Annotated in this window: 114 protein-coding genes, 2 tRNA genes, 3 pseudogenes and 1 other annotated feature (2 of these 120 running past the window's edge); of the genes and pseudogenes, 63 read left to right on the top strand and 56 right to left on the bottom strand. The window is 59.1% G+C overall.

Going from position 1 to position 111,650, the window contains the following annotated elements; all coding sequences use genetic code 11:
• Positions 1-267: the beginning of a DMT family transporter gene (locus KEM63_RS12520; RefSeq protein WP_223652112.1), read on the bottom strand. The gene continues 663 nt to the left of window position 1, outside the view; the window shows 267 of its 930 coding nt (coding positions 1-267); the start codon lies at positions 265-267; its stop codon lies beyond the left edge, outside the window.
• Between the two features lie 204 nt (positions 268-471).
• Here KEM63_RS12520 and KEM63_RS12515 point away from each other — a divergent pair, with 204 nt between their 5' ends.
• The 5 genes from KEM63_RS12515 to KEM63_RS12495 all read left to right on the top strand — a co-directional run bounded on the left by KEM63_RS12515 (position 472) and on the right by KEM63_RS12495 (position 6,241).
• On the top strand, positions 472-1,128 hold the full coding sequence (locus KEM63_RS12515) for a response regulator transcription factor (RefSeq protein WP_223652110.1): 657 nt from the start codon (positions 472-474) through the stop codon (positions 1,126-1,128).
• Positions 1,129-1,157: 29 nt separating this feature from the next.
• On the top strand, positions 1,158-1,526 hold the full coding sequence (locus KEM63_RS12510; protein ID WP_223652108.1) for a diacylglycerol kinase: 369 nt from the start codon (positions 1,158-1,160) through the stop codon (positions 1,524-1,526).
• 89 nt (positions 1,527-1,615) lie between these two features.
• Positions 1,616-5,113 carry a hybrid sensor histidine kinase/response regulator gene (locus KEM63_RS12505; RefSeq protein ID WP_223652106.1) on the top strand — a complete coding sequence of 1,166 codons (3,498 nt, stop codon included), beginning with the start codon at positions 1,616-1,618 and terminating at the stop codon, positions 5,111-5,113.
• Between the two features lie 80 nt (positions 5,114-5,193).
• Positions 5,194-5,928 (top strand): AzlC family ABC transporter permease, encoded by a 735-nt coding sequence (locus tag KEM63_RS12500; protein WP_223652104.1) that lies wholly within the window; start codon positions 5,194-5,196, stop codon positions 5,926-5,928.
• Complete coding sequence (locus KEM63_RS12495; RefSeq protein WP_223652102.1) at positions 5,915-6,241, top strand: AzlD domain-containing protein; 327 nt, start codon at positions 5,915-5,917, stop codon at positions 6,239-6,241. Before KEM63_RS12500 ends, KEM63_RS12495 begins: the two co-directional genes overlap by 14 nt.
• 1 nt (position 6,242) lies before the next feature.
• Here the strand turns inward: KEM63_RS12495 and KEM63_RS12490 are convergent, their stop codons facing one another.
• The 3 genes from KEM63_RS12490 to KEM63_RS12480 all read right to left on the bottom strand — a co-directional run bounded on the left by KEM63_RS12490 (position 6,243) and on the right by KEM63_RS12480 (position 9,376).
• Positions 6,243-7,418 (bottom strand): MFS transporter, encoded by a 1,176-nt coding sequence (locus KEM63_RS12490; RefSeq protein ID WP_223652100.1) that lies wholly within the window; start codon positions 7,416-7,418, stop codon positions 6,243-6,245.
• Positions 7,419-7,499: 81 nt separating this feature from the next.
• Positions 7,500-8,594: a metal-dependent hydrolase gene (locus KEM63_RS12485; protein WP_223652097.1), complete on the bottom strand. Its 1,095-nt coding sequence runs from the start codon at positions 8,592-8,594 to the stop codon at positions 7,500-7,502.
• Between the two features lie 92 nt (positions 8,595-8,686).
• Positions 8,687-9,376, bottom strand: coding sequence for a crotonase/enoyl-CoA hydratase family protein (locus KEM63_RS12480; RefSeq protein WP_223652095.1), 690 nt, complete (start codon positions 9,374-9,376; stop codon positions 8,687-8,689).
• A gap of 191 nt (positions 9,377-9,567) precedes the next feature.
• Between KEM63_RS12480 and KEM63_RS12475 the strand changes: the two genes are divergently transcribed.
• Positions 9,568-9,658: transfer RNA gene (locus KEM63_RS12475), tRNA-Ser, on the top strand.
• Positions 9,659-10,150: 492 nt separating this feature from the next.
• Here the strand turns inward: KEM63_RS12475 and KEM63_RS12470 are convergent.
• Together KEM63_RS12470 and KEM63_RS12465 are read right to left on the bottom strand one after the other, a co-directional pair.
• On the bottom strand, positions 10,151-10,900 hold the full coding sequence (locus KEM63_RS12470) for an MBL fold metallo-hydrolase (protein ID WP_223652092.1): 750 nt from the start codon (positions 10,898-10,900) through the stop codon (positions 10,151-10,153).
• A gap of 23 nt (positions 10,901-10,923) precedes the next feature.
• On the bottom strand, positions 10,924-11,343 hold the full coding sequence (locus tag KEM63_RS12465; RefSeq protein WP_223652090.1) for a hypothetical protein: 420 nt from the start codon (positions 11,341-11,343) through the stop codon (positions 10,924-10,926).
• 191 nt (positions 11,344-11,534) lie between these two features.
• Between KEM63_RS12465 and KEM63_RS12460 the strand changes: the two genes are divergently transcribed.
• From KEM63_RS12460 to KEM63_RS12450, 3 genes are read left to right on the top strand one after another with little or no spacing between them, the layout of a single operon-like run.
• Positions 11,535-11,870 (top strand): ArsR/SmtB family transcription factor, encoded by a 336-nt coding sequence (locus KEM63_RS12460; protein ID WP_223652088.1) that lies wholly within the window; start codon positions 11,535-11,537, stop codon positions 11,868-11,870.
• Positions 11,867-12,298, top strand: a complete 432-nt coding sequence (locus tag KEM63_RS12455) for a YeeE/YedE family protein (protein WP_223652086.1) — start codon at positions 11,867-11,869, stop codon at positions 12,296-12,298. The genes KEM63_RS12460 and KEM63_RS12455 overlap by 4 nt, the downstream gene beginning before the upstream one ends.
• Before the next feature lie 9 nt (positions 12,299-12,307).
• The gene (locus KEM63_RS12450) at positions 12,308-12,739 is read left to right on the top strand and encodes a YeeE/YedE family protein (RefSeq protein WP_223652084.1); all 432 of its coding nucleotides are present in this window, start codon (positions 12,308-12,310) and stop codon (positions 12,737-12,739) included.
• A gap of 58 nt (positions 12,740-12,797) precedes the next feature.
• Here KEM63_RS12450 and KEM63_RS12445 read toward each other — a convergent pair whose 3' ends face one another.
• The 3 genes from KEM63_RS12445 to KEM63_RS12435 form a co-directional block, all read right to left on the bottom strand.
• Positions 12,798-14,186: an MBL fold metallo-hydrolase gene (locus tag KEM63_RS12445; RefSeq protein ID WP_223652082.1), complete on the bottom strand. Its 1,389-nt coding sequence runs from the start codon at positions 14,184-14,186 to the stop codon at positions 12,798-12,800.
• Between the two features lie 61 nt (positions 14,187-14,247).
• A complete protein-coding gene (locus KEM63_RS12440; protein ID WP_223652081.1) occupies positions 14,248-15,588 on the bottom strand; it encodes an ATP-binding protein in 1,341 nt (446 codons plus the stop codon).
• Positions 15,585-16,280, bottom strand: coding sequence for a response regulator transcription factor (locus KEM63_RS12435; RefSeq protein ID WP_223652079.1), 696 nt, complete (start codon positions 16,278-16,280; stop codon positions 15,585-15,587). The genes KEM63_RS12440 and KEM63_RS12435 overlap by 4 nt, the downstream gene beginning before the upstream one ends.
• Before the next feature lie 223 nt (positions 16,281-16,503).
• Here KEM63_RS12435 and dsbD point away from each other — a divergent pair, with 223 nt between their 5' ends.
• From dsbD to dsbG, 4 genes are all read left to right on the top strand, one after another.
• Positions 16,504-18,252, top strand: a complete 1,749-nt coding sequence (gene dsbD / locus KEM63_RS12430) for a protein-disulfide reductase DsbD (protein ID WP_223652077.1) — start codon at positions 16,504-16,506, stop codon at positions 18,250-18,252.
• The gene (locus KEM63_RS12425) at positions 18,252-19,064 is read left to right on the top strand and encodes a TlpA disulfide reductase family protein (RefSeq protein WP_223652075.1); all 813 of its coding nucleotides are present in this window, start codon (positions 18,252-18,254) and stop codon (positions 19,062-19,064) included. The genes dsbD and KEM63_RS12425 overlap by 1 nt, the downstream gene beginning before the upstream one ends.
• Before the next feature lie 123 nt (positions 19,065-19,187).
• Positions 19,188-20,201 (top strand): acyltransferase family protein, encoded by a 1,014-nt coding sequence (locus KEM63_RS12420; protein ID WP_223652074.1) that lies wholly within the window; start codon positions 19,188-19,190, stop codon positions 20,199-20,201.
• Positions 20,202-20,360: 159 nt separating this feature from the next.
• Positions 20,361-21,128, top strand: a complete 768-nt coding sequence (gene dsbG, locus KEM63_RS12415; RefSeq protein WP_223652072.1) for a thiol:disulfide interchange protein DsbG — start codon at positions 20,361-20,363, stop codon at positions 21,126-21,128.
• A 326-nt stretch (positions 21,129-21,454) separates the two neighbouring features.
• Here dsbG and KEM63_RS12410 read toward each other — a convergent pair whose 3' ends face one another.
• From KEM63_RS12410 to KEM63_RS12390, 5 genes are all read right to left on the bottom strand, one after another.
• Positions 21,455-22,108 carry a TetR/AcrR family transcriptional regulator gene (locus tag KEM63_RS12410; protein ID WP_223652070.1) on the bottom strand — a complete coding sequence of 218 codons (654 nt, stop codon included), beginning with the start codon at positions 22,106-22,108 and terminating at the stop codon, positions 21,455-21,457.
• Between the two features lie 61 nt (positions 22,109-22,169).
• The gene (locus KEM63_RS12405) at positions 22,170-22,652 is read right to left on the bottom strand and encodes a MaoC family dehydratase (protein ID WP_223652069.1); all 483 of its coding nucleotides are present in this window, start codon (positions 22,650-22,652) and stop codon (positions 22,170-22,172) included.
• A 19-nt stretch (positions 22,653-22,671) separates the two neighbouring features.
• Entirely contained in the window at positions 22,672-23,235 is a 564-nt protein-coding gene (locus KEM63_RS12400) for a MaoC family dehydratase (protein ID WP_223652067.1), read from the bottom strand.
• Positions 23,236-23,324: 89 nt separating this feature from the next.
• On the bottom strand, positions 23,325-25,130 hold the full coding sequence (locus KEM63_RS12395; protein ID WP_223652065.1) for an AMP-dependent synthetase/ligase: 1,806 nt from the start codon (positions 25,128-25,130) through the stop codon (positions 23,325-23,327).
• 167 nt (positions 25,131-25,297) lie between these two features.
• Positions 25,298-25,957 (bottom strand): TetR/AcrR family transcriptional regulator, encoded by a 660-nt coding sequence (locus KEM63_RS12390; protein WP_223652064.1) that lies wholly within the window; start codon positions 25,955-25,957, stop codon positions 25,298-25,300.
• A 130-nt stretch (positions 25,958-26,087) separates the two neighbouring features.
• Between KEM63_RS12390 and KEM63_RS12385 the strand changes: the two genes are divergently transcribed.
• Genes KEM63_RS12385 through KEM63_RS12375 form a run of 3 tightly spaced genes read left to right on the top strand, consistent with a single transcriptional unit; the run spans position 26,088 to position 29,891 of the window.
• Positions 26,088-27,278, top strand: coding sequence for an acyl-CoA dehydrogenase family protein (locus KEM63_RS12385; protein WP_223652062.1), 1,191 nt, complete (start codon positions 26,088-26,090; stop codon positions 27,276-27,278).
• Positions 27,279-27,292: 14 nt separating this feature from the next.
• Positions 27,293-28,234, top strand: a complete 942-nt coding sequence (locus KEM63_RS12380) for an NAD(P)H-dependent flavin oxidoreductase (RefSeq protein WP_223652060.1) — start codon at positions 27,293-27,295, stop codon at positions 28,232-28,234.
• A gap of 43 nt (positions 28,235-28,277) precedes the next feature.
• Entirely contained in the window at positions 28,278-29,891 is a 1,614-nt protein-coding gene (locus KEM63_RS12375) for an AMP-binding protein (protein ID WP_223652059.1), read from the top strand.
• Between the two features lie 143 nt (positions 29,892-30,034).
• On the opposite strand, the pseudogene KEM63_RS12370 reads toward KEM63_RS12375, so the two are convergent.
• From KEM63_RS12370 to KEM63_RS12350, 5 genes and pseudogenes are all read right to left on the bottom strand, one after another.
• Positions 30,035-31,078: pseudogene (locus KEM63_RS12370) on the bottom strand (DUF4113 domain-containing protein); the annotation flags it as partial.
• Between the two features lie 185 nt (positions 31,079-31,263).
• Positions 31,264-33,558: a heavy metal translocating P-type ATPase gene (locus tag KEM63_RS12365; RefSeq protein WP_150302025.1), complete on the bottom strand. Its 2,295-nt coding sequence runs from the start codon at positions 33,556-33,558 to the stop codon at positions 31,264-31,266.
• Between the two features lie 185 nt (positions 33,559-33,743).
• Entirely contained in the window at positions 33,744-34,193 is a 450-nt protein-coding gene (locus KEM63_RS12360; RefSeq protein WP_150302000.1) for a hypothetical protein, read from the bottom strand.
• A gap of 104 nt (positions 34,194-34,297) precedes the next feature.
• On the bottom strand, positions 34,298-34,753 hold the full coding sequence (locus KEM63_RS12355; protein ID WP_150302001.1) for a DUF305 domain-containing protein: 456 nt from the start codon (positions 34,751-34,753) through the stop codon (positions 34,298-34,300).
• A gap of 12 nt (positions 34,754-34,765) precedes the next feature.
• Complete coding sequence (locus KEM63_RS12350) at positions 34,766-35,140, bottom strand: c-type cytochrome (RefSeq protein WP_223652058.1); 375 nt, start codon at positions 35,138-35,140, stop codon at positions 34,766-34,768.
• Between the two features lie 437 nt (positions 35,141-35,577).
• On the opposite strand from KEM63_RS12350, the gene KEM63_RS12345 reads away from it, so the two are divergent.
• Positions 35,578-36,378 (top strand): formate/nitrite transporter family protein, encoded by an 801-nt coding sequence (locus KEM63_RS12345; RefSeq protein WP_341481931.1) that lies wholly within the window; start codon positions 35,578-35,580, stop codon positions 36,376-36,378.
• Between the two features lie 99 nt (positions 36,379-36,477).
• A complete protein-coding gene (locus KEM63_RS12340; protein WP_223652057.1) occupies positions 36,478-37,473 on the top strand; it encodes a potassium channel family protein in 996 nt (331 codons plus the stop codon).
• A 42-nt stretch (positions 37,474-37,515) separates the two neighbouring features.
• Here KEM63_RS12340 and KEM63_RS12335 read toward each other — a convergent pair whose 3' ends face one another.
• The 4 genes from KEM63_RS12335 to KEM63_RS12320 form a co-directional block, all read right to left on the bottom strand.
• Positions 37,516-37,965 (bottom strand): DUF411 domain-containing protein, encoded by a 450-nt coding sequence (locus KEM63_RS12335; protein ID WP_223652056.1) that lies wholly within the window; start codon positions 37,963-37,965, stop codon positions 37,516-37,518.
• Entirely contained in the window at positions 37,955-38,638 is a 684-nt protein-coding gene (locus tag KEM63_RS12330) for a c-type cytochrome (RefSeq protein WP_223652055.1), read from the bottom strand. Before KEM63_RS12330 ends, KEM63_RS12335 begins: the two co-directional genes overlap by 11 nt.
• A 9-nt stretch (positions 38,639-38,647) precedes the next feature.
• Positions 38,648-39,757 carry a copper resistance protein B gene (locus KEM63_RS12325; RefSeq protein ID WP_267461161.1) on the bottom strand — a complete coding sequence of 370 codons (1,110 nt, stop codon included), beginning with the start codon at positions 39,755-39,757 and terminating at the stop codon, positions 38,648-38,650.
• Between the two features lie 210 nt (positions 39,758-39,967).
• Positions 39,968-41,746 carry a copper resistance system multicopper oxidase gene (locus KEM63_RS12320; RefSeq protein WP_223652054.1) on the bottom strand — a complete coding sequence of 593 codons (1,779 nt, stop codon included), beginning with the start codon at positions 41,744-41,746 and terminating at the stop codon, positions 39,968-39,970.
• A 387-nt stretch (positions 41,747-42,133) separates the two neighbouring features.
• On the opposite strand from KEM63_RS12320, the gene KEM63_RS12315 reads away from it, so the two are divergent.
• The 3 genes from KEM63_RS12315 to KEM63_RS12305 are packed head-to-tail and all read left to right on the top strand — an operon-like array spanning position 42,134 to position 43,289.
• A complete protein-coding gene (locus KEM63_RS12315; protein ID WP_223652052.1) occupies positions 42,134-42,463 on the top strand; it encodes a four-helix bundle copper-binding protein in 330 nt (109 codons plus the stop codon).
• The gene (locus tag KEM63_RS12310) at positions 42,387-42,587 is read left to right on the top strand and encodes a hypothetical protein (RefSeq protein WP_223655919.1); all 201 of its coding nucleotides are present in this window, start codon (positions 42,387-42,389) and stop codon (positions 42,585-42,587) included. Before KEM63_RS12315 ends, KEM63_RS12310 begins: the two co-directional genes overlap by 77 nt.
• Positions 42,588-42,605: 18 nt before the next feature.
• Positions 42,606-43,289, top strand: coding sequence for a heavy metal response regulator transcription factor (locus tag KEM63_RS12305; RefSeq protein ID WP_223652050.1), 684 nt, complete (start codon positions 42,606-42,608; stop codon positions 43,287-43,289).
• A 48-nt stretch (positions 43,290-43,337) separates the two neighbouring features.
• On the opposite strand, the gene KEM63_RS12300 is transcribed toward KEM63_RS12305, so the two are convergent.
• The 3 genes from KEM63_RS12300 to KEM63_RS12290 form a co-directional block, all read right to left on the bottom strand.
• Complete coding sequence (locus KEM63_RS12300) at positions 43,338-44,615, bottom strand: hypothetical protein (protein WP_223652048.1); 1,278 nt, start codon at positions 44,613-44,615, stop codon at positions 43,338-43,340.
• A 124-nt stretch (positions 44,616-44,739) separates the two neighbouring features.
• On the bottom strand, positions 44,740-46,116 hold the full coding sequence (locus KEM63_RS12295; protein WP_223652046.1) for a heavy metal sensor histidine kinase: 1,377 nt from the start codon (positions 46,114-46,116) through the stop codon (positions 44,740-44,742).
• Between the two features lie 86 nt (positions 46,117-46,202).
• Positions 46,203-46,694, bottom strand: coding sequence for a hypothetical protein (locus tag KEM63_RS12290; protein WP_223652045.1), 492 nt, complete (start codon positions 46,692-46,694; stop codon positions 46,203-46,205).
• A gap of 644 nt (positions 46,695-47,338) precedes the next feature.
• Between KEM63_RS12290 and KEM63_RS17000 the strand changes: the two genes are divergently transcribed.
• Complete coding sequence (locus KEM63_RS17000) at positions 47,339-47,596, top strand: BPSL0761 family protein (RefSeq protein ID WP_150302011.1); 258 nt, start codon at positions 47,339-47,341, stop codon at positions 47,594-47,596.
• Positions 47,597-47,752: 156 nt separating this feature from the next.
• On the opposite strand, the gene KEM63_RS12285 is transcribed toward KEM63_RS17000, so the two are convergent.
• The 5 genes and pseudogenes from KEM63_RS12285 to KEM63_RS12265 form a co-directional block, all read right to left on the bottom strand.
• Positions 47,753-49,909: a site-specific integrase gene (locus KEM63_RS12285; protein WP_223652043.1), complete on the bottom strand. Its 2,157-nt coding sequence runs from the start codon at positions 49,907-49,909 to the stop codon at positions 47,753-47,755.
• A complete protein-coding gene (locus tag KEM63_RS12280; protein WP_223652041.1) occupies positions 49,906-50,925 on the bottom strand; it encodes a tyrosine-type recombinase/integrase in 1,020 nt (339 codons plus the stop codon). Before KEM63_RS12280 ends, KEM63_RS12285 begins: the two co-directional genes overlap by 4 nt.
• 59 nt (positions 50,926-50,984) lie before the next feature.
• Positions 50,985-51,224: pseudogene (locus KEM63_RS12275) on the bottom strand (Y-family DNA polymerase); the annotation flags it as partial.
• On the bottom strand, positions 51,217-51,654 hold the full coding sequence (locus KEM63_RS12270; RefSeq protein WP_223652039.1) for a LexA family protein: 438 nt from the start codon (positions 51,652-51,654) through the stop codon (positions 51,217-51,219). The pseudogene KEM63_RS12275 and the gene KEM63_RS12270, both read right to left, overlap by 8 nt.
• A gap of 362 nt (positions 51,655-52,016) precedes the next feature.
• Positions 52,017-52,259, bottom strand: coding sequence for a hypothetical protein (locus KEM63_RS12265; RefSeq protein WP_223652037.1), 243 nt, complete (start codon positions 52,257-52,259; stop codon positions 52,017-52,019).
• A 1,279-nt stretch (positions 52,260-53,538) separates the two neighbouring features.
• Here KEM63_RS12265 and KEM63_RS12260 point away from each other — a divergent pair.
• Together KEM63_RS12260 and KEM63_RS12255 are read left to right on the top strand one after the other, a co-directional pair.
• On the top strand, positions 53,539-54,450 hold the full coding sequence (locus tag KEM63_RS12260; protein WP_223652035.1) for an integrase domain-containing protein: 912 nt from the start codon (positions 53,539-53,541) through the stop codon (positions 54,448-54,450).
• Entirely contained in the window at positions 54,438-54,758 is a 321-nt protein-coding gene (locus KEM63_RS12255; RefSeq protein ID WP_223652033.1) for a hypothetical protein, read from the top strand. The genes KEM63_RS12260 and KEM63_RS12255 overlap by 13 nt, the downstream gene beginning before the upstream one ends.
• Before the next feature lie 23 nt (positions 54,759-54,781).
• Here the strand turns inward: KEM63_RS12255 and KEM63_RS12250 are convergent, their stop codons facing one another.
• Together KEM63_RS12250 and KEM63_RS12245 are read right to left on the bottom strand one after the other, a co-directional pair.
• Positions 54,782-56,086, bottom strand: a complete 1,305-nt coding sequence (locus tag KEM63_RS12250; protein ID WP_223652031.1) for a tyrosine-type recombinase/integrase — start codon at positions 56,084-56,086, stop codon at positions 54,782-54,784.
• Between the two features lie 199 nt (positions 56,087-56,285).
• On the bottom strand, positions 56,286-56,522 hold the full coding sequence (locus KEM63_RS12245; protein WP_223652029.1) for a helix-turn-helix domain-containing protein: 237 nt from the start codon (positions 56,520-56,522) through the stop codon (positions 56,286-56,288).
• Between the two features lie 114 nt (positions 56,523-56,636).
• Here KEM63_RS12245 and KEM63_RS12240 point away from each other — a divergent pair, with 114 nt between their 5' ends.
• The 5 genes and pseudogenes from KEM63_RS12240 (at position 56,637) to KEM63_RS12225 (ending at position 59,857) form a co-directional block, all read left to right on the top strand.
• Positions 56,637-57,125, top strand: coding sequence for a hypothetical protein (locus tag KEM63_RS12240; RefSeq protein WP_223652027.1), 489 nt, complete (start codon positions 56,637-56,639; stop codon positions 57,123-57,125).
• 12 nt (positions 57,126-57,137) lie between these two features.
• Positions 57,138-57,428: a BPSL0761 family protein gene (locus tag KEM63_RS16995; RefSeq protein ID WP_341481920.1), complete on the top strand. Its 291-nt coding sequence runs from the start codon at positions 57,138-57,140 to the stop codon at positions 57,426-57,428.
• 9 nt (positions 57,429-57,437) lie between these two features.
• On the top strand, positions 57,438-57,959 hold the full coding sequence (locus tag KEM63_RS12235) for a hypothetical protein (RefSeq protein WP_223652024.1): 522 nt from the start codon (positions 57,438-57,440) through the stop codon (positions 57,957-57,959).
• A gap of 459 nt (positions 57,960-58,418) precedes the next feature.
• The gene (locus tag KEM63_RS17035; protein WP_223652022.1) at positions 58,419-58,586 is read left to right on the top strand and encodes a helix-turn-helix transcriptional regulator; all 168 of its coding nucleotides are present in this window, start codon (positions 58,419-58,421) and stop codon (positions 58,584-58,586) included.
• Between the two features lie 47 nt (positions 58,587-58,633).
• Positions 58,634-59,857, top strand: a pseudogene (locus KEM63_RS12225) (IS3 family transposase).
• Positions 58,912-59,028 (top strand) — a sequence feature (AL1L pseudoknot). (Overlaps the previous pseudogene by 117 nt.)
• Positions 59,858-60,402: 545 nt before the next feature.
• On the opposite strand, the gene KEM63_RS12220 reads toward KEM63_RS12225, so the two are convergent.
• From KEM63_RS12220 to glgP, 7 genes are all read right to left on the bottom strand, one after another.
• The gene (locus tag KEM63_RS12220) at positions 60,403-60,990 is read right to left on the bottom strand and encodes a DUF3087 domain-containing protein (RefSeq protein WP_423747804.1); all 588 of its coding nucleotides are present in this window, start codon (positions 60,988-60,990) and stop codon (positions 60,403-60,405) included.
• Positions 60,991-61,067: 77 nt separating this feature from the next.
• The gene (locus KEM63_RS12215; RefSeq protein ID WP_223652020.1) at positions 61,068-61,358 is read right to left on the bottom strand and encodes a DUF2218 domain-containing protein; all 291 of its coding nucleotides are present in this window, start codon (positions 61,356-61,358) and stop codon (positions 61,068-61,070) included.
• Positions 61,359-61,583: 225 nt separating this feature from the next.
• Entirely contained in the window at positions 61,584-62,579 is a 996-nt protein-coding gene (locus KEM63_RS12210) for an acyltransferase family protein (RefSeq protein WP_223652018.1), read from the bottom strand.
• 196 nt (positions 62,580-62,775) lie between these two features.
• Entirely contained in the window at positions 62,776-63,171 is a 396-nt protein-coding gene (locus KEM63_RS12205) for a response regulator (protein WP_223652016.1), read from the bottom strand.
• Positions 63,168-64,205 (bottom strand): sensor histidine kinase, encoded by a 1,038-nt coding sequence (locus KEM63_RS12200; RefSeq protein ID WP_223652014.1) that lies wholly within the window; start codon positions 64,203-64,205, stop codon positions 63,168-63,170. The genes KEM63_RS12205 and KEM63_RS12200 overlap by 4 nt, the downstream gene beginning before the upstream one ends.
• 120 nt (positions 64,206-64,325) lie before the next feature.
• Positions 64,326-65,531: a zinc metallochaperone GTPase ZigA gene (zigA, locus tag KEM63_RS12195; protein ID WP_223652012.1), complete on the bottom strand. Its 1,206-nt coding sequence runs from the start codon at positions 65,529-65,531 to the stop codon at positions 64,326-64,328.
• Positions 65,532-65,749: 218 nt separating this feature from the next.
• Positions 65,750-67,411: an alpha-glucan family phosphorylase gene (gene glgP, locus KEM63_RS12190; protein ID WP_223652010.1), complete on the bottom strand. Its 1,662-nt coding sequence runs from the start codon at positions 67,409-67,411 to the stop codon at positions 65,750-65,752.
• A gap of 534 nt (positions 67,412-67,945) precedes the next feature.
• Between glgP and nirB the strand changes: the two genes are divergently transcribed.
• From nirB to KEM63_RS12160, 6 genes are all read left to right on the top strand, one after another.
• Positions 67,946-70,501 (top strand): nitrite reductase large subunit NirB, encoded by a 2,556-nt coding sequence (gene nirB, locus KEM63_RS12185; protein ID WP_223652008.1) that lies wholly within the window; start codon positions 67,946-67,948, stop codon positions 70,499-70,501.
• On the top strand, positions 70,501-70,905 hold the full coding sequence (gene nirD / locus KEM63_RS12180) for a nitrite reductase small subunit NirD (protein WP_423747803.1): 405 nt from the start codon (positions 70,501-70,503) through the stop codon (positions 70,903-70,905). The genes nirB and nirD overlap by 1 nt, the downstream gene beginning before the upstream one ends.
• Before the next feature lie 44 nt (positions 70,906-70,949).
• Positions 70,950-71,762 carry a formate/nitrite transporter family protein gene (locus KEM63_RS12175; RefSeq protein ID WP_223652005.1) on the top strand — a complete coding sequence of 271 codons (813 nt, stop codon included), beginning with the start codon at positions 70,950-70,952 and terminating at the stop codon, positions 71,760-71,762.
• Between the two features lie 10 nt (positions 71,763-71,772).
• Complete coding sequence (locus tag KEM63_RS12170) at positions 71,773-73,533, top strand: bifunctional protein-serine/threonine kinase/phosphatase (protein ID WP_223652004.1); 1,761 nt, start codon at positions 71,773-71,775, stop codon at positions 73,531-73,533.
• Positions 73,534-73,657: 124 nt separating this feature from the next.
• Positions 73,658-75,925 (top strand): MHYT domain-containing protein, encoded by a 2,268-nt coding sequence (locus KEM63_RS12165; protein WP_223652002.1) that lies wholly within the window; start codon positions 73,658-73,660, stop codon positions 75,923-75,925.
• A gap of 15 nt (positions 75,926-75,940) precedes the next feature.
• A complete protein-coding gene (locus tag KEM63_RS12160) occupies positions 75,941-76,273 on the top strand; it encodes an antibiotic biosynthesis monooxygenase family protein (RefSeq protein WP_223652000.1) in 333 nt (110 codons plus the stop codon).
• A gap of 15 nt (positions 76,274-76,288) precedes the next feature.
• Here the strand turns inward: KEM63_RS12160 and KEM63_RS12155 are convergent, their stop codons facing one another.
• A complete protein-coding gene (locus KEM63_RS12155; protein ID WP_423747802.1) occupies positions 76,289-77,236 on the bottom strand; it encodes an endonuclease in 948 nt (315 codons plus the stop codon).
• 275 nt (positions 77,237-77,511) lie between these two features.
• On the opposite strand from KEM63_RS12155, the gene KEM63_RS12150 reads away from it, so the two are divergent.
• Complete coding sequence (locus KEM63_RS12150; RefSeq protein WP_223651995.1) at positions 77,512-78,735, top strand: 3-hydroxyacyl-CoA dehydrogenase; 1,224 nt, start codon at positions 77,512-77,514, stop codon at positions 78,733-78,735.
• Positions 78,736-78,794: 59 nt separating this feature from the next.
• On the opposite strand, the gene KEM63_RS12145 is transcribed toward KEM63_RS12150, so the two are convergent.
• Genes KEM63_RS12145 through purM form a run of 3 tightly spaced genes read right to left on the bottom strand, consistent with a single transcriptional unit; the run spans position 78,795 to position 81,289 of the window.
• A complete protein-coding gene (locus KEM63_RS12145; protein WP_341481919.1) occupies positions 78,795-79,556 on the bottom strand; it encodes a DUF3108 domain-containing protein in 762 nt (253 codons plus the stop codon).
• Entirely contained in the window at positions 79,549-80,220 is a 672-nt protein-coding gene (gene purN / locus KEM63_RS12140) for a phosphoribosylglycinamide formyltransferase (protein WP_223651994.1), read from the bottom strand. The genes KEM63_RS12145 and purN overlap by 8 nt, the downstream gene beginning before the upstream one ends.
• A gap of 4 nt (positions 80,221-80,224) precedes the next feature.
• Positions 80,225-81,289, bottom strand: coding sequence for a phosphoribosylformylglycinamidine cyclo-ligase (gene purM, locus KEM63_RS12135; protein WP_223651992.1), 1,065 nt, complete (start codon positions 81,287-81,289; stop codon positions 80,225-80,227).
• Between the two features lie 253 nt (positions 81,290-81,542).
• On the opposite strand from purM, the gene KEM63_RS12130 reads away from it, so the two are divergent.
• The 3 genes from KEM63_RS12130 to hda are packed head-to-tail and all read left to right on the top strand — an operon-like array spanning position 81,543 to position 84,571.
• On the top strand, positions 81,543-82,730 hold the full coding sequence (locus KEM63_RS12130; protein ID WP_223651990.1) for a DUF2066 domain-containing protein: 1,188 nt from the start codon (positions 81,543-81,545) through the stop codon (positions 82,728-82,730).
• Positions 82,731-82,757: 27 nt separating this feature from the next.
• On the top strand, positions 82,758-83,861 hold the full coding sequence (locus KEM63_RS12125) for an AI-2E family transporter (protein WP_223651988.1): 1,104 nt from the start codon (positions 82,758-82,760) through the stop codon (positions 83,859-83,861).
• On the top strand, positions 83,861-84,571 hold the full coding sequence (hda, locus tag KEM63_RS12120; RefSeq protein WP_223651987.1) for a DnaA regulatory inactivator Hda: 711 nt from the start codon (positions 83,861-83,863) through the stop codon (positions 84,569-84,571). Before KEM63_RS12125 ends, hda begins: the two co-directional genes overlap by 1 nt.
• Here hda and KEM63_RS12115 read toward each other — a convergent pair whose 3' ends face one another.
• From KEM63_RS12115 to arsC, 3 genes are read right to left on the bottom strand one after another with little or no spacing between them, the layout of a single operon-like run.
• A complete protein-coding gene (locus KEM63_RS12115; RefSeq protein ID WP_223651985.1) occupies positions 84,572-84,982 on the bottom strand; it encodes a DUF2069 domain-containing protein in 411 nt (136 codons plus the stop codon).
• Positions 84,969-85,586: an NAD(P)H:quinone oxidoreductase gene (wrbA, locus tag KEM63_RS12110; RefSeq protein ID WP_223651983.1), complete on the bottom strand. Its 618-nt coding sequence runs from the start codon at positions 85,584-85,586 to the stop codon at positions 84,969-84,971. The genes KEM63_RS12115 and wrbA overlap by 14 nt, the downstream gene beginning before the upstream one ends.
• A complete protein-coding gene (gene arsC, locus KEM63_RS12105) occupies positions 85,583-85,936 on the bottom strand; it encodes an arsenate reductase (glutaredoxin) (protein ID WP_223651981.1) in 354 nt (117 codons plus the stop codon). Before arsC ends, wrbA begins: the two co-directional genes overlap by 4 nt.
• Positions 85,937-86,031: 95 nt before the next feature.
• Between arsC and KEM63_RS12100 the strand changes: the two genes are divergently transcribed.
• Positions 86,032-87,303 carry a YihY family inner membrane protein gene (locus KEM63_RS12100; RefSeq protein WP_223651979.1) on the top strand — a complete coding sequence of 424 codons (1,272 nt, stop codon included), beginning with the start codon at positions 86,032-86,034 and terminating at the stop codon, positions 87,301-87,303.
• Positions 87,300-87,752, top strand: a complete 453-nt coding sequence (locus KEM63_RS12095) for a TlpA family protein disulfide reductase (RefSeq protein ID WP_223651969.1) — start codon at positions 87,300-87,302, stop codon at positions 87,750-87,752. Before KEM63_RS12100 ends, KEM63_RS12095 begins: the two co-directional genes overlap by 4 nt.
• Before the next feature lie 26 nt (positions 87,753-87,778).
• On the opposite strand, the gene KEM63_RS12090 is transcribed toward KEM63_RS12095, so the two are convergent.
• The 4 genes from KEM63_RS12090 to KEM63_RS12075 all read right to left on the bottom strand — a co-directional run bounded on the left by KEM63_RS12090 (position 87,779) and on the right by KEM63_RS12075 (position 92,238).
• Positions 87,779-88,366, bottom strand: a complete 588-nt coding sequence (locus KEM63_RS12090) for a lytic transglycosylase domain-containing protein (RefSeq protein WP_423747800.1) — start codon at positions 88,364-88,366, stop codon at positions 87,779-87,781.
• A gap of 1 nt (position 88,367) precedes the next feature.
• Complete coding sequence (locus KEM63_RS12085; RefSeq protein WP_223651967.1) at positions 88,368-89,066, bottom strand: putative periplasmic lipoprotein; 699 nt, start codon at positions 89,064-89,066, stop codon at positions 88,368-88,370.
• Positions 89,063-90,796 carry a proline--tRNA ligase gene (locus KEM63_RS12080; RefSeq protein WP_223651965.1) on the bottom strand — a complete coding sequence of 578 codons (1,734 nt, stop codon included), beginning with the start codon at positions 90,794-90,796 and terminating at the stop codon, positions 89,063-89,065. Before KEM63_RS12080 ends, KEM63_RS12085 begins: the two co-directional genes overlap by 4 nt.
• Before the next feature lie 149 nt (positions 90,797-90,945).
• Complete coding sequence (locus KEM63_RS12075) at positions 90,946-92,238, bottom strand: OprD family outer membrane porin (protein WP_223651964.1); 1,293 nt, start codon at positions 92,236-92,238, stop codon at positions 90,946-90,948.
• A 270-nt stretch (positions 92,239-92,508) separates the two neighbouring features.
• Between KEM63_RS12075 and KEM63_RS12070 the strand changes: the two genes are divergently transcribed.
• The gene (locus KEM63_RS12070; protein WP_223651962.1) at positions 92,509-92,940 is read left to right on the top strand and encodes an HIT domain-containing protein; all 432 of its coding nucleotides are present in this window, start codon (positions 92,509-92,511) and stop codon (positions 92,938-92,940) included.
• Positions 92,937-93,149, top strand: a complete 213-nt coding sequence (locus tag KEM63_RS12065) for a SlyX family protein (protein ID WP_223651959.1) — start codon at positions 92,937-92,939, stop codon at positions 93,147-93,149. Before KEM63_RS12070 ends, KEM63_RS12065 begins: the two co-directional genes overlap by 4 nt.
• 59 nt (positions 93,150-93,208) lie before the next feature.
• On the opposite strand, the gene KEM63_RS12060 is transcribed toward KEM63_RS12065, so the two are convergent.
• The gene (locus tag KEM63_RS12060; RefSeq protein WP_223651954.1) at positions 93,209-93,679 is read right to left on the bottom strand and encodes a Dps family protein; all 471 of its coding nucleotides are present in this window, start codon (positions 93,677-93,679) and stop codon (positions 93,209-93,211) included.
• Positions 93,680-93,892: 213 nt separating this feature from the next.
• Here KEM63_RS12060 and aspS point away from each other — a divergent pair, with 213 nt between their 5' ends.
• The 15 genes from aspS (at position 93,893) to KEM63_RS11985 (ending at position 105,947) form a co-directional block, all read left to right on the top strand.
• Positions 93,893-95,668 carry an aspartate--tRNA ligase gene (aspS, locus tag KEM63_RS12055; protein WP_223651952.1) on the top strand — a complete coding sequence of 592 codons (1,776 nt, stop codon included), beginning with the start codon at positions 93,893-93,895 and terminating at the stop codon, positions 95,666-95,668.
• 197 nt (positions 95,669-95,865) lie between these two features.
• Positions 95,866-96,612, top strand: coding sequence for a YebC/PmpR family DNA-binding transcriptional regulator (locus KEM63_RS12050; protein ID WP_223651950.1), 747 nt, complete (start codon positions 95,866-95,868; stop codon positions 96,610-96,612).
• A 105-nt stretch (positions 96,613-96,717) separates the two neighbouring features.
• Positions 96,718-97,245, top strand: a complete 528-nt coding sequence (gene ruvC, locus KEM63_RS12045; protein WP_223651948.1) for a crossover junction endodeoxyribonuclease RuvC — start codon at positions 96,718-96,720, stop codon at positions 97,243-97,245.
• 15 nt (positions 97,246-97,260) lie between these two features.
• Positions 97,261-97,866 carry a Holliday junction branch migration protein RuvA gene (ruvA, locus tag KEM63_RS12040; RefSeq protein WP_223651947.1) on the top strand — a complete coding sequence of 202 codons (606 nt, stop codon included), beginning with the start codon at positions 97,261-97,263 and terminating at the stop codon, positions 97,864-97,866.
• Positions 97,867-97,897: 31 nt separating this feature from the next.
• Positions 97,898-98,941 carry a Holliday junction branch migration DNA helicase RuvB gene (gene ruvB / locus KEM63_RS12035; RefSeq protein WP_223651945.1) on the top strand — a complete coding sequence of 348 codons (1,044 nt, stop codon included), beginning with the start codon at positions 97,898-97,900 and terminating at the stop codon, positions 98,939-98,941.
• 74 nt (positions 98,942-99,015) lie between these two features.
• The gene (ybgC, locus tag KEM63_RS12030; RefSeq protein WP_223651943.1) at positions 99,016-99,483 is read left to right on the top strand and encodes a tol-pal system-associated acyl-CoA thioesterase; all 468 of its coding nucleotides are present in this window, start codon (positions 99,016-99,018) and stop codon (positions 99,481-99,483) included.
• Positions 99,484-99,487: 4 nt separating this feature from the next.
• Positions 99,488-100,159 (top strand): protein TolQ, encoded by a 672-nt coding sequence (gene tolQ / locus KEM63_RS12025; RefSeq protein WP_223655874.1) that lies wholly within the window; start codon positions 99,488-99,490, stop codon positions 100,157-100,159.
• 12 nt (positions 100,160-100,171) lie between these two features.
• The gene (gene tolR / locus KEM63_RS12020) at positions 100,172-100,618 is read left to right on the top strand and encodes a protein TolR (protein WP_223651941.1); all 447 of its coding nucleotides are present in this window, start codon (positions 100,172-100,174) and stop codon (positions 100,616-100,618) included.
• A complete protein-coding gene (gene tolA / locus KEM63_RS12015) occupies positions 100,615-101,664 on the top strand; it encodes a cell envelope integrity protein TolA (RefSeq protein WP_223651936.1) in 1,050 nt (349 codons plus the stop codon). Before tolR ends, tolA begins: the two co-directional genes overlap by 4 nt.
• Complete coding sequence (tolB, locus tag KEM63_RS12010; RefSeq protein WP_423747799.1) at positions 101,664-102,974, top strand: Tol-Pal system beta propeller repeat protein TolB; 1,311 nt, start codon at positions 101,664-101,666, stop codon at positions 102,972-102,974. The genes tolA and tolB overlap by 1 nt, the downstream gene beginning before the upstream one ends.
• A 40-nt stretch (positions 102,975-103,014) precedes the next feature.
• Positions 103,015-103,515, top strand: coding sequence for a peptidoglycan-associated lipoprotein Pal (pal, locus tag KEM63_RS12005; RefSeq protein ID WP_223651934.1), 501 nt, complete (start codon positions 103,015-103,017; stop codon positions 103,513-103,515).
• A 5-nt stretch (positions 103,516-103,520) separates the two neighbouring features.
• Positions 103,521-104,330, top strand: a complete 810-nt coding sequence (ybgF, locus tag KEM63_RS12000; RefSeq protein ID WP_223651932.1) for a tol-pal system protein YbgF — start codon at positions 103,521-103,523, stop codon at positions 104,328-104,330.
• A gap of 143 nt (positions 104,331-104,473) precedes the next feature.
• Positions 104,474-105,133, top strand: coding sequence for a 7-carboxy-7-deazaguanine synthase QueE (gene queE / locus KEM63_RS11995; RefSeq protein WP_223651930.1), 660 nt, complete (start codon positions 104,474-104,476; stop codon positions 105,131-105,133).
• A gap of 1 nt (position 105,134) precedes the next feature.
• Positions 105,135-105,818 (top strand): 7-cyano-7-deazaguanine synthase QueC, encoded by a 684-nt coding sequence (gene queC, locus KEM63_RS11990; protein WP_223651928.1) that lies wholly within the window; start codon positions 105,135-105,137, stop codon positions 105,816-105,818.
• A gap of 53 nt (positions 105,819-105,871) precedes the next feature.
• Positions 105,872-105,947 (top strand) — tRNA-Lys (locus KEM63_RS11985).
• 81 nt (positions 105,948-106,028) lie between these two features.
• On the opposite strand, the gene KEM63_RS11980 is transcribed toward KEM63_RS11985, so the two are convergent.
• The 3 genes from KEM63_RS11980 to KEM63_RS11970 form a co-directional block, all read right to left on the bottom strand.
• Positions 106,029-106,490: a hemerythrin domain-containing protein gene (locus KEM63_RS11980; protein ID WP_223651926.1), complete on the bottom strand. Its 462-nt coding sequence runs from the start codon at positions 106,488-106,490 to the stop codon at positions 106,029-106,031.
• A 75-nt stretch (positions 106,491-106,565) separates the two neighbouring features.
• Positions 106,566-107,291, bottom strand: a complete 726-nt coding sequence (locus tag KEM63_RS11975; RefSeq protein ID WP_223651924.1) for a DUF892 family protein — start codon at positions 107,289-107,291, stop codon at positions 106,566-106,568.
• A 9-nt stretch (positions 107,292-107,300) separates the two neighbouring features.
• On the bottom strand, positions 107,301-108,473 hold the full coding sequence (locus tag KEM63_RS11970) for a hypothetical protein (protein ID WP_223651921.1): 1,173 nt from the start codon (positions 108,471-108,473) through the stop codon (positions 107,301-107,303).
• Positions 108,474-108,782: 309 nt separating this feature from the next.
• On the opposite strand from KEM63_RS11970, the gene KEM63_RS11965 reads away from it, so the two are divergent.
• The 4 genes from KEM63_RS11965 (at position 108,783) to KEM63_RS11950 (ending at position 110,432) form a co-directional block, all read left to right on the top strand.
• Entirely contained in the window at positions 108,783-109,301 is a 519-nt protein-coding gene (locus KEM63_RS11965) for a ferritin-like domain-containing protein (RefSeq protein WP_223651919.1), read from the top strand.
• Positions 109,298-109,573, top strand: a complete 276-nt coding sequence (locus tag KEM63_RS11960; RefSeq protein WP_223651917.1) for a DUF2061 domain-containing protein — start codon at positions 109,298-109,300, stop codon at positions 109,571-109,573. Before KEM63_RS11965 ends, KEM63_RS11960 begins: the two co-directional genes overlap by 4 nt.
• 95 nt (positions 109,574-109,668) lie before the next feature.
• Positions 109,669-109,920 carry a YgaP-like transmembrane domain gene (locus tag KEM63_RS11955; protein WP_223651916.1) on the top strand — a complete coding sequence of 84 codons (252 nt, stop codon included), beginning with the start codon at positions 109,669-109,671 and terminating at the stop codon, positions 109,918-109,920.
• Positions 109,921-109,970: 50 nt separating this feature from the next.
• Positions 109,971-110,432, top strand: coding sequence for a PA2169 family four-helix-bundle protein (locus tag KEM63_RS11950; RefSeq protein WP_223651915.1), 462 nt, complete (start codon positions 109,971-109,973; stop codon positions 110,430-110,432).
• 135 nt (positions 110,433-110,567) lie between these two features.
• Here KEM63_RS11950 and KEM63_RS11945 read toward each other — a convergent pair whose 3' ends face one another.
• The gene (locus KEM63_RS11945) at positions 110,568-111,092 is read right to left on the bottom strand and encodes a DUF4142 domain-containing protein (RefSeq protein WP_223651914.1); all 525 of its coding nucleotides are present in this window, start codon (positions 111,090-111,092) and stop codon (positions 110,568-110,570) included.
• Positions 111,093-111,539: 447 nt separating this feature from the next.
• Between KEM63_RS11945 and KEM63_RS11940 the strand changes: the two genes are divergently transcribed.
• Positions 111,540-111,650 carry the 5' portion of a con-10 family general stress protein gene (locus tag KEM63_RS11940; RefSeq protein ID WP_223651913.1) on the top strand. 78 nt of this gene lie beyond the right edge of the window, so 111 of the gene's 189 nt are visible here — the first part of the coding sequence; its start codon is at positions 111,540-111,542; the stop codon falls past the right edge of the window.

The following is a 111,650-nucleotide window of genomic DNA, read 5'->3' as shown; positions in this document are numbered from 1 at the left end:
CAGATTGATGCCCAGCGTCAGAACCAGACCCAGTACAAGGCTGCCGCCAAGCATCGACCGGCTGAATCCGCCGGTTTGTACGCCGCCGCCGGGGCGTACCCACAGCACCAGTGGCAGCACGGCCAGTGCACCGAGCAGAAAGCGCAGCCCGGTGTAGAGGAACGGGCCGATGTGCTCCATCCCGAGAGTCTGGGCAATGAAGGTGCTGCCCCAGATGAGGGCAGTGAGGATCATCAGCGCGTCGGCGCGGTAGGCTCGCAGATTCATGTTACGTCCGGGTTGGAAACAGCCGGCCATTATGCGCGTTGCCGTCTACGCCAGACAGATACAGTCGCCGCTGTTTTCTGTGTGCAAGAGCAAGATGCTCGCGAAGTAAATTGACGTGAGGGGTCTTGAATGGCACGCTTCGAAGGCTGTACCCGAAACACCAATTTGTCTCATAAAAATAACATTCGAGTCGGGAAACAAGGCATGGGCGAGACCTATGAGATTTTGATCGCGGACGATCACCCATTGTTTCGCAGTGCTCTGCGCCAGGCATTGAGCACCGGACTGGACGCCGCGACCACGCTGACGGAGGCGGGAAGCATCAGCGAGTTGCAGACGCTGTTGGATCAGCGCAGCGATTGGGATCTGGTGCTGCTGGATCTGAATATGCCCGGGGCCTACGGCTTTTCCGGGCTCGTGTTGATTCGCGGGCAGTATCCGCAGGTTCCGGTGGTGGTCATTTCCGCACTGGAGGAGCCCGCGGTTTACCAACGGGCCCGCGATTTTGGCGCCAGCGGCTTCATTCCCAAGTCCTCGTCACTTGAAGGCATCCAGCTGGCCGTGCGCGAGGTGCTTGACGGCGGGGTGAGCTGGCCGAATGAAGCCGACGCCGCCGGCCCGCTGTCGGACGACGAGCAGGAAATCAGCGCTCAGCTTGCCAGCCTGACGCCGCAGCAGTTTCGCGTACTGACCATGGTCTGCGATGGCCTTCTGAACAAACAGATTGCCTACGAACTCAGTGTGTCTGAGGCGACCGTGAAGGCCCACGTTACGGCCATCTTTCGCAAACTGGGTGTGCGTACGCGCACCCAGGCTGCGCTTGCCCTGCAGCACATGGAGCTGGCGAGGGCAGTGCATTGATCAAACAACCGGCCGAGCGAGTCGATGTAATGGAAAACCCCCACAAGGGCGTTACCGGGGTGCGCCGAATCTGGCGCGCCATGGGGTATTCCTGGGACGGTCTGATCGTGGCCTACCGCGGCGAAGCTGCCTTTCGTCAGCTGGTATGGCTTGCCATGGTGCTGGTCCCGCTGGCCTTCGTAGTGCCGGTCAGCCCGCTGGAACGCGCGCTGCTGATTGCCTGCGTGCTGTTCTCGCTGGTGGTCGAGCTGCTCAACTCGGCGATCGAGGCCGCAATCGACCGCATCTCGCTCGAGCGTCATCCTCTCTCCAAGGCGTCGAAGGACATGGGCAGCGCCGCACAGATGATCAGCCTGATCATCATTGCCGTTGTCTGGGGTCTGGTCCTGGCAGGCTGATGTTCGACTTAGGTATTAGCGCGACGCTCTGGGCAAAGCCGCCTCGCTTTGCCAGACTGGCGCTTTGATCCTGGATGCTCGGGCTGAACATGACCCTCTCCGGCGGCCTGGTCGCCAGTGTCTTCATTTTCTACATGGCAGTGCTGTTCGCGATCGCTTTCTGGGGAGACCGCCGAACCACTGAATTCAACCCGCGCCTGCGCGTCTGGATCTACAGCCTCTCACTGGCGGTGTGGTGTACCAGCTGGACATTCTTCGGTGCGGTCGGCATGGCCTCCGGCCAGTTATGGGGCTTTCTTCCGATCTACCTTGGCCCGGTGATTCTGTTCCTGTTCGGCTGGCGGCTCTACGCGCGCATGATCGCCATCAGCAAGCAGGAAAACATCACCTCGATCGCCGACTTCATCGCCTCTCGTTACGGCAAGTCCCAGGCACTGGCTGTCGCCGTGACGCTGCTATGCCTGGTCAGCGTGCTGCCCTACATTGCGCTGCAGCTCAAGGGTATCGTGCTGGGCTACAGCCTGCTCAGCGCGCCCGGGGTCCTGCAGGGCTTTCCGGCGGATGAGGCGACCGGCGCAGAAGACACCGCCCTGATCGTCACGCTCGTGCTGGCACTGTTCACTATTCTCTTTGGCACGCGCAGCCTGGATGCGACTGAGCACCACCGCGGCATGATGCTGGCGATCGCGTTCGAGTCGCTGGTCAAGCTGCTGGCCTTCCTGGCGGTCGGCGCGTTTGTCACCTTCGGTCTGTTCGGCGGATTCGCCGACCTGGTGGAGCGCGCCAGATCCAGTGCCGAGCTGGCAGACTACTGGGAGCGACAGACGCACCTGACCAGCCTGTTGTTTCAGACCTTCATCGCGGTGCTGGCCTTTCTGTGTCTGCCCCGCCAGTTTCAGGTCACCGTGGTGGAGAACAACGAGCCGGGTGACCTACGCCTGGCGCGATGGGTATTTCCTGCGTATCTGGTACTGGCTGGCCTGTTCGTCATACCGATCAGCCTGGCCGGGCAGATGACGCTGGGCCCGGCAACCAGTCCGGACTCCTACGTCATCAGCATCCCGCTGCTCGAGGGACATCCCATTCTGGCGCTGCTGGCTTTTCTGGGCGGTGCGTCGGCTGCCACGGGCATGGTGATCGTCGCGGCCATAGCTCTGAGTACCATGGTCTCCAACGATGTGGTGCTGCCGCTTCTGCTGCGCAGCAAAAACAGGCCGGAACACTCCTATGAGGAGTTTCGCGGATGGCTGCTCAACGTACGGCGCACCAGCATTCTGGTGATCCTGCTGCTTGCCTACGTGGTCTACCGGCTTATCGGATCGGCGGGAAGCCTGGCCAACATCGGCCAGTTGGCCTTCGCTGCGATTGCTCAGCTGGCACCGGCGATGTTCGGTGCGTTGTTCTGGAAGCAGGCCAATCGCTCCGGCGTGTTCGCCGGGCTCGGTGTCGGGATCACCCTGTGGCTCTATCTGCTCATCCTGCCACTGGTCGGCAACGGAATGGGCTGGAATCTGTACGGCTGGCCCGGCATCGAGGCGCTGCACGCCAATTCATTCGGCCTGCCAGTGGATGCCATCACCCTTGGCAGCCTGATCGCGCTGGCCTGTAATGCGATGTTCTTCGTGGTGGTGTCGCAGGGCAGTCGTACCCGCGTGCTCGAGCATTGGCAGGCCAGCCGGTTCGTCAGCCAGGACGGTCAGCACGCGGCCGACGGGCCCAGTCGAGCGTTGCTTTGGGTGATGGTCGAAGATCTTCTGGCTCTGGCCTCTCGGTTCGTGGGTGAAGAGCGTGCGCAGGCCGCCTTTCGTCGCTACGCCGAGGTGCAGGGGGCCAGTTTCTCCACCAGTCAGGCTGCAAACAGCGGCTGGATAAGTCATACCGAACGTCTGCTGGCGGGGGTCCTGGGAGCGTCGTCGGCCCGGGTGGTGGTAAAGGCGGCAATCGAAGGACGGGACATGCACTTCGACGACGTGGTACGCATCGTCGACGAAGCCTCCGAGGTGCTGCAGTTCAACCGGGGCCTGTTGCAGGGAGCGATCGAGAATATCACCCAGGGCATCAGCGTGGTGGACAAGGAGCTTCGGCTGGTAGCCTGGAACCGCCGCTACCTGGACATGTTCGAGTACCCCGAAGGCCTCATCGCGATCGGCCGGCCGGTGGCCGACATCATCCTCTGCAATGCCCAGCGCGGGCTCTGCGGCCCGGGTGACCCACAGACCCACGTCGATAAGCGCATCACCTGGATGAAGCACGGCACCGCGCATCGCTCCGAGCGCCTGTTCCCCAACGGCCGGGTGATAGAGATCATCGGTAATCCGATGCCTGGAGGCGGTTTTGTCATGAGCTTCACCGACATCACCGCGTTTCGCGAAGCGGAGCAGGCGCTCAAGGAATCCAACGAAGGCCTTGAGCAGCGGGTTGCCGAGCGTACCCACGAACTGTCGGAACTGAACCAGGCGCTGCTGCGCGCACAGGCTCAGACCGAGCGCACTGCGCAATCCAAGAGCCGCTTTCTCACCGCGGTCAGTCACGATCTGATGCAGCCGCTCAACGCGGCGCGGCTGTTCTCGGCGTCGCTGGCACACCAGCCGAATCTGCCGCCGGACGCTGAGGAACTGGTGCAGCATTTGGATACATCGCTGCGCTCGGCAGAAGACCTGATATCGGATCTGCTCGATATTTCGCGGCTGGAAGCCGGCCGGATCAAACCGGAATGGAGTGACTTCCCCCTGGAAGAGCTGTTCGAGCCATTGCGCGTGGAATTCGGCGCGCTGGCGGCTGAACAGAAGGTTGACCTGCGGGTACACGGTTCGCGTCTGCGGGCGCGTAGCGACATGCGGCTGCTTCGCCGCATCTTGCAGAACTTCCTCACCAACGCGTTTCGCTATGCCGGGCGGTCTCGCGTGGTGCTCGGTGTTCGACGGGCCGACAATCGGGTTCGCATCGAAGTGTGGGATCAGGGACCGGGAATTCCGCGGGACAAGTTGCAGGTGATTTTCGAGGAGTTCCAGCGGCTGGACAGCCATCGCACCCAGGCCGAAAAAGGCCTCGGCCTTGGCCTGGCGATCGCCGATGGCTTGTGCCGGGTACTCGGCCACGAGTTGAACGTGCGGTCCTGGCCGGGACGCGGCTCGGTATTCAGTGTCACGCTGCCGATAGCACAGTTTGGTCAGCGTCCGGCCAGGCAGGCAGCCGCGCAGCCAGCTCCCGCGCTGGTCGGCGCACAGGTTCTGTGCATCGACAATGAACCGAACATTCTCACCGGCATGAACAGCCTGCTCGGGCGCTGGCAGTGCCATGTGGCGATTGCCCGTGATCGCGCCGATGTGGCAGCGCTGCTGGACAAGGGCTTCGTGCCACAGCTGGTGCTGGTCGACTATCACCTGGACGGGGGCGATACCGGTACCGATCTGATGCAGTGGCTACGAGAGCAACTGGGGCACGACCTGCCGGGCGTGGTCATCAGCGCCGACGGTCGCAGCGAGCTGATCACGCGTATTCGCCTGGCCGGGCTGGACTATTTGTCCAAGCCGGTCAAACCGGCGGCGCTGCGTGCGTTGATCAGCCGCTACGTCACCCTTCATTAGTGCTGTTATCCGGTAACTGTATCTTGCTCGGCCTCATTCCCGGCTGGTAGCGTGACCGACCTTTTCCAGGTCAGCAGATCATGTCCTCCCGCTTAACCCAGTCCCTCGCAGGCGCCCGCGATACGTTGCCCATGCTGGTAGGCGCGTTGCCGTTCGGCATCATCTTCGGCACGCTCGCAACCTCGTCAGGATTGTCGGTGGCGGCGACCCTGGCAATGTCGGCACTGGTATTCGCGGGTTCCGCGCAATTCATTGCGATCGGCCTGATCGCATCGGGTACGGGCCTCTTCGTGATCTTTCTGACGACCCTGATCGTCAATCTGCGGCACATGCTCTACAGTGCCAGCCTGCTGCCCTACGTGCGTCACCTCCCGCAGCGCTGGCGGGTGCCTTTGGCCTTCTGGCTGACCGATGAGACCTTTGCCGTGGTACACCGGCATTTCATACTTCATCCCGCAGAAGGCGAGAGCAGGCAGTGGTACTTCCTTGGCTCATGCATTGCCATGTACAGCAACTGGGTGGCCTGCACCCTGATCGGCGTGATGCTGGGGCACGCTCTACCCGGCATGGCGGGGTGGGGGCTGGATTTTGCCATGGTCGCCACGTTCATAGGCATTGTCGTGCCGTCGCTACGCAGTCGTCCGATGATCGCTGCGGCGCTGGTTGCTGGTGCAGTGGCGGTTGCAGGGCACGCGCTTCCCTACAAGCTGGGACTGATGCTCGCTGCGTTGTGCGGGGTGGCTGCAGGCATGGTCGCTGCTCGGCTGGCGAGTGGGAAGCCAAGCGATCGGGAGGTGCTCGATGAGCGGATATGAATGGTTGTTGATCGGCGGCATGGCTCTGATCACCTTCGCCATCCGCTATGCGCTGTTCGCCGTGGGTCACCGCGTACGCTTCAACCCCTGGGTCAGTCAGGCACTCACCTTTGTCCCGGTTGCGGTGCTAACCGCAATCATCGTGCCGGCGATGGTCATGCCTGACGGTCAGACACTGCGCTTGTCCCTCGACAATGCCTACCTGATTGGCGGTCTCGCGGCCGTGGTCATAGCCGCCAGATGGCGTAATCTGCTGGCCACCATCGCTGGCGGCATGGTGTTCTTTTTTCTCTGGCGCTGGCTGCGCGGCTGACTTACCAGATCCAGGCGCGCTTGCTGCGGATGGCGACGATCATCAGGCTGACCGCTGCGATGGAGATCAATACGGTGAAGCCCAGCACGGTCTTGCCAAAGCCCAGCTGGTCGCTGACGAAGCCAACGCTCAGTACGACTGTCGCCATGGTCAGATAGGCCATGAGGTAAAAGGCCGAGATGATGCTGCCGCGCTCATTGGGTGGCGCAACATTGCTGATTGAGGCGACCGCCACTACCCCGGTGCAGCCGGCACCGACCGCGGTGCCCAGCGTCGCCAGGGCGAACAGCCAGGGCGAGCTGGTGAGCACCGCGCCGGCCATCGCCACCAAGCCAAGTATCAGCATGCCGGGACCGGCGATCAGCAACCGGTTGACCGGCTGGCGCTGGCAGGCGAACTGCGTCATCCCGGCGGCCAACTGCCAGGCTGCGGCGAACAAGCCGGCAATCGCCCGGTCATCAATGCCCACCAGATAGCGGGCGAGTGACGGGCCCAGCGAGGCGTACAGACTGCCGGTTGACCAGGCCAGGCAGATTGCAGCAGCGCAGAAGATGAACGCACCCAGCAGTTCTCTGGGCACCTTGACGGTAGTCGGACGCCAGGCTCGCAGGCTGAAGCCCTCCATGCGCTGGCCCACGCCGGCGGGCCAGGGCGCGGTGAGCATGAGGATGATCGCGCCGGCGCTGAGCAGGATCACCACGAAAAACGGCCAGACATCGGCTCCCGCGCCGAAGCGCAATGCCATCGAGCTGACCGTAGGCCCGGCGAAGGCCCCCAATGTGAAGAACAACGCAGAAAGCGTCGCGGCCCGGGTCCAGTTGCCATCGGGCTCCAGCTCCACCAGTGCCGCTGACGCCGCCCCCGTGACGATACCGGTGCCGACGCCGGTCAGCACCCGGGCGACGCCCAGACCGACGATGCTTTCGGCCAGCAGGAACGCCACACCGCCGGCCAGGATGAACAACAGTCCCGGTATCATCATCTGCCGCCGGCCGAGCTTGTCAGACAGTGAGCCGAGCGTAAGAAGCGTGGTCACCACGCCGAGGACGTAGATCGAGAAGACGCCGGTCAGCGCCGCAGAAGAAAAGCCCCATTGTGCCTGCCAGAACGAATACAACGGCGTTGGCAGGTTGCTCGCGAAAATGGTGGTGAAGATCGCCATCAGCGCCGCTGACATGGCCAGCGTTCGTGAGGGCGTTACAGAGGGCGGGGCGGTATCGCCGGGCATAATCGGTGCGCCTGGAAAAAGTCGCACCTATTATTGCAGAGGCGAGCCCGAAGCGCGCCCCTGAAGTCCACTCGGCTCCGCGCCGGCGTTCAGATCGGCCGCCAACTCCGCAAGCGAGAGGCGATAGCTCGGGTCGATCGCGCGTCTCCAGAGATCGCGCAGCCGGCTATAGTCTGCCTCCGGTACAGGCCAGTGCTCGGTGTCAGCAATGATCTGGCGCTCGCCTGCCTTCGTTTCCCTGGCCAGGGCAAAGCGGAACGGGTGATAGCCGGTCATGCCCAGGCGCAGGTCCGTGACCACCCAGTGATTGTCGATCAGGTCATAGCGGAGGGTGTCGCGGGTGAACCAGCGCAGTCTGTGATGTTGCGGCGAGGTCAGCAAGGCTTGCTGTCCATCGGTTGCATGGCGAGGGAGGCGTTCAAGCGGCGGGGGTGCGTCGTCCAGCCAGCCGACCAGTCCTTCGTAATAATCATCGCCATCGACTGCCACGACGCGCCACAGCAGCGTATTGAACGGCGTCGGCGAGCTGAACACGTGGTCAGGTTCGATCTCGGCAAGCGCTAGCGCCTGCTCAAGGCGATCCTCGGCCATGTGCTTCCCTGCCAGGGTGCTGAACAGGTAAAGCGTACTGAGCGCGAGAGCACCATACTGCCATCGCAAGCCGCTGCGCCCGAGCCCGATCAACAGACCGGCAATAACGGCGACGAGCAAGGGGACGGTGTAGAGCGGATCGATGATGAAAATACTGGAAATCGCCACCGGCGGGGTGGTCAGAGGCCAGAATAACTGGGTCCCGTAGGTGGTGAATGCGTCGAGCGATACATGCGTCAACAATACCAGCGCAATGCAGGTGAAAAGCCTTCCGGCACTATAGCGGGCGTCAGGGAACAGCCGCCTCGTCACCCACGTGAGCAGCACCGCCAGCGTCCCCAGCACGAATACCGAGTGACTGAAGCCGCGATGGTAGGTCATGTCCGCCACTGCATCGCCGAAGTCGACCAGTACGTCCATATCCGGCAGTGTGCCGAGCAGGGCGCCGTACACCAGCGCCCTGCGTCCCTGGAATCGGCCGAGCACTGCGCCTTGAACCGAAGCCCCGAGAACCGCCTGCGTTAACGAATCCATGTGTCTCTCCACGTCGGATGCCAAAGCATACCGAAGTGGCAGGCGCTTGGGGCGCTGTTTTCGCTACGATTCGTGTCGACGAACCAGCTGTTTCAGAGGCTGTGCTGCTTGTCGATTTCGATCGACTGGTCGAGCAGCTCCAGCAGCGCCTTGCGGCTCTTGCGCTTGGTATTGCGATGGGCGCCCATGTTCAATTTGGTCAGTGCCGTGGCGATCTTTGCCACCTCGCGCTCGAACAGTTCAGGCGCCACGACCTTGTCGAGAAACCCTGCGCTGACTGCATCCGCCGGATCGAACATCTCGGCATTGATCACCGAGCGATTGAAGGCCGCCGGCGTCAGCCGCGCGCGTGCCAGCTCGATGCCGACGTGGTGCATGGTCATGCCAATCGCCACTTCGTTCAGGCCGATCTTGAACGGCCCTTCGACGCCGATACGGTAGTCGGCGGACAGCAATAAAAAAGCGCCCTTGGCCACGGCATGCCCGGTACAGGCGACCACCACAGGGTAGGGGTGAGCGAGCATCCGACGGGCGAGCGTGGAGCCCGCCGCAACCAGGCTCCTGGCCGAATCGGCGCTCGCGGTCATTACCTTCAGATCATAGCCACCGGACAGGATGCCCGGCTTACCTGACAGAACGACTACCGCCTTGTCCTGCTCGGCGCGATCCAGCGCCTGATTCAGCGCTTCGACCACCTCGGGCGATACTGCGTTGACCTTGCCGTTATCCAGCGCCAGATACGCCACACCGTCGGCCAGACGATAGGAAACCAATTCGCTCATGAAAACTCCTTGCTGATGATCGCGCCGGTACGGCCGCTGGTAGGAGGAGTGTACCAAGTAAAAAATGACCGGCGAGTGCTACACCCAACCGCCTGTACCGAAACGATAAATGCCCAGAAAAGCGTTTGCCAAAGCCACCCAATTTCGGTACATTGGCGCGCCTTGGAGCAGGCCTGCCCGCTTCAGGATCCGGAGAGATGTCCGAGTGGCTGAAGGAGCACGCCTGGAAAGTGTGTATACGTTAATAGCGTATCGAGGGTTCGAATCCCTCTCTCTCCGCCAGACATGGTTGTAAATCAAGGGCTTCCAAATGTTCTTGCTTTATACCCAACAAAATACCCCACATCCTGAAAATGGCTGTTTGGGGTATTTTTTTGTCTCCGTTTCGGCGGGTTCGTGGACTGGTCGCTATGTCCATTGCCGCAGCCCCTTCAGGCAGGTAGGGATCTTAGCTCTTCAATCTCAGTACCGGGCGCTGATTTCCGGTGTCGTGAGCACATGGCTGAGCTGCGTCAGCGGCGCTCCGATGCCGAATCCGCCGTCCGATCGATCCAATCTGGCGAAGCCGGAGCTGTTTCGTCGGCCGGCGAAAGGTCCTCCTGATCAAGCTGGCAAATCGTACATTCCTGATTATCCGGCCTGTTGGTTTCGACATAGCGAACACGTCGAGTGGCCGCTAGCCTGTCTGCCGCTACGCGAAACCGAGGTCGATCAGCGTTTTTCATATGTTCCTCCACGGCTTCATTAGCCGACACGGCGTTGGCAACGTTAGGCTCAGCCTTGTGGGCTGTGCTCAATTTGCTCGCAATATCGACGGAGGTTATCCGTCAGGTCAGGTGGGCATACGCCGCACTGGCGATTGCCAGGCACGGCGTGGTCAATGAATTTGGGATATGGCAGGTTCAATCCGTCCATGATCTCCTTGAAGCGTTCCAGCGATATCGCTTCGCCTAGCCGAGGGTTGCGACGCTTTTCCTGGGCAATGGTCGAGACTCGACGGTCCTGATAGTCATGAGCGGGGTATACCAGCGTATCGTCCGGGAGCGCGAACAGCTTCTGGCGGACACTCTCGAACAGATCGTCCGCGTTACCGTTCTGAAAGTCCGTACGGCCGCATCCATCGATCAGCAGTGCGTCGCCGGTGAACAGCCGATCATCCAGCAAATAAGCGAAGTGACCGTCGGTATGACCCGGGGTGTGGATGGGTTGCAATCGCAAATTGCCCACGACGAGATCCTTGCCTTCTTCTACACCAACGTCGGTGCAGGGTAACGCATCGATCTCTGGGGCCGCGATGAGCGACCCTGTTCTCTTTTTCAGCTCCAATCCTGCGGTGATGTGGTCCGCATGAATGTGAGTATCGAGAGAGCACGCCAGCGTCAAACCCAGCCGAGCCAACTCGGCTAAATCCCGGTCTACGGCAGATATGACCGGGTCTATCAGGACGGCTTTTCCGGCTTCCTCGCACCCCAGGAGGTAGGTGTAGGTTGAGGATACGGGTTCGAACAGCTGGCGAAAGATCATGTTGGCCTCATCGTGCTGATTGGTTAGCGGGTCTGGCTGTCAAGCTCGGAGAGCAAGGCAAAATTTTCCCGGTCGATCTCGCCGCGGGTCCGCACTCCCTGTCGCCGCAGAATCGACAATGGTGGGCACCAGCCCTGTATGCCGTGTTGGAGCAGAAAGGGCAGCACGATCCCCGGCAACAGAAACCATTTTCTGCTGACCGTCAGACCCAGCACCAGACCGGACAGGGCCAGGGTCGATGCGTTGACCTCCAGCATTCGTTCAACGTCCCATTCCCGATCGAGCTCTTCGATGCGCTCTCTGATTTCGTTTTCGCTGCGGCTCCGGAAGCGTTGAATATTGTCGTCCGTTTGTCGGTCGATGCGAGAATTGATCTCGCTCGCTGTTGACCGACGCACACGATCGGCCCGGTCGTTTGACGCCGGGTTATGAGCTGAAGACATGGTGAGCTCCTAGTCGAGGTCGCAGTGCGTGCTGCGACATGAATGAAAGGAAATAGCCCTCATTTCTCCGAAAGCCGGCCCTCGGTGGTGTTCCGTCAGAGCTTCCGAGCGCGACGAGTGGGGCAAAACGATATATTGAAATATATATTGATATTGCGTATTGTCAAGTTCGCATGAGAGAGGGCTTCAACATGACGGCATCGACAATAGATATAACGGAGCTTCGCAAATCCGCCGGCGAGGCATGTTCGTTGCTCAAAGTGCTTGCCAACCCCGAGCGTTTACTTCTGCTGTGTCAGATGACCCAGGGTGAACACGCTGTGTCCGAGCTGGCTGCAGCAACGGGCGTGGAGCAACCAACCTTGTCGCAGCAATTGACGGTGTTGCGGCTCAACGGGTTGGTGGCCACACGGCGAGAGGGCAAACAGGTGTACTACAGCATCACCAGCCAGAAGGCGCTGCATGTGATGCAAGTGCTCTACACACTCTACTGTCAGCAAGGGCATAACGAAGAGGAAGTGACATGACTATAGACTGGTTGAACTTCACCCCCTGGGCCTCACTGGCGGGCGGCATGTTGATTGGACTGGCTGCAGCCATGTTCATCCTGCTCAATGGACGCATCGCCGGCATCAGCGGGGTCATTGGCGGGCTGCTACGTCCGGCAAGGGGGGACGTGCTCTGGCGGGTGGCATTTATCGCCGGATTGATAGTGGCACCTCTGGTGTACGCGAACGCCTTCACATTGCCGCCAGTCGAGGTCAATGCCAGCGTGGCGATGCTCGTCGTTGCCGGCTTGCTGGTAGGGGTGGGCACCCGCTATGGCTCGGGCTGTACCAGCGGTCACGGGGTGTGCGGGCTGTCGCGCCGGTCGCCGCGTTCGCTGGTGGCGACCCTGGCGTTCATGGCTAGTGGTTTCCTCACTGTCTATGTCACGCGTCATCTGCTGGGTTGAGGCTTCTACATGAATATTTTGAGCGCATTTATCGTCGGGCTGGTGTTCGGTTTCGGGCTCATCCTGTCGGGCTTGACCGATCCATCCAAGGTGTTGGGTTTTCTTGATGTAACTGGCGTATGGGATCCTTCGCTTGGCTTGGTTATGGCCGGTGCCATCCTGGTGTCGAGCGTAGCGTTCTTTTTTGCGTCAAGGCGCACCAGAGCGGTCTTTGGGGAAGAAATGCGCTTACCGACCGCCACTCAAATCGATCGGCGTCTGGTGCTAGGCGGTCTTGCCTTTGGCGCTGGGTGGGGGCTCGCGGGTTACTGCCCAGGTCCGGCAGTTGCCTCGTTGTTCACCGGGATGGTGGAGCCGGTCATCTTCGTGGCGGCAATGCTAGCGGGCATGACGATGTATGAGCTGCAGTCGCGCATGACCGGCGAGTCTCTCCGTCACTGACATTACGCGGGTATCTGGCCAGCAGGCGCCACGCGATGGCGCGCCTGCTGGCTATCGGTCAGTCTTTTTGCACCGGTAAACCTGCCGCGTTCCAGGCCATCCATGAGCCGGGAACATTGACGACGTTGCGAAAGCCTTCTCGCTGCAGAATGCTTGCTGCAATGGACGCGCGATAGCCGGAGCCACAATAGGTGGCCGTGATCTTTTCGCGGTCCAGCTCATTCAACTGCTCCGCCAGATGCGCAACGAAGATGTGCCTGGCGCCGGGCACCCGTCCGTTGGCCACTTCGTTCGGGCTACGTACGTCGAGGACCTGCACGCCGGCGTCTTCCCGACGGGCGTCCAATTCATGTACGGTCCATTCGCCGATCTGATCGAGCGGTAGCGCGGCGTTCTGCCAGTCCGTCATGCCGTTGCGCAGATACCCTCTGACATCATCCAGACCTATACGGTACAGATGCATGATCGCCTGCTGAACGTCGTCGTTCGATTCACCAACCAGCAGAATAGGTCGCTCTTCGCGAAGCATCCAGCCGGCCCAGTTAACGAACTCGTTGCGCAGGGCGATATTGATGGCGCCTGGCACATGCCCGCCTCCGAAAGCCAGGATGGAGCGGATGTCCACGGTCTGGATGTCGTCTTGCCCGGCGAGCTTCTGAAACGCTTGCGGAGATAGGGGTGGGGGAAGAGCAGGGCCTGCCATGCTGGCGCGCCTGGCGTTGGCTTTTTTCAACCGTGCGTAGTGACGAGGTGGCTCTGGCATCTCCTTGAGCAACCAATCGATGAATTCCTGCTCGCTGCGGCTTTCACGCAAGGCCGGATTGAAAAGCAATTCGTTACCCAGGGTAGAATGCTGACGGTCACCAATCGACTTACCGCACGCCGAGCCTGCCCCGTGACAGGGGTACACCTCGACGCGCTCGCCGAGCGGCACATAGCCATTCATCAGGGTATCGAACAGCTGCGCCGCGAGCTTCCGCTCGCTGCCTTCCCCGAGCAGGTCGGGCCGGCCGACATCGAGATTGAACAGGGTGTCACCGGTGAACAGAGCGAAGGACTCATCGCCTTGCTGGCTGTCGAATAGCAGGAGGGAAATATGCTCCGGGGTATGTCCCGGTGAGTGCATGACCTGAAGACGTACCTGGCCAAGTTCGAGCGTTTCGCCGCCTTCAACCTGGCGCAGCTCGAACTCGTAGGCGTCCGAACGGCCACCAATGAGTTCGGCACCGGTTCGCTTTGCCAGGTTCTGGGCGCCGGACATGAAGTCGGCATGGATATGGGTTTCGATCACATAGGCGATGCGCAGACCACGCTCTCGGGCCATGTTCAGGTAAATCTCGATATCCCGTCGGGGATCGATGACTGCAGCGATGGCAGCCTTGCTGTCGCCCACCAAATAGGAAAGCTGGGCTAACCCGTCGGTATACACGCGCTCAAACACTAGCATTGTCATCTCCTTCGGTTAATAGCTGTGATTGAAATAACAAACGCCGAAATCGATCAGTTCCTCACCCGGCATGATGATCTGGCTGCAGCCCAACGACGAAATCCACCTGAAATCCGTCACCGAGTGACACGAAGCGCATCTCGCAATCGCAGCGTTCGGCAATGGCCTTGACGATGGACAGGCCGAGCCCGCTGCCGTCGCCCTTGGAATTTCGCCAGAACCGTTCAGTGACCAGATCCAGCTTTTCGGCGGAGATGCCGGCACCGTAGTCCCTCACGCTGAAGCAGACCTTGTCGGCCCCCTGGGGGGATAGCGTCAGCTCGACGTTGGTACCCACGCGGGTGTGGCGCCGGGCGTTTTCGAGCAGATTACGGAGTGCGGCAATCGCCAATGTTGGAGGCACGCCGATGAATCTGTGGGAGATACCGCTAGTCGCCATCAAATCCACAGGAGCGCCTTGATGCTGATCAACATCGGCCAGAGCGGTTTTCGCAACATCCGCCGCCGTGCAGCGCAACCCGTCGTCGAAGGACACGCGACCTTCGACACGCGCCAACATCAACAATTGTTCGAGAGTGCGATGCATACGATCCGCGCCGAGTTCGGCCTGCAGCAACGCCTGCCGGGACTGGTCACCTGACGTCATCGAGGCGACCTGCAAGTGGGTCTTAATAGCCGTGAGCGGACTGCGCAGCTCATGTGCGGCATCGTCGGTCAGGCGACGCTCGCGCTCGATGGTACGGGCGATGCGCTGAAATAGCTGATTTTGTGTTTCGACCAGTGGGGCCAGTTCGGCGGGTAGCCGTTCGATCTGCAGCGGCTCGATCGAATCGGCGCTGCGCTCGGCCAGCGCGGTCCGGATCCAGCGCAGGGGGGCAAGCCCGTTGCTCACGCCAAACCACAGCACGATCAAGCTACCCAGCAGCGCAAACAGGACCGGTACCGCAGCGGCGAGCAGCACCGAGCGTTTCAGGGTGTCGCGTTCGTCGAGACGATCGGCTGTGGTGATACGCATGCCGTCCTGGACAAACGTGAAACTTCGCCAAGCCGTCCCTTCGATCAACTGGTCATGGAAGCCTGCCTGCTGAGCGCCAAGCACGGCGTCAGGGGCGGAGTGGCTGCGTGCGATGACTTCCCCACGTAACGAACTGACCTGGCAGGCGAGGCCGTTCTCGACGCCTAACTGTTCGGTACGCAGCCTCGTTACGCCTCCTTCGTTCAGTTCCGCCTGGGGCAGCTGTTCCAGGAGTCCGGCGACCATGCGCGCCGAGGCTGCCAGCCTCTGATCAAGCGATAGCATCAGCTGATTGCGTACGTCGAATAGCATCCAAGCCGCTGCAAGCGACCACAGCAGCACAAAAGCCGAACCCAGCGTAACGATCAAACGCAGCCGCAAACTCATGAGGCTTGATGGTCCGATGCCGGCGACGTGGGACTTGCTGGCCCGAGACGATAGCCGAGACCGCGCACGGTCTCGACAATGCCGCCGCCGAGCTTGCGGCGCAGATGATGGATATGCACGTTCAAGGCGTTGCTTTCGACCTCATCGTTCAGTCCGTACACCGCGTCTTTGAGCTGTTCGGCCGAGAGTACGCGCCCCGGGTTCTGCAGCAACGCCTGTAATAGCGCCTGTTCGCGACGCGACAGCTCGATGGCTGTACCGCTGCAGGTGACGGTGCAGGCTGCCGGGTCATAGATGATTGAACCGTGCTCGATCAGATGGCTGCTGCGTCCTGCGACGCGACGCAGCAGGGTATGCAACCGCGCTGCCAGTTCGCGTAGATCGAAAGGTTTGGTGAGATAGTCATCAGCGCCCGCCTGCAGACCGGCAACACGTTCGGTTACCGCGTCGCGAGCGGTCAGAATCAACACCGGCAGCTCTAAGCCGCGCCGGCGGAGCCGCTGCAGAAGCTGCAGGCCATCCTCATCCGGCAAACCCAGATCCAGAATCATGACATCAATGACTGTGTTGCGCAGCGTTGCCTCGGCTTGCGCGGCGGTAGCGGCGTGCGTGACCACGAAGCCCTGAGCTTCCAGTCCGGCGGTCACACCGCTAGCGATCAGTGCATTGTCTTCGGTAAGCAATACGTGCATGGGTTGGCTTCGTCAGGAATATGCGGGGCATTCTTGTCCATCAGGATTAACAGAACGTTATCAGCATAGCAGCGGGCCGATTGCTCTTTAGCTCGTTGCCCTAGCACCGAAGCCAGCATTGTTCCCGGCAGGCGGAAGCGATATCCAGCGATGTAACAGTGGTTAATCGCCCGTTAATCCGCGCCCCTCATCCTCCGCTGGACTGTTTTTCGGATCGGGGCTTATGCGAGCGATTACCTTGTTACTGGTTTGCTGTGCCTGCTTGCTGCAAACGGCGAATGCTTCGCTGTTTCCAGCAAACCATGAGCAGAACGATTTCCTACCTGTAGACAGGGCATTCCAGCTGCATGTCGAGCCGCAGGGCCAGGGCCGCACGCTGGTCCGCTGGGATATCGCGCCGGGCTACTATCTTTATCAGCAACGCCTGAGTTTCGGCGGGCTTGATCCCGATGAGCAACCGGCACTCCCAGCGGGCGAACCGTACACCGATGAGTTCTTCGGTGACTCGCGGATCTATCGGGGCGGTCTCGAAGTGATCATCGCCGATACTGACGCCGGCACTATCGAGCTGGGCTGGCAAGGCTGTGCTGATGCCGGCTTATGTTATCCGCCGCAATCCAAGCAGGTCAGTCTGGGCAGCGCGGCGCCAGATCTCCCGCCTGGCTCTGTGCAGGCTGATGACGAAGCGCTGGTCAGCGGTTTGCAAGAGCGAGCCCTAAGTCTGAATTTGCTCCTGTTCTTTGGCCTCGGTTTATTGCTGGCTTTTGCACCCTGCTCGCTACCGATGCTGCCCATCCTGGCAGGAGTTGTCGTCGGCAGCGGGGCCACGCCGCGGCTCGGCTTCGTTCTGGCCATGGCCTATGTGATCAGCATGGCTCTGGTCTACGCCGCCCTCGGAGTGCTGGCAGCACTGCTCGGTGCCAATCTGCAGGGCCTGCTGATGCAGCCATGGTTGATCGCCGGTTTCGCCGGCCTTTTTGTCTTGCTGTCGCTGCCCATGTTCGGCTTTTTTGAATTGCAGCTCCCGGCCAGACTGCGCGACCGGTTGGAGAATGCCGGGCGATTCCGCAAGGGGGGCAGCCTGGCCGGGGCAAGCGTATTGGGTGTGCTGTCCGGTCTGCTGGTCGGACCCTGCATGACAGCGCCCCTCGCGGCAGCACTGTTATACATCGCGCAAAGCGGCAATGCGCTTCACGGCGGACTGGTGTTGTTCGCGCTGGGGCTGGGCATCGGTGCGCCGCTGGTATTGCTGGTCACGGTTGGGAACCGATTTCTGCCCAAACCCGGCGCGTGGATGGAGCGCATCAAGGTCTCGTTTGGCTTCCTGTTTCTGATTGCAGCGCTCTATGTACTCCGGCCGTTGCTGTCGGACCCGGCCTGGGTGGGGTTATGGGGCGCGTTACTGGTGATGCTGGCCATCGGGCTGCTGCAGCTTGCCCGTGAGCTGCGCAAGCGTCAGGCGTTGAGCAAGGCCGTTGCCTCGCTGGCCGCTATCTGGGGCGTAACCATGTTGTTAGGCGCCGCAGGCGGCGCGCACGACCCGTTGCGACCGCTGGCGATATTCACCGGCGGTGTGGCGACCGTTCAGGCTGGTGAGGCAGGTGAAAACCCTGTCGGTTTCAGCGAGCCCGCCGTGCTTTACAAAGAGCTCGCCGCTGCCAGAGCGGCCGGTCAATGGGTGCTGATTGATTACTACGCCGACTGGTGTGTGTCGTGCAAGGTGATGGAAAGGGAAGTGTTCGGCAATGCCGAGGTTAAAGCGGCATTGAAAGATGTGCGCATTCTGCGGCCCGACGTCACCGTTACCAATTCCGCGACGCGCGAACTCTTGGAGCGCTACAAGGTGCTGGGGCCGCCGACATTGCTATGGATCGGTCCGGACGGCGTCGAACGGCGCTCCCAGCGCATTACCGGCGAGGTAGATGCCCGGCAATTTCTGGCCAATTGGACTGAAACATTGGAGCGCGGCTGATGTTGACCATGAACGTAGGGCCGATCGCATTGCCGGTCCCGCACCTCCTGCTGATTCTGAGCCTGCTGTTCGCAATGTTGACCGGCTGGTGGGTCGGTCGACGCAGCAAACTCAACCCGGAAGCACAGCTCTTCAAATTGCTGCTGGTAGCGCTGATCGTCGCGCGCCTGGCTTTTGTGATCGCTTATTTCGATCACTTTCGCGACGAGCCCTGGAACGCAATCGATATCCGCGATGGCGGATTCATCGCCTGGCCGGGGGTGCTGGCAGCTGTGCTGCTGGGCGGTTGGATGGTCTGGCGGGACAAGACTCTGCGCAAGCCGTTGGGGTTTGCCATGGCAGTGGGAGTGTCGGTCTGGAGCTTCACCAGCCTGGTCCTGCACGCGTTCGAACAGGGTACCCGGTTGCCGGAGTTGACGCTGCGCGATCAGCAGGGCAATCCAGCCGCGCTGCATGATTACCTCGGCAAACCCGTGGTGATCAATCTATGGGCGACCTGGTGCCCACCGTGTCGCAGAGAGATGCCGGTACTTGCCGAAGCCCAGCACAACGAACCCGACCTGACCTTTCTCTTCGTAAACCAGGGGGAGGGTGAACGGACCATTGGCCAATACCTGAACACTCACCAGCTTGGTCTGGACAACGTGCTGCTGGATACCGGCGGGCAGTTGGGCCAGTTGCTCGGCTCAGCCGCGCTGCCTACGACGCTTTTCTACGATGCCGAAGGGCGCCAGGTAGCCAGTCATCTTGGCGAGCTATCCCGCGCCAGCCTGGCGCGACAGCTGCAGAAACTGAAGGAGAATGATCGATGAACGCAAGGACCATGGACTCCTGCCATAGAAGCTGCGAGCAGTATTGCCATTTATTGTCGAACAGCGTCGGCTCCACCAAACCCGCTGATTTTCTCCGTTCCGATGACGGGGAGGGCGCCTCGCATGGTTGCTGATGTTGGGAACCAAAACCGGATGCGCTGGATGGACATGCTGCGAGGCGTCGCTATCTTCCTGGTCGTCGTCTACCACTGCACCGTCTATATGTATGAGAAGTACCCGGATGCTTTCGCCGGGTTGAAATACGTTGGCGAATTGGTTGGCCCGTTCCGCATGCCCGTGCTGTTCTTTCTCTCCGGGATGCTGCTGGCGGGGTCTATCAAAAAAGGGGCGAAGCGATATGCGCTTGGGAAGATCAGTAATCTGATCTATCCGTTCGTGGTGTGGACGCTGATTCTCTATCTGCTGTACGAGGTTCGGGAGATCGCCCTCGGCCTTCCTTCGGAAATCGATCTGTTCAAAGCGCTACTTTACGATCCCTGGCACCACTTGTGGTTTCTGCACTACCTGGCTGTTTATTACATCGTTGGGTTTTTTCTGTTCAAGGCAGGATTCGTGGTCTCGGCGTTGGTCGCCGTCACGCTGTATCTGATCGGATACCCGGCAGGCTTTGGCTATTTGACGGCACTGTTCATGTTCTTCATGGCAGGCGCGTTCGCGAACCGCGCTTCCAATTGCGCAGCATGGATAGACGAACACCAGACATCATTAATCTGGGGCGGTTTGGCGGTCATCGCGGTATGCATGACTGGCGTCATGGTCGACCTGATACCGATCGCAAAACACAATCTGACCTACTGCATCGTGGCAGGTGCTGCGCTACCCATCCTGATCATCCTGACAAAGCGCGCCGAGCAATGGCGGATCGCACCTGCGCTGGCCTATCTCGGTCGTAACTCGCTGGTTCTGTACATGGTGCATGTGCCGGTGGGTATCGCCATTCCGTTATTGATCGAAAGCACCGAAGTGAACCCGCTATATGTGTTCTCAGGGTACCTCGCTCTCGTTTTTGCGATTTGTCTGGGCGTTGTCTGGCTACGGCATCGCTCGCGTCTGGTCGACGCCCTGTTCTCGGCAGAGGGGTTGTATCCCCGTCGCGCTATCGGAGCGATTCGCTAGGTCTGGAGAGAACACTCGCGTCAAGTTTGGGCAGGAGTCCGATGTTCGACGCTGCCACCGGTACCTAGAAATCGAAGACGGTTTGACCAAGGTTACTAACCTTCTGGCGAATATCGCGCCGGGCTGGCGCGCCCGCTGTAAAACTGAGGAGTATAGTGAATGATCAAAGTACCTTCCAGGTGCGCGTTGTGTTGCGCTCTGTCGCTATTCCCCGCGTCGTACGCGCTTGGAGACCAATGGCCCGCCGCGATCGAGACGTTACAGTCTAAGGGCGTTCAGATCATCGATACCTTCGACGCGCCGGCCGGCTTGAAGGGTTACGCTGCTCGGTTCAACGGGCAGGGTATGACGCTGTATCTGACTGAGGATGGTCAGCATGTGCTTGTGGGGAATCTGCTCGACGCGAGGGGAGAGAATCTCAGCCAGGAGCCCCTGGAACGCCTGGTCTACGAACCGATGGGCAAGGAAATGTGGCAGCGGCTCGAACAGAGCCACTGGATTGCAGACGGAAGCGATGATGCGCCCCGAGTTGTCTATATGTTTTCCGATCCCAACTGCCCATATTGCAACCTGTTCTGGAAGCAGGCGCGACCGTGGGTTGAATCGGGCGCTGTTCAGCTTCGTCACGTCATGGTTGGCATGTTGATGCCTGATAGCGCAGGAAAAGCTGCGAGACTCCTCGTTGCAGACGACCCAAGGGATGCGCTCCATCGCCATGAGCAGGCCGGAAAGGCAAGCACACTGAAAGCTGTGAGCGACATACCCGCAGCGCTGCAGACGAAGCTGGATTCGAACGAGGCGCTGATGGGGGAACTGGGCGCCGCAGCCACCCCGGCCATCTACTATCTCGATGCAGACGAACGTCTGCAACAGCACAAGGGCGCCCCGAGGCCCGACGCCCTGCGGCAGATCATGGGAGAACGCTAATAGCGATCTTGGAGTTGATTGCGTTCGAACCGTGCGCGCGCTCAATCGACTGGTTTTAACCAATCAAACTTTGGTTTTCTCTGGTCGCCCGAATCTTGCCCTCGCCCGAATGCTATTCCGCATGCGGACTGCAATCCGGTAACGAGCTAGAAGGCGCATGGAAACCAGAAGCCTGCAAATCCTAGCGACTCCGCCGGGGCGAACAAGTACCCGACACGACTATCTTGCTGATGATGATCCGTGGAGATGGAATTCCGGTCCGTTGAGTTCAGAGAGGGCAGATATCGTCCGCTTTCGGCCAGAAGCAGACACTCACCATGATCCTCTCAACAAGTCGGATTGGCGATCGTCGTCAGCAATCTAAGTATGGCTGGACGTAGAACCGTCGACTCGAAGTCCTTTCGTTGTAGAGCCAGCTGGCCGATGACATGACCGTTGATGGTGTTGGTGAGCAGGGCCGCATCCGCCTGGGGATCGGAGGAGCCGAGATTGGCGAGGATGCGGTGAATAATGCGGGCATATGCCCTACCCCAGTCGCGCAGCACCGGCCGCAACTCCGGATAGCGTGCGGCGGCGAGGTGAAGTTCGATGATCGTGATACCCATGCTGCGATCTTCGATCATCTGTTGAGTGGAGTGGTTGGCAATGATCGTGGCAAGCGACTGCGGATCGCCAGGCACGGATTCGAATTGTTCGAGCACGCCGGCCAGTGCTTCGATGTTACGGTTGGCGACCAGTATCATTGCCTCCCGGATGAGCTCTTCGCGTGTCCCGAAGTAGTACGCCACCGAACCATGACTGGCGCTGGCTTCGGCCACCACCGTCCGGAAAGTCACCGAACCCGGGCCGTCGCGAACGATAATCCTCAGCGCCGCGGCAAGCAGCGCCTGCCGTCGTTCCGTCCCGCGCTGGGTCAGGTTGGCAGGGGCCCGGCTGGAACGCGGGCGAGCGGCATTGTCTTCATCCGAAAGCTTGCTCATGAGATCACTGTTGGAGTTGAAAGCGGCCGATTCTAGCACAGCAAAATCGGCCCCTCTGACGCTATACCGCGCCTGCGCCAGGCCGTCGCGGCAGCCGAACATGGACTTCGCTGATCCCGACGGTGTCGCCGTCCTGATCGGTGGCTTCGACGTTGATGATCGCGTAGTCGTTACCATTGTTGAGCACGTGAATGTCACGCACCTTGCCGCGGCAGGTGATGGTGTTGCCCACTGGGCCCGGTTTGGTGAACTTGCTGTCGACAACGAGTATGTTGGCCAGCGGACCGAAGGACCGCAGGACCACCGAGGCCATGAAGGACATGCTCATCATGCCGTGCTGGACGGTTTTCGGCGTTCCGAATACCTGTGCGCGTTCACACCAGGCCGGATTCATGTGTACCGGATTGAGATCCAGGCTTGCCAGGCCATAGCGGTGGATCAGATCCTGGGTGATTTCATATACCAGGGGCTCCAGCAGGTCGCCTGCCTTGAGGTCGTCCAGATAGGGAACGGGCCGGTCAAGCGCTTGGGTCGATTGGGTCATGGTCATGTTTCCTTGAGAGTCAGGCGGTAGCGAACGGGCGGACGTCGTCGGCAGTCGGCGGCAGGATCAATGTTCCCCAGAACTCCACCTTCTTGCGGTCGTTCTGGTCGGTGAGTATCGAATGGGTGGTGATATACGCCTTGTCACGGCGCCAGAAACGGTCGCTGGTTTCCTGCACCTGGGTCAGGCGGTCACCGACGCGGATCGGATCGAAAATCTCGAGGTGCTGGAACGGATTACGTGCCCCGGGCGTGCGTATCCACGACCCACCGTCGCCGGGCTGGGCAAACCAGAAGGCAATGGTGGTGATGAACACAGGATGCACGATAACCGTGCCATTGGGCGCGTGGCGACGAGCGTACTCGGGATCGATGAACAATGGGTGGGTTTCGCCGAGCGCCTTGTTGTAAGCCAGGACGTCTTCCTCCTCCACCACGAAAGTGCGCGGATTCATGCGCATCTGCCCTACCTCAACGGTGTTCCAGAACTCGCATTGCTCCCAGGTAGCGAGGAAATCGCGGGAAAAACCACGTTGCCTCTCGGTCTGCACCAGATGTTCGAAAACCTCGGTGTTCTTGCTCATGATGTACTCCTCCGGTTTATATTCTCCGATCGGTGAATAGTCCGCCCGGCGCGTCACGCCGGGCGACTGTCTTCGACCGGTTGGCAGCACTAGGCTGTATACAATTGCTCGATGTCGCTGGCGTATTTGTGTTCGACGGCCTTGCGCCTGAGCTTCATGGTCGTCGTCAGCTCGTCTCCACCGGGTGGCCATTCCCGCTCCAGCACGGTAAAGCGTTTGACCTGCTCGACCCGAGACAGCCGCTGGTTGCCGCGTTCCACACCCGCCGTGATGGCCGAGAGGAGCTCGGGATGCCGGGCAAGCTCGCCGATCGTGCCTTTGATTTGCCGCGCCGTTGCCCAAGCCTGGGCATAGTCTGGATCGATGACGATCAAGGCCGTGTTGTACGGCCGCGCATCACCGATCACACAGACCTGGCCGATAAGCGGATCGCCGGATTTGATCATGGCTTCGATGTTGGCTGGCGACATGTTCTTGCCGCTCGAGCTGATGATCAGCTCTTTTTTACGGTCGGTAATCCATAGGAAGCCGTCGGCGTCCAACCGACCGACATCGCCCGTGCGGTACCAACCGTCCTTGCTCAGAGCTTCGGCGGTTTTGGACGGCTGGTTGTGATAGCCCTGCATCACCGGCTGGCCGCGAAGCAGTACTTCGCCATCGTCGGCAATGGAGATTTCCATACCGGGTACCGCCTGCCCGGCACTGCCCAGTCTGAAATTCGCGGCCTGGCCCATGCTGCCGCAGGCACAGGTTTCGGTGGCGCCGAAGATGTCTCCAATCGGCAATCCTAATGCAGCGAAGAACTCCAGCACGTGCACAGGCGTGGGAGCCGTACCGGTGTTGAGCACCCGGGCCTGATCCAGCCCGAGCTTGGTGCGCAGCGGTGCGAAGTACCTCGCATCCGCCTCTTCCAGCCGAAGCGCCTGTTCCCTTGCGCCTCCGCCGGGGTCGCGGAGTCGCTGGAGGCGCGCGTCGATCGCGTTGCGCACTTCCGTTTGCGCCGACTCCGGCAGCCGGGCGAATTCGGCCTCGATCCCGGCCTTGAGCTTTTCCCAAAGCCTCGGTACGGCGAAGAACCAGGTCGGCCGTACCGTCGGCAGCAAAGCTGGCAGTTGCTTGGGATCCTCGCACAGCGTCACTTCCAGGCCGAACATGACCGCGCAGTAATATTGCCCGTTGCGACCGGCTACATGCGCATGCGGCAGCCAGGCAAGAATGCGGCCGCCCTCGGACAGTTGCATCAGAGCGCCCATGCTGCGAGCCGCACTGAGCAGATTGGCGTGGCTCAACCGGACACCTTTCGGTGCACCTGTAGTGCCGGAGGTGTACACCAGGGTAAGCAGATCATCCGGGCTGATCGCTTCAGCTGCCTGCGCCAGATCGACACTCAGCCCAGGCCCGTCCAGCAAGCTTCGCAGATCGAGGACGGGCCAGGGCGCGTCGACCGCCTCCAGCGGCACTGCGTCGGTGAGGATGACCAGACTGAACATATCGAAGCTGGCTTCGCCGCTAGTGAGACGTGCCACATATTGCGCCTCGGTGATCAGGACTGTCATGCCAGCATCGCGCGCCATATAGGCCAGTTGCTCCGACGATGACGTGGGATACAGCGAGACAGGTGTACCGCCTGCGGCCAGCACTGCTGTATCCGCTATGTAGTATTCGGGCGAATTCCCCAGCAACAGGCCGACCACTGCCCCGCGCGTCATTCCTCGTTCCAGGAGCGCTCCTGCGAGCCGGCTTGCGTCGTCGACGTATGCCTGCCGAGTCAAACCAGCCGCCGAACCAGGCGCACGCAGGAAGACGCGAGTCGGGCCTCGGGCGACGAAATCAGTCAGCTCATGCAGAAAATTGCGCTGTGCGGTGGCGCCGGTGTCCATGCGTACCTGTTCCATGGAGCCTCCTTCGTTCTTTGTTATGATTATCTTATCCGATCGGAGAATAGGAGGGACATACGGTGCTGTCAACACTGCTTCGGCAAATCAGTCAGACGCGACCAGTAGCAAAATCGCAAGGAAAATCATCAGGGTTGATGACCGCACCGTGAGGGGGTGCCGGTCGTTCAGCTGCGCGGCGCCAGACCGGCGATGCTGAAGATGAGCCGTTCAATCGCGGGACGGAACACGCGCTGCTCAAAGTTTTTGCGGGGTAATGACAGCTCCGCAACGATCAGGCCGCCGATGGCATGCAACAGGAACGCGTAATCGGCTGCCGGGTCCTTCGAGCCAAGCCTGACGAACGCCTTCTCACATATCTGTGCATGGATCCTGCCCCACTTGTACAAGGTGGGGCGTAACGCGATGTCATGCGCGCCAGCCAGATTCAGCTCGTATACCGCCAGGCCCATTTCCCTGTCATCGATCAGCATGCGCGTGTTGTATTGCGCAATGAGCGAGGCAAATGCCACGGGATCGCCCGCCTGCGCTTCCAGGTCGGGCGCCAATTCGCGCAGCGAAACGGCGATGCGGTCACAAGCCTGATCGATCGCTGCGCACATGAGCGCGGTACGCGAGCCGAGATAATAGGCCACCGCGCCGTGGCTGCTCCCTGCCTCCCTGGCTACGGTTCGCAGGCTCAGATTGTGATGACCATCGCGCAGAATGATCCGCAGAGCCGCAGCCACCAGCGCTGCCCGACGCAGCTCTCCCTTGGCCGAAAGCGATTCGCCCGACCGCGAACCTGACGGCGGAGCCTCGCCTGAGCCAACTATCTGCTGAACCATAAACAGCACCTCCTGGGGGGTTTAACCCAGCCGCATGAGCTGCGGCTCGACAATTGGAGTTTGACAGATTTATCCGACTGGATAATAGTTGTCTTCTCCATTTGGAGCACTTCATCCCCAAGGAGCCACGATGAATACGCCCATCCCTGCCGCCCAGCGGAACGATCTGCTGGCAACGGCAGATGCCGCCGCTTCGCGATTTGCCAAGCGAGTGGCAGAGATCGAAGCCAACGGTTACCTGCCCCAGGACATCGCCGATGATCTCGCTGCAGCGGGCCTTTATCGCCTGCTTACCCCAGCGGAATACGGGGGGCACGAGATAACGGTCGAACTGTTCGTCGAAATCATCGAACGTCTCGCACAGACCGATGCCTCGGCCGCCTGGTGTACCTTCATTTCCTGTACGTCCTGCGTGCTGGCCGGTTATCTCGATCCATCGGTGAGCCGGCAGCTATACGGCAAGCCGGACATCAAGGCAGCAGGCGTCTTCGCACCCCGCGGCAAGGCCATCCGCGAAACGCGAGATGGCGAGCCCGGATTCCGGGTGTCTGGGCGCTGGTTCTGGGGTTCGGCCACCAAGAATGCCGATGTGATCCAGGGTGGTTGCCTGGTGCTCGATGCCGATGGCAAACCCGAGCTGCTCCCCAGCGGCCGGCCCCGCGTGCAGTCGATCCTGTTCGACCGCAGCCAGGTGGCCCATCTGAACAACTGGGATGCCTTCGGGCTGCTCGGCTCTGGCAGTGGTGAATTCGAAGTCAAGGAGGTGTTTGTACCCGAGGCGCATAGCGCCTGCCTCATGGCGGACCGCCCCCTCGACCGCCCCCTGTATCGTTTCCCTGTGTTTGGCCTGCTTGGCATCGGCATTGGCGCCGTCGCACTCGGCGTCGCACGGCATGCGATGGACACGCTTATCGAGCTCGCTGGCGACAAGACGCCCCAGTCCAGCAGCAAGACGCTGGCCATGCGCGCCTCGACCCAGCAGGCAGTGGCCCGCGCCGAAGCCCGCTGGCGTTCGGCCCGTGCGTTCATGATGGATGCCGTCAGATCCGGCTGGAACGAAGCGGAAATCACCGGAGAAATTGCCGTGGATACGCGCCGAGACATCCGGCTGGCCACCACCCACGCGGTGCACAGCGCGCAGGAAATCGTCAGCTCGATGTACCAGCTCGGCGGCGGCAATGCGATTTTTAGTCAGTCGCCGCTGCAGCGCTGCCTGCGCGACATACATGTCATTGCCCAGCACTTCATGGTCAGCGATTCGACTTATGAACTCACCGGCCGGCTCCTGCTCGGTCTGGACACCGACGTCACCATGCTTTGACAGGAGTAAGGCACATGGCAATCCCCAACGAATGGACCGGGCTGGCGATTCCTCTGATCGCAGCACCGATGTTTCTCATATCCGGCCCGGACATGGTTATCCAGGCATGTCGCAACGGCATCATTGGCAGCTTCCCGACGCCCAATGCGCGGACTCCGGAGGTGCTGGAAGAATGGCTCCAGCAGATCACAGGAGCGCTGACCGAGGGCGACGCGCCCTGGGCGGTGAATCTGGTCGTGCACAGTACCAATAATCGGCTGCCCATCGATCTTGAGCTGGTAAAAAAGTACAAGCCACCGATCGTCATCACTGCGCTGGGCAGCCCCAAGGGCGTCATTGATGCGGTGCACAGTTACGGCGGACGGGTGCTGGCCGACGTGAACTCCCTGAAGTTCGCCCGGTTGGCGGCGCAAGCCGGTGTCGACGGGCTGGTTCTGGTCGGCGCCGGTGCCGGCGGTCACACCGGCACCATGAACGGTTTCGCCATGGTTGCCGCGGTGCGCGAGTTCTTCGACGGCATCCTGGTGCTCGGTGGCGGCATGATGAATGGTGAGTCGATTCGCGCGGCCGAGCTGATTGGTGCCGACCTGGCGCTTATGGGTACGCGTTTCATTCCCGCCGAGGAAAGCATGGCGAACGACGACTACCGTCGGATGCTGGCGGATTCCACCTTCGAGGATCTGATATTGACCCATAAGGTGACCGGCGTGCCGGCCTACTGGCTCAAGCAGAGCCTAGAACTGGCAGGCATTTCGCTCGACTCGATCCAGAGCGATACCAGCATCGACTTCGCCGACCCCAAGGGTGACGGTCGCCGCTGGACCAGGGTGTGGTCGGCTGGGCACGGGGTCGGCTCGATCCGCAAGTCGGAGCCACTCGCACACATCGCCCGGTCATTGATAGACGGATACCAGGCAGCGATTGAAAAACCGGCCTTCGCATCGCTGGCGCGCTGAACCTGAATACACCTGCCCGCACCGAACCATGTGGAAGACAACAATGACAAGAACCATTCACGACCCACGTATTCCCGACCCAGACAGCTGTATGTTGATCAAGGTGCTCGCTCGGCATGCCCGTGAGCGCCCGGATAGCACCTTCGCTGTATTCGAAGACGGAACGAGCTGGACCTACTCGGACACGCTCGACGAAGTCCACAGCGCCGCCGCTGCGCTGGCCGCCTTGGGCGTCAGGCCCGGCGACTACGTCGGTATGTGGCTGCCCAATAGCGCCGAAGCGGTGCGCCTATGGTTTGCAATCAATTATCTGGGCGCGGTCTTCGTCCCGCTCAACCTGGCGTACCGGGGTGCCTTGCTTGAGCATTGCATCAAAACGGCAGGGATGCGGCTGCTTATCGCGCATGTCGACCTGGTTCCACGGCTGACGGATATCGACACTGGCAATTTAACCGACGTGCTCGTGCTGGGCGGCGAACCGCCGACCCATCCGCGGCTGACCATGCATGCTCCGGACGCGCTAACCTCAACCGACGCAACACCGGTGCCAGCGGACGTAGCACCCTGGGACACGCAACTGGTTATTTACACTTCGGGTACCACCGGACCATCGAAAGCGGTGCTGTTGTCCTACCTGCATATATTCACCGGCAGCGAGGCCACCTTCGGCTATACATCAGCCGATGACCGGTTCCTGGCCAACCTGCCGCTATTTCACGTCACCGGTATGGCGATGGTCATGCGCACGGTCCTGACCGGTGGCTCGCTTGCGATGGTTTCGGCGTTCAGTACCCACGATTTCTGGGACGTAGTGGTTCGCACCGAATCGACCAGCGTGCTGTTGATGGGCGTTATGGCCACCTTCCTGATGAAGCAGCCAGTCAGCGCGCCCGAGCAACAGCATCGGGTTCGCAGTGCCTTAATTGTCCCGCTGAGTGTCGACTCTGTGGCTTTTTCACAGCGTTTCGGCTGCGAGGTGTATACCGCATTTGCCATGAGCGAGATCACTACACCTTTATTCGCCGGGCCCAATCCGCAGCCCATCGGCACCTGTGGCAAGCCACGCGGAGGGGTCGAGGTCCGCCTGGTCGATATCAACGATTGCGAAGTTGCGCCTGGCGATGTCGGCGAGCTGATCATCCGCACCGACCGGCCCTGGTCACTGAGTCACGGTTATTTGCGTGATCCCGCAGCCACCGCCGCCGCCTGGCGAAACGGATGGTTCCATACCGGTGATGGCTTTCGCCGGGATGACGAAGGTAACTATTTCTTTGTCGATCGCATGAAGGACGCAATCCGCCGGCGTGGCGAAAACATTTCCTCCTTCGAGCTGGAGGCGGAAATCTGCACGCATGAGCTGGTGCAGGAAGCAGCTGTAGTAGCAGTACCAAGTGAGATCGGTGAGGACGAGGTGCTAGCGGTCATAGCTACCCTACCAGAAACCGAGCTAAAGCCGGCCGAACTCATCGAGTATCTCATCCCCCGGCTGCCACACTTCATGGTGCCTCGTTATATCAGGATGGTTGAGAGCCTGCCGAAGACTCCAACGCAAAAGGTGCAGAAACATCTGCTACGCGAACAAGGGCTGACGGAGGGAATCTACGACCGAGAGGCTGAAGGGCTGGTCATCAAACGCGACCCGATCGTTCGGCTCTGAACCCTCTGGCTACTCGCCCCCGATGGGGGTGTCCGCTTATGGCCGGAAGCGGCCTTACCGATGTCGGGCCCAGACAGTGAACGTGACTCGAAAGAGCAAAGAGGAGCTTACCGTGCGGCCGTCTGACATCCGGATGTGCAATGCTACCTACACCGTACCCGCCATAACTCCTCCCAGCGCGTCGTGAAGCTTGGGCTCTTCATCTCCCGACGCATTCCCCAGCCAGGGGAGGGCGGTACGCTTGCGGGCCGCAGCGTTCCTCGGCCCCAGCGGTGATTAATTTGATCAAGGACGCTCATCACCCGCTCGGCTGCCTCCGGCTGAACCTCGGCAAAGAGATCGTCGGTGAACTCGCCTCGTTGTCTCAAATCCAGCAAAAGTACCTCCGCCTTGCTGTATGAATAGCCTTCGCGAAACACATGCTCTAAACCCGCAATAGCGTAGCGAGTGACCAACCGGGTATCGTCCGTGCGGTAGGGCAGTTCACATAGGACGCCCTTGGCGTACTTCGCTTCGTCCGGATTGAACATGCCGGTACGAATGCTGACCCGTATTCGCTTGCAGAGCGAACCCTGCGATCTGAGCTTTTCACAGGCTCGTGCTACGTAGCTGGCTACGGCTTCGCGTATCGGTTCGATCGTTTTCAGGCGAGTGCCGAACATGCGGCTGCAGCAAATCTCTTGGCGTGGTGGTGCGGCTTCTTCCAGTTCCAGGCAGGGTGTCCCGCGCAGTTCGCGCGCAGTCTTTTCAATTACGACGCTATATTGTTTACGTAGGGTCCAAGCATCGGCTTGCGCAAGGTCCCAGGCGGTTTTGATATTCATTGCTGTCAGGTGCGCAGTCATCTTTCGTCCGACGCCCCATACTTCATCGACCGGCATCACTTTCAGCAGCTTGTCGCGTCGTTCCGGGTCGCAAATATCGACGACGCCGCCAGTCTGCCTCTGCCATTTCTTCGCGGCAGCATTGGCTAGCTTGGCCAAGGTTTTGGTAGACGCGATGCCCACCCCGGTGGGGATCCCCGTCAGCTTAAGCACGCGCGCTCGAATCTCACGGCCTGTCTGAAGTCGATTTTCCAGGCCGCTCAGATCGGCGAAGGCTTCGTCAATGCTATACACCTCAAGCGCTGGGACCATGCTCTCAATGACGGACATAACCCGTTCGCTCATGTCGCCGTTTATGTGGAATGGAAAAGCTAGCGGAATGAAGAAACTGGCTCGACAATTTGCATCGCATACAGCTTCGGTCCCGGATAGCGATCGCTGTGGATAAGGTCGAGCTTCCTACCCTTGCTGGAGGGCCCAGTGCGCTTCGCTGCCTTTCGCATTCTAGTAAGACTGGCAGCTTATCTTTCAAAGACACAACCAGGTGATCACTCGCGTTGCAGCCGGAGGGCGTTGAACACGACCGAAGCTGAGCTCAAGCTCATCGCTACCGCTGCGATCATTGGCGACAGGAGCAAGCCTGTAAATGGATAAAGCACGCCGGCAGCTATAGGGATGCTTAACCCGTTGTACATGAAGGCGAACAACAAGTTTTGTCGCATGTTCCGCACCGTGGAGACCGATAAACTGCGGGCGCGTAAAATTCCCATCAGATCGCCTTTGACCAGGGTCACCTGTGCACTGCTCATCGCGACGTCCGTCCCGGTTCCCATGGCGATACCGACATCAGCTCGGGCCAACGCCGGTGCGTCATTGATGCCATCCCCGGCCATCGCCACGAACTGCCCTTCGGCCTGTAAGCGCAACGCAAGCTGCTCCTTGTCCTGCGGTTTGACCTCCCCGTGGACTTCGTCGATGTTTAACTCTTTCGCTACCGCTCGCGCGGTGGTCAAACCGTCTCCTGTCGCCATGATGATGCGGATGCCCTCGTCATGAAGGCGCGATACCGCCTCTCTGGATGTTGGCTTAATCGGATCAGAGACAGCCAGGGCACCGGCGAGGCGACCATCCGCCGCAAGAAACATGACGCTGCTCCCGCGCTCACGCCACTCTTCAGCCTTCGATTTGAGAGGGCTGACGTCGATACCTGCGCCCTCAATCAATGCGGTGTTGCCGAGCTGAAGTGAGCGCCCCTCCACCTGGCCACGGACGCCAATACCCGACTCCGACTCGAAACCCTCTGGAGCCACCAACTCCACGCCTTGCGAACGAGCATAATCCACGATGGCATGTGCCAAGGGATGTTCACTCCCCTGATCAAGGCTGGCTGCTAGTCGCAGCACTTCGCCTGCATCGAACTCCCCGTGACCTTCGGCGTGCTCGAAAACGGGGCGGCCTTCGGTCAAGGTTCCAGTCTTATCGACGATCAGCGTGGTAACCTTTTTGAAGTTCTCGATGGCTGCAGCGTCGCGGAACAGCACCCCGCTGTTAGCGGCCTTGCCCGTGGCGACCATGACGGACATGGGCGTGGCGAGCCCCAATGCGCAAGGGCAAGCGATGATCAATACCGCGACAGCGTTGATCAAACCGAATACCCAGCCTTGATCCGGACCAAACAGCCCCCAGGCAAAGAATGTAGCGATGGCGATGGCGACCACTACGATTACAAAATAGCCCGCAACCGAGTCGGCCATGCGCTGCATAGGGGCCTTGGAACGTTGTGCATTGGCGACCATTTGCACGATCTGGGATAGCATCGTTTCAGAACCGACACGGGTCGCTTCGATGATCAGTGAGCCGTGGGAATTGAGGGTCGCTCCGATCACGGTGTCACCTGGCCGCTTGGTTACCGGCACGGGCTCCCCCGTCAGCATCGACTCGTCGACGGCACTCTCTCCTTCAGTGACCACCCCGTCTACAGGAACCTTCTCGCCCGGACGAACCCGCAATTTATTGCCTAAATGAACGTGCTCCAGCGGAATGTCTTCTTCGCTATCGTCACTATTGATCCGCCTTGCAGTTTTGGGAGAGAGTCCTAAAAGAGCTTTGATTGCCGATGATGTCTTTGAGCGTGCGCGCAGCTCCATCATCTGACCCAGGAGTGTTAGCGAGATAATCACTGCGGCGGCTTCGTAATAGACCCCGATGCGCCCACCCACGGAGAAGGAGGTTGGGAATAGCCCCGGTAGCACTGTTGCCACCAGGCTGTAGCCATACGCTGCAGCCGTTCCCAGACCAATCAACGTCCACATGTTTGGGCTGCGCTGTTGCACCGAGGCCAAACCCCGAACGAAGAACGGCAGGCCGCCCCACAGCACTACTGGCGAAGCCAGCGCAAGCTCAATCCAGTTCTGCGATTGCCCGTGGAAAACATCCAGCCCATGTCCAAACATGGCCAGAGCTGTGACAACCACTGTGAAGGGCAGCGTCCCCCAAAACCGCCGAGAGAAATCCTCAAGTTCAGGATTGCTTTCGTTTTCCAGATCAGGCAGCACCGGCTCCAACGCCATCCCGCATATTGGACAACTTCCTGGACCTATCTGCCGCACCTCCGGGTGCATAGGGCACGTGTACTCTGTGTTGTCGTCCTTCTTGGCGTCGGCATCTGCGCTTGGGCGGCTGGGTTGAAGATATTGCGATGGCGCCGCGTCAAAACGAACCTGGCATTTATGACTACAAAAATAAAACGCTTTTCCGGCATGATGTGTTTGGTACGGGCTATCCGGCTTGACCAGCATGCCGCAAACAGGGTCTCTGAACTCCGCACCGTGCCCTTCAGGCATTGCTTCGTGTGAGTGCGTTGATGATGATTTGACCACGCTCGCTTCCTTAGCCGCGTCTGCACGGCTATCAAAAGGGTAGTGTGCCGCCCGCTAACCAAGCGTTACCTGACTCAACTCAAGAATCCGCCACAAAAATCGAGTAAAACCCGCCTCGCGCAGTGCTTTGATCGCTGTCACGACGTCTATCAAGGTGCGTCGCACTCATACCAGCCTAGATAGCCTACGTTTAATCCTTGCTGGAGCGAGAAATGCAGTTCCGCCGTGACTTGTTTTCCTGATTCGGGTTTTTCCAGTTCTTCCGACACCACACGCATCGTCATTCCATCCGCTGCGAACAAAAGGCCCTGTTGTAAGCTTTCATAGCTTGGCTTTTGGTCGGACGTCAGCTGCACCAAGCGGCCGTGAATTTTGGCCACGGCCTGGGATCCTGCGTCTTGATTGGATTGACTGATCGCAAGTATGGGAGGGCTTTCTGCGGTATACCGAAATACACACTGCGGAACACTCCCCAAGACCTTAACGATCTCGGCTCCCTGCATTGTCTGAGGGTCGATAGCAGGAATATCAGGGTTGTTGATAGCTTCCTGGGCGCTAACCAGCTCGGGCGATGGCTTTTGCATCATTGAATTTTCCATACCCTCTCCAGGTGCGGGGTCGCCGCACCCAGCGAGGACGGCAGTAGCAAATGCCAGTGACGATAGCAGTGCGTGGCGAGTGGGGTGCTGTGATCGGATCAGCATCAGTCGGCCCTCTCCAAGTCGCGAATGAGATATTTCATCTCTGAGATTTCCCGGCGTTGCGCATCGATGATCTCGTCGGCGAGCTTGCGCACGCGAGGGTCGGAAATCTGTGCGCGCTTACTTGTCATGATCGCAATCGAGTGGTGCGGTATCATCGCTTTCATATACTCTGCGTCCCCGATCGTGGCCTGGCTGCGGACTAGCCATAGCGCAGCGACGAATAGCAAAGCACTGCCGGCGAAGATGCCAATATTGATCGGCTTTTTCTGGTACATGTTGAGCATGAAGCTAAGCATTACCACTGCCATGACAGCACCCATAACAAGCGCCATCCAGGCTCGGGTTTCGCTCCATAACACGTGTTCAAACGCGTAGGTATTGAGGTACATCACGCCATACATGATGATCGTTGAGGTGGCGACCATTGCTGCGAAACGCCAATAAGACATGCTCATAGAGTTTTTCCTTCAGTTACCGTGTCCTGGTGAGTTTTCAAAGCTGGCATAAGTGTCCTGTGTCATGCCGGGCAAGCGTTTGACAAATGCCGCGATTTCCCATAGCTGGTCGTCGCTATGGGTTGGCCCGAAGGCCGGCATCCCGCTCATCCGCACTCCGTGTTTCGCTAACCAATACACTTCGTTTGCCTTCCACTCCGAGGCTACCTCTGGAAGATGCGGCGGCTGTGGCAACATGCCTTTGGCCCACTCGCTTTTCTCCACACCAGGTCCGCCGTGGCAGTGCTGGCACATTGCCTTGTAGCGTTTCGCCCCGGCAGCAACCATAACGTCAGTAAGGGGAGGGGCTTCGATGTCGTCTGCTCTGTCAGCGACCGAATTCCTCATGGTCGTTTCGAGAGCCCAGCGCACGATAGGTTAGTGATCCTGGGTCGCAGCGACGTTATAGGCCCCTGTATAAGCAACTCCGAGCCCAACCATAAGCGCTACCAAGATAATCAGGCCGAGCCCGATCACTGCACCTGCTGCGACTTGGCTAAATTTCCCAGGCATCATGTTTCCCCTCATTGTGCTGGTTGGACGTCAGGGCCGGCTTACTACAAAGCTGACCCGGCAGGCACCATGAGGTTTCACGTTCGCGGCCAAGCTTACAGAAATGTAATATTCTTTCGGCCTGAACTTCTCTGGCTCATTGCTATCTAGCAAAAAGAGGCCTAAACCGGGCCGTTTTTCGATTTCGGCTACGTAACGGTAAAGAAGTGGGCCTGTAAGACAGCGAGCAGCGACGGGAAACAACGAAGCCGAGTGAAGGCGGTCACCGTTCACTGAGACTGGATTATCCGCGCGAAGAGGCGCAGAAGAACTACCACACCATCCTCGAGCAACAAACTTGTCGCGCCGAGGAGGAGCTCAGACGGCCAGCTATCGCGCTGTTCATGTCCGGAGTCACCGCAGGGCTTGATGTCGGGTTTGGCCCGTTTGCGATGGCCATCAATTCAACTTTGTTTGAAGGCGTCTTACCAACCGCTGCGATAACCTTCATCAACGCGAATCTCTATTCGATCGGCTTTATCTTCGTCGTGGTTGGTTACTCGGCCCTGTTTACTGAACAAACCGCTTCAGCTATCCAGCCGGTTCTATCACGTCGGGCAGGCGCAGGGGCGTTGCTACGCCTATGGAGCATTGTGCTGGCTGCGAACGTACTCGGCGCAGCGGTTTTCTCAGCGATGGCGGCCGTGTTAGGCCCGGCACTTGGCGTAGTTGATCAAGGGGTTTTCGGTGACATTGCGCATCGGCTGCTTGCCAAGCCCTGGTGGGTCATGCTGGTTAGCGGTGTGACGGCCGGCTGGCTGATGGGATTACTCGCATGGTTAGTCACCGCTTGCCGCGACACGATAAGCCAGATTGCATGTGTGTGGCTGGCGACCATGCTCATTGGCCTGGGCGGCATGCACCATTCGGTTGCCGGCACCGTGGAGATTTTGATGGGTGTGTTTTCGGGAGAAGTCGAGGACTCAGCCAGTTACTTTGTTTTCTTGCTCTGGTCAGTGATAGGCAACGCCTTTGGCGGCGTGGTCTTTGTGGCCGGACTGAAGTATTCACACATCATGAAAAGCTCTGGGTAGCGTACGTGCGGGGCGAGCCCGACCATGAATACTCAAATCGGAGCCAAACTTCGCCGTTGAGGTGGAGGTGGACTCCGCCTGGACAACCGAGAAGGTGAGATGAACTACTTATTCCTGGGAGCCGGTGCAGTGCTTTCTGTCCTGGTTATTGCAGATATCATCAAAACGGTTTTTTCCACGCGCGGAGCCGGCAGTCTATCTTCAGCAACGATCTGGCTGGTATGGACTCCTTTCTTTGCGGCAGCGAAGAAAAGAGGTGGTTCAAAACTGCTCGAATATGCCGGGCCGAGCATGCTGGTTTCTAATTTGGGAGTCTGGATCATTGGGCTTTGGCTGGGGTTCTTCCTGCTGTTAATGGCGGACACCGGGTCGGTTGTCTCAAGCAGCACCGAGTCGCCGACCACACCGCTTGAGAAGCTGTATTACGCCGGCTTTACGGTCGCCACACTTGGCGTGGGTGACTACAAAGCGTCTGCAGATGTTTGGCGACTGTTGACAGACATCGCGGCTTTCGCCGGTCTCGCATTCATCACGACCGCCATTACCTATTTTGTGCAGGTACTGTCCGCGGTGACTGTGCAAAATAAGCTCAGCTTCTATGTCAACTCCATGGGGCCGACCCCACAAGACATCCTCATCAACAGCTGGACGGGCGAAACGTTTGATCCGTTTTATTCGCACGTAGCGAACCTGAACGAGATGTTGATAGAGCACATCACCAATCATCACTCGTTTCCGGTCATCCATTATTTCCATGCGAGCGATCCGGAAATGGCTGTCATTCCGGCTATCGTCCGGCTAGACGAAACTTGTCATCTGCTTCTCGGCGCTGAGACCTCAGGATCGCATGAGCGACAGCTCGCCTTGCATATGCTGCGGGAAACGCTCGATCAGTACGTGAAAATGGTCGAGAGTGGCTTCATGTCCACCATGAGGCCGTCGAGTAGTGCACCCACCCCCGACCTCGCTCCGCTAGCTAGACAAGGAATCACACTCAATCTAGCTAAAGCCATGAAATCGGGCAGCAGGCGGCGTGAAATAATGACCGCCTTACTGGAACGCGACGGGTGGTCGTGGAAAAACGTGTATCGCTAACGCATCTGTCCGAAAAACCAGATCGACGCCTGCGGGATCGGCTCACGGGTAGGTGGCTATGACCTTTTCTTCTCCAACACTCACTCCAATGACTTCGTACGGGTGCGCAATGCCGGGTACTTCCATTCCCGGCGATCCCGCCGGCATGCCAGGGACAGCGATACCTGCCAGGTCGGAGCGCTTCGATAGCTCGATGACTTGCGCAGCCGGAACATGGCCTTCGATAAACCGGCCGTTGAGGGTGGCTGTATGACATGAAGCGAGGTGACGGGGTACCTGCAGATCGCTCTTGACCTTGATCATGTCTTGCTCGACTCGGTCGATCACTTCAAAGCCCTTCGACTCCATGTACGAGATCCAACTCTTGCAACAGCCACAATTGGCGTCTCGGTGGACCTCGACGGTAAGCTGTGGAGACGACGCGTAAGCATGGATGGCTGCGAAGAACAGGGGAGGTATCGCTGACCAGGCTTTGCTGGGCTTAATGCTCATGTAAATGTTCCTTGCCATCGGCATGGATGTGTGTATTCGGCTGCATTTGGGAAGGCTGACCGCCTTCAGCCGCGCCGTGATGGTCCTCTGCGTGGCCATCCGCTCCTTGTTCGCCGCTATGATGATCACCGTGTGGTGCGGTTTCGCCTCCACCATGCGAGTGGCCTCCACTGGCGGCAACTAACTTCCGGTACTCCTCAGCGCTCAGGGACGGTAACTCGCCCAAAAATGCCACCATTTCCCAGATGTACCGATCTTCCATGCTTCGTCCCCAGGCGGGCATGCCGGAAGCCTTGATGCCATGTTTGATGACCCAAAATGTTCTCGCGGGGTCCCCACTGACTCCGGTCTGAGTCAAGTTGGGCGGAGACGGATACAGCCCCTTGCTAAGCTCCGACGCGGTCTGTCCTGGCTTGAGATGGCAACTGACACACATCGCATCGTAGTTACCCGAGCCTGCCTGCACCTTATCGGCACCTTCGAGATTGGGAACTTCGATCGACTCCGCGCGAACCGCTATGGACCGGTTCCGAGCCGCCTCAAGAAAACCATGCACAATCTCTGCGTGCGGCTCGTCCGCCGCTACACTAACCACGCCAAAATACACAGCTCCGGCGACAGCGCTCGCGAACACTGCTAACGCCACCACTAACGTGCCCACTATCTTTTTCATTGTTCGATCCTAAAACCACATCCTGATGCCAGCGACGAAGCGCGCCGACTCGATTTCTTCGCCTTCCTCTCGGGCAAAGTCAGCTGTTTGCCCATAGCTTCTACCCCAGCTAACGCCGACATAGGGTGCGAACTCACGAACAATCTCATAGCGGAGGCGCAAGCCGACTTCGGCCTCGCTTAAGCCAGAGCCAGTGCCTCTCCTGGCATCATCCTTGCCCTGAAAATTCAGCTCCGCCACTGACTGCAAAACCAGACGGTTTGTCAGCAGAACGTCATATTCTGCTTCCAGCCGAGCAGCCGTTTGACCGGCTTCGCCCAGGTAAGCGGTGGCTTCAACTTCCAAGCCGTACAATGCCATTCCTTGCACACCAACCGCCGCCCAGGTTTGGGGTGAGCCCGGTTTGAAGTCCTGCCTGACGCCGGCGACTAGCTCCCACCAGGGACCGATAGCATGTCCCGCCAACACGTGCACCTCGGCTTCTTCTGTGACGCCGTTGGTACGCTCGCCCTCGGAGCGCAACCAGATTCGGTCAACGTCTCCTCCCCACCATCCGCCAAGCTCCCACGCCAGCGCACTGCCTGCATCAGCATCCTGATACTCAAGCTGATCGAACAGAAGGAAAGCGTAAGGCATCTTGTCGTGGACCGTGTGGCCTTGAATGGCCGGAAATGCAGCAGCGCGGTCAGCATCAGTCAAGGCCGGAATAAATGATGGCTGGGCAATTTCATTTACGTCGTGAACGCCATGCGTGTTGCTTTGTATTGGCTCACCGTAGCTGGGGTCCATATCGCCGTGCTGCATCGAACCGTGGTCCATCTGGCTGTGATCCATATCGCCGTGCTGCATCGAACCGTGGTCCATCTGGCTATGATCCATATCACCGTTCTGCATCGAACCGTGGTCCATCTGGCTGTGGTCCATATCGCCGTGCTGCATCGAACCGTGGTCCATCTGGCTGTGATCCATATCGCCGTGCTGCATCGAACCGTGGTCCATCTGGCTATGATCCATATCACCGTTCTGCATCGAACCGTGGTCCATCTGGCTGTGATCCATATCACCGTTCTGCATCGAACCGTGGTCCATCTGGCCGTGATCCATATCGCCGTGCTGCATCGAACCTTGCCCCGCTTTGCTCGATCCGTGCTGGCTGTGGCTCATGCTGGGGGACTGTTCGCTTCGCTCAACCGAAGGAGAGGCACCCTGATGTCCCGTATGTCCTTCGGCTGCGAGCACGCTGATTGGGGAGGCCACGCTCAGCAAAGCCGCCATGAATGCGCGGCCGGTAAGTTTCTGGTATTTGCAAACCGTCATCGCTGCGACTCCTCAGGCTCGTTCATCAACACGGACTTCACGGAACATGCCCATTTCCATATGGAACAGCAGATGACAATGATAGGCCCAGCGGCCCAATGCATCGGCCGTGACGCGATAACTGCGCCTGGAGCCCGGTGGCATGTCGATCGTGTGTTTGCGTACAAGGAAGTCGCCGTTTTCGTCTTCCAGGTCACTCCACATTCCATGCAAGTGGATCGGGTGGGTCATCATCGTGTCGTTGACCAGAGTAATGCGGACTCGCTCACCGTAAGTAAGACGCAGCGGCTCTGCATCGGAAAACTCGACGCCATCGAACGACCACGAGAACCGTTCCATATGACCGGTAAGATGCAGTTCGATGGTTCTGCTCGGCTCGCGCCCGTCCGGATCGGGGAAGGCGCTTCTCAGGTCGCCATAAGTCAAAGTACGTCGGCCGTTGTCGCGTAACCCAAGCCCCGGGTCATCCAACCTTGGCGTCGGCGTCATGGTCTGCATATCGACCAGAGGATTTCCCTCTTCGGTGGCGGGATGCTGCTGCATTGCACCCATGGCCCCATGATCCATTGCTCCCATCTGACCGTGGTCCATCGAGCCGTGCCCCATCTGGGCATGGTCCATGTCAGACATCGGCTGGTTAGAGTCATGACTCATCCCGGCCATACTTCCGTGATCCATTCCCATGTCCTGCATGCTTAATTCAGGCCTGGGATCTGTCTCGGGAACGGGTGCGCTCAAGCCCTCGCGAACGGCTAGGGTGCCACGAGCGAACCCCGTGCGATCCATCGACTGAGCGAAGATGGTGTACGCCTGTTCCTGCTCAGGCTCGACGATTACGTCATAAGTCTCGGCCACCGCGATGCGAAATTCGTCAACGCTAACCGGCTCGACGTGGAGCCCGTCTGCGGCCACCACAGTCATCTTTAGCCCTGGAATACGAACGTCGAAGTAGCTCATGGCCGAACCGTTAATAAAGCGCAGACGAAGCTTCTCGCCGGGCTTGAACAATCCCGTCCAGTTGCCGTTCGGCGCTAGGCCATTCATGAGATAGGTGTAGGTGTAGCCACTCACATCAGCCAGGTCTGTTGGGCTCATCTTCATCTGCGCCCACATCTTGCGGTCGGCGAGCGTCGCGCCCAGCCCGTCCTGCTTGGCATCTCGAATGAAGTCAGCGACGGTACGCTGATGGAAGTTGTAATAATCGGACTGCTTTTTCAGCTTGGCCATGATTTCGTCCGAGCTCTCGTCCGTCCAGTCTGTCAGCATGACGACGTAGTCGCGGTCGTACTCAAATGGCTCTGGTTCTTTAGCGTCGATGACCAACGGACCATAAACCCCGGCCTGTTCCTGAAAACCTGAATGACTGTGGTACCAGTAGGTGCCGTGCTGGTTTACTTGAAATTTATACTCGTACATTCCGTCCGGAGCGATGCCATGGAAGCTCAGGCCTGGGACGCCATCCATATTCGCTGGGAGAATGATTCCATGCCAATGAATGGATGTGTCTTCTTGGAGCCGATTGGCCACCCGCAAGGTGACCGTATCGCCCTCCCGCCAGCGCAGCAAAGGGCCAGGAATCGTCCCATTGATGGTGAGCGCAGTCCGCGGGTTGCCCGTGATGTTCACAGGCGTTTCGCCAATGACCAGGTCGAATTCGGTTCCGGCAAGGACGGTTGGCTGGCCGGGACTGGTCAATGCCCAGACTGGAGATCTCCACAGCCCAAGGCCCCCGAACAGTCCTGTTGCGACTAATCCCTTCACAAAGGTTCGTCTCGACGTCTTGTATTGCATGGCTTGGTGCCCCCTGCTCGAAAATCAGGTTACTCGCGGCTTAGCGAAGCGATGAGCTGAAATGTGCCACATCGCTAACGGGCGTGTGATTACATTTATGTCAGCTTCGTGTCGAGGGTGAGGGAGCCGTAAAAAAAAGCGCCCAGCGGGCGCGGATCTCTAAGAAGGAGTACAACGTAGCAGAGATACAAACCGGACCGTCGGCCCGTCAGAACAGCAGTCTCGCGTAGACAATATCAAATCAAACATGTCACTACGCTGATCGAAAAATTACATTTCTGTCAGCTAGACGTACGGCGCAAACTTCTTCGCCGCCACAGGGGTCGACAAACGTGTGGCCTGGTTAGTCAGGCCGCACGAACCTACTTTCACCTGTGGAGAACACCAATGATGAATGCCAAATTTCAATCCTGCATCCAGGCCTGTAGCAACTGCGCGATCGTTTGCCAGACATGTTCGGCTGCGTGCCTAGGCGAAGACGATGTGAAAATGATGGCTCTGTGCATCAAGCTGGACATGGATTGCGCCGAAATTTGCCAGCTCGCTGCCAACTTTATGGCTCGAGACAGCGAGTACGCCGCAGACATCTGCCGCCTCTGCGCTCAGATCTGCCGGGCCTGTGGCGAAGAGTGCAAAAAACATGAAGCTGACCATTGCCAACGCTGCGCAGAAGCCTGCATGGCCTGCGCCGATGAATGCGAACGGATGGCTGGCTAATTGCCTGGTGCGTTCGGGTCAGATCCCGGACGCGCCCCGTCAGCCGGCCCCGTTATGCTTTGAGCCGGATTACCTTCTTGAAAGGCAATGGAATGTCCCCTCCGACATCGGCACAATGAGCTAACTGCCTCGGAGCTCAATTGTGAAAATTCTAGTTGCCGAAGACGAACCGAAAACGGGCATTTACCTTAAACAGGGCTTGACCGAAGCCGGGTTCACCGTGGATCTGGTTACCAACGGGACGGATGCGGCCCATCAGGCGCTCGGTGAACAGTACGATCTACTTGTGCTCGATGTGATGATGCCAGGACTAGACGGCTGGCAAGTACTCGAAAAGGTGCGTACCGCAGGCGGGGAAACCCCTGCGTTGTTTCTCACTGCCAGAGATCGGGTTGAGGATAGAGTGAAAGGCCTTGAGCTGGGCGCAGACGACTATCTCGTTAAACCATTTGCGTTCTCCGAACTCCTTGCTCGGGTCAGGTCGCTGCTACGTCGAGGAAACGGCGGCACCGTTCAGACGATCCTTACCATCGAGGATTTGCAATTGGATCTCCTCAAGCGAAGAGTGGAGCGCGGTGGGCGGCGGATCGATCTGACTGCCAAGGAATTCATGCTGCTCGAACTGCTGCTTCGCCGACGCGGCGAAGTGTTGTCCAAATCGCTGATCGCCTCGAAAGTGTGGGACATCAATTTCGATAGCGACACCAATATCATTGAGGTGGCTATTCGCCGGCTACGGGCAAAAATTGACGATGAGTTTCCAGTCAAGTTGATCCATACCGTGCGAGGCATGGGCTATTTTATCGACGGAACGGGCCCTGCTTAGGTCCCGGTCTTACGCTTGGTCTCCGCGTTTGCTTAAACCTGTTTTTGGCTAGCTCGCGCTGATCAAAATCGGCGCGAAGCCGCCGCCCGGTGTGCGAAAGTTGGTCGTCTGGCCTTGATACAGTCGCGCCGCGGCGAGTATCAGATTCCCGCGATAGGTATACAGCCGCACGTCCACCTTGAGCATTTGCCGTTCACCGTCGACCATGACAACCCGCTCTGACGGCGGAACGAAGGTCTGAGCGATATAGTCGCTATCAAGGATCTGGGCATACGTGTTTTTGGTGAGCTTGCTGCCACGGTAGGCACCCTTGCTGCCATAACCTGCCACCGGCTTGAAGAACCAGTTCTTGCGCTGTTGCCAAAGCTCCGCCTCGTTGCTCGCATTCACCGAGACAGTGCGCGGGACACCGCGGCGAAGTAACTCAATATTCTCACCGCTCAAGCCCCACTCTTGCAAGCTGTCGAAATCGGACCACTCGATCAGGTTGCGTTTATCGGCGAACAAGGCATGTGTAAACGGGTTTGGCGTTATAACAGCGCTCCCATCCAGCCAGGCTGAGCGCAAGACAGCGTGTTCCGGAGCTTGCAGAGAGAAGTCCACCAGGCGGTTGTAGACCAGGTCGATCTTGTTATCGTTGTGATACAACGCGCGGGCGCTCGATCTCAGTTCCGAAGGCGACACGATGAGTGCATCGATTCCGGCGTTTCGGAACAGTTGCTGGGCCAAGCGAAACTCAGGATACAGGTACTGCTCGGTAGGCTGGTCATCTACGATGGCTATGCGCCGCGGCTTTCCATTGCCGTGCTGTAAAAGCCACTCACTCTCGAACTGGCTTATTACCTGCCGGTCAAAATCATCGGACCAAGCAATCCGTGCAGCGCCGCTACAACACTGCAGTTGCGCTCGGGCCAGCGTGGCATTGAGGAAAGCACCTCCAGCATTAGTGTTAACTTCAATAAGACGGGGCCCGTCTTCGCTTAGATGAAAGTCATAGCCCATGAAAGCACCCACAGGGCCGGGATTGATCTGCGCAGTCTGCGGCGCTCGGCCGAGAACCTTCTGACGAAACCCCGGCAGAGCGGCAGCCGTCTCCAAAGCCTGGACAGTCTCCATCATGCAATCCAGGTCTCGTTCAGGCACGAACACCGCTACGTCTGAAAAGAACTGGTGCCAGGTCGGGCTTGAAACTAGCTGCTCTTGCGCATCGCCCAACAGGTCCGCGAGGTTCAGCAGCACCCTGGGCCTATCAAGGGTGGCGCAGACGCAGTGCTGGTTGAGCTTCTTCGACTTGGTCTGGAATGAGGAATCATCGGTTTTCGTCATATGCATCCTTAATGTCGGGCGCGCATAGTTGCAAGCCCGACGAACTCTCGGGATTACGCCGCCGCCAGGCGGAACAGCAGCCCGGGTGCCGAGCCGCATGGAACAAAGACAGACCTACCCAACGTCAGCCAACAGCTATCGGCAACTTCATTTGGAAGGTCGTGATACCATCAGCCGAGTGGCAGTCAATCGAGCCTTCGTGCGCCTCGACAATTGAGCGCGTAATCGCCATGCCGAGCCCGGCGTTCAGCGTGTTGCCCTCTCGCCTGGCCGTATCGATACGGTAAAAACGGTCAAACAGCTTATCGATGTGGTCTGGCGCGATCGTTGGCCCTTGATTGCTCACTTCAAGGCGCACCCACTCGCGAGCGTTAGAAACTCTCATGTCGACGATCGAGCCGGGCTCGCCGTAGCGGACAGCATTGGACATCACGTTCGAGATCGCTCTGCGGAGCATCAGATTGTCCCCCTTCACCTGTGTGCTCCCAGTGCTATGCAGCGCCAGTTTTATCTCTTTCTCATCTGCGGCGTACTCGTAATACTCCAGCACGCTTGCAGCAATCGCGCTCAGGTCGTGATCCTCAAAATCGGGAGTGATCATGCCGTTGTCGGCCTTGGCTAGAAAAAGCATGTCGTCGACCATTCGCGACATGCGACGAAGCTCCTCGAGGGTCGAGAACAAGACGTCTTTGTAGTCAGCACCGTCTCTTTCCTTCAAAAGAGCGACTTCTGTCTGGGTTAGCATGCTGTTGAGCGGAGTGCGTAGCTCGTGGGCAATATCAGCTGAGAAGTTCGACAGCCTCAGAAAGGACTGATCGAGGCGCTCTAGCATGGCGTTGAAGTTATCCACTAGTTCGTGAAGTTCAGATGGCACCGACTCGGTTGAAATCCGTGTATCTAGACAATTTGCGGTGATGGTGGAGGAGGTTCGGGACAGGCTCGAAATCGGTTCGAGGCCTCGACGAATGAAGACAAAGCCAAGCGCGCCACTGAGCGCTGCGCTGATAATCAGCGTATAGAAAAACCACCGCCGGATCATTTCAAAGAAATGGGTGCGATGCGTGACATCCATAGCCAGGTGAATGGTGCCGCCTTCTCCGTCAGCCCATCCCTCGATCCGTTCAGTCATACCACTGTAGCGGTTGGGGCCAACCTGTAGCAGCCATCGCTCGCCCTGCCTGGGACCGAGTGAAGCCGCTAGCTCTTCAGACAAGTTGTGATGTGAATACACGACTCTATCCCCCGCCAAGATCGCTGCGGCGAAGCCGAATGAGGTATCGACTAACTGGTGGATATCCGAAACCATTTCAGATTCGAGGCTGCTCCCCCGCGTGAGGATTGATTTGAGAGCTGAAACCTTGCCCTCAAGCACTGCTGCGTCTTGTTGCTTAAAGTGCAGACGGCAGAAATAATCGAAGCTGACAGCGGCCAAGCTCAGGACTGCCGTCACGACGATCACGAAAAGAAGCGCCATTCTTCCACGCAGCGACAATCTGCTCATTCCGTTCGCCCTTTCTTTCAAATTAGCTTTCGAACTCTGCTCGAGTGCGGTAGCGCCCGCTCATGTCACATCGCTCTCCATGGCTTCTAGCTTCGCTGCCAACCGCCTAGCACCTGCCTTCGTACGAACCATAGTTGCACCAGGGGCAATACGATCCATTGAGCGACTGCCGACAAGCCTACCTCAATGAAAGGGAGCAAGGGCATGGCTTTGGCGTACTCCCAACGTTGCAAGGGGCCGGTAGCCAATAGCTCGAAGACGATCGTGATAAGCAGTCCGGACGCAAGGAAAATGATGAGAGCGGGAGGTTGCACCGCAACAAACCAGAACCTCGACCTTGCGACCACAGAAGCTGACCAGAAAGCTGCAAGCGAGATCAAGACGTCGCCGCCGGTGGCTTTGGTGCAATGTAGAATGACCGTAAAATAATGAACGTCATCGAAGCCCGCAAACAGGGGAAGCTGCATCAGTTCCCAGACAAAGTGCAGCAGGAAAGCGAAGATCGCGATGTGGAGTTCAGGGGCGTTCAACGCGGCGTGCTTGTTAATGACTGTTCCTCCGCCAGAGTGATGAGACAAGCAGGAGCCACGTGCTGAGCTAGCAGAGCCGACACCATCATCATAGACGACGAAACAGGGGCTCCGGTCTGGAGCCCCTGTTTCATTCAAGCGGTACCGGCTTTATTCTGCCGCCTTGTCAGTCTGCATGCTGTGCATCATTTCCCGACAATCTTTCATCAAATCGCGCATCTCGGACATCATGCCTTTGTCCATCATGCCCATCATCATTCCGTCTTTCATGGGATGTTCGTTGCCTCTCGACGTCGTTGAGCTGCTGGCGTGGCTGCGATGAACTTTGGATCATCTGGGGCGCTCGGGCAGACGGCGCTTTATTTAAAGCATAATCACTTCCGTCTTCGGCAATGAGCGCCGGAGACACGACGATGAAAGCTAGGGGAATAAGTGCTCGAAACAGGTTTTTCATTGGGGTCACCTCATGTCTGGGAATGTGTCTAGGCTAGCGTTACGAGGCTGACAGCAAGCTGTTCGAATCCTTACGATTGTGTAATCTGCGGATCATCACGATATGCGGGGCCAAAAACGGATCTTTGCTCGCCTGATGGAGCAGCCGGTACAGAAAGCTACGAAATCGTTTCACAGCGCGGGCCCCATGTTTCGAAATGGGGCAGCCATCAAATTGGCATGAATAATTTGGAGGGGAAATGACCCTGCCATACGAACGCAGTCTCGCCGTGGTTGAAACACGGAAATTTCTGGAGCAGGTTTTCGCTGATCCCACTGTTCACGAGTCGTTGAGGGAGCAAGCTAACCGACTTCTACGCCACTATCCGACCGAACGGGATGTGCTGCGAGTTGGCAGGTTAGAGAATGTGCTCTATGGGCTAAGCGCAGGGACTGCGCTTCCGACCGAAGCCGTCGTTTCCCTACCGGTTTTCGGTGGGCGCCTTGACTGGGATTAAGCAACATCCGGTCTCTGTTTTCGCATGGAAGATAGTTCGCTTATGCGTGGTCGGGTCTCTAGATTCGATGCTAACCACTGTCCCAAGCCCGCATGAATGCCAGACCCTGGCAAGGCCGTTCGCCCTGTCATGCTGCCGGTTACGTTCATGTCGTGATTATCGTTCCGTCTTACCTATTTCCGCTGGCGTTCTTCCATCCAAGGTTGGCACGTTGTCGAGCTTGCGGATGAGGCCGTTCAGCTTCTCTAAGTCGCCCTCGACGATCGCTCGCTCTTCAGCTGTCAATGGCACCGTTTCGAGATATCTTCTCGCAGACGCCTTGCTCTCCAACACTTGAGCTTTAGCGCTGGCCTTCGGCAAGTTGAAATCGCAGCCCGCGCAAGCCATACGATGTGGACAGCTGCTCCAGAAAGGATTCGAACAGTACGAGTCGCCCAGGTCGTAGAAGGTGTAGGGTTCAGCTGAATGGCGTGCAATTACTTCATGGTCGATCAAGACGGAAACCATGTGCGCCATTTGATCGGCTTTAACGAAGGATGCCGCCAGCTTGGTTGGCCGAATTCGGATGTAGTGTAACGTCGAAGTTGGCGAGCTATGGCCCGACCACTGCATCAGCTCAATCAACGACATGCCTTGAGGGACGCTGGCAAGCGCCGTCACTGCGGAGGCACGCCCTCTGTGGCTGGTGATTCGACCGCGACTGTCCTCCAGTGGTACACCTGCCTTGGCGCATAGCATCGGAATGATGGTGCCATTGATGACACCGGAGCCTATGCGCTTGCCTCGAAACTGGAATAGGTAGCAGACTTTCTCCCCGGTTCGCTCATCGAGCAATGCGGCCTGATTGGTAGGTCGATTCGCCAGCCAGGCGTCGATGCGCTCCTTCACGGCCACTGCTACCGGTTTGACGAACGCTTTGAATGTCTTGCTGGCAGGAATGTCGAGATAGCATAAGGTCCCTGCTGGAACGACGGTTCCATCCTCGTGCACCACATCACTGGTTTGAGGATGCGCGCACCCTTTGTCCAGCCGCATGATTTCATTGCTGCGCAAGCCCGCGTGAGTCCATACCACAGCAATGGCTTGTACCATCGATAGGGGATAATGAATCTCTGAAAGTAAATCTTTACGTTCGAGATTTAGGCTCGCCCAAATCAGTTTGAGCCAAGTCGAGTCGTCAATAACGCGGGGGTTGACGCCCGAGTTAAACGCCACGGATCGCGGCGTGGCCAAGTGATGACGCGGACTAAACTTCAGACGCCCCCAGCCCCAGAGTTCGAAATCTGTAAAAAAGCGTCGCAAGGCATGCAGAAAGCCACGCTTGGAGTTGGCAGCGATAGGTTGGCCAAGTCCTTTAAGCTGCGTTCCCTTTGCCGACTCCAAAGCCCACTCACCGACCGTCATCCGGTCAACAGCACCGATAAACGCAGCGCAAGTGGACATGCTCCAATCGGTCGGCGCGGAAATGCTTGGCTGCTCCCGCGCTAGCCAGACACCGACTCTCAATATCAAACTGTAATTACTTTCACGTGTGCGGGGGCGTAAGGTGGAGGTTTCTCGCCAACGGCGACACCACATTGTCCAAGTAGCGTCGATACCTTCGATGCTTTTTTCCCGCCAAGAGATATAGCCTCGCATGCGCAAAGGTTTCGCCAAAATTCCCATGGCAGCGAGGCCGTGAGACACCTTACCGACTGATCTCGCGATACCTTCGCTTCGATGCTGTTGGCCTTTGAGCAGCAGTTCCTCAGTAAACGTCTCCAGTCGCGGATCGCCGTTTTCTAACATCAAGGCTCCCAGCACACTGGAAAGGAACTGCTCAAGATGGCGGGCAGCGTAGCCCAGCGATCTCAAGGATTGGCTCAAGCGAGCGTGCTCATGTCTGAACACTTCATGGCCGAAGATAACAGACGCGTATATGGCCGGCTGCCGGAATTTGGCGATACGCTGCGGGGTGTGAAAACCGCCAAGGTGGTAGGCGACGGAAGCGAGATACGGCCGTGACCCCGCTCGACCATGAAGCAGAGTCATCCACTGCGGTTCAGACCAATGCCAGTAGGGTATACCAGTCTTTCTAACGTTCCACAGAATGGCTCCCACCGACGAGATCGCGAGTCGCTGAGAAACGCCGCTATGAGCCGCTAGATCAGCCAGCGGCCGCATGAGCCCGGGGAGCTCGGCTTCGAGGTAGCTCCAGTCTGAGCGGTGAAGGCGATTTGAAGGTATGGTCAGCTCCAGATTCGATAGGTCGCTTTGACGTTCGTACTGGCTCGCATCGAACGGAACATAAGGGGTGACGGAGGGAGCGGTCATTGCGATGCCTGATGCTCGAAGAGTTCAGAGACCATGCGAGCATCCAGACTGCCCACGGAATGCGCCATCTTTGCAGTCAGATCCGCGCCCGATAGGTGAAGGTAAATCAAAGTAGTCTTGGGGTCTCGATGCCCAGCATATGTGGTTAATTCATGAAGCTTCCAGCCAGCACGGGCCAGATGGGTAAGCCGAAGGTGGCGAAAGGTGTGCGTGCTCAGGTGCGGTAGGTTCGCTTCCCTGGCCCACCCTTCGACCGTTTTACTCCACGTCCAACGGGTCAGTGACGAGCCTCGATTACGGTCCGACTCAGATCGAAACAACGAACCCCTTATCCAGCCCGCGCCGCGAAGAGCATATAGATGCTCAATTAAGGTGGGTGCAATGTTTGGGCTATAGCACACAACACGGCTGCGTTTGCCCTTGGTCGTTTCTGCCCGAACCGAAATCAGGCGATGTGCAACGTCTAAATCTTCAATGCGCAAAGCTACCAACTCGGAGCGGCGGAGAGCCCCAAAATACGCCAGCGACAGCATGAGCCGATCACGGATAGACGACCTGGCCGCAATACCGAGAAAGTGACGCCATTGCTCATCGGTCGGAATCTGCGGCAGCTTAGTTAGCCGTGGGACTAGGCCCCTGACGAACCCTTCATGTCCAGGTACTTGTAACAGCCGACCATGTTGCCCACGAGGGACAGGGTTTTGCTTGCGAAGCCCCTGGAAAACCAGGTGGTCGTACCACAACCTGATGGCGGTGAGTCGTTGCTGCAAGGTCGAATTTGCTACTGCATTCTTTGCGCCCGGTAACAGCTCACGGATGTAGAGCGTGACCTGTTCGAATGTCGCGAATTCGGGTCTCAACCCGCGTCCTTCGCAATGTAATAAATAATGCGAAAGGCCACGGCCATAGGCGTCAAGGGTGGCCGGCGCACGCCCCAGATTACCCAGTAGCTCCAGCCACTCTTGAACACTGGGATGGCGAGTTAACACTTGAGCGTGCAAAGGCAGAGTGGTCATGGGGCGTCCCCTGAGCGTCAACGAAATCAGACTAGCTCAAAAGCATTCCACTTAACTTAATACAGCTCGTAGTTACTGGAGAAGGCCAGGATGCCGTGCTGTCGCAATACGTCCTTGATCTGAAAATACGGCGCACCCATTTTCACGAACGGCTTGGCATCGGCTGACCGGGCAATGACGCAGCCATCGTTGTTGCTTAGCACAACGATAGGGGTCCGAAGCAAATCGGGCCGAAAAACTCTTTCGCATGAAGCATAGAACGAGTTGCAGTCAATAAGAGCTATGGCACGGTCAGGCATGGTTACCGTGCCGGCGGATGCTGTCGGTCACAACGCCCCATACCAGCAGCTCATCGCCTTCCAGGATATAGCGTGGCGGGTACTTGGGATTTTCTGAACAGAGCACGACCTGGCCTGACTGGAACGTCAGGCGCTTCACGAACGTGTCGCCATTGATAGCTGCGATGATGATGTCGCCGTGCTTCGGCGTGGCGGCGCGGCTGACGATCAGCACGTCTTCGTCGAAGATGCCTGCTCCGACCATGCTGTCGCCATGGGCCCGCACCAGATAGGTATGCGGGGCATCGATATCCAGCAACGCATCCAATGAAATCGACTGCTCCATGTGGTCTTGAGCAGGGCTAGGAAACCCGGCAGGAACCCGGGCTGAAAAAAAGGGAAGCTCGATGGCGGAGCTACCAAGGGGCGCAAGAATATCTGCAGTGCTCATGACGCATGCCTTTGCTAGTACTGTATGTGCATACAGTATAACGCCGTTGCATTTGTCACAACGAGCTTCGCGAGGCCGCCGATGAACGTTTCGAAGTGGTGCTGATGCGATGGTCTACCGCGCTACTCTCGCATCGCGCATAAAAAAACCTCGCCGAAGCGAGGTTCTTTCGATTCTTCCGGTCATCCAAGCTGACCGATCCGTCCTTGGTCATCCTTGAGGTCTGCCGTCCTGGCGTTTTCCGTAACCCTATCCGGTGGATTCCTGCCTCATCCCTAAGCGCAAGGTTAGGCTTGAATGAACAGTTCGACCAGAAGCGATTGACACCGCATCCGGTAAGTAAAGGCTTACATCAGCGCCCGTCATGATTCGCGTCCCAGCCGCAAATAGAGAACCATCCAGAAGCATGCAAGGCAAAGCATGGTGGTTGGATAAAATAGAACAGCGGCTTCGCCTGCAAATAGCGCTCGCACAATTTCGTCTGGAGCAACACCTCGCACGAATGCGTCGACGGCTGCGGCTCCGATGGTCAGCAGAACGACCAGCGCGCAGATTCCAAAGATCATAAACGTGCGTTCAGTCCGCTCAGTCTGGCTGGGCTGCATAGCGACTCCTTTCGCCTTCAACGAGAAAAGGCATTCAGCCAGGAGGACTGCTAGTGCCGCTGCGGATGAGCTAATCCGATAGAGAGGTCGGTCACGCTGCGCTGGTGATACTTCGTCTGAGGGGCGAAGCGTAACGTGTTAAATCGTAGGAGGGCAGGGCGTAGTTCTCAAAATCGAGCACAAGCCTAGCAGTCGTTGGTGGCTCCGCAGGAACGTAATGTATGAAAGCTGAGCGGTTCGTCAACCGCAGATCGGAAGTGTCGGGGTCGGGTCTTCCGATTTCTATAAAGGTAGCCGTTGTGAACCTGTAGGTTCACAACGGCTACCTTTGTCAGTCCTTCATCGTGAACCGTTACATCGAGTGCATGCGTTTCGATAGCGAAAGGTACTCATTGTGAACCTACAGGTACACTTCGACGCACCAGTACATTATCCGGCTAGATGGCTCTTCGTTAAACCGACTCCCGCCGGCACGAGGCAGCAGATAGCGAGCCCCCAAACGTCCACCGCTTTGGTTGCTAGCGGTCCTATTGCGAAAAAAGGTGAATTACAGCCATCACCTACCGCAGGAGGCGCGTCTATACTGCGCACGTTCGACCCGAGTCCTGGCTGATCCAGGCTCAGCAGCGCTAGCTGGGCGCTCGAAACAAACAGCTTTTTCTCACGCCGGTCCGTCCGGCTATTCAAATCGATGTATTAGCAATACGAGCTTCTGCTCACTTCCCTAAGTGCTGGCCCCGTCCAGCCTCCAATAAACGGTTGTTCTACCGACCCCGATAAGCCCATGCCAAGTGTCCCGATCCTATGATCGTAACCAAGCGACTGAAGCCTAAGCGACCCCGCCGTTCGAAGAGATCGTCTCGACAGTAACGGATTGAAAAAAAACCTCTGGAGACGCCGACTCCCGGGGCTTCCAGCCAACGCTCGCAGCGTGAAAACGCGTGAAAAGCACTTCCATACGTCCATAACTTCATCCGCGGATAGGTTGCTCGTCCCCATCTCGGGGCGTAGCGCGCCCGGCCAGCACCTGTAGGAGAAAGAAACGTGGCAATCGCAAATACCGGGACTGTGACACCCGCACTTAACGTCACTCGCTTGCGTCCGCCTCGAACGAATCGAGCGCAAACAGAACTGACCGTACGGTTTTTCGGCCATGAGCGAAAAATAACCGGGGTCGTCAGACAGCTCATGACCGAACTGTACGGCGGCGGCCCCCTCACTATGCATCGATCGAAGTATTTTTATGACTATGCGAAATGCCGGAGTTGGAACCCGAAACATGCGAGCAGCGGGGCGCCTGCTGCTCAACAGAGAAGCAGCTAAGAAGTCCCTTTCTTTCCAGTCAATTGCCAGTGTCGATCAGGCGTGGCTGAAGTTCGCCGAGCATGCCTACGAACTGGGCATCAGACGCCTCGAACAGATCACCTTCGATTTGGTGAAATCGTACGGAGAGGGTCTGGCTGACGATGTGCTAGACGACCTCTACGCCGCGGCGTACGCGCAGCGGTTGGTTAGTGCGGTGAATACCGTCATGCATTTGGCCAATCGGTCTTGGCGCACAGTCAAGCCGGTGGCTGACTGCGGCATCGCGCGGCGCGTGGCTGTTCGAAGATTCGCCCCGTCCGGGATGGATGATGCAGATGTGCAGTCAGCGGTCGAGGACATGCGGAGCAAGGGGCAAACCGCAGCAGCTGCAGTAACGCTTCTCGCCAAAAGCCTTGGCTTGCGCCTTAAGGAAGCTTCGCTGCTTGATGCCGCGAAAGCACTGAGGCAGGCGGAAATGCACGGTTCGATCGACGTGACTGACGGCACCAAAGGTGGCAGATCCAGAACCGTGCCCGTGATCCGTATAGATCAGTTCGCCGCCCTACGAACCGCTGCGAGCGTCCAGAGCCAGGGGAGATCAGTAATACCGTCGGATCTCGACTGGAAAAACTTTAGAGAGGGGCAACTCAAGGCAGCGCGGTTAACGCTGAAGGCGCACCGTATCCACAAATACCATGACCTGCGAGCGGCCTATGCCTGTCGGCGTTACGCCGAGCTGACCGGTCATCCCGCGCCGGTGGTTTCAGGACGGATTGTTGACCGGCAGATCGATCATGATGCCCGACGCATCATTTCCCGTGAGCTGGGCCATAATCGGATCAGCGTCGTAGCTGCGTATGTAGGAGGCCTGCGATGCACCCGCTAATCCAGGCAGTTCACCAACGCACCAGGGCCTATCGCAAGAAAGGCGGCAAAAAAAACCGCAGGCAGCAGCACGCGAGGATGATCCAGTTTGCACAGTTCTGCGCATCGGAGGGTCTCACCTCGCCTCTGCAAATCGGTGCCAGACAGGTGATTCGCTATTGGCGCAGTGAACGGATGATGCAGCTGGCCGATACCACCCTAGCGAACCACTACTATGCGCTGGTTGAGTTGTGGAAGCTATGTGACAAGGCCGGAACGCCGCCGAAGCCATTCATGAAGGCGGAGCGCGAGAAACGCTCCCAGTCGTAATCAGTCCGAGGCGAGCGCTGAACTCAGCGCCGCTTCCCCTGGCCAGACATCACATAATCGGCCCAAGCCTGCATAAGAATCCGTCGCTCTTCGAGTAGCTCGTCCCGAGCATAAGCCGCTCGGGTGGCGTCATCATTGACGTGAGCTAGAGCCAGCTCAGCCCACTCATCCGGAAAGCTGCTCACATCGCCGCTGGGCATGCGATAACTGGTGTTGCGTCGCGACCAGTCCTTAAACGTACTACGAGCCGTGCCATGCGGAGTCGCGATGCGCCCTTGTTGTTTGTCGATATATCCCGTGCCGCCCTTTTTCACGGCCTGCTCGTGCATGTTCTTGATCAGTTTCGACAGCGTGTTATCGGACAACGGATTGCCACCCTTGCCGGGAAATATAAGCCTCGATCCGCGCGTGCGAGAGCAGGATTCGAGCAGACGTACAGCCTCGCTCGACAGCGGCACCCTATGCAGCCGACCGGATTTCATCCGTTCAGCCGGCACGGTCCAGACACGACTTTGAAGATCGATTTCATCCCAGGCGGCGCTTCGAATTTCGCCAGATCGTGCTGCGGTGAGAACGGCGAAGGCGAGGGCGCGAGCACTGACAGATTCTCGTGTCATGAGGTCTTTCATGAAGCCCGGCACCGCCTCGATCGACACACGCGGATGGTGTTTCTTCCCTCCGGCTTTCTTGACCAGCTTGGAAGGGTCCGGCAGCCGGCCCTTCAGCGACTCCGCCCAAGATGCCGGACTAGGGCCGCTGCAGTAGCGATTCTGGATGGCGTAGGTGAACACATTATCCATCCGCTGGCGGACACGTGTAGCGGTTTCGTTCTTAGTCAACCAGAGATCGCGAAGCGCGCCAAGGACATCGTCAGCGCTGATTTCAGCGATGGCCCGATCACCGAAGTGCGGGAACGCATAGGTTTCGAGCGTATTGATCCATTGGGCTGAGTGCTTTGCGTTTTTAAACTCCAGCTGCTTGACCGCATACACCTCGCGAGCCAGCTCGGCGAAGGTGCGCCTTTGCGCCTGACTGGCCACAAGCGAGGCCTTGGCCTGCTTGCGCTCCTCGATGGGATCAATGCCGGAGCGAATCGAATCTCGCATCTCCCGAGCGGTGAGCCGTGCATCGGCCAGGGTCACAGCGGGAAAACCGCCCAAACCAATGTCTCGACGTCTGCTTCCGACCATGGTGCGTAGGACCCAGGAGCGTGATTGTCCGGAGCCGACCTGGAGCAAAAGCCCCGGTACGCCTCCAACGGCGTAGAGCCCCGGAGCGGTCAATCGTCTGACTTCCGTTGCGGATAATTCTTTAGCGATACGAGGCATCAATCAGGAAACCGGCATGTTGAGCAAGAGCCGCCGAGGTCCGTTTCGTCAGGCCTGGCAACCGTATACCGGGGATTCTCTCAACAAACGTCAAAGCAGCAAGCGCACCCCAGGATGGGAAGCGTACGGTGAGGTGGTAGGGACGTGGGTCGTCTAATTATCGGAATAGGGCAATTCCACTGGCAAGAACGGAGCTTGATTAGCTCAGTGAATCTTCGACCTTCTTAACGAGCTGATGAGGTGCGACGCGCAAGCTTCTACCTATCGCGAAAAGGGACTCCAGGGTTGGTTGCCGGAGGCCGCGTTCAAGCAGCGAGATGTAGGTGCGATCGAGTCCGCAATCGAGCGCCAACGCTTCCTGAGACAGCCCCGCATTGCGACGCGAAGTACGCAGCACTGAGCCAAACGCGGCCTGGATAGGTTTCTGTTGTTCCATGAGCGCAGAACACCACTGGTGCGACTCATGGTCTACGGACTATAGTCTGCGGTATGATGCGGCGCACGGTTCGGCAAGCCAGTTCGTGCCGACAGTATTCCAACGGAGGACCTAGTGATTTTCACGACCCACGCAAGCTGGCTGATCAACGATTTCCTCGACAAAGGCGTACTCCCCATGGGCGAGCGGTTTTACGCGATGGTCGAGCTGGGCCTGAATATTCCGATCTACATCGTCGAAGTTCTCTATGACGTGGAGGAAGGGGAGGCGAATTGGCAACGGTTTCTCGTGAGTCAGTTCGACGACGCGCTCAGACTGGTTGAACCCGGTGTCGCGAGCCATGGAATAAGCATTCTTCTGCCCAGACAGGCGTCCGCTAGTTATGACATGGAGCTGGGGTTCATTGAGCAGGTTGAGGAAGGCAGAACCGAGGACGGTAGGGTCTCGCGGCTGTTCACCTGCACAGGAGGTAAGCAATACCTGGATCCAGGCCATTCGTTCCAGGGGACTCCCGAGGAGGCAGCTTCGTTGAGACGCAAAACCACGTATCTGAATACCAAGCCCAAGCCGGTGGTTTTTGTCGGTGACGATGACGAGCGATGAAGGGTCTGGCCAATGACGATGCCAGATGAGCGGACCAAAGCTGTGCTGGAGACAAGAGAATTCCTATTGAGCCTGAAGCAGAACCTAGCGGTGCCGGACGATGTCAGGCGAACTGCACAGGCTCTCCTGCGCCATTACCCGGAGCAGCGCCATCTAGCGTCCGTGGCAGCAGTTTACGAGAAGTTGAGTTCGGCAGTGCTTGATGACCAAGGCTTGGCGCTGCTTTTGATGAGCCCCGTCTTTGACTACCCAGGGGACGGCGATACGCCAATACCTAAACGGATCCGTCCTGAAACCCCGTAGGAACAGTTCATGAGCACCAAAATCTCCATCGTCGCAGGCTCGGCATTTCATCTGTATGAGGAGCTTTTCTCTCACGGCAGCGAAGACGTGTTTCTCAAGATCGAAGATCCCACAGGGATCATCTTCGAACGGTGCTGGGAAAATCAGAAGGAGAGCGTGACCGTCTCCATCCCAACCGAGGTCATGGATCGTATCGCAGGTTCGTGGATAGAGAAGCGCAAACGGGACGATGCGGCCGGGACGTCGGAAGCGGACAAGCAGGCTTGGCCGATCGAAGCAGAAGAACACCTCAATAAGGGAAAGGCCACGAACAACCTCAGCAACGACCGCACCGCCTTAGAACCCGCCGAGATCGACATGCGCTACATCACTTGTGTACCCGGAGGGTATCTGGTCCGAAAAGCAGTGCTCGGAAAGCCTAACCAACGATACTTTTCAGCAAAAAACTACGGCGGAATGGATCAAGCGCTTATCGCTGCTCAAGAGATCCGTGATCAATGGGTGAGCGAGAGCAAGCCGAAGCCTAGCTGAGCAACCGACCTTCGAAGCAGCGTGTGGCGAGTCTTAAAAAAAACGGCAGCTCAAGGCATTTCGAATGAGAGACGGGGACCTTTATCTCTACGCTGTGGCACGACATAAGGGGCATGTCGTCAATCAATTGATTGACGACATCGAAAGCATCTCGCCAATTGCTAAAGACATGTCCGAGCCAGAACGCCGTGTTTGAGAGTAGGGGCATGTTCACTATTGACGACATGAGGCATGTCGCCAATTAGTTAGTTAAGTGACGACATGCCCAATCCGCTCCTCGACCGCATACTTACCGGCTCGGCTCATCTCGGTGCTGCCGACTACTGATAGAGTTGCTTCAACCAGGGCAGGCCTGCCGCTCCCGCGCAGCGTTAAACGCTGAATTTCATGAATTAGCCGACCCCAGGCTGTGCTGTGATCCGTCAAGCTCCGCTGACAAACCCACAGCAGGAGAAGGACATGTTTTTCACGGTCAAAGAAGTAGCAGAGCGTTACAAGGTGAGCCCTTCTACGATCTGGAGGTGGCAAAGAAGAGGCAAGTTCCCGCTGCCGAAAAGAATCGAGGGTGTGACGCGGTGGACAGCCAAGATGCTAGACGCTCACGATGAAGCTCTAGGGGAAGAATGAATCGCCCCGGGTTTCGTGGAGGCCTCAACTCTTGAGAAGATGAGGCTATGAGAAAGACTACGACCTACTCCCCCGAAGTCCGTGAACGTGCTGTGCGCATGGTTCTGGAGCACCTGAACGACTACCCCTCCGAGTGGGCGGCCATTGAGGCCATCGCCCCGAAGATTGGTTGTGCAGCGCAAACCCTGCATGGCTGGATTCGTCGCCACCAGACTGATGCCGGTCAGCGTCCTGGGCCGACCACCGAAGAGCGCGAACGCATCAAAGCCCTGGAGCGTGAGAACCGTGAGTTGCGCAAAGCCAACGAGATTCTGCGCCTGGCCAGTGCGTATTTTGCCCAGGCGGAGCTCGACCGCCGCACCAAGTCCTGAGGGCATTTGTCGATCAGCATCGTGACCGTCTCGGGGTCGAGTCGATCTGCCGTGTCTTGCAGATCGCCCCGTCCGGTTACCGCCGGCACGCGGCGCAGCAGCGCAACCCGGAACTGCGCTGTTGCCGTGCTCGGCGCGATGACGCGTTGATCTTGGAAATCCAGCGGGTGTGGAACACCAACATGCAGTGCTATGGCGCGGTGAAGGTCTGGAAGCAGCTCCGGCGAGAAGGCATCGAGACGGCCAGATGCACGGTGGAACGGTTGATGCGTCGGGCTGGATTGCAGGGCATTAGGCGCGGCCAGGTCGTGCGGACAACGGTGGCCGGCGACAAGTCGCTCTGCCCGCTGGATCGCGTACAGCGCCAGTTCCATGCCGATCGCCCAAATCAGCTGTGGGTGTCGGACTTCACCTATGTCTCGACCTGGCAGGGCTGGCTGTATGTGGCCTTCGTGATTGACGTCTTTGCACGGCGCATCGTCGGCTGGCGAGTCAGTACCAGCATGAAGACCGACTTCGTGCTGGATGCCCTGGAGCAAGCGCTGTACGCCCGACAGCCACATCGTATGGGTGGCCTGATTCACCATAGCGACCGTGGCAGTCAGTACGTCTCAATCCGCTACACCGAACGACTGGCAGAGGCCGGTATAGAGCCCTCAGTTGGGAGCAAGGGCGACAGCTACGACAACGCCTTGGCCGAGACTATCAACGGGCTGTACAAGGGCTGAACTGATTTACCGTCAGTCATGGAAGAGTCGTGAAGCTGTTGAGATGGCAACCTTGAAATGGGTGCACTGGTACAACCACCAACGGCTGTTGAGCTCAATCGGGTATATCCCGCCTGCGGAGGCTGAGGCAAACTTCCACCAGCAACAAACAGGTCAGGCCATAGCGGCCTGACTTAAACGAAACGGCCTCCACAGAACCCGGGGCGATTCAGTGCAGGCTCCGCGGATCGTTAGGGTGGGGCTTCGATACATGGCATGGGGGGCTTGCAGAATGCTCTAGCGGCGATGAGCTTACCCATCATCCTACCCAACATAGAACATACAATTGGGTGCCACTGCATGAGACGTCATGCGCGCCGAAGAGAAGATAAAAGCCTTCAAAATCAGATTCGTAATGCGCAACCGTTCGCGACAATGCGCGTAAGTGCTCGGTATGCGGCGGACTCTCTCTCCGCCAGATGCGGTTGCAAATCAAGGGTTTATAGCAAGATTTGATTTGTAGCCAACAAAATACCCCACAGCCTGGAAAAGGTTGACGGGGTATTTTTTTGCGCTGAATTTCGTGTTGTCCTGCTTGCTCCGTATTTCTCCATGTTGGCTTCGGCAATCGGCCGCCATCATCACCTCTCCTGGTTGTTTCCTGAAGAGGTGCGTTCAGCTTGGCAGGTTACTCATGACGTTCAGCAACCTGCGCTACCGATAGAGGCGGATGGCAGGCTACCGCAACTCAAAACCCTTCCACTTCCGGTGGTCCAACCAGGCAGGATCGAGTCGGTACTGGTTTGTATCCAGGCCGTCTTCCTGCATGGCCTCTCTGTGTTTTTCCATCTCCCCGCTCATATCGTGCAATGCCTGTGTATTGCCATCTAGCCGATGCATTTCAATCTGGCCCAGATGATAGAAGCGCAGTAATTTCATGGCCTCGGGCGAGCGCGTTTTTACGCCACTCTCGACATGGTGCATGATGTCGGTAATGCGCATCAGGCTGCGCTTGAGCCGCCAGCCATAGGCGGCTGATTCCATCCACGGCTGACTCCAGAAGACAGTGCGGACCAGGATGACTGCGGCGATAAGCCCGAGGGCGACACCGGTCAGATTCCAGCGGAAATTGTCGCTTTCCGGGCTACCGAACAGCGCTACAGCGAGAGCGGAAAAACACATCGCCAGCACGGCAAAGCTTACCGCCACAATCAAGGTGCTCTTGCGGGTCTCCCGACGGTACCGCTCAGGATCCGCATGGCGGATCGTAAACGCATTCGTACTGTTCAACAGATTCCCTCCAGTGTGTTTACGGATAGCAACCAAGCGCCGCGGCCGTGTGTGTCTCAATCGAACCGGGCGCCTTGCGCAGCACAATCAATCCCGGCACGTTGAGGTCAGCTTCAGCTTCTGACCCAGACGGCGTCGCTTGGCTTGTCATGATTGGCCATGCGTGAGAGATGGTCCACCACAACGCGCTCCAGGGATTCCAGCGTTTCCCGGTCTGGCGCATGAATCTGCATACGGATCCCATCAGCGACCGCCTGGAGAACGCAGTGCTGCTGATCGCCGAAGTCGATGCGCCCCTCTGCATCGGTCTGTGACACAGCGAAACGATGGCTCCAGTGCTTGCACAGTCTGGAAATATACAAGCTGCCATGTTGCGTCTGAACGGTGGCAGATGATTGGGGCATGGTGTGTTCCTCGTTAAGCGTGGCCACAGGGCATGTGGATGTTATCTCTCGTGCACAATGCGGCAGAGAGTGCCGCCTTGAACCGCTTCCGGCGCCAGCACTATTGAACGGTAGGGCCTCCCATGAATGCGCGGGGCGGGCCGTCAATCAGCGTCCCGCTATCGCTCATGGTCGTGCTTGCAGAGGCAGATCGTGAATGCGGAACGGGGGAGAGCGGCTGGATGATCAAACATCCGGTTCTGCCGGCCTGGCTAGTTTATCCTTGTGACGCCGCGGATAGAGCTGCTCAGCAGAAAACATCAGGTCGACGCTCTTCGAGCGCTGTCGAAGCCATACAACTCCCAGACATGCCGTAAACACGACAGCGAGGTAGGCCGGATACACCAGCACTGGGTTCCATTCGGTGCGCTCGATCAGCAATGGAATAGCGATACCCACCGGGACGTGGACCATATATAGCACCAGTGAATTGCGGCCGAGATATGCAAGAGCAGGAGCAATCCGACAGTGTTCGGCGCGTTTCGTGAGACTTATCAGGATAGGAAGCCCCGCCGCCGCTACGATGCAATAGGTCAGGTTGTGTTTGGCCATCGGGAGCAGTCCGACAATCACTCCCGTCATGCATAGGGCGATCACCAGCAAGCCGGCGCAGACCACTTGCGCCTCATGTGCATCTATCCATCGAGCGAGATTGGAGGAGCGATTGGCGAATGCGCCGGCGACAAAGAACATGAACAGCGCGGTGAAGTACCCATGCCCGGTGGGATACCCCACTGCATACAGGGAAACGGCGACCAGCGCAGCGACTACGAATCCGGCTTTGAACAGGAAGTAACCAAGGATGTAGTAGACGCTCAGGTAATGCAAAAACCAGAGGTGATGCCAGGGATCGTAAACCAGCGCGGTGAACAACTCGATTTCCGAAGGTAGGCCCAGTGCGATTTCACGCACTTCATACAGCAGATACAGTACAAGGGTCCACACTACAAACGGGTAGACCAGATTATTGATCTTTCCCAATGCATAACGTTTCGGGCCCTTCTTGATCGAGCCGGCCAAAAGCATGCCTGAGAGGAAAAACAAGACCGGCATGCGAAGGGGGCCGACGAGTTCGCTTGCGTACTTTAACCCGGCGAAAGCATCGGGGTATTTTTCGTACATGTAGACGGTACAGTGATACATGACGACAAGGCAGATTGCGACGCCACGTAGCATGTCCATCCATAGCATTCTAGTCTGGTGTGGTCCGTCACTGGTCATGATGTGCGTTCCCTTTCCGGCCATCAGCCTCGTATGACCAGCGTAGTAGGGTTCTGCGCATCATGCGCATTTTCAAGATCCGGAAGGGGTGGGTCAGGTCATGGCGGGGGTTCGCTTCCGGCTATTGAACACGGGTACGGTGCGAGGTGCGGGCCTCTTAACGCGGGGTAGGGACTGCAGCCGTGCCTGTAAGCAAACCGTGCGCAGCGTCGAGCAGCTCCCTGGGTGTGTAGGGCTTCTCGATTACAGGAGAAAGGGCATAGTCCGCAGCCAACTCTGTCGCGGCGTAGCCGGTAGCGAACAGAAACGGAATGCCGCGTCGCTGCAATTCTGCGGCGATGGGGTAACTCAGGATCCCCCCGCCCAGGTTGACGTCGAGAATAGCGAAATCGATGTTGGCCGTTGCGCAAACGGCAAGTCCTTCCTGAAGACGCATGGCCAATAGCACCTCGCAGCCGGCATCCAGAAGGGCGTCTTCGGCCATCATGCTCACCAGACTTTCGTCTTCTACCAGCAGCACGCTGCAGCCGGTCAATATCGCGTCGTGGTTCATTGTCCTTGTGGATCCGGCAAACTCATGTCGGGCACGTTCTGAGGGAGGCGCAACTGCATTCGGCAGTTAAGTCCCTCCGGAGGGAACTGAAGTTCAACGGTCCCTCCAAACTCCATCGCGAGCTGGCGCTCGATCAATCTTGTGCCGAACCCCCGCCTGACAGGTTGCACGACGGGTGGCCCGTTCAGTTCCTGCCAGTTTATGGTCAGCTCGCCGGCTGCGCCCAATGCCCAGCGCAATTCCACACAGCCGTTCGCCCCGCTCAGGGCACCGTACTTCAGCGCATTGGTTCCCAGTTCATGCAAGACCATGGACAGGCTGACAGCCACCTTCGGGCTGACTGCGCAATCCGGGCCGCGCAGGAGGACGCGCTGACTGTCGAAGGGATCAATAGCCAGATCGATCACGGCGGCGAGCGACGCGCTTTCCCAGGCGGTCTCTGTCAACAGGTTGTGCGCCCGGGCCAGTGTACCCAACCGACCCTGGAACAGATTCAGACTCTCAGGCTCGGTTTGTCTGAAGGTTTGCCAGGCGATCGACTGCACGGTAGCGAGGGTGTTCTTTACGCGGTGGTTGAGTTCATTCATCAACAGCCGCTGGCGCTCCTGGGCCTGCTTGTCGGCGCGGATGTTACGCACTTCGATAATGGTGCCCACCGTGTTCGAGGCTTCATCCCGCACCGGGCTGGCGGTGAACCCGACCGGGTAGAAGGACCCGTCCCTGTGTACGAAGACTTCTTCGCCCTGGGTCTGATTGTGTTCGGGAAAGGCACGGTCGATGGCGCATTCGTGCAGTGGAAACGGGCGGCCGTCCGGGTAGGTGTGATGAATGATGTCATGCAGCGGTCGGTCCAGCTCCAGAACTTCCTGCAGCCGATAGCCGGTCAGCACTTCGGCTGCCTTGTTCATGTACACGCACTGCTGGCGATGATCCATGAGGATGATTGCGACCGTTGCATTGTCCAGCACAGCCTCGAGCCGGCGCTGCGTGTCATCGAGAGGACGAGGTTGTGGATCACCGACAGGCTTTGGCATGGGACTCCAGGGTCGGTGAAAAGCCGCTGTTCGTAAGCTCGGAATATACGACAATGCAGTGGCTCGCTCAACGCGACCCGAGCCGGAACCGGCGGTTCGCGGCCCGTCACGGTCGTCTACCTACCATTGACCGAACGGATCGCTGCGGTCGCGCCATTGTGCGGGCCAGGTTCGAAGCTCCTGGTCATCGAGCAGGCAGGCATCGAGCTCATCTGCAAGCCGGCCGAAATCGATGTTCTGACCAATGAACACCAGTTCCTGCCGGCAATCGCCGATACCCTGAAGCCAGTCGCGCATGATCAGCGCTTTGCTCTCCTGGTCCTTAGGCCACTCTTCAGCCGGTACATATTTCCACCATCGCCCTGCCAATCCGTAGCGAATCAATCCGCCCGCTTGTGACCAACTGCCCGCCAGTTCTGGCTTGCTCGCCAGCCAGAAAAACCCCTTGGAGCGCAACAGTCGGCCGTTGGTCCACTCGCTTCGCAGAAACGCATGGAAGCGTTCGGGATGAAAAGGCCGGCGGGCCCGATAGGCGGTGGAGGCGATACCGTACTCTTGGGTTTCGGGGATCTGCTCGTCCCGCATCACCTTGAGCCAACCGGCCGCGGAAGCGGCGCGTTCGAAGTCGAAACGCCGGGTATTGAGTATGGTGGGGAGAGAGACTGCTCCCTGGGCCATCGGGATGACCTGCGCGTGCTCGTTGAGCCGTCGAAGAATGGCCTGCAGTTCGGAACGTTCCGCGATGGACATGAGATCGGTCTTGCTGATCAGGATGACGTCGGCGAATTCAATCTGTTCTATCAACAGGTCGGTGATCGAGCGTTCGTCCGTCTCGTCAGCGGTTTCGCCTCGCTCGGCAAGCATCTCTGCCGCATGAAAGTCGGTCAGAAAATTCACCCCGTCGACCACCGTAACCATGGTGTCCAGACGGGCCAGGTCGGAGAGGCTGCGGCCTGTCTCGTCTCGAAAGGTGAAGGTTTCCGCCACGGGCAGCGGCTCGGATATTCCCGTCGACTCGATCACCAGGTAATCGAACCGCTGTGCTCTGGCCAACTCGCTGACATGTTCCAGAAGATCCTCGCGCAGCGTGCAGCAAATGCACCCGTTGCTGAGTTCTATCAGCTTTTCCTCGGCTCGGTTGAAGGTCACCTCCCGCTGAATTTGGCTGGCATCAATATTGACCTCGCTCATGTCGTTGACGATCACCGCGACCCTCAATCCGGCTCTGTTTTTCAGCACGTGGTTGAGTAGTGTGGTTTTGCCAGCGCCCAGAAAACCTGACAGCACCGTCACGGGTAATCGATTGTCGCCTGACTGATTCTGCATACCACCTCTCCGGGTAATACCTGCCTGCTACTTAATGTGGAAAGGTTATACAGTAACACTTGAGTGCGTTACAACATAACGTTTGTAAGCGTCATGAGGGGGGTGAGAGGTGGGTGTGTTCGGTGAGGTGTCCGTAGCAGCGGACTGGATTGGCAGTGTCCCAGGCATCGGGCGGAGACAAGGTTCCGCCCGATGCTACCTGGTCGCGACGGCGTCGTTCAGCAAATGCCAGAGGTGTAGAGCTTTTCGTAGTACTCCCTTGCCATACGATCGGAATCGAATGCCGGGGTTACATCACGCATGCTGGCCATCACGATGTCGATCCATCTATGCGGTTCGTCGTAATACAGCGGCATGATCCGTTCTTCCAGAATCGCCATGAGGTTGTGGTAGTCAGCCTCGTTCTGATCATGCTCATTCAACCCCGGCTCGGTAACCGGAATGATGAAGCTGTTCTCGCCATCGCGGGCGAACTCCGGAATCCAGCCATCGTTGATCGAGAAGTTCACGGCGCCATTCATCGCTGCCGTCATGCCGCTTGTGCCTGAGGCCTCCCGCGGCCGTACCGGGGTGTTCAGCCAGACATCCGCGCCCTGTTTCAACTGGCGTGACAGCTCGATTTCATACCCGGTGAGTACGGCGATGTTGCGCTTCTTGCGCGAGAGCCGGACCAGGCCATTGAAGACACTGATGGCGTCGTGATCGAAGGGGAACGGCTTGCCGGCCCAGATGATCTGCACCGGACGATCGGTGCGCTCGATCATTGCCAGGAACCGATGGAAATCGTGCAGCAGGAGCGTGGCACGTTTGTAATGCGCGAAGCGTCGCGCCCAGACGATGGTCAGCACGTTGCGGTCAAACAGCTTGCCCGTCTGATCGGCAACGATACGGAACAGGTCGTCCTTCATTTCCTTCTTGCGAGTGACCAGGCGCTTCGGGTCGTTACGGTCAAGCGCCTGACGCAGCTTCTTGTCCTGCCAGAACAGGGCGTTCTGCGAGTTGGTAATCGCATCAATGCTGCAGATGCCATCATTGCCTTCCCACATCTGGTTGGCGACTGCGCCGTGCAGACGGGAGACGCCGTTGCAGGCGTGGGATACGCGCAACGCGGCCAGGGTGTGGCTGAACAGATGGTCGTGTATGCCGGTGAGGCTGACTTCCTGCTCGTGGCTGAGCGCGCCGAAGAAGCCCATGCGTTTCAGAAACGAGGTCTCATGCTCCTCGTTGCCGGCCTTCTCGGGGGTATGCGTAGTAAACACCACGTGCTTGCGCACCTGAGCAGCGTCACCGAGGCGATCCATGAGATGAAACGCCAGCGGCAGCGCATGCGCCTCATTCATATGATAAAGATCAGCGCCGCCCAGCGCTTCGACCACCTTGGCTCCCCCCAGGCCCAGCACGATGCTCTGCGCAATACGCGCGGCCGGTTCGACGTCGTACAGGCAATGGGTGATGGTGCGGGCGAGGTGATCGTTCTCCGGGATGTCGGTGGTCAGCAGATACAGCGGCGCGCTACCAAACACCTGCGCGGGCAGACATAGCGCCTTGACCTTCACGTCATGACCGTTGACCTGCACCGTGACCTGAATGCCTGGATCGGTCAGAAACGGATAGTACTTCTTGGTGAAATCCACCCGCAGGGTCTGATCGGCGTTGCGCGACTGGTCGTAGTAACCGTACTTCCACAACATCCCGATGCCGATCACGTTCTGGCGCAGTTCATAGGCACTGCGCATGTGCGATCCGGCCAGAAAGCCCAGGCCGCCCGAGTAGATCTTCAGGGCCTGGTCAATGGCAAATTCCATGGAAAAGTAGGCGACCTTGCGACCATACGCGGGGTTCACACGGTAGGGCAGGGGCCAGCAGGTGGTGTCCATCATGTATTGCTCCGTTTGCGACAGCACGAGGGAATCGAATGCAGCTGTCGATCCGCCCATTCTCTGTGTCGCCAGAAGTTTTGCAACGCGGCGCGACGAATGGCAGAGCGCAAGCGGCGAGCGACCGACCGGTGCACCAAAAGCGGGACCGTCAGCGTCTGGCGCACGGTTCTGGTTCAGCAGTCTGGACGCTCGTCGCCATCGCCGAGCCGCTCAGCCGACTCTTTCTTGCCAGCTGCTAGAGGCTTCTATCCCGCTGCTTCTCTGACGTCTGCTGCTTGCTCGCCCGGCTTTTAAGGGGCGTCGGCCACTTTTGGCACACGCGTTGCTTGATACGAACCAGGCCTGCGATGTGTTTCGCAGGTCGTCCCAGGTCAAAGGCGACCGCCACGGGGCCAGCAATACAGGCGATGAGGCCTGACGTTGCTGAACAATCAATGAATTTCAGGCAAAGGCGCCTGGAGTCCGCGAGGATTCCAGGCGCCTTTTTCGTTTTGAGTCGGCCACGCCGGCGCTGGCTTCGACAGAGGAATGGCTATGAACTCCCACGTTACTTCGATCAAGAGCGAGACATTGATCGTCATCGGCAACGGCATGGTTGGCCACCACTGCGTCGAGCAGTTGATCGAGCAGGGCGCGCTGACCCGCTATGACATTCATGTGTTCGGCGAGGAAAAGCAGCGTGCCTACGACCGCGTACACCTCTCCGAGTACTTCGGTGGCCGCGACGCCGAGTCGCTGGCAATGTGCGATGCCGACTTCTATCACTGCAACGGCGTGCATCTGCATCTCGGCATCCAGGTCGTGGAGATTGACCGTGAGCGCGGGGAAGTCGTCACGGGTCAGGGCCGCTACGCCTACGACAAGCTGATACTGGCCACTGGCTCCTACCCATTCGTGCCGCCGATCGCGGGCGCCGAGGGCAACTCCCGGCTGGTCTATCGGACCCTCGAAGATCTGGACGGCATCCGTGCGGCGGCGGCTTCCGCACGCCGGGGGGTCGTGGTAGGTGGCGGTCTGCTTGGTCTGGAGGCGGCCAACGCATTGAAATCCCTCGGGCTGGAAGCGCACGTGGTCGAATTCGCGCCACGCCTGATGCCGGTTCAGTTGGACACTGACGGTGGAGCCGCCCTCAAGGCGCGCGTCGAGCAGCTCGGTGTGTCGGTACACCTGTCACGCGCGACGAAGGAGATTGTGACGGGAGAGCAGTTCGCCTATCGCATGAACTTCAATGACGGCGAGTTTCTGGAAACCGATCTGATCGTATTTTCTGCGGGTATTCGGCCGCAGGATGCGTTGGCTCGCGCCAGTGGCCTGGATGTCGCCGAGCGCGGCGGGGTGTTGATAGACAATCATTGCCGCACCAGCGATCCGGCTATCTATGCCATCGGCGAGTGCGCTTCGTGGAACGGCAGCATTTTCGGGCTGGTCGCGCCGGGCTACACCATGGCGCGTAATCTGGCCAAGCAGCTGGCGGATGTCGACTATGAGCCGTTCACTGGTGCGGACATGTCGACCAAGCTCAAGCTGCTGGGTGTGGACGTAGGTTCGATCGGCGATGCGCAGGCGGCGACACCCGGTGCCAAGAGTTACCGCTTTATCGACGAAGCTACCTCCACCTATCGCCGGCTGGTCGTAGCGCCGGACGGCAAGCATGTGATCGGCGCTGTCCTGGTCGGCGACAACAGCTACTACGACACGCTGCTGCAGTATGCGCAGAACGGCATCAGGCTGCCGGCCGATCCGTCCAGCCTGATCCTGCCGATGTCCGACGGTACGCCGACCCTCGGTGCCGATGCCTTACCGGATACCGCGACCATCTGTTCCTGCCACAACGTTACCAAGGGCGCGATCTGCTGTGCGGTGGATGCCGGCTGCACCGACCTCGGCGAGCTCAAAGGTCAGACCAAGGCAGCGACGGGTTGCGGCGGCTGCAGCGCGCTGCTCAAGCAGGTATTCGAACATGAGTTGACTGCGCGGGGTGTGGAGGTCGACAAGAGCCTCTGCGAGCATTTCGCGTATACCCGCCAGGAGCTGTACGGCATTGTGCGGGTTGAGAACATACAGAGCTTCGACGAGTTGCTGGCCAAGCATGGCCGCGGCCATGTCGGCTGCGATATCTGCAAGCCGGCGGTGGGCTCGATTCTCGCCTCATGCTGGAACCAGCCGATTACCGATCCGCTGTTGATTCCTTTGCAGGACACCAATGACACCTTCATGGCCAACATGCAGAAGAACGGCACCTACTCCATCGTGCCGCGAATTGCGGGTGGCGAGATCACGCCTGACAAACTCATCGTCCTCGGTCAGGTGGCAAAGAAATACGACCTCTATACCAAGATCACCGGTGGCCAGCGTATCGACCTGTTCGGCGCGCAGCTGCATGAACTGCCGGACATCTGGGCCGAGCTGATAGCGGCCGGCTTTGAAACCGGTCACGCCTATGGCAAGTCGCTGCGCACGGTCAAGTCCTGTGTCGGCAGTACCTGGTGCCGCTATGGCGTCCAGGACAGCGTCGGCATGGCGCTACGTCTGGAGGATCGCTACAAGGGCCTGCGTTCGCCACACAAGATCAAGTTCGGCGTTTCCGGCTGTACCCGCGAGTGCGCCGAAGCGCAGAGCAAGGACATAGGCGTGATCGCCACCGAAAACGGCTGGAACCTGTACGTGGCAGGTAACGGTGGCATGCGCCCTCGGCATGCCGAGCTGTTTGCCACTGATCTCGATGACGCCACGCTGGTGCGCTACATCGACCGCTTTCTGATGTTCTACGTGCGCACTGCCGACAAGCTGCAACGCACGTCGGTATGGCGTGAATCGCTCAATGGCGGCCTGGACTACCTCAAGGAAGTGATCATCGACGACAGCCTGGGGCTGGCCCAGGAACTGGAAAGCCAGATGCAACTGGTCGTGGATCGCTACGAATGCGAATGGGCCAACGCGCTCAAGGACCCGGAAAAGCTCAAGCGCTTCCGCACCTTCGTCAACGACGAACGCAGCGATCCGGACATCCATTTCGTCAAGGAGCGCGGCCAGCGCCGGCCCGTACATGCTTCCGAACTTCACCTGATCAAAGCCGAGGAAATCGCCTGATGAGCCCGATACAAGCCGCACGAGTCGAAGCTGCCCGCACTCCCACTGCCATTGCCGCTCAGATGTCCGGACCATGGCGGGCGCTGTGCAAGCGCGCGGATCTGGTTGCCAACTCGGGCGTGGTCGCCTGGCTGGAAGGCCGGCAGGTTGCGCTGTTTTATCTACCCGCCACGGAGAACGGCGAGCAGATCTTCGCCATTGAAAATCGCGATCCGAGATCCGGTGCCAACGTCATCGGCCGCGGCATCGTCGGCCAGCTGCAGGGTGATCTGGTGGTCGCCTCGCCGTTGTATAAACAGCATTTCCGTCTCGACGACGGAAGCTGTGTGGAATTCCCCGAGCAGGCGCTGCGCGTCTGGCCGGTCCGCTTGATGGGCGATGTGGTTGAGGTCGGCCTGGCCTAAGGCCAGTGCGGCATAACGCGATTTTCTGAAACGAGAGTATTCACATGTCCTATCTGGTGCCGTCTGAATTCGTGACAAAAATGGTCGACTCCGGTGAGTCGAAGGTCTTCATGTCCACGCGCGATACGCTGATCCGCGCCTTCATGGCTGGCGCCATTCTGTCGCTGGCCGCTGTGTTCGCGGTGTCGATCACCGTGCAAACCGGATCGCCGCTGCTGGGCGCGGCGTTCTTCCCTGTTGGTTTCATCATGCTCTATCTGATGGGGTTCGATCTGCTTACCGGCGTGTTCGTGCTGGCGCCGCTGGCGCTGCTGGACAAGCGTCCTGGCGTGACCGTTGGCGGTGTGTTGCGCAATTGGGGGCTTGTGTTTCTCGGTAACTTCGCCGGTGCGCTGGTGGTGGCGTTCATGATGGCGTTCGTCTTCACCTACGGGTTTTCGGTTGATCCTGGCGAGATTGGCGCCCGCATCTCGCACATTGGAGAAGACCGGACACTGGGCTACGCCGAATATGGCGCCGCTGGCTGGGCGACCATTTTTCTGCGCGGCATGCTGTGCAACTGGATGGTGTCGATGGGCGTGGTAGGTGCGATGATTTCCACTACCGTCAGCGGCAAGGCCATCGCCATGTGGATGCCCATCATGCTGTTCTTCTACATGGGCTTCGAGCATTCGGTGGTCAACATGTTTCTGTTTCCGTCGGCGATGATTCTGGGTGGCGATTTTTCCGTCATGGATTACATGCTGTGGAACGAAATCCCCACCGCGCTGGGCAACCTCGTCGGCGGCCTGGCCTTCACCGGCCTGACGCTGTATGCCACCCACGTGCGTACCGCGCCGAAACGAAGCTATAGCTGAGCTGACCGGCATGCAGCAGATTGCCCATGAGAAATCGGGAAGCGGGGGGCTTGGTAGCCCCTCGCAGCTGCGTGTCAGCGTCGGTCAGTACTCGGACAAGGGTCGCAAACCGGCCAATCAGGATTTTCACGGCGCCTATCTGCCGCGCGAGCCCCAATTGACGGCCAAGGGCGTCGCCGTGGCGCTGGCCGATGGCATCAGCAGCAGCGATGTCAGCCACATCGCCAGCCAGGCTGCAGTGACCGGCTTCCTAGAGGATTACTTCTGCACCTCGGAAACCTGGTCGGTCAAGAAATCCGCCCAGCGCGTGCTGGTGGCGATCAATTCCTGGCTGTATGCGCAAACGCGCCAGAGCCAGTACCGCTACGAGCGCGACAAGGGCTACGTATGCACCTTCAGCGCTGTGGTCATCAAGTCCACCACAGCGCATCTGTTTCATATCGGCGACGCGCGAATCTACCGCCTGCGTGATGCCCGTCTGGAACAGATGACCAACGACCATCGCTTCTGGGTATCACGGGAAAAGAGCTACCTCGCCCGGGCGCTGGGCATCAACCCGCATCTGGAGATCGATTACCACAGTGTGCCGGTCGAACCCGGCGATCTGTTTCTGCTGGCGACAGACGGGGTTTACGAGTGGCTGCCCGAAGACTTCATTACAACGACGCTGGGCAGCGCATCAAGCGAACTGGACCAGGCGATGCGACAGTTGGTCAGCAGGGCAATCGAGCGGGGTAGCGATGACAATCTCACCGCTCAGGTGGTGCGGATCGACAGCCTGGCGACCGGTAATGCAGAAGAGATTCGCCAGCTCTCCGATCTGCCATTGCCGCCGGTGCTGGAACCGCGTGCGATTCTGGATGGCTATCGGATCGTCCGGACGCTCCATGCCAGCAGCAGAAGCCATGTCTACCTGGCGGTCGATCCGGAGCACGGTGGCCACGTGGTACTCAAGGCGCCATCGGTGGATCTCCAGCATGATGCAGCGCACCTTGAGCGCTTTCTGACCGAAGAGTGGATCGCGCGGCGCATCAACGCTCTACATGTACTCAAATCAATCGCGCCCAGTCGCCGGCGCAACCATCTCTACACGGTCAACGAGTACGTCGAAGGCCAGACTCTGGCGCAATGGATGCTCGATCATCCGCAGCCGAGTCTTGAAGCCGTACGTGGCATCGTCGAACAGATCGCCAGGGGATTGCGCGCGTTTCACCGGCTGGAAATGCTGCATCAGGATCTGCGCCCGGCCAATGTGATGATTGATCACAGCGGCACGGTGAAGATAATCGATTTCGGTGCTGCGCGTGTGGCCGGGATCGCCGAGATGAACCCGGCGGCGCAGGAGCTGCGACTTGGCACCGCACAATACGCCGCACCTGAGTACTTCCTGGGCGAAGTGGGTACGCCGCGGTCGGACCTGTACTCACTGGGCGTGATCACCTATCAGATGCTGTGCGGCAAGTTGCCCTACGGCGCGCACGCTGCCCGAGCGCATAACCGCGCCGCGCAGAACCGGCTGGTCTATCGGTCGGTGCTCAGCGACACGCGCGACATACCCGCGTGGGTCGATGAGGTGCTGCGTCGGGCAGTACATCCCAATCCGGCCAAGCGATACGCTGAGCTGTCGGAATTTCTGTACGACCTGCGTCAGCCCAATCCGGCATTCGTCAATCGCAGCCGGCCGCCGCTGCTGCAGCGTAATCCGGTTGCCGTCTGGCAAGGCGTATCCGCCGTACTGGCCGCTGCGCTTGCCTACGTTTTGCTGCGCTGAGGGCACATTCTGTAGAACCGGATCACGCATGCGATGATTGCATTTCATCTATGGCTGGATTTGTCGTAGGCTAGCGCTCCAGAGTAGCCGCCACGGCTGGCTCGTAGTCCCTCCCGAGAAACACATGTCTGGATCCCATAACGGCGCTCTGGTCTGTCTATCCATCCTGATCGCCATTACGGCTGCCTTCACTGCGCTAGACCTCGCAACGCGTGCGCGGGTCGCCGTGGGCTCGGCTCGCCATGTCTGGCTGGCCACGGCTGCGCTGGCAATGGGGGGTGGGATCTGGGCCATGCACTTCGTCGGCATGCTGGCCTTCACCATTTCCGGTCTGGAGGTGCATTACGACTTTCAGCTCACGCTGATGTCGTTGCTGGTCGCCATTGCCGTTACCGCGATTGCCTTCGCTGCGGTCTTGCGCAACGGATCGGGGCTGACTACATTGCTGCCGGGCGGGCTGTTCATGGGCCTGGGCATCGGCGCCATGCACTATCTGGGTATGGCGGCGATGACCATGCATGCTCATCTGAGCTACCACGGCGACTGGGTGGTGGTATCGCTCGCCATTGCCATCGGCGCCTCGACGGTCGCTCTTTGGCTGTCGGCGCGCGCTGCAGGTGTGGCGGTCCGTCTGATCGCTGCCGTTGCCATGGGCTTCGCCATCTCGGGGATGCATTATTCGGCGATGCATGGCGCCATATTCGAGATGGTCGACGGGACGCTGCCAGTACCGGATTCCAACAGCTTCGACCTGTTCGCGCTGGCGCTGGCGGTCATCGCTTCAACCTTCCTTATCCTGTTTCTCGCGTTGATCGCAGCGATGTACGACCGCCGCCTGGCGAGCATGTCGGAGCGGGAGACCCAGGCCCTGCGTCAGAGCGAGGAACGCTTCCGCTCGCTTTACAGCCGTACGCCGCTGCCGCTGTATCAGCTCGATGGCGCCGGACGGCTGCGCTACGTCAGTGAGTCCTGGCTGGAGCTGATGGGGTTCGAACACGAGCAGGTGATCGGGCGCAGGCTGTCGGAATTCATGACCGAGGTCTCCGCGCACAAGGCGATCCATGATGACTGGCCGCATCTGCTGGACACCGGCGTCATTCACGATGCCGAGTACCAGATGGTCACCGCGCACGGCACGCTGATCGACGTGCTGGCTTCCGGACGTGTCGAACGTGACCATACCGGTTTCATCGTGCTGGGTGGGCTCAACAACGTGACCGAGCGGCGGCTCGCAGAGCAGGCGCTGCGTCAGGCCCAGAAGCTTGAAGCAATCGGCAAGCTGACTGGCGGGGTCGCCCATGACTTCAACAACCTGCTCGCGGTGGTAGTCGGCAATCTCGAACTGTTGCAAAAGCGGCTGGGGGGCGATGCGCGGGCGCGGTCGCTCATCGAGAACGCGGTGCAGGGCGCCAAACGCGGCGTGACGCTCACACAGCGTATGCTCGCCTTCGCGCGCAAGCAGGAGCTGAGGCCGGTTCCGGTCTCGCTCGCCGACCTGCTGGAAGGCATGAGCGATCTGCTTCAGCGCTCCGTCGGCCCCACTGTGCATATCGAGATGCAAGTTCCCCGTGACCTGCCCAACGCCTTCGTCGATGCCAATCAACTCGAACTGGTGCTGATCAATCTGGTGGTCAACTCGCGCGACGCGATGCCTGATGGCGGGACGGTGCGCATCGGCGCCGGCTTCGTTCGACAGGCGGTCAGTTCGATTGCGCCCGTGAACCATGAATTCATCTGCCTGACGGTGCGCGACAACGGCACGGGCATGGATGCTGATGAGCTGGCGCGTGCCACCGAGCCGTTCTTCACCACCAAGGGCATCGGCAAGGGCACTGGCCTCGGCCTGTCCATGGCGCAGGGTCTGGCTGAGCAATCGGGTGGACGGCTGGTGCTGCAGAGCGAGCCGGGGCAGGGCACTACGGTAGAGCTGTGGCTCCCCGTTGCCACCGCCCAGCAAAGCGTCGCGGCGAAGGACGACGCACTCGATACTGCCCCGGATTCCCTTGGGCCGCCTGCGCCGTTGAATATTCTGGTGGTGGACGACGACTCCCTGGTTCTCGCCAACACGGCGGCAATGCTCGAGGATCTGGGACACGTCGTCCAGCTTGCCTCGTCGGCCATCACGGCGCTGGCGCTGATTCGTGCGGGTCGTTCGCCTGACCTGGTCATAACCGATGAAGCCATGCCTTCGATGAGCGGAAGCAGGCTTGCCGCCATTCTCGAAACCGAGCGACCGACGCTTGCGGTGTTGCTGGTCAGCGGCTTTGCCGAGTTCCATGGTGGGCTGCCCGATACGTTGCCCCGCCTGGCCAAGCCATTCACTCAGGTAGAACTTTCCCGAGCGGTAAACGATACGGTAAGAATCAAGTCCAACTCGCTACCGATACAGTAAACACGGGAGCGGTGGATGAAGTTCGTCTTCGAGGTTCGCGTCAAGCCAGGTTACACGGTGGAGGAATACGCCGAAGCCTGGGTGAGGGCCAGTGAGGTCATCCAGCAGACGCCTGGGGCGTTGGGCACCCGCTTGCATCGCAAGATCGGCGAGCCGGACACGCTGCTCGCCATTGCCAGTTGGGAGTCCAAGGGAGCCCGCGACGCGAAGGACGACAACCGCGATGAAATGGTGCGGGCGATCATGGCCAAGCACGCCCGGTTTTGCGAGTTCCGCCTGGTAGGCGAGTTCGAGGAACCGGAATGGGAGGTGCTTCCAACGGGGCGTTCCGCTATCGATCCGGTCTGACCGTCCCGTTGCGATCTACCTGCAGTTCCCCGCCTTGCGATATCCCTCGCGAATGGCTTGCGCCTCTTCGTTGAAAGCTATGCGATTGCCGGCACTGACGCTGGAATAGCTCGGACACCCCTTTGGCAGGTGATAAACCCGACTGCGGCTGTTGCCGATCACCGGGCGCCGGGCCGCTTCGTTGGATACTTGCGCCGGGCTGCCGCGCCGCACGCCTTCTGCCGTGTTGCGATGCCCCGGTAGCCAGGCCCGTTCGCCGCGCACGAACGCATTCCCATGGCCCATGATTGCTGTGATCCGCCGATCTCGCTCAAGCTCCCAAGCGTCCGGCGGGTAGCGTAGATTCCACGCCATCAACAGCTGTTCCTGCTGACGCGACAGGCGCAGATCGTAACGATCATGCATGTAGAAATAGACCCGCGCGATGAGCCCCTTGATCTCGTCACGCGGTTCGACCGCGCGCTGTATGAACGAGATCTTTATCGGGCACTGGCCGTGGTTGTAGGGCGTATCAGGAAGCATCGCGAAGCGATAGTTGCTTCGATCGGCATTCGCCTCGCCAATGGCGGGTGCGAGGTTGTGCAAGTCAGCTTCCATGAGATTGAACAGCGGATCGACCCGCTTGCAGTTGGGGCGGCCGCCTTGCTGCCAACACAGTCGTTGCTGGCCAAACAGGGAAGCAGGAACGATGTGCTCCCACTCGATACGCACGGCGCGGTTGACCTGGGCGCGAATCACATAGCCGCAACTTTCCAGGTTCACGCGCCCACCGGAGCGCCCGGCCCACTCCCAGTCGCAACCGCAATAGAAGCTGCCGGTCTGATTGCGGTCGTGCCATACCTGCTGGCGAGCGAGCACCTTGGCCGCTTCGAAGGAGGCGGGCGCAGCGTCAAGCAGTGAGGTGAATGCAAGCAGGACGCACACGAGCGCGCCTGCAAAGGTACGTCTACCTGGTCGATACATTGAACTACTGGATGCAATGCGTTTATCGGTAACCCTTGTCGCGCGGATTGTATCCGATCGACCGACTATTGCGAGGTCGACGCTACCAGCGGTCTGCGCCGTATCACGGCACGCTGACTGTGCATTCACAACGTGAATACGGCTGATACTCAGGCTACGTGTTCAAAGCGGTTCCGGATTTGCGTAAGGTATGCGTCCCCGTCGGTGCGACCTGCAGGTCGCACCGGTCCGACTGCTCCGCAGTCACGTTCATCCTTTTCAGGAGGCAAACAACCATGGCTTCGTTCGAGAATATCAAGCGTGTCGGCGTTATCGGCGCCGGTACCATGGGTCGCGGTATCGTCATGAACTTCATCAACGCCGGCTACCCGGTGACCTGGCTCGACGTCAATGCGGAAATGCTGGAGAAGGGCGTCGATGAGATTCGTAACGTCTACAAGCGCTCGGTAGCTCAGCAGCGCTTCGACGAGGCCGAAGCCAAGGCACGTGTCGACCGCGTAAGCACTACCCAGCAGTACAACGATCTGAATGACATGGATCTGGTGGTGGAAGCCGTCTACGAAAACATGGATCTGAAAAAGAAGATTTTCGCGGATCTGGACAAGGCGGTGAAGCAGGGAGCGATCCTTGCTACCAACACCTCCTATCTGGACATCGACGAAATAGCGTCTGCTACCCAGCGTCCGTCGCAGGTACTCGGTCTGCACTTCTTCAGCCCCGCGCACATCATGAAGTTGCTGGAAGTGGTGCGCGGCAAGGCCACTGCGCAGGATGTGATGGATACCTGCCTGGCTGTCGGCAAGAAGATCGGCAAGGAAGCAGTCCTGGCCGGCAACTGCCACGGTTTCATCGGCAACCGCATGCTGGAAAAGTACTCCCGTCAGGCGCGCCTGCTGATGCTCGAGGGCGCCACACCATGGCAGATCGATACAGCGCTGCAGGGTTTCGGCATGGCCATGGGTCCATATCGCATGTACGACGTTGTCGGTGTCGACCTTGGCTGGCGCTCGCGCCAACTGGCCGGCGTCGGCCGCGGCGAGCCTGTCGTATGGCTCGACAACAAGCTGTGCGAGATGGAGCGCTTCGGTCAGAAGAGCGGCCACGGCTTCTACAAGTACGAACCGGGCAGCCGTCAGGCGATTCATGATCCGGAAACCGACATGATGGCCCGCGAGGTTGCCGAGGAAGCCGGCTACACGCAGCGCGATATCGGTGATGACGAGATCGTCGAACGCTGCATCCTGGCACTGGTCAACGAAGGCGCGCGCATTCTGGATGAAGGTTTCGCTGAGAGCGCCGAGGATATCGACCGGGTCTATCGCTTCGGTTACGGCTTTCCCGCTGAGCGCGGTGGTCCGATGGCCTACGCCGACAGCCTGGGTCTGGATAAGGTCCTGGCGAAGATTCGCGAGTTCGAAGCCGACCAGGGTGAGTTCTGGAAGCCGGCGGCGGGTCTGGTCAAGCGTGCCGAAGCGGGCGAGCGTTTCACCAGGTCCTGAGCTTGAATCAGGCATAAAAAAACCGCGCTCAGGCGCGGTTTTTTTATGCCTGTCAACCGTTACTGGGCGCCGACCGGAATGCCTGTAACCGGTTCACCGTCGACCACCGCATCCTTGAGCACGATCTGGTATTCCTGTCCGTCGGTTTCGATCTGATTCAGGCGCACGAGCAGATATTGCCAGTCCTTGGCAAACCACAGGGTCGTTTCCCGCTTCGAGTCCGGTTCGCGAACCCGCTCGACCTCGATGGTATCGAATTGTCCGACGCGCGTAGTCACGCGGTCTTCACCTACCACGCGAAAGCGATATTCGTCGATGTCATCGCCGTCGACGACGCGATAGGTCATATCCTGCTTGCCAGCGGCCAGGTCACGCTGCAGCGCAAGCTGATAGGTGGTCTGATCGAGGAGACCGGGTTCCGTGGGGAGCGTGAACGGCTCGCCCTTGTGTTCGCCGGTCACGACGCCTGATTCCCAGTCGAAGAATTGCAGCGTTTCACGCCCCCGGCCCAGACCCCGCCGCTGATAGCGATAGGTCAACGGCACGATGGCGTCATCCTCGACACGCAGGACGCTCTTCTCGCTGAGACGTGCGACAAACATGCCGGCGCTGAAGTCGAGGCGCCATTTGCCGTCTTCCGCACGTGTAAGGCTGTGTGTGGCTTCCCCATTTACCGGAATCTTGCGCATGTCGGCGGCGTAGCTGGCGGTGAAGGGGACGAGATCCTGCGCCATGGTCAGGGCGCTGCTCAGTAGAAGGGGTAACAACAGAGTCCAGCGCACCGGACGGCTTGCAAAACGGTGATTGCGGCGCTCAGGCATCGGGCATCTCTCGCATGTCGAATTCCGTGTTTTCCAGCCTTAAACCGTTCGGGCCGATGGGGTCACCATCCAGACAAGCGCGACCGTTATGCAATTGTAGTCGGCCAGCGGCGAACCAGTTCATCACTCGGGGATATAGCAGATGTTCTCGCTGTTGCACCCGGGCGGCCAGAGCTTCGGGCGTGTCCCCGGCTACGATCGGAATGGCTGACTGCAGGATCAGGGGACCACCATCCAGTTCTTCGGTAACGAAGTGAACAGTGGCTCCATGTTCCTGGTCGCCGGCTTCGAGCGCGCGCCGATGGGTGTTCAGGCCCTTGTATTTCGGCAACAGCGACGGATGGATGTTCAATAGCCGGGCATGATAATGCGCGACGAAAGCGGGGGTAAGGATGCGCATGAAGCCCGCGAGAATGACCAGATCCGGACGGTAGCCATCAATCAGTGTGACCAGCGCCCGGTCGAAGCTGTCGCGATCGGCATAGCCGGTGTGATCGAGTACGGCTGTCTCGATCCCTTGACGGCGTGCGCGCTCGAGCCCCAGCACCCCGGGGCGGTTGGAGACGACGGCGACAATCTGGCACAGCTCGGGATCGGCCTGGTCCATCAGCGCCTGAAGATTACTACCGGATCCGGAAATCAGTACAACGACGCGACAGCTCACGCGATCAGCGACCGTTGCGCAGGATGACCGCTTCGTCCGAATCGGCTCCAGAGTGAATCTCGCCAATGATCCATGGCTGTTCCCCCGCCTGGGTCAGGGCCTGGAGGGCTGTCTGGGCCTGATCCGCAGCGACGCAAATGACCATGCCTACGCCGCAGTTCAGTACGCGGTGCATTTCCTTCTCGTCAACATTGCCCTGGGCCTGCAGCCAGTCGAACACCGCAGGACGCTCCCAGCTGGACAGGTCGATGCTGGCAATCGCGCCCTCAGGGAGAACCCGCGGGATGTTTTCCAGCAGACCGCCGCCGGTGATATGCGCCATCGCCTTGACCGCGCCCGTCTGTTTGATCAGTTGCAACAAGGCCTTTACGTAGATCCGCGTAGGAGCCATCAGCAATTCGGTAAGCGGCTGCCCGTCGAGCGAGACGGACTGAATGTCCACCTTCGAGACTTCGATGATCTTGCGAATCAGCGAATAGCCGTTGGAATGCGGGCCTGAGGAGGGCAGGGCAATCAGCACGTCGCCCGCGCCTACCTTGCTGCCATCGATGATGTCGGATTTCTCGACCACGCCCACACAAAAGCCGGCCAGATCGTAGTCGTCGCCTTCGTACATCCCGGGCATCTCGGCGGTTTCGCCGCCAACCAGCGCGCACCCGGCCAGCTCACAACCGCGACCGATGCCTTCCACCACCTGCGCGGCCACGTCCACGTTGAGTTTGCCGGTGGCGTAGTAATCGAGGAAGAACAGCGGCTCGGCGCCGCAGACCACCAGATCGTTGACACACATGGCCACCAGATCGATGCCGATGCTGTCATGCTTGTTCAGATCCATCGCCAGGCGCAGCTTGGTGCCGACACCATCGGTACCCGATACCAGCACCGGCTGCCGGTAGCCTGCCGGAATTTCACATAACGCACCGAACCCGCCCAGCCCGCCCATGACTTCCGGCCGCGAGGTACGCTTGGCGACGTGCTTGATGCGATCGACCAGGGCGTTGCCGGCATCGATATCGACACCGGCGTCCTTGTAGCTGATGGAGGGTTTGGACGGGGACTGGTTGCTCATGGGCGGCTCTCGGTGGAGAAGTTCGGAAGGTCTGGCCGTCGCCGACGGCCGAGATAAATTTAGCGGCCTAGTGTACCAACTCGCTTCGCACACGACCATGCCAGCAACCGTCCTGAATGCCCGTTTGCGCCAAGCGTGGCGCAGTCGAGCAGCGTCGAGTTGCCGCCACCCTGACGTTTCTTTAATGTATGCCTCTGGTTTGCTGCTCCCACGCCGCCCCCGGCACCTGCAGCGCACGTCAACGGAATCTTTCATGCCTGTGATGCGTCATCTCCTCTCGGTCTTCCTGCTTCCAGCTGCGCTGGCGTCCACCTGTGTCTCGGCCGCGGTGGTGGAAGGGTTTTATCGCGTCGAACTTCCACAGGATGAGGAAAAGGGTCGTGACGAAGTCATTCGCGAGGGCGTTCAGGTCATGCTGACGCGCCTGGCGGGTGAGCGCGTCGAGCGCAATGCGGCTTCGTTTTCACGTGCGCTGGATGACCCTCGCAGCCTGATGCGGCGGATCGCCAATACTGAGCGTGGCACGGTTACGATGGATTTCGAGCCGGCGGTACTGCGCGAGGTCCTGTCCAGCGGTGGTTCACCCATGCTCGGACGCAACCGTCCGGGTGTGTTGGTATGGGCGGTAGATGCCCAGTCGCTTGGAGACGAGATGGTCGGACAGGACAGCCAGTGGGCCGACGTGCTGCGCCGGGCTGCCGAGCATAGGGCCGTGCCGCTCAGCTTCCCGCTGGCCGATCTGGAAGATCGTGGCCGTGTCAGCGAGTCGTCGATTCGCCAGGCTGATGATGACGCACTGGCTAGTGCCAGCGAACGCTACGCGCCGGAGGGAATTCTGGCTGTGGGCGCCCGGTCGGACGACAACGAGACTGAACTGAGCTGGACCTTCTGGCTGAACCAGCAGGAATACTCTGGCGCGGAGAAAGCCGAAGATCCAGCGGTTGCCGCCGACAACCTGATGAAGGCAGTGGCAGCCGCGATCTTCGATCAGTATGCAGTGGCGGCCAGCGGCAGCGAGTTGAGTCGCTGGACGATCGTGGTGGACGAGGTGGGGACGCTGGCGGAGTTCGCCGGAATACAACGCATGATTCAGCAGCTCGGCGCAAACAGTTCACCGCAGCTGCTGTCGGTTGAGGGCGACAAGGTCACTTTCCGACTTGCATTCCCGGATGACGAAGCGCAGTTGGAGCGGATGCTTGCGCTGGATCACCGTATGCAGCGCACCGAAGCGCCGCCTGTCGAGCCCGAGCCGCCGGCCGAACCCGCACCGTTGCCTGACATCGAAGAGATGGCGCCAGAGGGTGATGTAGAGGTAACGGAACCGGCGCAAGCGACGAGCGACGACCCGTTGGCGCAGCCGCAAGCGGATCTGCCTGACGCGTCGCCTGCGCCGAGCCGCCCGCAACCAGACCCGAATACCCTCTACTACCGCTGGCGCTGAGCCCGGACTGCCCTGCAAGGAGCAACAATGAACGCCGACTACCGTTGGTACTGGGTTGCCGGATTGGCTGCGCTGGTCGCCGCGCTGTATTTCCTGAGTCCGATCCTTTCGCCGTTCCTGATCGGCATGTTGCTCGCTTACCTCGGCGACCCGCTGGCCGATCGCCTGGAACGGCTCGGCCTGTCTCGAATAATGGCGGTGGTGGTCGTGTTCGCCATCGGTACCGGCGTTCTGGTGCTGAGCATCGTCATTCTGGTTCCGCTTCTCGGCAACCAGATTGCCTGGCTGCGTGACCAGATACCGGCCATGATCGACTGGATCAATCACGTCGCGCTGCCCTGGGTCGAGGTTCGCACCGGCGTCTCGACGGACGATTTCCGCCTGGATACGGTGCGCGACACCATCCGTGACAATCTCAGCAGCACTGGCGGGATCCTCGGGATGATCCTCGCACAGGCTACCCGATCAACCATGGCGCTGATCACCTGGATGGTGAACCTGTTCATGATCCCGGTCGTCGGGTTCTATCTGCTGCGGGACTTCGACTATATCGTTGCCCGCTGCCGCAGCCTGCTGCCACGGGATCAGGAGCCGATGATCGTTTCCCTGGTCAGGGAGTGCGATGTCGTTCTTGGCGCCTTCATTCGTGGGCAACTGTTGGTCATGCTGTGTCTGGGCATTCTGTACTCGCTGGGTCTGTGGCTGGTTGGCCTGGATCTGGCGCTGTTGATCGGCATGGTGGCTGGTCTCGCCAGCATCGTTCCCTACCTGGGCTTTGCCGTGGGTGCCGGGGCGGCGCTTGTCGCTGCGGCGTTCCAGTTCGGCGATGTGTTTCATCTGGTGATGGTCATCGTGGCGTTCAGCGTGGTGCAGACCCTCGAAAGCATAATCATCACGCCGCTGCTGGTTGGCGACCGGATCGGCCTGCATCCGGTCGCGGTGATTTTCGCAGTGCTTGCCGGCGGGCAGCTGTTCGGCTTCGTCGGTATCCTCGTGGCGTTGCCCGTCGCCGCGATCGTCATGGTCCTGGTGCGGCACGCGAATCGGCGCTACAAGGCCTCTGAAGCCTACCGAGTGTCGACCGACGGTGACGACATCATCACCGATATCGACGAAGTGAAGCAGGACTGATGGGATACGGCCAACCCGTTCAGCTGCCTCTGGGAATCAAGCTTCGTGACGAAGCGACCTTCGCCAGTTTTCATGTCGGTCCGAATGTGGCCGCCGTGGCCGCTGTCCGCGCGTTGACCACCCCTGCCGACGTTACGGTGTCGCAGGTTTATCTTTGGGGCGCGCCGGGAAGCGGTCGTTCGCATCTGCTTCAGGCAGCCTGCCATGAGGCGGCCGGCGTCGGTGCGCTGGCGATGTACCTGCCGCTGCGAGAGATTCTTGCTCACGATCAGAGCATCTTCGAGGGGATGGAGCAGTTCGATCTTCTATGCCTGGATCAACTGGAGGTGCTTGCCGGTGACGAGGCGTGGGAGGAGGCGCTGTTCCATTTGTACAATCGGCTCGTCGAGCAGGGCGGCAAGCTGCTGCTCGCCGCTGATGCGTCGCCCCGGACACTCGGGATCGGGCTGCCGGATCTGGCGTCGCGGCTCGGTTGGGGCGTGGTGTTCCAGCTGCACTCACTCGACGATGAGGACAAGCAGCAGATGCTTCAACTGCGCGCGTCACTGCGAGGTCTGCAGCTGTCCGACGAGGTGGCGCGCTACATTCTCAGCCGCGGCGCGCGCGGAATGGGCGAGCTGTTCGCCGTCCTGGAACGGCTCGATCAGGCCTCTCTGCAGGCCCAGCACCGCTTGACGATCCCGTTCGTCAAGCGGGTGATGGGCTGGTGATCAACGCTCGCCTGCGGAAACGCGGGCAGCCTGGAACGACCATCGCACATAGCCCATTGCGGCGATGAAATACATCACGCTGAAACCCACCAACAGCAGTCCGTAAGCCAGTCGACCCTCCTGAAAGCAGGTCAGCACCCCATGAATGAAGTACAGGTTGATCGCAAACATCAGCCACGCGTGGGTCCGAACGTGCCCTATGGCGATTCCCGGAGCGAAGATCAACAGCGGGAGCAGCAACACCCCGAGAATGATCACCGGGTTGGCGCCGTGCAGGTCGGCGATCAGCGCATTGAATATGAACAGGCTCAGCAGCAGGCCAACATAGCTGACGGCCGATAGCACCCGGGTCACGCGCACGCGCGGGACCAGATACGCCATGCTCGGTAGCGGCTTGTCAGCTCTGGCCACGGGAGGCTCCTCGTTGCAGCTGCAGGGCAATGTCCGCGACTCGCTTTCCAAGAGCCCGGCACAGCTGAGTCTCATGCGAGTCGATAGGACGCTTGCCGTCGGCGCCGGCGTGGTGGCTCGCACCGTACGGTGTGCCGCCGCCGCGCGTATCGGTCAGTGCGCTTTCGGTGTAGGGCAGCCCGACCAGCAACATCCCGTGATGAAGCAACGGAATCTGCATGGACAGCAGTGTGCTTTCCTGCCCGCCATGCAGGCTGGCGGTGGAGGTGAACACGGCCGCCGGCTTGCCAGCCAGTGTGCCGGACAGCCACAGACTGCTGGTGCCGTCGACGAAATATTTCAGGGGGGCGGCCATGTTGCCGAAGCGCGTCGGGCTGCCAAGGATCAGGCCGGCGCACTGTTTGATATCATCTTCGGTGCAATAGACCGCGCCGCTTTCAGGCACCGCGGGGGCGGTTGCTCGGGTATCGGTGGAAACCGACGGAACAGTCCGCACGCGGGCTTCCATACCGCCCTGTTCCACACCTTCGGCAATGAAGCGAGCCATGCTGGCTGTGGCCCCATGGCGGCTGTAATACAGAACCAGCACGTAGGGTGCACTCATTCGAACAACTCCTCGATTCGCTGCGGCGGCCGAGCCACGATGGTTTTGCCATTGGCCTGCACGATGGGGCGCTCGATCAGCTTCGGGTAGTCGACCATGGCCTGTACCAGTTGAGCCTCGCTCAGCTCGGGGTTATCCAGGTTCAGCTCGCGGTAGACGTCTTCCTTGCGCCGCATGAGCTCACGGGCGGTCATCCCGAGCTCCTTTAACAGCGCGCTGAGCGTGGCGTTGTCGGGCGGCGTTTCCAGGTAGGCGACGGTCTCGATCTCGAGACCGCGCTCCTCCAAAAGAGCCAGCGCCTCTCGCGACTTGGAACAGCGCGGGTTATGGTAGATCCGTACGGTGGTCATGGTCATGCTCCGTATGTGCTCGGTGGCTGGCGGTGGCCGGTGCCGGCTTTGGCGGCTATTCTAAGCCTTTACGCCAACCCTGTCAGGGAGACTGGATGCCGCCGCAAGTGCAGCAGTTGACATTTTTTTGCCGCTATCTGGTTCAGCGGTTCGTTGAAGACAACTGCCCGAAGAATGCCGCAGCGCTGACCTACACCACGCTTTTCGCGGTCGTGCCCGTGATGACCGTGAGTTACGCAATGCTGGCTGCGATTCCGTCATTCTCCGAGGCCGGGAGTCAGATCGAGAATTTCATCTTCCAGAATTTCGTACCGTCCACGGGGGTGGCGGTGCAACAGTATCTGTCCGATTTCTCCAACCAGGCACGTCAGCTGACCGGAATCGGCGTCGCCGTGCTGCTGGTCACCGCTTTTCTGATGATTACCAACATCGAGAAATCGTTCAACGCGATCTGGCGCATCCGCCAGCCTCGCCGCGGTGTATCGAGCTTCCTGTTGTACTGGGCGGTGCTCAGTCTCGGGCCGTTGCTGCTGGGCGCCGGATTTGTCGTCAGTACCTACCTGACCTCGATGGCATTTATGGGGAACGAAAGCAGTTATGCATCAGCCGGTCGCTGGATGCTTGGATGGGTTCCGCTGTTGCTCAGCATGGCGGCATTCACGCTGCTGTTCGTGGCCGTGCCCAATACCCGAGTGCCGTTGCGTCACGGGCTGATTGGTGGGGTGCTCGTGGCGCTGCTGTTCGAGGGAGCCAAGGCGTGTTTCGCCCTGTACGTTGCGCTGTTCCCGGGATATCAGCTGATTTACGGGGCGTTCGCCGCTTTCCCACTGTTTCTGCTATGGATCTATATCAGCTGGTTGATCATTCTCGCCGGTGCCGAGCTGGTCGCCAATCTCGGCAACGGTAGCGCCTGGAACCGGCCCGTCTACCCCTGGGTCGTCAATCTGCTGGGCCTGCTTCGTATGTTGCTGGATGCGCAGCGCAAGGGCGAGACGGTGGACCTGCACAAGGTCAACCGCGCCGGCTGGGTGGTGCACGAGCATCTCTGGCTCGATCTGACTGGCTGGCTGGAGGCTCGAAACCTGATAACCCGAGCGCATCAGGGCGGCTATGTGCTCAGTCGGGACCTGGACAGAACGGAGATGGCCGACCTGTTGGCGATGCTGCCCGAGCCGATGCCACCGGTTGACCGTCTGCCCACGCAGCTCGAAGGCGAGCCCACGTGGTACCCGCGTTTCCTGAGCGCCGCCGCCGAGCTCGAGGCACAGCGCGATCGCATTCTCGCCGGAAGTCTGAAGAGCTGGCTGAGCGATGCGCCATTCACGACGGATGTCGACCTCCGCAATACCAGGGACATGCCTTCATGACCAGACGATGGATCATAGTGCTGGCCGTCGCCTTGCTCGTGGCATGCAGCCCCGAGGACTGGGTTGATCAGCACGGCAAGCGAATCGAGTCGCAAAGCCTTACCAGCCGATGGCTGGTGGTCAATTACTGGGCGGAGTGGTGCGGGCCTTGCCGAGACGAGATACCCGAACTCAATACGCTGAGCATCGAGCGACCTGACGTTGCGGTAGTCGGCATCAATTTTGACGGATTGACCGAGGCCGAGCTTCGGAAGGTCAGCGACATGATGGAGATTCGCTTCCCGGTGCTGGGGCATGACTTCGCTTCTGCCATGGGCCTGGCCAGGCCCTCGGTGATTCCCACCACCTACATCATCGCTCCGGGTGGTGGCGAGGCCATCGCGCTTCAGGGTCCCCAGTCGGCCGAGGCGCTACTCAAGGTCATCGAACAGGGCAGGGCACGGCCGTGAGCAACGGGTACCGCCAGCGACGCTGATCAATCCTTGACGTACCAGTAGCGGTGCCAGTAATCAAGCACCTTGTCAGGATAGACCTGACTCCCCAGGCTGCCGTTGTAGCGCGCAAGAGCGCGGCGCAGGTTGCCGCGTTCCTTCTCCAGGTAGAATTTCAGAATGGTGCAGCCATAGCGCAGGTTGGTGCGCAAATCGATGAGGTTGTCGTCCGGTCGGCCGAGCTCATGCTTCCAGAAAGGCATTATCTGCATGACCCCCTGTGCACCTACCCGTGACAGCGCGAACCGGTCGAACAGACTTTCGACGTGTATAAGCGCTATGACCAGGTCAGGCTTGAGGCCGGCATGGCGGGCCTCGCTGTGGACATGGCGGAGAAAGTCGAGCCGCTCACGTTCATCCGGTAGATATGGGCGCATGCGCGTCGACATGTCGAGCAGCCAGACTTCCGCGTCGAAACGATCCTCGAAGCTGTCGGCCTCGGCGACGGTCTGCTTCAGATACGCGCGCAGTTCCGCGTCAATCGGCGCAGCAGGCACACGTTGCGCGTACGCCTGCATGGCGAGCAATGTCAGCGCGAGAAGACAGCATACCAACCGCAGGCGCTGGGCCATCTCAATGACTCGAAGCAGGTTCCAGAGCGTTGACGAATTCTGCCTGTAGCTCCGGGTCGCCGGTGGTCAGCAGAATAAGCATGTTCTCGAGTTGATTGGATTCTTCCATCAACCCCAGTTCAGCGAGCCGGTTCACGCGAAACGCCCACTGGTGAACCCCGGCTTCCTCCAGATCGTCGTAGATCAATGCAACCGCCTCGGCGAGCCTGGCACGCAGATCGCGGCCAACCAGCAAATTCAGTTCGCTGCGCACGGCAGGGCTCGCCTCTGCGCTGAGCTGTATGGCTCTGAGCTGATCGTAGTCGAGCTCGATGAAACCGTTGTCCAGCAGGTTCAACCGCGTCATGCCTTCCATGTCGGTTGTCAGCGTCGCGGTGAATTCGCCAGCGGTGACCTGTACGGGCTTTTCAGCCCAGGGCAGATTGCGGAAGTCGTCATGCTGATCCACGGCGTTGCCTTGGGCATCGTAGTGCGTCACTCGGTAGAGCTTCTGCTCGGTGACACGAATGACCCGCTGCGGGGTGTCCAGTACCAGCGACTCTCCCGCATCGATATGGATGCCGTGGCTGAGCAGCTCGCGTTCAGTACGACCTTCCGCGGAAAGCGTCGTCGGCGCGGAGGTGCTGCAGGCGCTCAGCAGAATCAGCGGCATCAGCAGGCCAAACAGCCGCCTGCCGGCGAGGGACGTGCGTGTGTTCAATTACCGGCAATCCGCTGCAGAAGAAAGTCGAGCATGTCGTCAACAGGCAGCGTCCGAGCGTCGCTGTCTCGACGATACTTGTATTCCAGCTGGCCGTCGTTCAGACCGCGATCGCTGATGACAACGCGGTGGGGAATGCCGATCAGGTCCATATCGGCAAACTTGACACCTGGGCTGACCTTCTTGTCACGATCGTCCATCAGCACGTCGATTCCCGCGCGCTTGAGCTGATCGTAGAGCTCTTCGGTTTTCTCGCGGACCGCTTGGGATGCTTCCATCTTCATCGGCACCAGAACGACCTGGAACGGCGCCAGGGCGTCCGGCCAGATGATGCCTCGGTCGTCATAGTTCTGTTCGATGGCTGCGGCGACCACGCGCGACACGCCGATTCCGTAACAGCCCATGGTCAGCGTCACTGCCTTGCCCTGCTCGTTGAGCACGTTGCAGTTCATCGCCTGGCTGTACTTCCTGCCGAGCTGGAAGATGTGTCCTACTTCGATTCCGCGTTTGATGACCAGATGGCCTTCGCCGTCCGGGCTTGCGTCACCCTCGACCACATTGCGCAGATCGCACACCGCATCAAGCCGCGCATCACGATCCCAGTTGACCCCGGTGAAGTGCTTGCCGTCCTGGTTGGCCCCACAGACGAAGTCGGCTAGCACTGCAGCGCTATGGTCGACCAATACCTTGATGTCCAGACCCACGGGGCCGATCGAGCCAGGTTTGCAGCCGATAACGCTCTGGATTTGCTGCTCTGTAGCCATCGTCAGGGGTGCATGGACCTCCGGCCGATTTTCGGCCTTGATCTCGTTCAGTTCATGATCGCCCCGCAGAACCAGCGCAACCAGCGGATGCGGCTGGCCTTCCTCTCCAGCGCCCAGAACGATCAGCGTTTTGACAGTGCGAGTGGCTGGCAGCTTCAGAAACGCACTGACCGCATCGATGGTGAACTGGTCCGGTGTGTCGACCATCGCGCGCTCCTGCGCCGGGGCAGGCCGCTCTTCCGAAGGCAACAGCGCGGTGGCCTTCTCCATGTTCGCTGCGTAGCGGCCGGTGTCGGAAAAGACAATTGCATCTTCGCCGGAATCCGCCAGAACATGAAACTCGTGCGAACCCTCGCCGCCGATCGACCCGTTGTCGGCAACGACCGGTCGATAATCGAGACCCAGCCGGCTGAATACGTTGCAATACGCCTGATACATCCCGTCGTAGGTCTGCTGCAGGGATGGTTGGTCGATATGAAAGGAATAGGCGTCCTTCATGGTGAACTCGCGGGCGCGCATCAGGCCGAAGCGCGGGCGGATTTCGTCACGGAACTTGGTTTGAATCTGATACAGGTTGAGCGGCAGCTGCTTGTAGCTGGTGATTTCGTTGCGGGCCAGCTCGGTGATCACTTCCTCATGGGTCGGCCCTACGCAGAATTCACGATCATGCCGGTCCTTCAGACGCAGCAGTTCGGGTCCGTACTGCTCCCAGCGGCCGGATTCCTGCCATAGCTCCGCCGGCTGAATCGCCGGCATCAGCACTTCCAGCGCGCCGGCGTTGTTCATCTCGTCACGTACAACGTGCTCCACCTTGCGCAGCACCCGCAGACCCATCGGCAGCCAGGTGTACAGTCCCGATGCGATCTTGCGGATCATCCCCGCGCGCAACATCAACTGGTGGCTGATGACCGTGGCGTCGGCGGGCGTTTCTTTCAGGGTGGAGATGAGAAATTGGCTGGTACGCATCGGCAAGCGGATCCTGGTGGGGTCGATTCTGGCCGGTATTGTACGGGCCGGCCGATGCCCCGTACAGTGCGCCGACACTGGCTGCCGACCAGACGGCAGGCATAAAAAAACCCGGCCGGAGCCGGGTTTTCTTCAACTACGGTCGGGGATTACAGCAGATCCCAGGAGTAGGAGACGATCAGACGATTCTCGTCGATGTCGCCGCCATCCAGATTTGCGTCCTGGCGAACGGTAGCGTTACGCCACAGTACGTTCAGGCCTTCAAGAGCACCAGACTGGAACTCGTAGTTCAGGTGGCTGTTACGCTCCCAGCGAGTATCGCGAGCGACGAATGCGCCCTCGGCTTCGATCGTCGCAAAGCCTGTGTCGATGTCATAGCCGCGGATGTAGCGAGTCATGAAGCTCAGGCCTGGGATGCCGAGGCCTGCAAAGTCGTAATCATAGCGGACTTGGTAAGATTTCTCGTCCTTGGCGTTGAAGTCCGCATACTGAACTGAGTTGGCAAGAAAGATAGCACCGTCTTCATACGCAAAGCGGTTATCACCGCCCATCTGCTGGTATGCAACGGTGAAGCCATGGTTACCCGCGCCTAGAGTGAAGGCGAGAGATCCTGCCTGGTTGTCGTAGGAGGTACCCGCATCAGGAGTTTCGTCAGATGTATCGTAGAAAGCGAACTCAGTGCCGAGCGACAATCCGTCATTGATTGCGAAATTGTGACTCAGACCGACGAAATGGCGCTTCCACAGCTGATCGGCGTCAGATGTATAGAGCGTCGCAGCCAGCTGATCGTTGAAAGTATAGGTGCCGCCGAGATACACGACCTCTTCGTCATCGACGTATGAGGTAAAGACGCCGTCGTACTCAGATGAACCAGCCATATCGCTACGCTTGTTCATGCGACCGGCTTCGACGAACAGCCCGTCGATCGAATTATTGGCGACGCTGTAGCCCTGGTAGTGGTTCGGCAGCAGGCGAGCGTCGTCGTAGGCGATGACCGGATTTTCCGGGAAGTGGACGCCATAACGCAGGACGGTGTCGCCCAGGATGTTGGCTTTTACGGCGCCACGGATTTCGGAGTACTCGTTTGGAACATTGTAATCCGGGTCGCTCGAATCGTTCGGGAGAATCCCGGTTCCACGTCGTCCGTTGCCGCTGTCGAGCTTCAGGCCGCCCATTGCGGTCACGTCAAAGCCAAGGCCGATCGGGCCCTGGCTGAAGCCGGACTGGAAATCAAGCAGAAGGCCGGTAGCCGCTTCTTCGCGCTTGCCGCCGTCACGGAAGTCACGGTTGAAATAAACTGTGCGGCTGTTGAGGGTGGCAGAAGCGCCCTCGACGATGCCCTGATTTTCGGATTCGGTTTGCGCTACAGCTTGCGACGCGATCAGGCCGTTGCCCATGGCAACCGCAAGCGCGATCGAACTCCATTTGACTGCATTTTTCATTGTGTACTCCTTCATCAAAAAAGCTTGAGGCTACTGTTATCGTTACCGTCTGTTCTTATTATCGGCCCGACTCTAAAACATCGCATGCGAATATACAAAAGCAATAGCTTGAAAAACAGTGATTTGTCGCAAACTCCTCACAAGCTGTCGCATCCGTCCCGCGTTTCGCTTTCCCGCGATTGCCGCGACGCGCAGCTATATTAACCATCTTTCAGGCGTGGCTGAAATATCTGCAAATGCCTGCGCCCCCCTGATCTGGAGCGGTAAACCATGTTCGAACTTCACCCGCAGCTCGCTCAGGACTGTATTGCGGTAGGCGATCTTCCGCTTTCGCGGCTCCTGCTGATGAACGATTCCCAGTTTCCGTGGCTGATTCTGGTGCCTCGGAGGCGGGAGGTGACCGAGTTGTTCGAGCTGAGCGCTGCCGACCAGGCCCAGCTTCAGGCGGAAATGTCGGGCCTTGGGCAGCTATTGAAAGACACATTCAATGCCGACAAGATGAACATCGCCGCGTTGGGGAATATGGTGAGTCAGTTGCATATACATGTGGTCGTTCGATTTCGTGTTGACCCGGTCTGGCCTGCACCAATATGGGGCAAGTTGCCCCCGGTGCGTTATGAAGGCGAAGCGCTTGAACAACGCCTTGCCGAACTCCGCGCGGTGCTGGGGAAACACTTCAACTTTGTGGAGGCCGACAAATGAGCGATCTACTGGAACACAGACTGGCGGACCTCGAAGCGCGCCTCGCGTTTCAGGACGACACTATCCAGACCCTCAATGACATGGTCAGCCGACAGCAGATGGAGTTGGACAAACTGAGCCGGGCCATGGAATTACTGGCGCGTCGGCAGGCGGATATCGCCGCGTCCATCCCGGTTGACGCCGAGGATTCACCTCCGCCGCATTATTGACGAGCGTCCGGGTCTGCAGCGACCAGAAGCGGCGCGGGAATCAACCCGCGCCGTAGCGCTCAGGTCTCGAGAAGGCTGCGCAGCATCCAGGCTGTCTTTTCGTGTACCTGCATGCGCTGCGTGAGCAGGTCAGCGGTTGGCTCGTCATGTGTGCTGTCGCAGATCGGGAATATGCTGCGAGCGGTCCGGACGCACGCCTCGTGACCCTCCACCAGCAACCGAATCATTTCCCGCGCCTCCGGCACACCCTCATCTTCCTTGATTGAACTCAGCTCGACGAACTGCTTGTAGGTGCCGGGAGCAGGGAAGCCCAGGGTGCGGATGCGCTCGGCGACGTCATCCACCGCCAGCGCCAGTTCGGTGTAGTGCTGCTCGAACATCACGTGCAGCGTCTGGAACATCGGACCCTTTACGTTCCAGTGAAAGTTGTGGGTTTTCAGATATAGCGTGTAGGTATCTGCCAGCAGGCGCGACAGCCCCTCCGCAATCTTGCCGCGGTCTTCTTCGGTTATGCCGATGTCGATCTTCATATCCACTCCTCTTGATATGCGGTTTCTTCGTGTTTCATCGAACAGTATAAGGGTAGCCGGTAAAGCCTCAATGCTACGAAACGACGCGGCGCGCAGTGGCCCGACTTTTCCCGCGGAGGCAAAATATCGGGTATATTATTGCGCTTTTATCCGGGCGCTCCGCGAGCTGACAGGCCGATGGCGCCGAATCGTCGAACACAGGAACACCACACCATGATGCGTACCCACTATTGCGGCCAGCTGAACGAATCGCTGGCTGATCAGGAAATCACTCTCTGTGGCTGGGTCCACCGCCGCCGCGATCATGGTGGCGTGATCTTCCTTGATATTCGCGATCGTGAAGGCCTCGCTCAGGTGGTTTTCGATCCCGATCGGGAAGACACCTTCGCTCTGGCGGACCGAGTGCGCAGCGAATACGTCGTCAAGGTGCGCGGCAAGGTGCGTCCGCGCCCGGCAGGCGCAGTGAACCCCAACATGGCTTCCGGGGCGATCGAGGTGCTGGGTTACGAACTGGAAGTGCTGAACCAGGCTGAGACCCCTCCGTTCCCGCTCGACGAATACTCCGATGTTGGCGAGGAGACCCGTCTGCGTTACCGCTTCATCGACCTGCGTCGTCCTGAAATGGCTGCCAAGCTCAAGCTGCGCTCGCGCATCACCAGCAGCATCCGGCGCTACCTTGACGAAAACGGCTTCCTGGACGTCGAGACGCCGATTCTGACGCGCGCCACGCCGGAAGGGGCGCGGGACTATCTGGTGCCAAGCCGCACCCACCCGGGCAGCTTCTTCGCTCTGCCGCAGTCGCCGCAGCTGTTCAAGCAGTTGCTCATGGTTGCCGGCTTCGACCGCTACTATCAGATCGCCAAATGCTTCCGTGATGAGGACCTGCGTGCCGACCGCCAGCCGGAATTCACGCAGATCGATATCGAGACCAGCTTTCTTGACGAAGCGGACATCATTGGTCTGACCGAAGGCATGATCCGCGGTCTGTTCAAGGAAGTGCTCGATCTGGATCTTGGCGACTTCCCGCATATGACGTTCGAGGAAGCCATGCGTCGCTATGGCTCCGACAAGCCGGATCTGCGCATTCCGCTCGAGCTGGTCGATGTTGCCGATCAACTCTCCGAAGTCGAATTCAAGGTATTCAGCGGTCCGGCCAAGGACCCGAAAGGCCGCGTCGCGGCACTACGGGTGCCGGGCGCTGCCGGCATGCCGCGCAGCCAGATCGACGACTACACCAAGTTCGTTGGCAACTACGGCGCCAAAGGCCTGGCCTATATCAAGGTCAACGAGCGGGCGAAGGGCGTCGAAGGGTTGCAGTCGCCCATCGTCAAATTCATTCCCGAGCAGAACCTGCAGGTCATCCTGGACCGGGCAGGCGCCGTGGATGGCGATATCGTGTTCTTCGGTGCGGACAAGGCCAAGATCGTCAGCGACGCCCTGGGCGCACTGCGCATTCGGCTGGGCCATGACCTCAAGCTGCTCACCTGTGAGTGGGCGCCGCTCTGGGTGGTCGACTTCCCGATGTTCGAGGAAAACGATGACGGCTCGCTGTCGGCCCTGCATCACCCGTTCACCGCGCCGAAGTGCTCGCCGGCAGAGCTCAAGGCCGATCCTGCTGCAGCGCTGTCGCGTGCCTATGACATGGTGCTCAACGGCACCGAACTGGGCGGCGGTTCGATCCGTATCTACCGCAAGGACATGCAGCAGGCGGTATTCGACATTCTTGGCATCAGCCCCGAAGAGCAGCAGGAAAAGTTCGGCTTCCTGCTCGATGCCCTGAAGTATGGTGCGCCGCCGCATGGTGGCCTGGCGTTCGGTCTGGACCGTCTGGTGATGCTGATGACCGGCGCCAGTTCGATCCGCGAGGTCATCGCGTTCCCGAAGACGCAGAGCGCAGCAGACGTCATGACTCAGGCGCCGGGCGCAGTGGACAGCAAGGCGCTGCGCGAACTGCATATTCGTTTGCGCGAGCAGCCGAAGGCGGAGTAAGCGGGGTTTCTGCAGCTCTCAGCAACCATAATGCCGATTCGCGCTGTGAGGCGTGTGATTGCGACGGACCGTCGGCGCCTAGGACGGGCGCCGCCGAGCCTACAGGGATGTATTCACGGCGTGGCCGGCGCAGTCGCACGACTTGCTGCGCCAAGCGCTGATCTCGCATCACAAAAGAAAGCAATCCGGAGAATCTCATGGCCGGTCATTCCAAATGGGCCAACATCAAACACCGCAAGGCGGCGCAGGATGCCAGGCGGGGCAAGATATTTACCAAGCTGATCCGTGAGCTGACCATCTCGGCGCGCCTCGGCGGGCCGGTACCAGCGGACAACCCTCGGCTCCGCTCGGCAGTCGACAAGGCGTTGGGTTCGAACATGACCCGCGACACCATCGATCGGGCGATTGCCCGGGGAGCCGGCAGCAACGACGCCGACAATATGGAAGAGCTGACGTACGAAGGCTACGGCGCCGGTGGCGTGGCCATCCTGGTTGAAGCGATGACGGACAATCGCAACCGTACGGTCGGCGAGGTGCGTCACGCCTTCAACAAATGCGGTGGTAATCTTGGGACAGACGGCTCGGTGGCCTACCTCTTCACGCGCCGCGGCCGCATCAGCTATCTGCCGGGTGTCGACGAGGACGGTCTCATGGAGGCTGCGCTGGACGCAGGCGCGGAAGACATCGTCAGCAACGATGATGGATCGGTGGACGTCTACACCGCCTTCGAGGAGTTCGGGGCCGTCAAGGACGCGCTGGACGCTGCGGGATTCGCCAGCGAAGCTTCAGAGGTGAGCATGATTCCCTCGACGACCACGCCGCTCGACGCTGATACTGCGGAGAAGGTCATCCGTCTCATCGACATGCTCGAAGACCTCGACGACGTGCAGAATGTGTACAGCAACGCCGAGATTTCGGACGAGGTCATGGATCAGCTGGGCTGACCCGTTCTCACTGGACGATGGGAGGCATTGCCTCCCTTTTTCATTTGCGGCATCGTGTCGCCCAGAAGGACCCGCGCGTTTCCCTCGGCTAGGACTTAGGCACACATGGCATTGATACTCGGGGTAGACCCTGGTTCGCGCATTACCGGCTTCGGCATCGTACGGGAGGAAGCCGGGCAGTGTTCCTATGTCACCTCAGGATGCATACGCCTTGGCGATGGTCCGTTTCCGGAGCGTCTCAAGCGAATCTTCGAATGTCTCAGCGAGCTCATCGAACATCATCGCCCGACGGTTCTGAGCATTGAACAGGTTTTTCTTGCACGCAATCCGGACTCCGCGCTCAAGCTTGGCCAGGCACGGGGAGCGGCAATAGTGGCAGCGGTCAACGCCGGGCTCGTAGTGAATGAATACACGGCGCGGCAGGTCAAGCAGTCCGTGGTGGGCACCGGGGCAGCCGACAAGACGCAGGTGCAGCATATGGTCACCCAGTTGCTCGGGTTGTCCGGCACGCCGCAGGCGGACGCAGCCGATGCCCTGGCGATCGCTCTCTGCCACGCCCACTCCGCAGCTCTGCATGCACAACTTGGTGGCGGCCTGATCGGCCTGCGCGCCGGTCGTATGCGCCGCCGCTGACAACAGGAATCAAATGTGATCGGCAGACTCACCGGCATCGTGCTGGAAAAGCAACCTCCCTTCATTCTGCTGGATGTACAGGGCGTCGCCTACGAGCTCGATGCTCCGATGAGCACCTTCTATGAGTTGCCGGCCGTCGGTGAGCGGGCGGTGCTGCATACACACATGGTGGTGCGCGAGGATGCCCAGCTGCTCTATGGCTTTTCCCACAAGCGTGAGCGGGAGCTGTTTCGCGAGTTGATAAAGCTCAACGGCGTCGGACCTAAGCTTGCCCTGGCGCTGATGTCCGGGCTGGACGTCGACGAACTGGTCAGGGCTGTCCAGGCGCAGGATACCTCGGCGCTGGTCAAGGTTCCGGGTGTTGGCAAGAAGACCGCCGAGCGCCTGCTGGTGGAGCTCAAGGACCGGTTCAAGGCATGGGAAGCACTACCGGGACCACTCAAGACACTCGGGCCGGGCAAGCAGCCAGCGCAGCCGGCGTCGCAATCAAGCGATGCAGTCAGCGCTCTGGTCTCTCTGGGTTACAAGCCCCAGGAAGCGAGCAAGGCAGTGGCCGCAATCGAGGAAGACGGGCTCAGTAGTGAAGAGTTGATTCGCCGTGCACTCAAGGGCATGGTGTAGCCATTTACAGCGTAACGCGCACGGACCTGACATGTTGGAAGAAGACCGCCTGATCGCCGCCTCGCCGCGGCAGCAGGAAGAAGTGATCGATCGGGCGATCCGCCCGTACCGGCTTGCCGACTATATCGGCCAGCCCACCGTGCGCGAGCAGATGGAGCTGTTCATCAAGGCGGCCAAGGGGCGCGGCGAGGCGCTCGACCATGTGCTGATTTTCGGTCCGCCAGGCCTGGGCAAGACCACGCTGGCAAACATCATTGCCCAGGAAATGGGCGTGAAGATCAAAAGCACCTCCGGTCCGGTGCTCGAGCGGGCCGGTGATCTGGCCGCCATGCTGACCAATCTGGAAGCAGGGGACGTGCTGTTCGTCGACGAGATCCACCGTCTGTCTCCGGTCGTGGAGGAGATTCTCTATCCCGCGATGGAGGACTATCAGCTCGACATCATGATCGGCGAGGGTCCTGCTGCACGATCCATCAAACTCGACCTGCCACCGTTCACCCTGGTAGGCGCGACCACCCGCGCCGGCATGCTTACCAATCCGCTACGTGACCGTTTCGGTATCGTCCAGCGCCTGGAGTTCTACGGCGTCGACGACCTGTCCACCATCGTATCCCGCTCGGCCGCCATCCTCGGGTTGCAGCTCGATCCCGCAGGCGCCAGGGAGGTGGCCCGACGTTCGCGCGGCACGCCGCGTATCGCCAATCGCCTGTTGCGCCGAGTAAGGGATTTTGCCGAGGTACGCAGCGAAGGCGCCATTACTCGCGAAGTCGCGGATCAGGCACTCAATCTGCTCGACGTGGACGAGCAGGGGTTCGATCACATGGACCGCCGCCTGCTGCTAACGATGATCGATAAATTCGATGGTGGGCCGGTAGGTGTAGACAGCCTCGCCGCCGCTATCAGCGAGGAGCGCCACACCATCGAGGATGTGCTTGAACCCTACCTGATTCAGCAGGGGTTCATCATGCGCACCCCGCGTGGGCGTGTGGTGACCCGTCATGCCTATCTGTATTTCGGCCTCGATCTGCCTGCACGGATGGAACGCAATACACCGGATCTGTTCAGCGACAGCTGAAATCCGGCCGATGAAAAATATTTTCGTTTTGGCGAGACTTCCCACTATGCAAACGTTCGTCTTGGCTCTACATTATGCGCGCTGACAGTCCTGGGCCGCCATTCGCGCTGAGAGCCCGTGTCTATTTTGAAGATACCGATGCCGGTGGCATCGTCTACTACGTCAATTACCTCAAATTCATGGAGCGTGCGCGAACCGAGCTGGTCCGCTCCCTGGGGTTTGATCAAAGCGTCTTGCAGCGCGAAAACATCATCTTTGTTGTGCATTCCGTTTCGGCGCGCTACCACGCGCCCGCACGATTGGACGATGAACTAGTGATAAGCGCAGCGGTCTCGGAACTCAAGCGAGCGAGCATCCGCTTCGTTCAGCAGATCCACCGTGCCGATGGCACGCTGCTGTGTGAGGGTGAAGTATTGGTCGCATGCGTAAGCGGCGACCGCTACAAGCCCAGAACCATACCCGCTGCGTTGGCCGAGGCATTTGCCGCCAGCAGGCAGGAAACACGTGATACCGAGCAAGGAGTGGTAGATAGTGCAAGCTGATCAAATGTCGATGTGGCACCTGGTATCCAGCGCCAGCGTGCTGGTGCAGCTGGTTATGCTGACCCTCATCGCCGCATCCGTCGCTTCCTGGATCATCATCTTTCAGCGCACCACCACGTTGCGTGCCGCCAAGAGTTCTCTGGATGACTTCGAAGAGCGTTTCTGGTCGGGGATCGATCTGTCCAAGCTGTACCGCCAGGTAACCGGCACACCGAACGCGGATTCGGGTCTGGAGCAGATCTTTCGCGCCGGCTTCAAGGAGTTTTCCCGCATGCGTCAGCAGCCGGGTGTCGATCCGGACGCGGTCATGGACGCGGTACAGCGGTCGATGCGGGTAGCCATTTCCCGCGAGGAAGAGAAGCTCGACAGTCATCTGTCGTTTCTCGCCACGGTAGGCTCGACCAGCCCGTACATCGGCCTGTTCGGTACCGTCTGGGGCATCATGAATTCCTTCCGCGGTCTGGCAACCGTCCAGCAGGCGACGCTTGCCACCGTCGCTCCCGGTATTGCCGAAGCGCTGATCGCTACCGCGATTGGTCTGTTCGCTGCGATCCCGGCGGTTATTGCCTACAACCGCTTCTCCGCTCGTTCGGAAATGCTGATCGGCCGGTATTACACCTTCGCCGACGAATTCTCCAGCATCCTCCACCGCCGCGTGCACGCCAGCGAAGAGTAATCGGGAGACTTCATGCAGGTTCCAGGCAGACGCCACAAACGCAAACCGGTCGCAGAGATGAACGTCGTGCCGTATATCGACGTCATGCTCGTCCTTCTGGTGATTTTCATGGTCACCGCGCCGATGCTCAATCAGGGGGTCAAGGTTGACCTCCCTCAGGTATCGAGCGAGGTGTTGCCATCTGATAACAACCAGCAGGTGCTGACACTGTCGGTGCTCGCGGACGGCTCGTATTTCTGGAACCTTGGTGAAAGTGTCGACACGGAGAACCAGACCGATAGCGCGATTTCCCTGGAGGAGATGGTCGAGGGCGTGAGTAAGATCATACGTGCTCGTCCGGATACCCAGGTGTACATTCGTGGCGATCAGGCGGCCAACTATGGAGTGGTTGTCTCGGCGATGGCCGGCTTGCAGCAAGCCGGCGTGCCCAACGTCGGATTGATTACCGAGGCGCCGTGAACACACGCGAAGACCACCCGCGCGAGGGCGGAACCGGGCGATTTACCGCGTCGGCTATCAAGGCGGTTGCGCTTCACGTCGTGGTGGCGGCATTGCTGTTCGTTTCGTTCTCGTCGGCCCCTGAATTCGAGCCCGCCAAGCCGATCGTGCAGGCTCGACTCGTTCAGCTAAACTCGAAAAGTCCGGCCACCACGCAAACCAATCAGCGTATCGCCGGGGAAGCTGAGCGTACGGCTGCGCCGACGCACGAAGCCGAAGAGCTCGAGCGCAAGAAACAGGAACAGCAGGAAGCGCAGGAAGCTGCCAGTCAGGCTGCTGCAGACAAGGCCCGCCAGGAAGCTGCGGCCGCTGCGCAGGCCGAGCGGCAAAAGCAGGTTGCTGCAGCGCGCGCCGAAGCGGAAAAGACCGCCAAGCAGAAAGCCGAGGCGGAAGCCAAGCGTCAGGCAGATATTGCCCGCAAGCGCGCCGAGGAAGAGGCGCAGAAAAAAGCCGCCGCAGCCGATGCAGCCAAACAGAAGGCTGCTGAAGACGCCAAGCGCAAGGCAGCGGAAGAGGCCAAGCGAAAGGCGGCCGAGGATGCCAAACGCAAGGCTGCTGAGCAGGCGAAGAAGAAAGCCGAGGCCGACCGCGTAGCTCGAGAGAAGCGCGAACAGGAAGACGCACGGGCCCGAGCTCTGTCGGAGCTGCTCGCGGAAGAAACCCAGTATCAGCGCGCCCAGGCCGACCAGATCGGCGATGAGGTTGCGGCCAGTTTTGATGATGTCATTCGCCGCTACGTCAGCGAGCAATGGCGTCGACCGCCTACAGCGCGCAACGGCATGGTGGTCGAAGTGCGCATCAGCATGTTGCCCACGGGCCAGATCACCGATGCGGTGGTCACCCGGTCCAGTGGTGACGCGGGCTTTGATCAATCCGCGGTGCAGGCAGTCAAGAACGTCGGGCGGATCCCGGAGATGCAGCAGCTGTCGCGGGAAAACCCGGCCATCTTCGATCGCGACTATCGCAACAAGCTCTTGCGATTCAGACCAGAGGACTTATCGTTTTGATGACTTCAAAGAAACTCGGCGGACTGTTCGTCGCACTGGTCATGTTTTGCTTCGCTGCCCTTGCGCAGGCGCAGAACGTGATCGAGATTACCCGTGGTACGGACCGCGCGACCCCCATCGCGGTCGTACCCTTTGGTTGGAGTGGCAGTGCTCCATTGCCGGAAGATCTGGCGCAGATCACGGGCCAGGATCTGTACAACAGCGGCATGTTTGCCCCGTTCGATCGTCAGAACATGCTCAGCTATCCTACGCGGGCCGAGGAAATATTCCCCCGCGACTGGAAAGTGCTCGGCGTTGATTACGTCGTGGCCGGGCGCGTTACGCATGACGCCGCGGCTGATCGCTATGAAATCGCCTATCACCTGTACGGGGTAGCGCGCGAAGAGCTGCTCATGTCCAAGACGGTCAGCGGGTCGCGCAGCCAGCTGCGTGATCTCGCGCATCATGTCAGCGACCAGGTGTTCGAAGAGCTCACCGGTACGCGCGGAGCATTCAATACCAAGCTGCTATACGTTTCCGCCGAACGTTTTTCCGTGGACAACACGCGCTACACGCTGCAGCGGTCCGATTACGATGGTGCCCGTGCGGTGACCCTCCTGCAGTCGCGCGAGCCGATCCTCAGCCCGAGCTACGCCCCGGATGGCCAGCGTATCGCCTATGTATCCTTCGAATCGAGACGGCCGGAAATCTACATACATTACGTGCAGACCGGCCGCCGCGAGCGCATAACCAGCTTCCAGGGGCTCAACGGAGCTCCGGCCTGGTCCCCCGACGGCAAACGTCTGGCATTCGTGCTGTCCCGCGACGGTAATCCGGAAATCTACGTCATGAACCTTGAGACCAAGGAAATGCGCCGGGTGACCAACCATTTCGCAATCGATACCGAGCCGACCTGGATGGACAACGACACCATCGTGTTCACCTCGGACCGTGGGGGGCGCCCGCAGATCTACAAACAGAACATCAACAGTGGCGGAACAGAGCGGTTGACCTTCGTCGGCAACTACAACGCCAATGCCAAGCTATCCTTCGACGGCCAGACCATGGTCATGGTCCATAGACAGGATGGTTACCAAAACTTCCGTATTGCTGCGCAGGATCTCAAGCGCGGCAATTTGAAGGTATTAACAGAAACGTCGTCGGATGAGTCACCCACTGTTGCACCCAACGGCACTATGTTAATTTATGCTACCCGTCAACAGGGACGGGGCGTGCTCATGCTGGTCTCAACCAATGGTCGTGCACGGTCGGAGATTCCGACACAGTTCAACGACCTGCGCGTACCATCATGGTCCCCATACCTGCCTTAGGGTGCCAATACCAAACCATGGGGTTTTCAGGAGTTTTAAGATGCAAGTTATCAAGTTCGGCAAGTTCGCAGCTCTGGTTGTAGCTTTCGGCGTAGTTGTTGGTTGTTCCTCCAAGGGTGGTGACGCCGCAGGTACTGGCGCTGTCGACCCGAACGCAGGCTACACCAGCAGCGCCCCGACCTCCGGTAGCGACATGAACAGCGAAGAAGCTGCTCTGCGCGCCATCACTACGTTCTACTTCGAGCTGGACAGCTCCGAGCTGAAGCCGGAAGCGATGCGCGCTCTGGACGTTCATGCGCGTGACCTGAAGTCCGAAAACAACAACGTCGTTCTGGAAGGTCACACCGACGAGCGCGGCAGCCGTGAGTACAACATGGCTCTGGGCGAGCGTCGTGCTGCTGCCGTTCAGCGCTACCTGGTTCTGCAAGGCGTTTCTCCGGCCCAGCTGGAACTGGTTTCATACGGTGAAGAGAAGCCGGCTGCCATGGGTTCGGACGAAGAGTCCTGGGCTCAGAACCGTCGCGTAGAACTGCGTAAGTAATAAGCATGAAAAAAGGATACAGGGGTTATGCACTTGGTCTGGCGCTGTTGCCGCTTTCGGTAACAGCCCAGGTACCGGTCTACGATGGCAGCTCTGGTGGTTATCAGAACGGCCAATCGTCAGCCCCTGCGTCCTCGCAGTCTGCAGCTGGTCTCTCGATGGAGGGCCAGCTCATGCAGCAGCTTTATCAGCTGCAACAGGAAGTATCCATGTTGCGTGGTCTGGTGGAAGAACAGGAGCACCGTCTCAAGCAGATGGAGCAGAACCAGCTCGATCAGTACGAGGATCTGGATCGCCGCCTGTCCGCTCGCACCAATGGCAATATGGGGTCAACTGCGCCCGCCGATGCTGGTACGACCAGTGACAGTGACGAGCAGGTGGTTGATGCCAGAGGTCCTGTACAGTCGCCTGCTGGCGAATCGACCGCTCCGGCCGATCCGGCGCGAGAGAAGTTGATGTACGAAGCTGCATTTGACCTGGTCAAGCAGCGTGATTTCGAGAAAGCCGCCATGGCTTTCAGCGCTTTCGTGCGTCGTTATCCGGATAGCGAATATGCCGGCAACGCACAATACTGGTTGGGGGAAGTTCATCTCGCCCAGTCAGATCTTCAATCAGCCGGCCAGGCGTTTGCCCAGGTCCCGGCGCGCTATCCCGGCCACCGCAAGGAAGCCGATGCGCTCTACAAGCTCGCCGATGTCGAGCGGCGCCTCGGTAATGCGCAGAAGGCCAGAGAGCTGTACCAGGAAGTGCTGTCCAAGCACCCCAATACCTCTGCCGCCCAGCTTGCCCGACGCGATCTCGAGTCGCTCGGCTAGATACGGCCTGCCTTTTTTGTCCTGCCTCGGCTAAACTAGGCGCCCTCTGAAATCGCAGCCTGCCTGCACTCACCCTCTGTGAGCATGCGCACGTTGCCGCTTTGGGCCTCTGCCTGTTTAGCAGTCCAGCCCGGGATAAATCAATGCCAGACCTGCCGAACCCGAATCTGCGGATTACGGAGATTTTCTATTCCATCCAGGGCGAAAGCCGCACGCTCGGCTTGCCCACTGTGTTCGTGCGCCTGACCGGTTGCCCTCTGCGTTGCCATTACTGCGATACGGCGTACGCCTTCAGCGGGGGCGAGGTCATGCCGCTGGAGGAGATTCTCGCACGCGTAGCGTCTTTCTCGCCGCGCTATATCTGCGTAACCGGCGGAGAGCCGCTCGCACAGCCAAACTGTCTGGTGCTGATGGAGCACCTCTGCGCCGCAGGGTACGAGGTGTCGCTGGAAACCAGCGGTGCGCTTGACGTGGCCGCAGTCGACAGCAGGGTGAGTCGCGTGATGGATCTGAAAACGCCGGCTTCCGGAGAATCCCATCGCAACCTCTATTCGAACATCGAGTATCTCGGCAAGCGCGATCAGGTGAAGTTCGTCATCTGCAGTCGCGATGATTACGAATGGGCGCGCTTCCAGCTCGACCGCTTCGGCTTGCCGGGGCGGGTCGGCGAGGTGTTGTTTTCTCCCAGTCATGGCCAGGTCGAAGCCCGTCAGTTGGCTGAGTGGATCATCGAAGACAATCTGCCTGTACGATTTCAGATGCAGCTTCACAAATACCTGTGGAATGACGAGCCGGGACACTGATATGAGCAAATCAGCTTCACGCAAGGCAGTAGTGCTGCTCTCTGGCGGGCTTGACTCGGCAACCATTCTTGCGATGGCTCAGGCCGACGGTTACGCCTGTTACACGATGAGTTTCGACTACGGTCAACGTCACCGCGCCGAGTTGCATGCGGCCGAGGCGATCGCCTCGGTAGCGGGCGTGGCAGAGCACAAGGTCATCGGCCTTGACCTGAACGGGATGGGTGGGTCTGCTCTGACAGATAGCTCTATTGCGGTTCCCGAATCGGAACAGATCGGTATCCCGGTGACCTACGTTCCCGCCCGGAACACCGTGTTTCTGTCCTTGGCGCTGGGTTGGGCGGAGGTGATCGGTGCAGGCGACATCTTCATTGGCGTGAACGCAGTGGATTACTCGGGCTATCCGGATTGCCGCCCGGCATTCATCGAGGCGTTCGAGCGAGTAGCCAATCTTGCGACGCGAGAAGGCGTGGAGGGCGCTGGTTTCAGAATTCGTGCTCCCCTGCAGCAGATGAGCAAAGCCGAGATCATTCGCGCCGGGCTCGAGCGTGGCGTGGATTACAGCCTGACTGTTTCCTGTTACCAGGCCGACCCGAAAGGCCTTGCATGCGGTCGGTGCGATAGCTGCCGCTTGCGTTCGGCAGGCTTCGCCGCTGCGGGCGTTGACGACCCCACGCGTTACGCGTGACAGAAAAAAGTATTTGAATTATCGCGAGAAATCAGTACTATAGCGCGCGTTCCGGGTCGTTAGCTCAGTTGGTAGAGCAGTTGGCTTTTAACCAATTGGTCGTAGGTTCGAATCCTACACGACCCACCATCTTCTCTCGCTTCGCTCCTCGCCCCGTTTCCACCTGGAAGAAAGGGGCAGCATTTGCGGCCCCTTCGGTTCAGCCTGCGATCAGTGTCGGGTCGCAGCCAGCAGCATTTTCTTCTTCTTTTCCATGCGCTCACCCAGCTCCGCCAGTTCCTGCTTGTTCAGGATCTTTTCGGCCTCGGGGAACATCTCGCTTTCCTCTTCCTCGATGTGGTGTTCGAGCATCTCCTTGAGCACCTTGATGCGTCCGGAAAACTCGACTGTGCCCACGTCGGTCTTTTTCAGATCCGGCAGGACCAGTGCCTCTACGGCGCGATGCTCTTCCTTCGCCTCGTGATACATCTTGGTCTCGTCCTTGCCGCCGGCTTTCTTGTAGGCAGGGTAGAAGTCTTCTTCCTCGATCTGCGTATGCGCGTGCAGCTCCGCCTCAATCTGAGCCAGCAGTTCGGTACGCTTTTTTACTGCGCGTTCGGTCGTGTCAGTAATCTCGCTAAGCAGCTTCTTGAGTTTTTCATGGTCTTGAACAAGCAGGTCAGTAGCGTTCATATTTTTCTTCTCCTCATCATCAAAAACCTGCTCCAGGTGACCTGAAGCAGGGCTGTGTACAGTTACTTCAATCGATCAGGACAGTGCTGCAGTCAGGTGGTCGCGTAGCAACCCCTTGATTGTCGCGAGATGACGCTCTTCCTGGGCCAGGGCCTTCTTGAAGTGCGTGGCAATGTCCTTCTGATGCGCCTGCTCGCATAGCTCGATGAGTAGCTCCCAGGCGGCGTTATCCGCCAACTCGACTGTCAGCAATGCATTGAGCGACTGCGGAATATCGGTGCGCGGATCGGTTAGTACCTGCATGACGCCCAGCGCGATGACGCCCGAGACGTCGGCGTCGGGTGTCATCGCGGTGGGGTCGGCGCCCAACTTCTCCAGCGCAGAGACCAGCAACTGAAAGTGCTCGTCCTCTTCGTTGCGGATCTGCTGGAGCGTGGTGACCAGACCCTGATCAACCTTTTCAGCTGATTGCGCCTTGGCTATCGTCGCTTCGTAGAGCCGGACACCGGTGCGCTCGTATGCCAGACGCTCGCCAAGCTTGTTGATGAGCACTTCGGGGTTCTTGCCGAGCATCTTTTCAAAGGTGCTCTTGAGCATACCTTTGGCTGAACCCGGGACAGGAACCGACCCGATACGACCGGCTTCGGTGGCTTCCTCGCGCCGCGCATTGAGCAGCTGAGACGGATTGCCGGGTACGTCCGGCGGGAAATGCTTGAGTGCGTCAAGTTGCCGTTCGGTGTCCTTCGGTGACATTTGGGCCCCGGTACGGTTATGGCCCATCTTCGATGCTGGGTTGGTCATGAGGTTCTCCTACTTAGCCTTGTTGCGGGCGAGCTCGGTGCCCGGATGCCATGCATAGCCAGCCGAGGCGATATCGGAAGCAACGCCTTGGGAATTCATCTGAGTGCGGTAATCCAGGGAGAGGGGGCTTTCATCCAGCTTGGCCACGTATTGCGTGCCGCTGGTACGAAGGTCCACCTCTTCGGCGAGAACCTTGCGAACGAAGTCGCGCTGACTCTTGAACTGCACCATCTCAGGCAGCGTTCCGCCCAGAATCTCGGCCGGATCTCGACGCTCGATCCGCTTGAACAAATCGCAGACCAGGTTCAGATGACCCAGCTCATAATCGAGGAAGCGCTCCCACATCGCCTTGATGCGCGGATTCTCCTCCTGCTCGGCGCAGCTCTTGTAGTTGTAGACCTCCATTGCCTCGTGAATCATCCATTTCTCCAGAAACGACTCGCTCGGGTCCTTGAGTGATCCGTACTGGGTGACGTGCTGTTCTTCCACCGAGGCGATTTCGGCATACAGTTGCCGGGCGACCGGATCAGAGAACAGCGGGCCGATATTCATGTAGTAGTCGTGCGTCTGGAATTCGGCTGCGGTAATCATGGCTGCGTGAATCTTGGTGATCAGTGCAGCTTCTTCCTTGTGGTAGTTGTCGCGCAGATCGCTTTCAGGCGCCCGGTGATGCTCGGAGGTCGGACGGCCCGGCACGATGTCGGTGTAACCCTGCAGGATATTATTGGCATCCTTCCCCTCGAGACGATCGAGCATCGCCGAATATCGGTAAAGATGGTCGAAGTCTTCCAGTAGGCCGAAGCGATAGGTCTGCGCCTGATAGGGATCAGGCTCGGTTTGCGCGACGGCGGCGGTGACCTCGATCGCGACCTGTTCGTACGCGACGGTGGTCTCGAGCGGCGAATGATCCGATGACAGAAGCCAGTTGATGCTGGTCATCTGGTGTTGCTCCACGCGGCGCACCTGCGCCAGTGGCAGCTGCAAATCCTTGTTGAACATGGCGCCGAAGTGTTTCAGGCGCAACGCATCCTGCTCGATCCCATTCATCAGGATGATCCGCACGCGGGTGAAGGCGTCGTCATCCAGCTTGCTGATCGGCTTGCTGGAGATGTCTTTCCAGGTGAACGCCTGTTTCTCCAGCGGGACGCCCTGGTTATCAAGAATTCCGGATAGTCCGTGCATGTATGCCTCCTCAGGCAGGCAAATCTTTTATTTGAAGCGGGTTGAAGTCTGCGGACGATCTCATAGCGTCAAGCACAGCCACTAATAGATAGAAGGGAAACAATGGAAGATGGTTCAGAGTTTTTTTTATATATAGGAATGATCTCAACGATAGTTTTTGATTAAGGCGGTCAGCTGATCGCAGATATACATTCCAAGTAGTGTCCTTTTGATGTCTTGCTAATATCAGGCGAGCCAATTCAGGTATGAACTTAAGTCCTGCGATCCTTTCTCATAAAGACTGAACAACTTTTGCGAGGAAGGTGGCCGATGAATATCAACGATTCAAAGGTGAAGAATCTTGTCGACTGGTTGCGCGATGCGCATGCCATGGAACAACAGGCAGAAACCATGTTAAAGGCTCAGTCCGAACGCCTGGAGCATTATCCGGAGCTCAGGGCGCGTATCGAGGAACACATCACTGAGACTCAGGGGCAGCGCGAACTGATTGAGCAATGCCTGGCTCGCTATGACGCGTCGCCGTCTGGCATCAAGGATTTCGGCGGCAAGATGATGGCGTTCGCACAAGGCGTCGGCGGGAGCATCATGACTGACGAGGTCGTCAAGGGTGCGGCAATGGGCTACGTATTCGAGAATCTCGAAATCGCATCCTATACCGTGCTGATTGCAGCGGCCAAGGAAGTGGGTGATACGGAAACTCAGAGAGCCTGCGAAACAATCATCGAGCAGGAGATCGCCATGGCCCAGTGGTTGAAGGATCACCTGCCGCAGGTTGTCAGCGCGTTTCTGACTCGCGATGCAGCCCCGGACGCGGTTGCCAAGCGATGAGAGCATGGCTGACGGCCCATCTGGCTCGTCATACGCGCAGAACGTTGGCGAAGACATTGAGCTTCGCCGTCGTGCATTTCGCGGTAGCGTTCACCGTCGCCTACTGGCTTACAGGAAGCATCGTTACCGGTGGGCTGATCGCGCTGATCGAGCCTGCGTGCAACACCGTCGCCTATTTCTTCCACGAAAGACTGTGGCAAAAGTTTGGCACTCCCCCAACCCCTGCCAAGGGCTACGGCCATGGCAATCTCTTTCAACAGAAGGAGCGCTGATCCTGGTGGCCCGCTGAACCTCTTGCGGACCGGCAGGTCACTTGGGTAGACGAGGGAGCCGTCGAATTTTCCAATCCGACGAATACGAGGTTTACATGAATCAACTTCAATCTTCCCAGAACGAAAGCCCGCTGAACAAGATCAAGTCCATGGTCAACGGCCCGACCAATGTCCAGGGCATGGAGCGTGCAGCGTCACTGGCTGGCGGGGCTCTGCTGGTGTTCCGCGGCATGCGTCGCGGCGGCATCTTTGGTATGGCGAGCATGGCCATGGGTGCTGCAGCGCTGCTGCGCGGCTCGACCGGGCATTGCGAAATGAAGCAGAAAATGCAAAACCGCCAGGCTTGAGACGGGTGGTTTGAATCGAACTTTCACTGCAACCGAGGAGATACGACAACATGGCAGCCGATAACGTCAAAGACGTCATTTCAACGCTGAACAACCTTATCGAGACCAGCAAGGACGGTGAGGCGGGCTTCAAGGATTGCGCCGAGGATATCAAGCGCCAGGATCTGAAGAGCCTGTTCACCGCGCGAGCTCAGGAGTGCGCCAAGGCTGCTGCCGAGCTACAGGCGATCGTCGTCCAGCTCGGTGGTGACCCCGAAGACAGCACCAGCTTGAGCGGCGACATGCACCGCCGTTGGGTAGACATCAAATCGGCCATTACCGGCAAAAGCGACGAAGCGGTCCTCAGTGAATGCGAGCGGGGCGAAGATGTCGCCAAGAAGAATTACAAGCAGGCGCTGGAGAAGGACCTGCCGCCGGAGATCCGTGCGGTCGTGCAGCGTCAGTACGACGGCGTGCTGCGCAACCATGATCAGGTCAAGGCACTACGCGATACCGAGCGTGCCAAGAACTGACGGTAGGTGCGGCGTGAAGAAAGGGCAGCCTGGCTGCCCTTTTTCTTGGGCGACTGATTGGGCGACTGGCCCGCATCAGCGCGCATGATAAAGGGCGCCGAAGCGCCCTTTATCAATTCACGATCAATCCTGCTATCAGCTATCGGAGTCGCCTTCGGCACCGGTCTGAGTCTGCAGCTGCTTGGCTTCACCGTAGTGTTCACGAAGCATTTCGAGCTGGTCGGAAGCCCACTCTTTCAGCTCTTCGTCCTGCAGCTCCTGCGAGGCTACTTCGTAAATCTCGATGGTCTGCTCATGTGCAACGACCTGATTGTTTGCGTAAGCCTGATCGAAGTTTTCACCCTCGCGCAGCTTCAGGATCATCGCCTTGCCGCGATCCATCAGAGTGGCGTCATCGGGAAACTCAAGGTTCTTCTCCTGGGCCATCTCCTTGAGTTCCTCGTTGGAGGAGCGATGGTCCTCGATCATTTTCTCGGCGAACTTGTTCACCTCTTCCGACTGCCCGCGCTCCTGCGCCAGCTTTGCGGTTTCGATTTCGGCGAAGCCTTTTTCAGCTGCGCTATCGATAAATTCTTCTGCGTCCATTGCCCAGGCCGAGCTGGCAGCAAGGGACATGGCGACGGCGAGTGCTCCGGTTTTGAACATGTGTGCTGTCTTCATAATTCATTCCTTATTGGGTAGATGAGCTTTTCAGACTTTGGAGCGTGTTGGAGACTGCTGAAACTTCTCCTGATGTCTGTTTACTCTGGGGCATCGTCGGTATCATGCGCCGGCACATTATATTAACGGCCTGGCTATTGACCCGATTAACAAGTCGATGATGCCACTCACCAGATTTGAGTAACCAGTCTGTCAAAAGTTCGGAGTGGCCTCATGATCCTTATAGTGGGCACCGCAATCACACACACGAACCGTGTTAATACCAAAGCGATATGACCCTGATTTGTCGATGATTCAGGTTTGCCTGTCTTTTCGTTTTTCTGTTATTGGAAAAGCGTTTTTCAGTCTCAATATCTCTAATGTAACTGCGAACGATTCCAGTGTGACGGGCTCCCACTATTGAGCGCGTGCTGCGCTCGACAACCCGAACATCAGAGGATATTGAACATGGCTCAACATCAAGGTGGTAAAGGTAATTTCGCGGAAGACCGTGAACGCGCAGCAGAAGCGGGACGCAAGGGGGGCCAGCAGAGTGGCGGCAATTTCAAGAACGACCCG

Origin of the sequence: Halopseudomonas nanhaiensis, assembly GCF_020025155.1 — a bacterium.
GTDB classification, from domain to species: Bacteria; Pseudomonadota; Gammaproteobacteria; order Pseudomonadales; family Pseudomonadaceae; genus Halopseudomonas; species Halopseudomonas nanhaiensis.
Note: the sequence above shows the minus strand (reverse complement) of the source record. Positions and strands in the feature narration are given on the sequence as shown.

Bases quoted from the DNA above. Each gene is read 5' to 3' on its own strand.
- KEM63_RS12080 (WP_223651965.1), bottom strand. From the start codon at position 90,796: ATGCGTACCAGCCAATTTCTCATCTCCACCCTGAAAGAAACGCCCGCC.
- KEM63_RS12440 (WP_223652081.1), bottom strand. From the start codon at position 15,588: ATGAGTTTGCGGCTGCGTTTGATCGTTACGCTGGGTTCGGCTTTTGTG.
- KEM63_RS12385 (WP_223652062.1), top strand. From the start codon at position 26,088: ATGAATACGCCCATCCCTGCCGCCCAGCGGAACGATCTGCTGGCAACG.
- KEM63_RS12215 (WP_223652020.1), bottom strand. From the start codon at position 61,358: ATGCCCCAATCATCTGCCACCGTTCAGACGCAACATGGCAGCTTGTAT.
- KEM63_RS12330 (WP_223652055.1), bottom strand. From the start codon at position 38,638: ATGAAAAAGATAGTGGGCACGTTAGTGGTGGCGTTAGCAGTGTTCGCG.
- queC (WP_223651928.1), top strand. From the start codon at position 105,135: ATGAGCAAATCAGCTTCACGCAAGGCAGTAGTGCTGCTCTCTGGCGGG.
- KEM63_RS12405 (WP_223652069.1), bottom strand. From the start codon at position 22,652: ATGACCCAATCGACCCAAGCGCTTGACCGGCCCGTTCCCTATCTGGAC.
- KEM63_RS12325 (WP_267461161.1), bottom strand. From the start codon at position 39,757: ATGCAGCACGGCGATATGGATCACGGCCAGATGGACCACGGTTCGATG.
- KEM63_RS12245 (WP_223652029.1), bottom strand. From the start codon at position 56,522: ATGGAACAACAGAAACCTATCCAGGCCGCGTTTGGCTCAGTGCTGCGT.
- KEM63_RS12315 (WP_223652052.1), top strand. From the start codon at position 42,134: ATGATGAATGCCAAATTTCAATCCTGCATCCAGGCCTGTAGCAACTGC.
- KEM63_RS12200 (WP_223652014.1), bottom strand. From the start codon at position 64,205: ATGCCAAAGCCTGTCGGTGATCCACAACCTCGTCCTCTCGATGACACG.
- KEM63_RS12495 (WP_223652102.1), top strand. From the start codon at position 5,915: ATGAGCGGATATGAATGGTTGTTGATCGGCGGCATGGCTCTGATCACC.
- KEM63_RS12515 (WP_223652110.1), top strand. From the start codon at position 472: ATGGGCGAGACCTATGAGATTTTGATCGCGGACGATCACCCATTGTTT.
- zigA (WP_223652012.1), bottom strand. From the start codon at position 65,531: ATGCAGAATCAGTCAGGCGACAATCGATTACCCGTGACGGTGCTGTCA.
- KEM63_RS12505 (WP_223652106.1), top strand. From the start codon at position 1,616: ATGACCCTCTCCGGCGGCCTGGTCGCCAGTGTCTTCATTTTCTACATG.
- pal (WP_223651934.1), top strand. From the start codon at position 103,015: ATGCAAGTTATCAAGTTCGGCAAGTTCGCAGCTCTGGTTGTAGCTTTC.
- KEM63_RS11970 (WP_223651921.1), bottom strand. From the start codon at position 108,473: ATGCACGGACTATCCGGAATTCTTGATAACCAGGGCGTCCCGCTGGAG.
- KEM63_RS16995 (WP_341481920.1), top strand. From the start codon at position 57,138: ATGACGATGCCAGATGAGCGGACCAAAGCTGTGCTGGAGACAAGAGAA.
- KEM63_RS12485 (WP_223652097.1), bottom strand. From the start codon at position 8,594: ATGGATTCGTTAACGCAGGCGGTTCTCGGGGCTTCGGTTCAAGGCGCA.
- KEM63_RS12310 (WP_223655919.1), top strand. From the start codon at position 42,387: ATGAAGCTGACCATTGCCAACGCTGCGCAGAAGCCTGCATGGCCTGCG.
- KEM63_RS12465 (WP_223652090.1), bottom strand. From the start codon at position 11,343: ATGTCTTCAGCTCATAACCCGGCGTCAAACGACCGGGCCGATCGTGTG.
- KEM63_RS12390 (WP_223652064.1), bottom strand. From the start codon at position 25,957: ATGGTTCAGCAGATAGTTGGCTCAGGCGAGGCTCCGCCGTCAGGTTCG.
- KEM63_RS12375 (WP_223652059.1), top strand. From the start codon at position 28,278: ATGACAAGAACCATTCACGACCCACGTATTCCCGACCCAGACAGCTGT.
- KEM63_RS12460 (WP_223652088.1), top strand. From the start codon at position 11,535: ATGACGGCATCGACAATAGATATAACGGAGCTTCGCAAATCCGCCGGC.
- KEM63_RS12125 (WP_223651988.1), top strand. From the start codon at position 82,758: ATGAACGCCGACTACCGTTGGTACTGGGTTGCCGGATTGGCTGCGCTG.
- queE (WP_223651930.1), top strand. From the start codon at position 104,474: ATGCCAGACCTGCCGAACCCGAATCTGCGGATTACGGAGATTTTCTAT.
- KEM63_RS12455 (WP_223652086.1), top strand. From the start codon at position 11,867: ATGACTATAGACTGGTTGAACTTCACCCCCTGGGCCTCACTGGCGGGC.
- tolQ (WP_223655874.1), top strand. From the start codon at position 99,488: ATGTCGATGTGGCACCTGGTATCCAGCGCCAGCGTGCTGGTGCAGCTG.
- KEM63_RS12160 (WP_223652000.1), top strand. From the start codon at position 75,941: ATGAAGTTCGTCTTCGAGGTTCGCGTCAAGCCAGGTTACACGGTGGAG.
- KEM63_RS17035 (WP_223652022.1), top strand. From the start codon at position 58,419: ATGTTTTTCACGGTCAAAGAAGTAGCAGAGCGTTACAAGGTGAGCCCT.
- KEM63_RS12070 (WP_223651962.1), top strand. From the start codon at position 92,509: ATGTTCGAACTTCACCCGCAGCTCGCTCAGGACTGTATTGCGGTAGGC.
- aspS (WP_223651952.1), top strand. From the start codon at position 93,893: ATGATGCGTACCCACTATTGCGGCCAGCTGAACGAATCGCTGGCTGAT.
- KEM63_RS12300 (WP_223652048.1), bottom strand. From the start codon at position 44,615: ATGACGAAAACCGATGATTCCTCATTCCAGACCAAGTCGAAGAAGCTC.
- KEM63_RS12380 (WP_223652060.1), top strand. From the start codon at position 27,293: ATGGCAATCCCCAACGAATGGACCGGGCTGGCGATTCCTCTGATCGCA.
- KEM63_RS12285 (WP_223652043.1), bottom strand. From the start codon at position 49,909: ATGACCGCTCCCTCCGTCACCCCTTATGTTCCGTTCGATGCGAGCCAG.
- KEM63_RS12295 (WP_223652046.1), bottom strand. From the start codon at position 46,116: ATGAGCAGATTGTCGCTGCGTGGAAGAATGGCGCTTCTTTTCGTGATC.
- KEM63_RS12165 (WP_223652002.1), top strand. From the start codon at position 73,658: ATGTCTGGATCCCATAACGGCGCTCTGGTCTGTCTATCCATCCTGATC.
- KEM63_RS12065 (WP_223651959.1), top strand. From the start codon at position 92,937: ATGAGCGATCTACTGGAACACAGACTGGCGGACCTCGAAGCGCGCCTC.
- KEM63_RS12155 (WP_423747802.1), bottom strand. From the start codon at position 77,236: ATGTATCGACCAGGTAGACGTACCTTTGCAGGCGCGCTCGTGTGCGTC.
- KEM63_RS12450 (WP_223652084.1), top strand. From the start codon at position 12,308: ATGAATATTTTGAGCGCATTTATCGTCGGGCTGGTGTTCGGTTTCGGG.
- KEM63_RS12130 (WP_223651990.1), top strand. From the start codon at position 81,543: ATGCCTGTGATGCGTCATCTCCTCTCGGTCTTCCTGCTTCCAGCTGCG.
- KEM63_RS12355 (WP_150302001.1), bottom strand. From the start codon at position 34,753: ATGAGCATGTCTTATTGGCGTTTCGCAGCAATGGTCGCCACCTCAACG.
- nirD (WP_423747803.1), top strand. From the start codon at position 70,501: ATGAGCCCGATACAAGCCGCACGAGTCGAAGCTGCCCGCACTCCCACT.
- KEM63_RS12490 (WP_223652100.1), bottom strand. From the start codon at position 7,418: ATGTCAGCGGCGCTGATGGCGATCTTCACCACCATTTTCGCGAGCAAC.
- KEM63_RS12170 (WP_223652004.1), top strand. From the start codon at position 71,773: ATGCAGCAGATTGCCCATGAGAAATCGGGAAGCGGGGGGCTTGGTAGC.
- purM (WP_223651992.1), bottom strand. From the start codon at position 81,289: ATGAGCAACCAGTCCCCGTCCAAACCCTCCATCAGCTACAAGGACGCC.
- KEM63_RS12235 (WP_223652024.1), top strand. From the start codon at position 57,438: ATGAGCACCAAAATCTCCATCGTCGCAGGCTCGGCATTTCATCTGTAT.
- ybgF (WP_223651932.1), top strand. From the start codon at position 103,521: ATGAAAAAAGGATACAGGGGTTATGCACTTGGTCTGGCGCTGTTGCCG.
- KEM63_RS12260 (WP_223652035.1), top strand. From the start codon at position 53,539: ATGCGAGCAGCGGGGCGCCTGCTGCTCAACAGAGAAGCAGCTAAGAAG.
- KEM63_RS12510 (WP_223652108.1), top strand. From the start codon at position 1,158: ATGGAAAACCCCCACAAGGGCGTTACCGGGGTGCGCCGAATCTGGCGC.
- ruvC (WP_223651948.1), top strand. From the start codon at position 96,718: ATGGCATTGATACTCGGGGTAGACCCTGGTTCGCGCATTACCGGCTTC.
- KEM63_RS12150 (WP_223651995.1), top strand. From the start codon at position 77,512: ATGGCTTCGTTCGAGAATATCAAGCGTGTCGGCGTTATCGGCGCCGGT.
- KEM63_RS12340 (WP_223652057.1), top strand. From the start codon at position 36,478: ATGAACTACTTATTCCTGGGAGCCGGTGCAGTGCTTTCTGTCCTGGTT.
- KEM63_RS11975 (WP_223651924.1), bottom strand. From the start codon at position 107,291: ATGACCAACCCAGCATCGAAGATGGGCCATAACCGTACCGGGGCCCAA.
- KEM63_RS11955 (WP_223651916.1), top strand. From the start codon at position 109,669: ATGAATCAACTTCAATCTTCCCAGAACGAAAGCCCGCTGAACAAGATC.
- KEM63_RS12425 (WP_223652075.1), top strand. From the start codon at position 18,252: ATGTTGACCATGAACGTAGGGCCGATCGCATTGCCGGTCCCGCACCTC.
- ruvB (WP_223651945.1), top strand. From the start codon at position 97,898: ATGTTGGAAGAAGACCGCCTGATCGCCGCCTCGCCGCGGCAGCAGGAA.
- KEM63_RS12400 (WP_223652067.1), bottom strand. From the start codon at position 23,235: ATGAGCAAGAACACCGAGGTTTTCGAACATCTGGTGCAGACCGAGAGG.
- KEM63_RS12255 (WP_223652033.1), top strand. From the start codon at position 54,438: ATGCACCCGCTAATCCAGGCAGTTCACCAACGCACCAGGGCCTATCGC.
- KEM63_RS12250 (WP_223652031.1), bottom strand. From the start codon at position 56,086: ATGCCTCGTATCGCTAAAGAATTATCCGCAACGGAAGTCAGACGATTG.
- KEM63_RS12395 (WP_223652065.1), bottom strand. From the start codon at position 25,130: ATGGAACAGGTACGCATGGACACCGGCGCCACCGCACAGCGCAATTTT.
- tolB (WP_423747799.1), top strand. From the start codon at position 101,664: ATGACTTCAAAGAAACTCGGCGGACTGTTCGTCGCACTGGTCATGTTT.
- KEM63_RS12210 (WP_223652018.1), bottom strand. From the start codon at position 62,579: ATGGACATGCTACGTGGCGTCGCAATCTGCCTTGTCGTCATGTATCAC.
- KEM63_RS12265 (WP_223652037.1), bottom strand. From the start codon at position 52,259: ATGCAGCCCAGCCAGACTGAGCGGACTGAACGCACGTTTATGATCTTT.
- KEM63_RS12075 (WP_223651964.1), bottom strand. From the start codon at position 92,238: ATGAAAAATGCAGTCAAATGGAGTTCGATCGCGCTTGCGGTTGCCATG.
- glgP (WP_223652010.1), bottom strand. From the start codon at position 67,411: ATGATGGACACCACCTGCTGGCCCCTGCCCTACCGTGTGAACCCCGCG.
- KEM63_RS11945 (WP_223651914.1), bottom strand. From the start codon at position 111,092: ATGAAGACAGCACACATGTTCAAAACCGGAGCACTCGCCGTCGCCATG.
- KEM63_RS12420 (WP_223652074.1), top strand. From the start codon at position 19,188: ATGGTTGCTGATGTTGGGAACCAAAACCGGATGCGCTGGATGGACATG.
- KEM63_RS12480 (WP_223652095.1), bottom strand. From the start codon at position 9,376: ATGAGCGAATTGGTTTCCTATCGTCTGGCCGACGGTGTGGCGTATCTG.
- KEM63_RS11980 (WP_223651926.1), bottom strand. From the start codon at position 106,490: ATGAACGCTACTGACCTGCTTGTTCAAGACCATGAAAAACTCAAGAAG.
- KEM63_RS12280 (WP_223652041.1), bottom strand. From the start codon at position 50,925: ATGACCACTCTGCCTTTGCACGCTCAAGTGTTAACTCGCCATCCCAGT.
- KEM63_RS12435 (WP_223652079.1), bottom strand. From the start codon at position 16,280: ATGCACGTATTGCTTACCGAAGACAATGCACTGATCGCTAGCGGTGTG.
- KEM63_RS11960 (WP_223651917.1), top strand. From the start codon at position 109,298: ATGAGAGCATGGCTGACGGCCCATCTGGCTCGTCATACGCGCAGAACG.
- hda (WP_223651987.1), top strand. From the start codon at position 83,861: ATGGGATACGGCCAACCCGTTCAGCTGCCTCTGGGAATCAAGCTTCGT.
- KEM63_RS12350 (WP_223652058.1), bottom strand. From the start codon at position 35,140: ATGAGGAATTCGGTCGCTGACAGAGCAGACGACATCGAAGCCCCTCCC.
- KEM63_RS12470 (WP_223652092.1), bottom strand. From the start codon at position 10,900: ATGATCTTTCGCCAGCTGTTCGAACCCGTATCCTCAACCTACACCTAC.
- KEM63_RS12410 (WP_223652070.1), bottom strand. From the start codon at position 22,108: ATGAGCAAGCTTTCGGATGAAGACAATGCCGCTCGCCCGCGTTCCAGC.
- KEM63_RS12095 (WP_223651969.1), top strand. From the start codon at position 87,300: ATGACCAGACGATGGATCATAGTGCTGGCCGTCGCCTTGCTCGTGGCA.
- wrbA (WP_223651983.1), bottom strand. From the start codon at position 85,586: ATGAGTGCACCCTACGTGCTGGTTCTGTATTACAGCCGCCATGGGGCC.
- KEM63_RS12090 (WP_423747800.1), bottom strand. From the start codon at position 88,366: ATGGCCCAGCGCCTGCGGTTGGTATGCTGTCTTCTCGCGCTGACATTG.
- KEM63_RS12175 (WP_223652005.1), top strand. From the start codon at position 70,950: ATGTCCTATCTGGTGCCGTCTGAATTCGTGACAAAAATGGTCGACTCC.
- KEM63_RS12365 (WP_150302025.1), bottom strand. From the start codon at position 33,558: ATGCCTGAAGGGCACGGTGCGGAGTTCAGAGACCCTGTTTGCGGCATG.
- KEM63_RS12100 (WP_223651979.1), top strand. From the start codon at position 86,032: ATGCCGCCGCAAGTGCAGCAGTTGACATTTTTTTGCCGCTATCTGGTT.
- KEM63_RS12050 (WP_223651950.1), top strand. From the start codon at position 95,866: ATGGCCGGTCATTCCAAATGGGCCAACATCAAACACCGCAAGGCGGCG.
- KEM63_RS12145 (WP_341481919.1), bottom strand. From the start codon at position 79,556: ATGCCTGAGCGCCGCAATCACCGTTTTGCAAGCCGTCCGGTGCGCTGG.
- nirB (WP_223652008.1), top strand. From the start codon at position 67,946: ATGAACTCCCACGTTACTTCGATCAAGAGCGAGACATTGATCGTCATC.
- ybgC (WP_223651943.1), top strand. From the start codon at position 99,016: ATGCGCGCTGACAGTCCTGGGCCGCCATTCGCGCTGAGAGCCCGTGTC.
- KEM63_RS12500 (WP_223652104.1), top strand. From the start codon at position 5,194: ATGTCCTCCCGCTTAACCCAGTCCCTCGCAGGCGCCCGCGATACGTTG.
- KEM63_RS11950 (WP_223651915.1), top strand. From the start codon at position 109,971: ATGGCAGCCGATAACGTCAAAGACGTCATTTCAACGCTGAACAACCTT.
- KEM63_RS12445 (WP_223652082.1), bottom strand. From the start codon at position 14,186: ATGCTAGTGTTTGAGCGCGTGTATACCGACGGGTTAGCCCAGCTTTCC.
- dsbD (WP_223652077.1), top strand. From the start codon at position 16,504: ATGCGAGCGATTACCTTGTTACTGGTTTGCTGTGCCTGCTTGCTGCAA.
- dsbG (WP_223652072.1), top strand. From the start codon at position 20,361: ATGATCAAAGTACCTTCCAGGTGCGCGTTGTGTTGCGCTCTGTCGCTA.
- KEM63_RS17000 (WP_150302011.1), top strand. From the start codon at position 47,339: ATGACCCTGCCATACGAACGCAGTCTCGCCGTGGTTGAAACACGGAAA.
- KEM63_RS12270 (WP_223652039.1), bottom strand. From the start codon at position 51,654: ATGAGCACTGCAGATATTCTTGCGCCCCTTGGTAGCTCCGCCATCGAG.
- KEM63_RS12335 (WP_223652056.1), bottom strand. From the start codon at position 37,965: ATGAGCATTAAGCCCAGCAAAGCCTGGTCAGCGATACCTCCCCTGTTC.
- KEM63_RS12205 (WP_223652016.1), bottom strand. From the start codon at position 63,171: ATGAACCACGACGCGATATTGACCGGCTGCAGCGTGCTGCTGGTAGAA.
- KEM63_RS12320 (WP_223652054.1), bottom strand. From the start codon at position 41,746: ATGCAATACAAGACGTCGAGACGAACCTTTGTGAAGGGATTAGTCGCA.
- KEM63_RS11965 (WP_223651919.1), top strand. From the start codon at position 108,783: ATGAATATCAACGATTCAAAGGTGAAGAATCTTGTCGACTGGTTGCGC.
- tolR (WP_223651941.1), top strand. From the start codon at position 100,172: ATGCAGGTTCCAGGCAGACGCCACAAACGCAAACCGGTCGCAGAGATG.
- KEM63_RS12060 (WP_223651954.1), bottom strand. From the start codon at position 93,679: ATGAAGATCGACATCGGCATAACCGAAGAAGACCGCGGCAAGATTGCG.
- arsC (WP_223651981.1), bottom strand. From the start codon at position 85,936: ATGACCACCGTACGGATCTACCATAACCCGCGCTGTTCCAAGTCGCGA.
- KEM63_RS12360 (WP_150302000.1), bottom strand. From the start codon at position 34,193: ATGGAAAATTCAATGATGCAAAAGCCATCGCCCGAGCTGGTTAGCGCC.